Here is a 113,896-nt window from a genome sequence, read left to right on the forward strand (position 1 = left end):
CCAGAAGGATTTCCAAAAGAATTACTTGATGAGTTAGAAGAAAAAACAGGACGCAAAATTATCGGTAATAAACCTGCTTCTGGAACTGCGATTCTTGATGAACTTGGTCAAGAGCAAATGGAAACGGGCTCTTTAATTGTGTACACTTCTGCTGATAGTGTATTACAAATCGCAGCTCATGAAGAAGTTGTACCACTTGAGGAACTATACAGCATTTGTAAAATTGCACGTGAGTTAACATTGGATGAAAAGTATATGGTGGGTCGCGTTATTGCTCGTCCATTCGTTGGAGAACCAGGAAACTTCACACGTACACCAAACCGTCATGACTATGCATTAAAACCATTTGGCCGCACAGTCATGAACGAATTAAAAGATAGCAATTATGACGTAATTGCCATTGGTAAAATTTCTGATATTTACGATGGAGAAGGCGTAACTGAATCTCTTCGTACAAAATCTAATATGGATGGAATGGATAAGCTTGTAGATACATTGAATATGGACTTTACAGGTCTTAGCTTCCTGAATTTAGTTGATTTTGATGCGATGTTCGGTCATCGTCGTGATCCTCAAGGATACGGAGAAGCATTGCAAGAATATGATGCACGTCTTCCAGAAGTATTTGAAAAACTAAAAGAAGATGATTTATTAATCATTACAGCAGATCATGGTAATGACCCAATTCACCATGGTACTGACCATACACGTGAATATGTACCATTGTTAGTATATAGCCCAAGCATGAAAGAAGGCGGAAAAGAATTAGTACTTCGCCAAACATTTGCTGATATTGGTGCAACTGTAGCAGAAAACTTCGGCGTAGAAATGCCAGAATACGGAACAAGTTTCTTAAACGACTTAAAAAAATAAGGGGGACAATATAATGAATCGTGAACTTATTACAAAATCAGCTTCATACTTAAAAGAGAAATTCCAAGAAACACCACAGGTAGGGCTTATCCTTGGTTCTGGACTAGGTGTATTAGCAGATGAAATCGAAAACGCAGTAACAGTACCATACAGCGAAATTCCTGAATTTCCAGTATCAACTGTAGAAGGTCATGCAGGTCAGCTTGTATTTGGTACACTTCAAGGTGTTACTGTAGTTGCGATGCAAGGGCGTTTCCATTTCTACGAAGGATATGACATGCAAAAAGTAACATTCCCAGTTCGTGTTATGAAGGAACTAGGTGTAGAAACAGTTGTTGTAACAAACGCAGCCGGTGGTGTAAATACATCATTTGAACCGGGCGATCTTATGTTAATTTCAGACCATATTAACTTCATGGGTACGAACCCATTAATCGGACCAAATGATGCTGAAATGGGCGTACGTTTCCCTGATATGTCTACATCGTATACGGAAGAGCTTCGCGAAATGGCGAAACAAGTTGCAGCAGACTTAAATATTAAAGTGCAAGAAGGTGTATACGTTGGAATGACAGGTCCTGTATACGAAACACCTGCTGAGATTCGTATGCTTCGTACACTTGGCGGAGATGCAGTTGGAATGTCAACTGTACCAGAAGTTATCGTTGCACGTCATGCTGGTATGAAGGTACTTGGTATTTCTTGTATTTCAAATATGGCAGCTGGTATTTTAGATCAACCGCTTCATCATGATGAGGTAATTGAAACGACAGAACGTGTGAAATCTAATTTCTTAGCATTAGTAAAAGCAATTGTAAAACAAATGAAGGGGTGATTTTACAATGAGAATGGTGGACCTAATTGCAAAAAAACGTGATGGACATGCATTAACGACAGAAGAAGTGAAATTTATTGTAGAAGGCTATACAAATGGTGACATTCCAGATTATCAAATGAGCTCATTCGCAATGGCAATTTTCTTCCAAGATATGAATGATCAAGAGCGTGCTGATTTAACGATGGCAATGGTAAATAGCGGCGATACAATTGACTTATCAGCGATTGAAGGAGTAAAAGTAGATAAGCATTCAACGGGTGGTGTTGGTGATACAACTACACTTGTATTAGGTCCATTAGTGGCTGCTTTAGATGTACCAGTTGCTAAAATGTCTGGTCGAGGATTAGGGCATACAGGCGGTACAATCGATAAATTAGAAGCAGTACCAGGATTCCATGTGGAAATTGAAAATGATGAATTTATTCGTCTTGTAAATGAAAATAAAATTGCAGTTATCGGACAAAGTGGAAACTTAACACCTGCTGATAAAAAGTTATATGCACTTCGTGATGTAACAGCGACAGTAAACTCGATCCCTCTTATTGCGAGCTCTATTATGAGTAAAAAAATTGCTGCTGGTGCAGATGCAATTGTACTTGATGTAAAAACAGGTGCAGGTGCATTTATGAAAACGGATGAAGATGCAAAACGTTTAGCAGAAGCAATGGTACGTATTGGTAATAATGTTGGTCGTAAAACGATGGCAGTTATTTCTGATATGAGCCAACCGCTTGGCGAGGCAATTGGTAATGCATTAGAAGTACAAGAGGCAATTGATACATTACAAGGTAAAGGACCAAAAGACTTAGAAGAGTTATGTTTAACACTTGGAAGTCAAATGGTATACCTTGCTGGAAAAGCTTCTTCTTTAGAAGATGCGCGTGAAAAACTAATTGAAGTAATGAACAATGGAAAAGCGTTAGAAGCGTTTAAAACGTTCCTAGCAGCGCAAGGCGGGGATGCTTCTGTTGTTGATGATCCTTCTAAACTGCCACAAGCACAATTTAAAATTGAAGTAGAGGCAAAAGAAGATGGATACGTATCTGAAATTGTTGCAGATGAAATTGGAACAGCAGCAATGCTTTTAGGGGCAGGCCGTGCAACGAAAGAATCTGAGATTGATTTAGCTGTTGGACTTATGCTTCGTAAAAAAGTGGGCGATAGCGTGAAAAAAGGTGACTCACTTGTTACGATTTACGCGAACCGCGAAAATGTAGAAGATGTAAAAGCGAAAATTTATGAGAACATGAAAATTGCGAAAGACCATGTTGATGCACCGAAACTCGTGCATGGCATTGTAACGAAATAAGCTAAAAAGCTAAGGAGCCTTCTCCTTGGCTTTTTTTACTGTTTTTTGTTTATAATAATAATGGGTGAAATTATGATTAAAATTTGTGCAGTAACGAAAGAAGATGAAGTATTATACGATGTTTCGTTAGAAGAAACAGGACGAGAAGATATCGCATGGTATTGGCTTGATTTATATAAGCCAACAAAAGAAGAATATACATACATTTTACAAAAACATTTTAAGTTCCATCCCCTTGCGATTGAAGATTGTGTAGAATATGTACAGAGACCAAAAGTGGATTTCTATGATGGATATAACTTTTTAGTTCTCCATGCATTTGGAGAAGATGGATTAGAGCCACATGAGATCGATTTATTTGTTAGTGATCGTTATATTGTCTCTTTCCATTTTTCACATAATAATGCGATTGAAAGAGTGTGGACAACGCTTGGCGAGAGGAAACGTATCAAGAAGAGTTCTCTCCATGTAGCACATACAATCATTGACCAAATTGTGGATGACTACTTTGCACCTGTTTATTATATTGAAGATCATTTAAATGCGATTGATGATAATTTAACAGGGGATACAGCAGGGAGTGTACTAGAAGAAGTATTCGATATTCGTACGGACTTATCTAAGCTTAGACGTACAATTATACCGATGCGTGACCTCTTGTATCGTATTTTAAATTCAACTCGGTTTTACGGTGTAAGTGATCATGAAATTTACTTTAAGGATATATATGATCATTTACTAAAGCTTTCTGAAATGATTGAAGCAAGCCGAGAATTAACAGCTGATATTAGAGATAGCTATTTTTCATTGAATTCGCATCATATGAACAATATTATGAAAACATTAACGGTTTTCTCGACCATCTTCATGCCATTAACATTTATTGCAGGGGTGTATGGGATGAACTTCGCGCATATGCCAGAGTTAGCAGGGAAATATAGCTATTTTATTTGTTTAGTTATTATGGCGTTAATTGGTGGAGGAATGATGGCCTGGTTCTATAAAAAAGGATGGTTTAAGTAAAAAAACGCCGAGGGGATTCCCCGGCGTTTTTTCTAGCCAATAGCGTGTAACACAAACATGGCTAAGAATAGGCATGTAATGATATACATAGACGGTGCGACTTCTTTATGCTTTCCAAGAGCAATCTTCAAAATAGGATAAGCAATAAATCCGAACGCAATACCATCAGCGATACTATATGTGAGCGGAATCATAACGATAATTAAGAACGCTGGAAATCCTTCTGAAAAGTCGTTTAGAGGGATTGCCTGAATGTTTGTAATCATTAGACCGCCAATAATAATTAAGATTGGTGCAATGGCACTATCAGGAATTAATTTTACAAACGGAAGAGCAAACAGTGATGCGAAGAATAATATCCCTGTAACGATAGACGTCAGACCTGTTTTACCGCCTGCTGTAATACCTGCGGCACTTTCTACTGTTGAAACGGTAGGACTTGTGCCAAATAGACCACATGTCATTGCTGAAATTGCATTTGCTTGATAAGCACGTGGAAATTTACGGTCATCTTCTAATAATCCGTGTAAAAGTCCCATGTTCTCAAAAATAAGCACCATGCTTAAGGAAAATGTTGCAATCCAAAACGGTAAGGAAGAAAGTTTCCCAAATGACATAGCACCAAACACATCCCCGTAGTTAGCGAATGAAAATGAGCTATTCCCTATTTGGCTTGTATCAACAAGACCAAATAGCCATGCAATACCGGTTCCAATTGCAATCGTCCATAAAAAGTTCCCACGTACGTTACGAATAAATAACACAAGTGCCACAATAAGAGTAAGCAGTGTTGCCAAAACAACAGGACTACTTAATTTTCCTAATGCAACAGCAGTGTTCGGATGCGAAACGACAAGACCGCCTTTTTGCAAACCAATGAAAGCTAAGAATAAACCGATGCCGACAGTAATCGCTTCTTTTAATGACTTTGGAATTGATAATGAAAGCGTACGAGCAATCGGTGTAAACGCGGCGATTGCAAAAATAATACCGGCGATAAAGACAGCTGCTAATGCTTCTTGCCAACTTAATCCAAGCGTATGCACAGCTGTATACGTGAAGAATGCATTTACACCCATACCTGGTACAAGAATAGCAGGTGCATTTGCCCAAAATGCCATCATTAGACATCCGACAAATGAACTAAAAACAGTTGCCAAAATTCCTGCTTCAAGTGGAATGCCGGCATCTGATAAAATGGACGCATTGACAATCATAATATAAACAATTGTGAAAAATGATGTCGCTCCAGCTAATATTTCTTGCTTTGGTGATGTATGGTGTAGGTCTAATTTAAATGTTCTTTCAAGTATTCCTTTCATGTTAAACCTTCTTTTTCATATCCCTCTCCCACCCGTGATCTCTCTTTTGTAAAGAGCTCACCGTCCTTTATTATATCAGAACATAATCTTTTTACAATAAATAAAATGAGAACGTTTACTTAAAAGGTAACTGGTGCTATAAATATGTGAAAATGGCACGAACATTAGAGATGATTTCTAGTTCACCAGATTGAATTGGAGGAGCAGCTTGTGTGTGTAAAGTAGCTTGAGACATAAATTCACGCGGTGTTTGTGCTGATTCTTCAACGAGTGAAAGTGGGATGGGATTAATATTTAAATTATACGAACTCGCAATTGTACGAGCTTTTTCTTGAGCGCGCTGGACTGCTTGTAATAGTGCTTGTTGATAGTAAGCGTTTGGATGGGAAATGCGGAAGCGTAATCCTCTTGCTACATTTGCTCCATTTGTAACGGCTATATCATATACTTCCCCAGCTTTTTGTACATTTAAAACGGTAATTTCATACAAATGCTCGACTCGGTACCCTTGTAATAATGCTTTTTCGTTTACGTATTCATATTGAGGAGTAATTGTATAGGAAATGGTTTCTATATCCTTATCAGCGATACCAATTTGTTTAAGTGCAGCAAGTAATTGTTTAGATTGGATTGCATTTTCCTCCTGCGCTTGTTTCACATCTTTATTATCTGTTCTAATACCAATTGTTAGTACAACGACATTTGGTTTCGCTTTTATAACTCCTTCTCCTTGTACAGTAATAGTTGCTTGTTTTCCATTGCGGATATCGGGTGAATAGGGATTCATGCCAACTTGCATTTTTGCTCACCATCCTTTCTATATGTATATGAACAAAAGAGAGAGAAAATTTTATGTAAAAAGTTACATAATTAAGAATCAAAAGGAAAGAAAGCATATACAACGTAGGTATTTATAGATTATAATATGTGTAAATATGATAAAAAAGGGTCGAGGCTAGTGAACGAAAAAAGAGAAGCACTGATTTTAGATTTATCTGCATCATTTCGAAAGATGATACGTTTATTACAGAATGATATTAATACACGTTTTTCAGAGCATATGCCATATAATGAATTTTCTGTATTGCGTGCATTATTTTTGAAAAGCCCACAAATGGCTTCGCAAATAGCTAGTGAAGTGAACGTAACATCCAGTCATATTACAGCAGTAACAGATCGTTTAGTTAGAAAAGGTTTTGTAACAAGAAAACGTTCTGATTCAGACCGTCGTATTGTGTATTTGGAGATTACAGAACATGGAAAAGAAGTTACACAAGAACTTGAAGCTGTACGTAAAGAATACTATAAAGAAAAATTTAAAGGGTGGAGCGATCAAGAGATTGAGATGGTATTAGAACTATTTGGTCGCGTACTATAATTACAATAAATGAGGGTAGGGGGGCAAAGTGCTTTCCTATCCTTTTTCTTTTGAATAAAAATATTTTGAAACTCCAATACTTTAAGTAAAAAGTATCGGAGGGAAAATAATGAAATACATCGTTTCATTCGTAATTATTATTGGAAGTTTTATATGCTCTAGCACATTAATTTATGCAAAAACACCAATCCAAGTTGTTCAAAAAGAACTACACTATATTGCGAGTGATCAGCCCGTTTTATATTCAAAATTATGGGTGCGTTCTATGCAGAATGCTATTCTTTTTCACCATAGTAATAATATTCGTGAGCAAGATACACTGCGCAATGTCACAAATTCTTCTCTCGTAAAAGTAAAACAACTTTCACTTGAAAAGGCTTCGCATTACATCCCGAGGTTATCTCAATACGTCTCTAAATTTGAAAATAAAAATGTTCAAGTGTATTACATTGCTGTTCGTTATGAAGTGAAAAAAGAAAATCCATATCAATTAAATGGAATGAATTATTTTCTTCAAGTGTTTGTGCAGGAACAAGGAGATTGGAAAGTTGCTGAAAGTATTATAGCTCCGACAGATCAAATGATAGAGAATGGCGATGGATTTGGAATGAAAGAAGAGAAGGAGTATGGGAAAAGAAGAGAGAATGTGAAATAACCTCCTCGGGTGAGGAGGTTATTTCACATTCCAAGAAAACTTCCACTTTAATAAGCGCGATAAAAGAAAATAGCTAAAAATACTTGCTCCGAAAAACCCCATATAATAGCTAAACAGAGAACCAGATCCTCCCAATAGTACTCCCCAAAACATTCCAATAAAGATAACGGAACATATCATAAACAATTTTTTGAGTTTTGGATACAATAGAAATCTCCCATTTTGTTCATTTGGAGATCTAGCGTATAAGTACATACTTACAGGTAATAAAATAAGTATGTTTGTAATTGGACCAATGAGTGTCTTGGCTGAAGGAATGTGAGTAAAGTTAGGTTCATTATGGCGTACTCCATCACGATCGGTATAAGCACGCTGTGGATCATAATCAAAATTAATATGAAACCCTTGTGCAGGTCCAAGAATACTTGCCATTCCTAGTATGTTTGTATAGGAATCCGGAATTTCATTTTTTGTAGTAGGATCTTCACCTGTGTGCAGGGTAATACATCCGACAATAAGAGACGGAAGTATAAAGGGTAAACCTAGTACAGAAATAGTAAGAAACCCTTGTGAAATAACATTACCAGCGATTGTACCAATACATAAAGAGAGCGTATACACAGCAATTAGTATAAGAAGCATGTATAGAAAATAAGTATGGAAAGGTGAAAATAACTGATATTTATTGTGAAAAGTTGTCTTTTTCATAATGGCAAAAAGGCCCCAGTTCATTATGACAACCGCTATAATATTACATACACCAAAAAGCCATTTCGTTAAAAAGAGGTGTGTTCGCTTAAAGGGCATAGACCATAGAAAATCACTCGATTGATTTTGGCGTTCCCATCCGATGAGGGCGCAAGCTAAAGCGATAATTACACTCCCTTGAATAATAAGGGGATCGATTAGTGAAAGATTATAATGATAATGAAATATATATTTCCATTTATTATTCTCATGAAAATAGTTTAGTTGTTCTGCTGCTGCTAAATAATATTTATATGATAGTACGAAGAAACTTACTAGCCAAAATAACCAAATTATATATTTGCTTTGTTGATATGTCCGTAGCCATAGTGCTTTTTGAAACATAGGATCTCTCCTTTAAAAGACTTTATAGTTTGTAAGTCGTGATAATATAAAATAGGTGATAGTTCCAACTAAAAAGAAACCAACATAGTAACTAAATAACAAATCAAAATGGTTTAGCATTTGTCCCCCAATTAATGCAAAATACAACGTCGCACTCCATATCCAGAGTGAACGATATTTTTGAAAAAGAAAGATTTTCTTATTATTTTCGTTCGGTGATCTTGTATAAAGAAATACACCAAGAAATAAGCAACAAATTGTGTAGAAGAGTGGAACAAGGATTGCTTTAGCGGAATAGTAACTATGATAAGCAGGCCCTTGTGGAATTTTTTCGTTATCATCAGTTGGCTGGGATTTAGGATGATAACTGTAATTAATAGAAAAATGCATGATAGGAACTGAAATGTCTGTTTTTTTACCAATTGTGTAAAGTGATTCGTATTTCATATGATTCTTTTTATCTATCGCATCTACATGAGTTGTGAAGAAGAAAATTAAAAGTGAAAAGAATCCCATACCGATTACGCAAAAAGTAATGCTAAAGAAGCTTTGTGAAATGATACTTCCGGTAAATGTCCCAATACATAAAGAAGCGGTATAGATTGCCACATAAGAAACAATGGCATAAAGAAAGTATCGATGGAATGGACCAAATGATTGATATTCAAAATGAATGGTTGATTTATAAATGAAATACATAAGAACCCAATTTATGAGAAAGGATCCTACAATAAAAAATGTACCGAAAAGCCACTTTGATAGAAAAATATCACGTCGTTTAAATGGCATTACCATAAGTATATTTCCAGACTGGCTACTCCGTTCCCATCCAATTAAGAGACATGCTAGAGTAATGATAACAATTGCTAACCAAAAGCTATCAGAAGAATAAAAAGAATAGTGATAATAAAATTTTCCGTCTTCCAGAAGTTCTGGATGGGAAAAGAGTTGTTGTTGTTCTTGGGCAGCTTGATGGTACTCATAGGGAAGAAAGTAAAGAGTGCTTATAAAGAATATGAACACTACATATTTTCCAAGCTTCCAATTCCGCATCCATAATGCTTTATGAAACATAAACATCCCCCTCAAGTGTCGTAACAAATACATCTTCAAGAGACATTGTTAATTCCTCAATGAGCAGTGGCTGTTCTTTATGGAATTTTTCGAGTGTAGCAGCTACGTTTCCTTCGATTAAAATCGTATATACTTTTCCAGTTTGGTTTAATATTTTAATATTGCTTAAGTTTTCTAGTTTTTGAGGTAGAGAACGTTCATAAGCAACTTGGATTTTTGCATAGCATGACTTTGTGTCATCTAGTGCTGTGACAGAAGCGATTGTATGACTTTTTAAAATGATGATTGTATCAGCTATTTTTTCAACTTCGTCTAAATGATGGGTAGAGATGAAAATTGTAATTTCTTTTTCTGCCACTTCTTCAACGAGAAATTGTAAGATTTGTCTTTTTACAATAGGATCTAGTCCGTTTGTTGGTTCATCTAAAATGATGTATTCTACTTTAGCTGAAAAAGCTAAAATGATAGAGAGCAATGCTTTCATCCCTTTTGAATAACTACGAATTCGTTTGTTTGGTAAATTGAATCGTTCTAACAGTTGATAGAAATAATCTGCATCAAATGCTGTATAGACTGCTTTATAAAATTTGATGATTTCTTTCACCGTATACCCGTTCAAGATGTTCGTAGAGTCCGGTACATAAGCTACCTTCTGCTTAATTTCTGGATGTTTATGAACATCCACATCATCATATGTAACAGTTCCGTCATCCGGATCTAAAATTCCAACAAGTGTTCGAAGTAAAGTGGTTTTCCCCGCACCGTTTCTTCCGAGTAATCCAACAATACTGCCCTTTTGTAATGTGAAAGAAATATTGTCTAAAATGACTTGGTTATCAATTGTTTTTTTCAGATTTGTCACTTGTAGCATCTGTATTTTCTCCTAGCTCTTTATAGTATGAATCTATCCAATCGTGAATTTTTTCTTTTGTAATCCCAAGATAAGAAGCTTCTAGTAATAGTTGGTGAAATTGTTTTTCGACCATAGCAATTTTCCTTTCGTCCCATGTCGGTGTAATCGATTGAGAGACAAATGTACCTTTTCCTCGCAGTGTTTCGATAATACCTTGTCGTTCTAATTCTTGGTACGCTTTGCTTACTGTATTCGGATTAATGACAAGAAGTGAAGCAAGTTCACGTACAGATGGTAGTTTATCGTTTGGTGCTAACATGCTTTTTAGTACGAGTTCTTTTATATTTTGAACAATTTGTTCCCATATCGGAGTGTTGCTTCTTGGATCGAGTTGAATGTGCAAGAGCAGTGTCTCCTTCCTGATGAAATTTAAGTGTACTACTAGATGTAATACACTTAATACAATATATATGATAGATTTGTTTGTCAACACAAAATTTTAGAAAAATATGGTATAAAAACATATTATTTGGAAAAAATAGGTTTGATATAGAATGGAGGGTTAGTCATGAAGCGAGTTTTTGGAATACTTGTTTGTTTCATGTTGCTATTTTCTGGTGTTTCAGTTGGCTTTGCACAATCTGAGAAAGCGCAGTCTGAGAAAACAGAAGTAGAAAAGACACCGAAGTTAGCGGAGGAAGCATCGTCAGCAATTGTTATTGAGCAAGATACAGGTAAAGTCTTATTTGAGAAAAGTCCAAATGAAAAACTGCCGCCTGCTAGTATGACAAAGATTATGACAATGTTGCTTATCATGGAACAAGTTGAAAAGGGAAAACTAAAACTAGAGGATAAAGTCAGAGCAAGTGAACATGCAGCTTCAATGGGTGGTTCACAAATCTTTCTTGAGCCGGGTGAAGAGATGACAGTGAATGAAATGCTAAAAGGGATTGCAATTGCATCGGGAAATGATGCATCTGTTGCGGTTGCTGAGCATATCGCTGGTTCAGAAGAAGGCTTTGTAAACATGATGAATAAAAAAGCAAAGGATTTAGGATTGAAAAATACACATTTCCAAAATCCAACGGGTCTTCCAGCGAAAGACCATTATTCAACAGCATATGATATGTCAATTATGGCGAAAGAGTTGATGAAATATCCACTCATTCGAAAATATACAGGAAAGTATGAAGATTACTTACGTGAAAATACAGAGAAAAAGTTTTGGCTTGTGAATACGAATAAATTAGTTCGTTTTTACCCGGGGGTAGACGGGGTGAAAACAGGTTTTACAACAGAAGCAAAATATTGTTTAACAGCATCAGCTGAAAAAAATGGCATGCGTGTCATTTCTGTTGTCATGGGAGCGCCAACATCAAAAGAACGTAACAACCAGGTAACAAAGCTCCTTGATTATGCATTTGGACAATATACAACGAAAAAATTGTATAAACGCGGTGAAAAAATTCAAACCGTAAAAGTAGGAAAAGGGAAGAAAGAAAAGGTAGATTTAGTTTCATCGGATAACGTATCTCTTCTGATGAAAAAAGGCGAGAATATGGACAAGGTAAAACAGGAAGTTATCGCTGAAAAGAAAGTAAAAGCACCAATTAAAAAAGGTGATGCACTCGGTACACTTGTTATTAAAAAAGATAAGGATGTTTTATTAAAGCAAACGATTGTGGCAAAAGAAGATGTTGCTGCAGCGAGCTGGTGGGAACTATTTAAAAGAAGTTTAGGGATGTTTTCAACATCGAAATAGAAGCAAAGAGATTACAATTTTCTTACCCACATACATGAAAAAGGTAGAATAATTGCTGAAAGGTTCACATTATGGCGAAATAGTACTTCTTTTGTCAGTAGGAAGGATTCTTATTTTATGTTCACGAAAATCTTATGTAAATGAGTCAAGCTTAAGCATAAGGAGGAAATCGTGTGAGTCTTTCCATGCATTTAGAAGTAAAGCGTGATGTCTTATGTGTTCGGCTAGCGGGTGAACTAGATCATCATACTGCTGAAGAGTTGCGAGCGAAAGTAACGGATATGATTGAAACGCATCGCGTTCATCATATTGTACTAAGTTTAGAGAAATTAACATTTATGGACAGTTCTGGTCTTGGTGTTATATTAGGCAGATACAAGCATGTTAAAGGTTTAGGAGGGGAGATGGTCGTTTGTGCAATCTCACCTCCTGTAAAGCGTTTATTTGAAATGTCAGGTCTGTTTAAAATCATTCGCTTAGAAGAAAGTGAAGCGCATGCGCTCGCGACATTGGGGGTGGCATAAATGAGAAATGAAATGAACCTTCAATTTTCAGCGTTAAGTCAAAATGAATCGTTTGCTCGCGTCACAGTTGCTGCTTTTATTGCACAGTTGGATCCAACAATGGAAGAATTGACAGAGATTAAAACAGTTGTGTCTGAAGCGGTCACAAATGCAATTATTCACGGATATGAAGGGAATGCAGAAGGTGTTGTTTACATTTCAGTGATTTTGGAAGAAGCAATGGTGAAACTCACGATTCGAGATGAAGGGGTTGGCATTTTTAACTTAGATGAGGCAAGGCAACCTCTTTTTACAACTAAACCTGAATTAGAGCGTTCCGGAATGGGATTTACTATCATGGAAAATTTTATGGATGAGGTAGAAGTTATTTCAAATGAATCTTTCGGGACAACAATCCATTTGACAAAATACTTATCAAATAGTAACGCTCTATGCAATTAAGGAGAATTGTCTATGGACATAGAGGTCAGAAATGAGAAGAAGAAACCTCAGTTAAAGGACCACGAGTTAAAAGTGTTAATTCAAAAAAGTCAAGATGGAGACCAACAAGCAAGAGATACGATAGTCCAAAGTAATATGCGTCTTGTATGGTCAGTTGTGCAACGTTTCCTCAATCGAGGATATGAACCAGATGATTTATTTCAAATTGGCTGTATTGGACTCTTGAAATCGGTAGACAAATTTGATTTGTCTTTCGACGTGAAATTCTCAACCTATGCAGTTCCAATGATTATTGGAGAAATACAGCGTTTTTTGCGTGATGATGGATCGGTGAAAGTAAGTCGCTCTTTAAAAGAGACTGGAAATAAGATTCGAAAGATGAAAGATGAGCTTTCTAAAGAATATGGAAGAGCTCCAACGATTAATGAGGTAGCAGAAGCGCTTGAGTTGACACCAGAAGAAGTTGTTCTTGCGCAAGAAGCGAGTCGTACTCCATCATCCATACATGAAACAGTTTATGAAAATGATGGAGATCCTATTACGATACTAGATCAAATTGCAGATCAAACAGAAACGAAATGGTTTGATAAAATCGCTTTAAAAGAGGCAATTAGAGAACTTGATGAGCGTGAACGCTTAATTGTATATTTGCGCTATTATAAAGATCAAACTCAATCAGAAGTAGCAGAGCGAATTGGAATTTCACAAGTCCAAGTATCAAGGCTTGAAAAGAAAATATTAAAACAGATGAAAGATCGAATAGATGAATAGCCATCTATTCGATTTTTTTGCTTTGAACTAGAAAGCAGTGATAGTTCAAATAAAATTGAGAAGAAGAAAAAATTGCATCTTATGTTACTGTTGTTATCCTTTCCAAAATCAAAAAATTTCAATCACCCAGAATTATTATCGGAATTTATTGATAATTTAGTGGAATTAAAATATATTACACCGCTTATGTTAGGGTATATGCTTATTGATGGTACGATTCAAAACATTCAAAAAACTATGGTAATTATCTGACACAATTTGTCGTGACGTATGGTTGGGTTCTGGTAGCAGCGTTTCTTGTCGTTGCATTGATTATTAGTTTGAAAAAATGGAATACACAAATACATTCAGATTCTGCCCAGCTTGAAAAAGAATGGAAAGATCGAGGTGTTTCATGATGAGTGAATCAGCAATTATGATGATGATCATTGGAATTGTAGTTATTTGGGGAGGATTAGCTTTAAGCATTATGAATTTATTTGGAAAAAAAAGGCATAAAGAAAAAACATCTGTGCCAAAATGGTGCAGATGTTTTTTCTTTATTAGTTAATGAACCTCACCTGAAGGTTCAAAATATGAAGAGAGTGATTCTAAAGAAATACATTCGCTTTATTAACCGAGTGATTGTTGATTAAAAATCCAACGTGCAAAGTTCCATTTTATAAAAAAAGTTGTATTAGAAAATTTTCCAGAAACCATACTACAACTACGAGGAATAGTAAAGAGGTGAATGGAGTGGAGCGAACAATCTATCTCAAAATGCGAAATCGTCTGCAAGTATCCCCTTCATATGAGGTGAAGATTGAAGATATTGCACAAGTAGTTGGGGATTCTGGCTTAGTAGAAAAAATAAAAAAGCAACTTGTCTATAAAATTACAAAACGTGATAAAACACATGTTGTAATTGATGCGATGAAAATCATTCAAGTGATTCAACAAACTACGCAGCATATACAAATTAATTTATTTGGTCCTGGGCAAACACTTGTTGAAATCGTCTATGAAAAAAAGAAAGTACACCCCATTTTCTTTGGATTGGTTTGGATGTTACTTTTTGTCGGTGCGGCTCTTGCGATTATTTATTTTCATGAAGATGTAAGTATGCAGCAAGTACACTGGCGCTTATATTACATGATTACGGGAGAAATCAACTATAAACCACTCCTGTTTCAAATTCCGTATTCTTTAGGACTGGGATTAGGGATGGTCTTATTTTTTAATCATGTGTTTCAAAAACGAATTAATGAAGAGCCAAGTCCGTTAGAAGTGGAAATGTTCCAGTATCAACAGTCACTCGATCAATATGTCATGATCAATGAAAATAAAGAGAGTGCAAAACAAATCGCAGATGATTGAGTATGGAGTAGTGATAGTAATTGGGCTTGCTGGTGGGATTGCAGTTGGAGGGGGATATGTGGCATTTTTAGCTGTGCTTGGTGTAATCCCACGTTTAGCCCAGTTAACAAGGAGTGGCCATCGGGTTCAATTTTTTGAGTGGGCCGTAATTGGTGGTTCTTTGGCCGGAGCATGGTGCAGTTTAAGAGATATAACCTTTCAAACATCTCAGTATTGGCTCGTTTTACTTGGCTTATTTTGTGGAACATTTATTGGTATGCTTGCTGCGGCTTTGACAGAGGTATTGAATGTTTTACCTATATTAGCAAAACGGGTAGGCGTAGATGGGAAAATTGTCATTCTACTCGTTGCGCTTGTACTTGGAAAGGTAATGGGCTCTTTATTTCATTGGATTTATTTTGCAAGATAGGAGGTATCAAGATGGCCCAAAATAAATTAAAAGATGATTACATAAATAAAGTGAAAAATTATCATCCAAAGCCAAATTATGTGATGAATTGTGTAAAAGCTTTTGTTGTAGGTGGACTGATTTGTACAGTAGGTGAATGCTTGATGAAATTTTATATGTATTATTTTCACTTTAATGAGCAAAATGCGGGAAATCCTACGATAGCAACACTTGTATTATTATCAGCCATATTAACTGGATTTGGTGTATATGATAAAATCGGTCAATTCGGAGGGGCTGGTTCAGCAGTTCCTGTTACTGGATTTGCAAATTCAATGGCAAGTGCGGCAATGGAGCACCGTAGCGAGGGGATTGTACTCGGAGTTGCTACAAATATGTTTAAGCTTGCTGGAAGTGTAATTGTATTTGGAGTTGTTGGAGCATACATTGTTGGTCTAATTCGATATACGTTTAAACTTTGGTTGTCTTAAAGGAGACTAGATATGAGATTGACAGGGAAGCAAACATGGGTATTTCAAAATAATATATTTGTGAATGCAACAGGTACTGCTGTCGGTCCAAAAGAAGCGGAAGGTCCTCTTGGAAAGTGTTTTGATATTTCATATGATGATTTGCATTGTGAGGAAGAAAATTGGGAGCTTGCTGAAAGAAGATTGATGAATGATTCAATTCAGCAGGTCATACAAAAGGGGGATATAAAGCCTTCGCAAATTGATTTTTTTTTAGCGGGAGATTTATTAAACCAAACCGTTACAGCAAATTATGTGGCGAGGGAGCTTGGGATTCCTTTTTTAGGAATGTTCAGCGCTTGTGCAACATCAATGGAGACACTAGCGATTGGATCGGCCTTTATTGATGGGGGCTTTGCTAATCGTGTGATAGCTACGGTTAGTAGTCATAATGCAACTGCAGAACGGCAGTTTCGTTATCCGACAGAATACGGGGGGCAAAGACCTGGTTCAGCAACTTCAACTGTTACAGGGGCAGGGACGGCTTTAATTAGTAAAGAACAGAGCAATATTAAAATAACAGCTGCAACCATTGGAAAAGTGCAAGATTTAGGAATTACAGATCCTTTTGATATGGGATCAGCAATGGCACCTGCTGCTGCCCATACGATTCAACAGCACTTTGAAGATTTAGGGAGAAGTGCAGCTGATTATGATCTTATCGTTACAGGGGATTTATCAGGTGTTGGGGCACCAATTACGAAGCAACTTTTACTTGAGGAAGGGTATGACTTAGGGAATGTATATAATGACTGCGGATTAATGATTTATAACAAGGATCAAGAAGAGGTTTTTGCAGGTGGAAGCGGTTGTGCCTGTTCGGCAGTTGTAACATACGGTCATTTACTACAAGAAATGAAAAAAGGAAACTTACAGCGTATTTTTGTAGTTGCAACAGGAGCATTGTTAAGCCCGATTATGATACAACAAAAAGAAACGATTCCGACAATTGCACACGGCGTTGTATTTGAAAGGATAAAAGGGGTGTGAATTGTGGATTTTGTATACGCGTTCATCGTTGGGGGAGCTATCTGTGTAGTAGGACAGCTTTTATTGGATTTTGCTAAATTAACTCCTGCACATTTGATGGCAACTTTTGTAGTAATTGGAGCGGTTTTAGATAGCTTTGGACTATATGATAAGCTCATAAAATTTGCAGGTGCTGGAGCAACTGTTCCGATAACGAGCTTTGGACATTCCCTTTTGCATGGAGCACTAGAGGCGGCTGAAAAACATGGTTACTTAGGAATTGGAATTGGTATGTTTAGTTTGACTTCTTCAGGTATTTCAGCATCGATATTATTTGCATTTTTTGTAGCACTTATATGTAAACCGAAAGGATAAATCAAATGAGACGAAGGGTTATTTTGGTGACAGATGGAGATGAATATGCAAAGCGGACAATTGAGCTGTTAACAAAGGAGTTTGGCGGAAGGTGTATTTCAGCATCGCAAAGTAATCCGACGAAATTGACAGGGAAAAAGATTGTGGAGCTAATTATGCAAACGCCATATGACCCTGTATTTGTCATGTTTGATGATAGTGGATTTATAGGAGAAGGTTCAGGTGAAAAAGCGTTAAAATATGTGGCAATGCATAAACAAATTGATGTTCTTGGCATTTTAGCTGTTGCATCTAATACACATCATTGGGAGTGGGCGCGTGTAGATGTCAGCGTAGATCGGGAAGGCAGATTAACAGAATACGGTGTTGATAAATTTGGACTTCCTGATGGTGAAATTGGCAGAATTAATGGAGATACGATTTATTGTTTAGATGCATTAAATGTCCCTGTAATTGTTGGAATTGGTGATATAGGAAAAATGTGTGGAAATGATGAGTGGGAGCGAGGAGCACCAATTACAAAAAAAGCAATTCAATTAATTTTAGAAAGGAGCGGATTTTATGACGAAACAGAAGAAAGTTAGTATCCCAATCTCTTCTTTTTTGAGTGACAATGAAAATTATTTAAAACAAACAGTCGGACTAGGTGTTACATTTGATGTTGGGATTCGTAAATTTCAAATTCTTGATAAAGAAATCGGTGTATTATTTGTAAATGGATTGTGTGATACAAATTACCTCATTCACATTTTGGAAGAAGCAGTAGATACAAATGAAATAAGAGATGTTGAAGAAGATACAGTTAAGCTTTTAGAAAATCGCCTTATCCATCAACAAGTAAGTAAAGTGAAAACGATGGATGAGGTAATGCTACAAGTATTATCGGGACTTGTTATTATTTTTGTAGAAGGGGAAACAGAGGCCTTTGCAATCGATGTTCGTAGTTATCCAGGACGAACACCAACAGAACCAGATACAGAAAAAGTAGTGCGCGGGGCAAGAGATGGTTTTGTAGAAAATATCATTGTAAATACAGGGCTAATAAGAAGGCGTATTCGCGATCCGCGCCTTCGAAACGAAATTATCCGGGTTGGGGATCGGTCACAAACGGATATTTGTATTACCTATGTTCAGGACGTTGCGAATCCAGATTTGGTAAAAATCATTAAGCAAGAACTAGAAAGTATTGAAGTAGATGGAATTACAATGGCTGACAAAACGATTGAAGAATTTTTAGTGAAGCAGGGTTATAACCCTTTCCCGCTTATTCGTTATACAGAAAGACCAGATGTAGCGGCAAATCATTTATTAGAAGGGCATGTATTAGTTATTGTTGATACATCTCCAAGTGTAATGATTACACCAACAACGTATTTTCATCATGTGCAGCACGCAGAAGAGTTTAGACAAAACCCGGCAGTTGGTACATTTTTACGGTGGGTTCGTTTTGTAGGCATTATATTTTCTGTGTTTTTATTGCCGTTTTGGCTCGTTTTTGTGTTCGATCCAACATTGTTACCAGAGAAACTTGCTTTCATTGGGCCAAATAAAATGACGCATCTTCCTATTTTATTACAAATAATTCTGGCCGATGTTGGACTTGAATTTTTGCGAATGGCATCGATTCATACACCGACTCCTTTATCATCAGCTGCCGGTTTAATTTCAGCAATTTTAATTGGACAAATTGCAATTGACGTTGGCTTATTTGTTCCAGAAGTTATTTTATATACAGCAGTCTCAATGATTGGAATATATGCAACGCCAAGTTATGAATTAGGGCTTGGAAACAAACTCGGAAAGTTATTTGTTATTATTTTGACTGGTTTGTTTCATGAGATAGGATTTGTAATTGGAATGACAATGTTAATTTTGTTTTTAGCATCTATTAAAAGTTTACAAACACCATACTTATGGCCGTTTTTACCATTTGACTGGGGCGCGTTAACGAAAATTTTATTACGTCCAACTATGTCTAGTCTAAAAGTACGTCCAAGTATTGTACACCCGCAAAATATACGTAGACAAAAATAAGCAGGAATCTTTTCCTGCTTATTTTTTATTAGAAATTTATCGTATTTTAACAAAATCACAACATTTTTTTCGTACACTTAGAGTAGAAATTGTGTATGAAAGGGGAAGAGGGCATGATTAAATTATTTGTAAGTGATTTAGATGATACACTTTTTTATAATGTAAGCAATATTCATAAGGAAGATGAAAAAGCACTTTGTTGGTTAGCAGAAAAAGGGACAAATATTTGCTTTGCTTCTGGTCGTTTTACGCATCGAATTCATGATGCAGTTAGGCAATTCTCATTTCCATATTACACGACAGGATTAAATGGTGCTACGATGCTATTACCAAACGGACAAATATTCCATGAATCGAAATTCAATGATGGAGTTGCCCAGGAAATATATCGATATATACATGAAAAAAGGCTAGCTGATATTGTGTGTGCAAAAGAGCAGAGATATACGAAAAAGAAAAATGAACATCATTATGTTTTTGAAGAATATATGGGTGTGCATATTGCTGAAATAGAAACATTAGAGGAGGAATTTGGTAAAACAATTCATCCTGCAAAGTTGTTTGTGTATGGAGAAGCAGAAAAGATTGTGACATTGGATCAAGAGCTAAGAGACACTTTTCATGAGCACGCTGAAATTTTTATTTCTGGAAAAGGATATGTAGATATTATGCCAATGGGGGTTAGTAAAGGAAGTGCTTTAAAACGTTTGATGGAGCATTTGAAAATTGAAGCGCATGAAGTAGCATGTATTGGTGATTCTTTTAATGACATTTCTATGTTTGAAGTAACACCGCATTCTTTTACTCTTCATCATGCACATCCATATGTGAAGGAAAAGGCATGTCATGTTGTTCGTTCTGTAGAGGAAGCGATTATGAAATTACCGTTGCTTATATAATAGATAAATCCATTTTGATTTTTCACATATAAGCTGCTATGAAAAACAAAAGGTGACCTGCACTCGTTTTCTTTCTTTGTTTTCACTTGGTATGGGGCAGGAAGAGGATCTGACCGCTGCTATGCATGGTCGGATGCTCTCTTCCACCTGAAAAGAAAGATTTTATGTCGGTTTTTTAGTTTGGATTTATATAATAAAAAGCTCGTCAATGACGAGCTTTTTATTACTTAAATAATGATTTAATAAAATCAATGATACTAGAGAAGAAATCTTTTACTTTATCTAGGAAGCCTTGTCCTTCTTCAGATCCTAAAAATGCTGAAACATGTTCTTTTGCTTTATTTAATTGGCTACCAACTTGGTTCCAGTCAATATTTAAATTTTTCATTTTATCAAATAATGAAACTAAGCTATCTAATTGCTCATCTGTTAGTGTAATACCAAGTTGATCAGCAATTTTTTTAATTAGCGCACGTAAATCTTCTGTTGTTTTTGGCTGTTCCTTAGCAATTTCTTCTTTTACTTTCGCAACAAGTTGAACAGCTTTTTCGTCACCAATTTTGTCACCAAGTTTCGCTGTTTGTACCATTTCTTCATTGGCTACTTTTTTTACTTCTTCAGGAATTTCTTTTTTCGATGTTGTTTCGTAAGCCTTCATTAATCCTGTTAAAGCAGCTGTTCCTGATACTTTAAATGGTGCCGTGATTTGGATCTCTGCATCTTTAACACCTGCTGTGATGAGTGCGTTTGTATACATTGCATCTGTTACCCAATTAATGTTTTTCGCTCGCACAATAAGACCTGATCCTGGTTTTGTATACGTAATTATAGAAGAGGAAATAGCTCTCGTACCAATTTGTGCTTTTGGAACAATACCCTCTAAAAATTTATGTTCTTCCGCATTAGATACAGTAATAATTTGCGCATCTTTTGGCGCTTTCATTTCTTTTAAAAGATCTTGTTTTTGTTGTTCAGATAAATTTTCTCCTAATGTAACGATTGATTCTCCCTCAATCACGTCTGCAAATGAAGCTGTTGGGATCATAAACACTGTAACAGCTAGTAGCAGAGCTAATAGTTTCGTTTTCACGAAAAATCGCTCCCTTTCTCTTTCTGGAATTTGCGGGTAACACAGTAATTATAGTATATTTTTAAAATTTGTCATCCGTCTTCTTGCTGATTTTAAAAAAGAAGTATACAGATTGTCGGATTCTTTTTGTTTCTGAGCATGAATATGGTAATATAGTGCTGAGATAGTTGAAAGGAGACATATACGTATGAAAACTTTAGGATACATATTAATGGAGAATGGTGAAAAAATTGAATTAGAATTTTTCCCAGAAGAAGCACCGAAAACAGTTGAAAATTTCAAAAAATTAGCAGATCAAGGATTCTATAATGGTGTTACATTCCACCGCGTTATTCCTGGTTTCGTAAGCCAAGGTGGAGACCCAACAGGAACAGGTGCAGGCGGTCCTGGTTACTCTATCCCATGTGAAACTGAAGGGAATCCGCATAGACATGTAGTTGGATCACTTTCTATGGCACATGCTGGCCGTAATACAGGTGGTAGCCAATTCTTCATCGTTCATGAGCCACAACCACATTTAGATGGTGTACATACTGTATTTGGTAAAGCGACAAGCGGTATTGAAACAGTATTAAACATGCGTCAAGGCGATGTAATGAAAGAAGTTAAAGTTTGGGAAGAATAAATTGAAGAGAGCAAAGTGCTCTCTTTTTATTTTTTTACTGTTAAATAATCATCATTCAAAAGCTTTATATGATAATAAGAGAAGATTGAAAACATGTAAGTATAAAATTTTGCTTTGTCCCATGTTTGTAGTGACAATCGGAGAAAAAATTTAAATTAAGAAAAGTTTTAATCTATAAACAGGAATTTGTGGGTAATATGCAGTAAATGATAAGAGAGTAAATGATAAAGTTATTATAGCTAACTAAATTGTTAGCGATAGAACTATTTTTGTAAAAATACATAGGATACAGTAAAGTTTTATTTCGTTATTCGTGGTTTATAAGTTTTGTAGTTCAATGCGTTATGCGAGAAGCTAAAAAGTTAGATGGAGTTTATTCATTAGCTTAATAAGAGTAAATTCTCAATGAGAGAATTTCTTTTATTAATGAAAATAAAGGACTACTATACATTTGACTTTCCTACATTCTCTTTGTATGATTATCAAGTTGTTTTGGCAGCCCTTCTCACTATAGTGAAAATATTGTAAAATGGAGATGATATAGCAATAGTGGTAGAGGGGATACATGGTTTGTAACTTTTGTAAGAAGGGATAAGGTTTATGTTAATTCGTTTTAAAAAAAGTTATGAAAAGATTGCAATGGGGCTTCTTTCGTTTATGCCGACTGAAAAAGATGTGAAAATTTTACAATTGACAATGAAAGAATATGATAAAAATGATAGTTGGCAACTATATTTGTGGAAACAAAATGATGATTTTGTTGGGATAGTTGGAGTTATCAACGAAGAAAATGTATTACAGATTCAACATCTTAGTGTGAATCCATCTCATCGTCACATGGGGATTGGTACAAAGATGATACAAGAATTAAAAAATAAGTTTCAAGGTATTACAATTTGTGGAAACGAACAAACTGCTAGTTTTTGTGAAAAGTGTAAGGGAATTGAACAAAATATACATTCATGAAAGCAGAGATGGAATTTGTGTCATCTCTGCTTTCTTTTTTTTAGTTGCTCGTTTCGTTCGGCAATTACATCATTTCTGTCACGCAATTTGTGTTTATGGATAATGTATTCAGTAGGTAGTGAATGAGCATCTTTCCAAGGAATCATTTTTTCTGTACATAATTGCAAGCATGTGTTTTCTAAAGAGGAATCTGAAAAAGGAAAAAATATAGGTGCAAAAGGTTCTTTTGATTGAATGGACTGTAATTGTTTTTGTAATATAGTTAAAAGTTTTGGGTGATCAAGACCTAATCTGTGTACTTGTATACCTTCCTTTTTTAAAATAGCAATGGCGCTTTTCATCATTCGCATTGAACCATTCCAATTTGAGCGTCTGTGATGGTATAAAGCAACTGCTATTTGAATAAAACCAACCCAGTAGTTTTCTCGCTCTCCTCGTGGTTTCAATTTCCAATATTCTTCTAGTACTTCGTGACATTCAAAGTAATCATAATCTCCATGAAAATGAATTAAAAATTGTATGTATGCTGTAGGATACATCCTTTTCGCTCCTGTCTAAACGGTCTTACGTACAGTTTATCATAAAGTGAAACTACGATGTGATCAATGGAGTTTTCTTTATCTACACTGATTATCAGCCCGCCCCCCACCTCACTTCTTTACTTTTGCTGAATTTTAAGGTGAGATCTTACTGCACACGAATAGCGGGATAAATAATAAACGACTAGAGAATCTCTAGCCGTTTATTATATTCTGCATTAGCAGAAGCAAGCCGCGCCTACAATGATTAATAAGATAAAGAGCACAACAAGTAAAGCGAAACCGCCGTTAAAACCACAATCAACATGGCCCATAGTTTTTTTACCTCCTACATTGAACTTACTACACTTTTATCATATGAAGAGGTGGGCATTGTTGCATGGGCAGGTGTCTATTTTTAACTAAATTTCTGAAAAAGGTTGGATAGAACATAAGTATGCTCTATACTTATGTTGTTATAGAAAAAATGTGGTGGGATGCTTTGTGCAATATAATTTTAAAGTAGAGGCTTTTGAAGGGCCTTTAGATCTATTGTTACATTTAATTCATCGCTATGAAATTGATATATATAATATTCCTGTAGCGGAAATTACAGAGCAGTATTTATCTTATATTCATACGATGAAAGACTTGCAACTGGATGTTGCAAGTGAGTATTTGGTGATGGCCGCAACGCTATTGCAAATTAAAAGTAAAATGCTGTTACCGAAACAAGAGGAAGATGTACCTGATAATGGTGAAGACTTTATAGATGATCCCCGTCAAGAGTTGATGGAGCGGTTAATTGAATATAAAAAATATAAGCAAGTTGCTGCTGAATTAAAAGAGAGAGAACAAGAAAGAGCACAACTTTATACACGTCCGCCAATCGATTTTACATCATTTCAGCAAGAAGAGGAGACAAGTTTACCTCTCGATATAACACTGTATGATATGTTAGCAGCATTTCAAAAACTTATGCGTCGTAAAAAACCAAAACGTCCAGTAACAACGCGAATTGCTCGTCAAGAAATACCGATTGAACAACGTATGAGTGATATTTTACAGCAATTAGAAACAGCGGAAGGACGCCAAAGTTTTTCTGATTTATTCGTTGATGAAGAGCGCGAAGTAATGGTTGTAACATTTTTAGCCATACTCGAACTTATGAAAAACCAACAAATTATTATTGAGCAAGAACACAATTTTGATGAAATCTTTTTGACCCGCTCTAAAGTTTAGTAAAACTCCCATTTCAAAATTGTGAGGAAAACTAGCAGTAAGTATTTGATTAGTCAAAACGAATGATCAGTGGAAATAATCCCCGCTGATCATGGTTTCACATAATTTTGTTTGGAACGATAAAAGGAATGTTGGACCGGTCGCAATATACTGTGATTCGGTTTTTATTGTGGATATTTTTGTATGGAAAGATATGAGAAAGGAGATTGTATGTTGGATAGAAAAGAACAGATGGCAATTGTTGAGGGGCTTTTATTTGTTGCGGGTGATGAAGGAGTCTATCCGGAACAAATTGCAAAAGTACTTGAAATTGAAGTGAAAGATGTAATTCAGATTATCGAGGAAATGCAAAGGGAATGTGAAGGTGTACAGCGAGGGTTGCAAATTGTACAATTTGCAAAAGTGTATCGCTTTGCCACAAAAAAAGAACATGCGCCTTATTATCAAAAATTAATGGATACACCAACAGCAGCGTCTCTTTCCCAGGCTGCTCTTGAAACATTGGCGATTGTTGCTTATCGCCAGCCAATTACAAGAACGGAAATGGAAGAAATTCGTGGTGTGAAAACAGATCGAGCACTGCAAACATTGGTATCGCACTTACTTATAAAAGAAACGGGCCGGGCAGAAGGACCAGGGCGTCCTATTTTATATGGTACTACGAAAGAGTTCTTAGATACGTTTGGACTTCAAACATTAGACGATTTACCAACCCTTTCTGAAGAAAATGAACAAATGAATGAAGCTGACTTATTCTTTGGCTCCTTGCAGGAATTGTCAAAATCGTAGCTTAGCGTATTGCTAAGCTTTTTTTGTATATGAAATACGACTCGTGCCATACTAAATGAAAAAAGGAGACGAATTATGAAAGTTGTACGGATTATTCTATTGTTAGTTTCTGTTTTAATATGTTTTTCATTAAACAGCACATCTGTCAAAAGATATATGACGTCTGTTCATACTGTGTCCTCTTTTTCCATGCAACGTCCACATTTAGGAAGAATGAAAGTTAGTTTTTTTAAGGTGGGACAAGGTGATGCCACACTTATTATTTTACCTAATGGTCAAACAATGTTAATCGATGGAGGGCCTTATGAGGCTGGAGAGGTAATTATTCAGAAATTAATTGAAAAAGGGATTAACCATTTAGATGTTGTGGTAGGGACTCATCCAGATATGGATCATATAGGAGGGCTTATACCGATTATAGAACAAATGCCAGTTTCACTTGTATTAGATAGCGGCAAAACCTATAGTTCTTTTACATATCATACGTATAGGAACGATATTAAAAAGAGGGGAATTCCGTTTGTTCGTGTAAAACAAGGACAGCATATACCGTTGGATCCCCAAGTTTCAATTCAAATATTAAATAATGGGAAGTCAAAGGATGAAAATAATGAATCATCAATTGTTTTAAAAGTTCGATATGGTAAAGCTGATTTTTTGCTAATGGGAGATGCGGATATACAAACTGAAAAGAAAATAATAAAGCAATATGATGTACATGCTGATGTTTTAAAGGTAGGTCACCACGGTTCATATACGTCAACTAGTGAACAATTTTTAGAGGAGGCAAACCCTCAATTTGCTATTCTTTCTTATGATAAAAAAAATCCATATGGGCATCCACATCAAAGTGTAGTAAACAGGTTAAAGAGATATGGTGTCATGACATATACAACGGATAAACGAACGGTAGAAATTGAAACGGATGGAGGCCATATTGCAATATGGTCAAATACGCCGCTTCCATTGTTAAAGTAAAGAAGTAGTTAAAACTGTATAATGGAATGCTAAGTAGGAAAATGGAAACAAGGAATTAGTATTCGTTTTCATAAAAGATGCATTGTCTCCTTTTGGAAAAAAAGAATAATATATATTATAATTAAAGAAGATAAATTTCCTTTTTTACTAAGAGAAGAGGAAATTTCATTTTAATGTATAGACAACTACTCGTGTATATATTAAGATGAGGTTAGGCAAATAGGTAATAATAACAAGTAGGTATTCCATGGGAAAGGATCGATGAAAATGAAAACGCAAGTTGTCATCAATGCCAAAATTTATACAGGTCACGAAGTAATGGGAAGTGGATTTATTCGTTACGCAGAAAAAATTGAAGAAATTGGTTTGATGGCTCAATATGTATCACAAGAAAATGAAACGGTTTTTGACGCAGAAGGAAAAATTGTGATTCCAGGTATGATCGATGTTCATATTCATGGCGGATACGATATTGATGCGATGGATGCGAATAGCGATGGGTTAGTAACTCTTGGTAAAGAAATGTTAAAAGAAGGGGTTACAACTTATTTCCCAACAACAATGACGCAAGCTCCAGAAGCAATTGAAGCGGCTTTAAGTGCTGCAAAAGAAGCGAAAGAAAAAGGAGCGCATTTTGAATATATTCATTTAGAAGGACCATATGTTTCAAAAAAACGTGCAGGAGCGCAACCTTTTGAACATATCGTTCCGGCGAATATTGAACAATTTAAACAATGGCAAGAAGCAAGTGGCAATCTAATTAAATTAGTAACGTATGCACCAGAAGAAGAAGGCGCAGTAGAATTTGAAAAGTATCTTGCTGAAACGAGTGTTGTTGGTACAATGGGCCATACAGATGCAGTTGATGCACAATTGAAAAATAGAAACATTACACATGCTACACACTTATACAATCAAATGCGCGGTTTACATCACCGTGAACCAGGTGTTGTCGGTCACGTGTTATTGAACCCAAATGTAATGGTTGAAGTGATTGCAGATGGTATTCACATTCACCCAGATATGGTGAAATTAGCATATAAATTAAAAGGGCCTAAAAAAGTAAGTGTCATTACTGATGCGATGCGTGCAAAAGGTTTAGAAGATGGATTGTATGAGCTTGGTGGACAGCCTGTACATGTGAAAGATGGCAGCGCTCGTTTAGAAGACGGAACGTTAGCGGGTAGTATATTGAAAATGGACCAAGCATTCCGAAATGTAATTGAATTTACAGGATGCTCGATTGAGGACGCTGTACTTATGACATCAGTTAACCAAGCAGAAGAGTTTGGATTAACGAATAAAGGGGCATTAACAGTAGGAAAAGATGCGGACTTTGTTGTCATGACGGAAGATTTACATGTATATGATACGGTTCGATTAGGAATTCATATGAAGGAAGGGAAGTAAATAGATGAATATTCTTGTTGTAAAAACGCCAGAAGAATTAGCAGAAGCAGGTTATAAATTAATTGAAGAAGTTGTAAAATCAAAGGAAAATCCAACGCTAGGAATGGCTACAGGAAGCTCTCCACTTGGTATTTATGCAGAAATGCGAAAAAATAAACTTGATACAAGCCGTGTAACCACTGTAAACTTAGATGAGTACGTAAATTTATCACACGAAGATAAAAACAGCTATCATTATTTTATGCAAGAACAGTTGTTTAATCATCTTCCCTTTAAAGAAACTTATGTACCAAACGGGATGGCAAGTGATTTAGAAGAAGAGTGCAAGCGTTATGAAGGCATTCTAGCAGCTAACCCAGTTGATCTACAGATTCTTGGAATCGGTGAAAACGGTCACATCGGATTTAACGAACCAGGAACATCTGTTGATTCTCCAACTAACATTGTTGAATTAACAGAGTCTACACGCCAAGCAAACCTTCGTTTCTTCGAAAAAGAAGAAGATGTACCAACTCATGCAATTACAATGGGGATTGGAAGCATCATAAAAGCGAAACAAATTTTACTTGTTGCTATGGGACCGAAAAAAGCAGAAGCAATCAGAGAATTATTGCAAGGTGAGTATAGCAAAGCGTGTCCTGCTACAGTGCTGCAACGTCATCCGAATGTAACCGTAATCGCAGATCCAGAAGCTCTATCTTTATGCAGTGAGGCGATTGCTGATGAACATCGACAAGTATTCACCATTTCCGATCTATTATCAGATTCAAGAGTGGGTGAAACAGCTAATTGAGGACGGTGAATGGACGCCGGGAGATAAAATTCCATCTGAGAATGAACTTTGTGATAAGTTCGAAGTAAGTCGCATGACGATCAGACAGGCAATTAATAATTTAGTGGAACAAGGGTATTTATATCGAAAGCGTGGAATTGGAACGTTTGTTCAGCTTCCAAAAGTGGAGCAAAAACTGCAAGGGATGACGGGATTTACAGAGGATATGCTTTCCCGTGGTATGAAACCAAGCAGTCAGTTATTAAGCTTCCGCCTAGTTTCAGCTACTGCTAAAATAGCAGACCGGCTTAGAATTCAAGAGGGGGAATCGGTGTATGAAGTGAGGCGTATTCGCTTAGCCGATGACGAACCGATTGCTTTTGAGACGACATATTTGTCGCCAACTCTTGTAAAAGATATTAACGAAGAAATTTTGCAACAATCTTTATACGAACATTTAGAGAAAAAGTTAGGCTTTAAACTTGTTCGTGCTACCCAAGCAATTGAAGCTTCAATTGCAACGGATGATGAAGCGGAACATCTGCATATACCTAAAAAAGCACCTGTGCTTGTCATGAGACAATGGTCATATGCAGAAGGTGAATTACCGTTAGAATATGTGAAATGTATTTATCGTGGTGATCGTTATAAGTTCATTACGAGTATTTCACGAAACAAGTAGTGTATTTTATTTTGTGAAATACATTAAACTTTCAATTCATTGGGTATGTAGAGAAAAAAATACGACTCATCCTTACAGGGAATGAGTCGTATTTTTGTTTTGTTTTGAGTTGTAAGTTACCACGTGTTCTACAGCGTTTTTTACAGAGTCTACGACATAATGTGCATGTTCTTTCACTGCATCGTCAGCTTGTGACATGGCAAAGCTATGAGGTGTTAAATTGAACATAGGAATATCATTGTAAGAATCACCGATACAAGCAATTTCTTCAGGTTCTATGTGGAATTCTTGTAATAAAATAGAGATTGCTGATCCTTTGCTAATATTTGGTGGCATGACATCTAAGCATTGTTCAGCGGAGATAAAGGTACTGACTTTGCCGCTAAATTTCTCATTGATTGTTTTCTGAAGTACTTGTAAATTTTCTTTTGTGCCGCCAACAGAAATTTTATTAGGGAAAATTGTATCATCAATTTTTTGTAATAAGTTTGGTTCTTCAACAGAAGTCATTGTAACTTGTTTCTCAAGTTCATGAATAAATGGTGTTTTTTCCTCAATGTAATAATTATATTCATCACTTACATAACGAAAATACGGTTCTTCTTTCGTCATCGCTAACAAATCTGGCAAAATGCTCGAATCAAATGTTGCAGACAATAATTGTTTATTCTCATGGGTATATACGAATACACCATTTACGCTAATGCGATGGAAGTTGGTACCAACCTCTTTCATTAAACCAGCGATTTCATTATCAAGCCTACCGGAGGCGAAACAAAGAATCACATTTTGCTGTGCAAGATTGCGAAGAGCTGTAACATCTTGTTCATCAATTATGCCGCCATGTTGCATCATTGTGCCGTCAATATCGCTTACAAACATTTTAATCATGTTGCATTCTCCTTTCTATGTACATTTGCTCTTACATTATACGCATCTCGTGCAATCATGTCTAAAAAATGAATTTTTCTAAAATGGTAGATGTTTTGCATTGACGAAAAAGAAGGATGTTCTGTAACATAAAAGTAGGCTATTTAAGTACGAGGGTGGTGTTATATGAATAGTTATCTAGAAATTAAAAAAGTTTTAAATAATAATGTCATCATTGCGAGTCATCAGGAACACGAGGAAGTAGTAGTGATTGGCAAGGGAATTGGATTTGGAAAGAAAACGAAAGATGTATTAAAGGCGGAGCAAATTGAAAAAATGTTTGTTTTAAAAAATGAACGTGACCGTGAACAATATAAGCTTTTAGTGCCACATGTGAGCGAAAAGTTAATTGAACTGATGAACGATATTATGATGTATATTCAAGAAAAGGCGCAGTCACCATTAAACGAGCATATTCATATTGCCTTAACAGATCATATTTCTTTTGCAATTAAAAGACTGAAACAGGGCTTTACAATAGATAATCCTTTTTTAGTTGAAACAAAAATGCTGTATCCAGAAGAGTACAAAATTGCTGAAGGAGTTGTACAACTTATAAATTCCCGTTTGCAAATTACATTGCCAGAAGGGGAAGTTGGCTTTATTGCACTTCATATTTATAGTTCACTCACAAATTCTGATGTATCTGCTGTTAATCAAAACTCCCGTCTTATTGCAAAGCTTGTTTCATTAATTGAAACAAATCTACATCTTACATTAGATCCAGAAAGTATTCATTATTTACGTCTTATTCGTCATTTGCAATATGCAATTGAACGAGTGAAAAAGGGAGAGAAGGTAGAAGAAGCACAAGGGTTTGCTGAGTTATTAAAAGCAGAGTATCCAGTTTGTTATAATCTAGCTTGGAAGCTTGTGAAGGTGATGCAGAAAGAATTACAGCTCCCTGTATATGAAGCGGAGAGTATTTATTTAACGATGCATTTGCAAAGATTAGTAAAAGTAGAACACGTATAAAAGACATATATTTTTGTCTAAAATGAAAACGTTAAAAAAAATGATTGAATCGCTTACAATTGTTTTGTATAATAAGTCATGCAAAGTTATACAAAATTCGACAAACAAGTTAAGGCAAACAACGAAAACGTTTGCTTTAAAGTAGTGAACTTATACGTAAACCTATTTTTGACACGTGTTACTGATTCGATCAGGCATGAGTGGAGAAAAGTCAGGAATGTAAGCTAGAGAAAGGGACATACTACCCTTTGTATAGCTATCGTTCTATCTTTTTTTCCTCATGCCTTTTTGGCGTTTGTCGAAAAGCACAATATATATAAGAGAGGAAGGGTTTCCATGTTTAAGAATATCTTTGGTGTTCTTCAAAAAGTCGGAAAAGCGCTTATGCTTCCAGTAGCAATTTTACCGGCTGCAGGTATTTTACTTGGATTTGGTAATGCATTTCAAAATCCACAGTTAACAAATCTAGTTCCTGCCTTAAAGGCAGATTGGTTTGTTCTAGTTGCAAAAATTATGGAACAATCTGGTGATATTATTTTCGCAAACCTTGCATTATTATTCGCAGTAGGGGTTGCCATCGGATTAGCAGGTGGAGACGGAGTAGCTGGGTTAGCAGCCTTCGTTGGATACTTAATTATGAACAAAACGATGAGCGTATTCTTAGGAGTAGAAAAATTTGTTACAATTGTAAGTGACAAAGTTCCAGTTAAAACTGGTTTTACAGATCAAGCATATGCAAATGTATTAGGTATTCCGACACTTCAAACGGGAGTGTTTGGGGGTATTCTTGTAGGGATATTAGCAGCATATTGCTATAATAAATATTTCAATATTGAATTACCATCATACTTAGGATTCTTTGCAGGTAAGCGTTTCGTACCGATCGCAACAGCAACATTCTCTTTACTTTTAGGGATTGTAATGTGCTTTATTTGGCCGACAATTCAAGGTGGTTTGAATGCATTCTCACATCAAATGATCGATGCGAATAAAACGTTAGCGGCATTTGTGTTTGGTTTAATTGAGCGTTCTTTAATTCCATTTGGATTACATCATATTTTCTATGCACCATTCTGGTTTGAGTTTGGTCAATATACAAGTGCAGCGGGTGACATTATCCACGGTGACCAAAAGATCTTTATGGCACAATTAAAAGATGGTGTTGAGTTAACAGCTGGTACGTTTACAACAGGTAAATATCCGTTCATGATGTTCGGTCTTCCAGCAGCAGCTTTAGCAATGTATCATGAAGCACGTCCAGAAAATAAAAAATTAGCAGCTGGTATTTTAGGATCTGCTGCGTTAACATCTTTCCTAACAGGTATTACAGAACCACTTGAATTTTCATTCTTATTCGTAGCACCAGTATTGTTCGGAATACATGCTGTATTTGCTGGTTTATCGTTTATGACAATGCATATTTTAGGTGTTAAAATTGGTATGACATTCTCTGGTGGTTTAATTGACTTTATGCTATTTGGTGTCTTACCAGGCCGTACAGCATGGTGGTGGGTAATTGTTGTTGGTCTTGCACTTGCAGTAATTTACTACTTCGGATTCCGATTTGCAATCCGCAAATGGGATCTAAAAACACCTGGTCGTGAAGTAACAACAGATACTGATGGCGCAGGGAAAACAGAAGCAGGTGAACTTCCACGTGAAGTATTAGTGGCGCTTGGTGGTAAAGAGAATATTGCTTCTTTAGATGCTTGTATTACACGTTTACGTGTTCAAGTTAACGAACAAAAAAATGTAAACAAAGATCGTTTGAAAGAACTTGGGGCAGCGGGAGTGCTTGAAGTAGGAAATAACATTCAAGCTATTTTTGGACCGAAATCTGACACATTAAAATCACAAATTCATGATATTATGTCAGGTCGTACACCTCATGTTGAAAAAGAAAAACCTGTAAAAGTAGAAGAAACTGTACAAAAAGCGGATACAAATGAAACAATTGTATCTCCGATTGAAGGTAAAATTCTACCGATTACAGAAGTTCCTGATCAAGTATTTTCAGGGAAAATGATGGGGGATGGATTCGCAATTGAGCCAGCAGAAGGAACAGTCGTTTCTCCAGTTGACGGTGAGATTGTCAATGTCTTTCCAACAAAACATGCAATTGGTATTCAATCTGAAGGTGGAAAAGAAATTTTAATTCACTTCGGTATTGATACTGTAAAATTAAATGGTGAAGGTTTTGAAGCACTTGTCACGCAAGGTGATAAAGTGAAACAAGGACAACCATTATTGAAAGTAGATATCGCATTTGTAAAAGAAAATGCACCATCTATTATTACACCAATTATTTTTACGAATTTAGGGCAAGGACAACAAGTTGAATTGAAAAAAGAAGGCAATGTCAAGAAAGGCGAAGCCGATATTATTGACATTCAGTAAGAAATTGACGCAAAATGTTTATAATTATAGTGGGCGATGTGGTTGACCGAACATCGCCTGTTATATACAATAGATGATGTGGTACTCACGTCTATACAACTGAAAAAATACTGCATTTAAAGGAGATAGATTATTATGGAAAAAATCTTTAAAGTAACTAGCGACTCAGGAATTCATGCTCGTCCAGCAACTCTACTTGTAAACACTGCAAGCAAATTCGGTGCTGATATTAACTTAGAGTATAACGGTAAAAACGTTAACTTAAAATCAATCATGGGTGTTATGTCTTTAGGTATTCAACAAGGCGCAGAAATTAAAATCACTGCAAATGGTGATGATGCAGCTCAAGCACTAGCAGCTATCGAAGAAACTATGAAAAACGAAGGGTTAGGAGAATAATGACTCTTAACATTCAAGGGATCGCTGCATCAAGTGGGATTGCTATTGCGAAGGCTTTCAGACTTGAAAATCCTGAATTTAACATTGAAAAGAAAACGATTACGAACGAAGCTGCAGAAATTGCACGCTTAGACGCTGCGCTTGAGAAAGCTAAATCTGAACTAGAAGCAATTAAAGACCATGCTTTTGCTGAGCTTGGTGCTGATAAAGCTGCTATCTTTGAAGCACATTTACTAGTATTGAATGATCCAGAACTAGTAAATCCAGTAAAAGATAAAGTAAATAATGAAAAAGTAAATGCTGAATTTGCAATGGACGAAGTTGCAACAATGTTCATTACTATGTTTGAAAACATGGATAATGAATATATGAAAGAGCGTGCAGCGGATATTCGCGACGTAACAAAACGCGTTCTTGCACATTTACTAGGAATTAACTTCTCAAATCCAAGTACGATTTCTGAAGAAGTAATTATTATTGCTGAAGATTTAACACCATCTGATACAGCACAATTAAACCGTAACTATGCAAAAGGTTTCACGACTGATATTGGTGGACGTACATCTCACTCTGCGATTATGGCTCGTTCTATGGAAATTCCAGCTGTTGTTGGTACGAAAGTTGTTATGGAGAAAATCCAAAACGGCGATATCGTAATTATCGACGGTCTAGATGGAGAAGTAATTGTAAACCCATCTGAAGAAACGCTTCGTACTTTCGAAGAAAAGAAAGCAAAATTCGAAGAACAAAAAGTTGAATGGGCGAAATTAAAAGATCAAGCAACTGTAACAAGTGATGGACAACATGTTGAGCTTGTTGCAAACATCGGAACACCAAATGATGTACAAGGTATCATCGACAATGGTGGAGAAGGTGTTGGTTTATACCGTACAGAATTCTTATACATGGGTCGTGACAATCTTCCAACAGAAGAAGAGCAGTTCGAAGCATATAAAGCAGTTCTTGAAGGTGTAAAAGCAGATCAACCAGTTGTTGTTCGTACACTTGACATCGGTGGAGATAAAGAGCTTCCATACTTACATTTACCAAAAGAAATGAATCCATTCTTAGGTTACCGTGCAATTCGCTTATGCCTTGAAGAACAAGATGTGTTCCGTACACAACTTCGTGCATTACTTCGTGCAAGCGTATATGGTAATTTGAAAATTATGTTCCCAATGATTGCAACTCTTGATGAATTCCGTCAAGCAAAAGCAATTTTATTAGAAGAGAAAGAAAGACTTGTTCAAGCTGGTGTAACTGTTTCTGACGCTATTGAAGTAGGTATGATGGTAGAAATCCCTGCTTCTGCAGTATTAGCAGATCAGTTTGCAAAGGAAGTTGATTTCTTCTCTATCGGAACAAACGACTTAATCCAGTACACAATGGCTGCAGACCGTATGAATGAACGTGTATCCTACTTATACCAACCGTATAACCCATCTATTTTACGTCTTGTAAAAATGGTTATCGATGCTGCTCATAAAGAAGGAAAATGGGCTGGTATGTGTGGTGAGATGGCAGGAGATTCACTTGCAATCCCATTACTACTTGGATTAGGATTAGATGAATTCAGCATGAGTGCAACATCTATCCTTCCTGCAAGAACACAACTAAGCAAGTTGTCAAAAGCAGAGATGGAAGAGTTAGCGCAAAAAGCATTAACGATGTCAACTGCTGAAGAAGTTGTTGAATTAGTTAAAAGCATCTAATAACAAAAGAAAACCTGAGCCGATTTGAAATCGGTCTCAGGTTTTTTTCTATACTAAATTTAGATTTGATTTTGTGATTTTGAGGATACGAACTAGAATTAGATAGCGATTGATATGATATCATTTGGGCAAACACGTAAAATACCTGTAAATCTGGTTGCGTTTTGGTTATTTTTATTGTTATTATCTTTATCATCTCCCGTAGCTAAAGCGGAGAAAAGAGCAACGCCGTTACAAAATCCTTCAAAAATAACATTTCTGAAAGTAACGTCGCCTCTAATAGTTAAAAGAGAAATTTCTGTTCCGATTGCAACGTGTCTAAGGACATTACATACTGCGTGTTTTTCTCTTTCTCTTTCTTTTTCTCTTTCTCTTTCTCTTTCTCTTTCTCTGTCACGATCACAGTCACGATTACGATGACAGTCACGATGACAATCTCTAAAGTCGTCACGACATCCAAAAGATCCAAACATAATTCTCATCACCCCCTTCACACTTATAATGTATGTAAGTTGTATATGTAGTGACTGGACAGAACGTGGAATTTTTACTGGGATATTTTCTTATTTTAAATGACTAGATGGGTATTTGTTACTTAATGGTATTTGGATAAGGATAAATGACAGGGGGAGGGAGGTCGAAACTTTTATTATTGTTTTTTTCTTTATTCAAGGATCTGAAATTCACGGGTAGTTTTTCCTTATTTATCCCGCTATTTGAGGACAGTAAGACCCCCCACTGGTTATGATCATATTTGAATCAATAAAAATCTTTAGGTGAGTCTTACTATCCACGCATAACTGGATATATAGAAAAGGATACCTTTATTTATAACGAGGTATCCTTTACACTTTTTTACTTTTATATAAAACGATTGCATATACGGGAAGAGCCAACAGTAATGGTACGATAGACTGTGAGATATGTAATCCTTCTTCTAGCTGGAGTGCTTTTTCTTTTGGGAATTGTAGCACTGTAATATTTGTGGCATCTCCAATAAAGTATAGAAGCAGTACAGTTACGGCATAGCTTAAAAATGCAATAAAGCTTCCATATGAATTCAATGAAAATCCCTCTCTTGTTATCTATTTGTTACTATTGTATCATAATTGTAATAAAAATACACCCTTTATATTTCATTGTATAACAAAATTCGACAAAATACTGTGATTTTAAAGGGGATAGAGAAATACTACTGTTCATATATGTTGGAATATTACAAAGAAATAACATAAAAAAACGAAGGGAGATACCCTTCGTTTTTTTATGTTATTGTGGGGCTGTTTACTTTGCCCATTCCGTTATTTGTTCGACATTCATACGTGGTGCTGGATGTCCTTTTAATGTAGATTCACCAATTGTAATTAGCATGATAGGTACATAACGAGAAGAAACATTAAATTCTTCCATTAGTGCTTGTGGGTTAAATCCACCGATTGCACAAGTGTCCCAGCCAGTTGCCTTAGCTGCAAGCATAAGTTGCATTGTGGCTAAGGATGCATTAGAGAAGGCTGCATCTCGTGGATATTGTTCACGTTTATATGCAGATTCAATATTTTGTGCTAAACGCTCTTTAGCTTCTTCTCTCATAAACCCTTGCTCTACGATAGGTCCATATACAGAATCGATGTTTTTATTTGCTTCTAGATCACCTAAAATAGCGACTACTGCAGAAGCATCAAGAATTTGTTGTTGATTATAAGCGATTGGATGTAAACGGCTTTGTACATCTTTACCTTGGAAAACAAGAAACTTCCAATGTTGTAAGTTCCAAGCTGATGGTGCTTGACCAGCTGCTTTCAAAATTTCTTGTAATTCCTCTTTTGAAATTTCTTTTTCAGAATTGAATGCACGATTAGATGTTCGTTCATATAGAACAGTAAAGAAATTTTGCTGTGTCATAATATGCCTCCTAAGTTTTATGTGGATTTATAAAAAATACCATATGTAACAATTTTGTACTTACATTTTGTAAGTTATCACTGTAAAAGAATATAATATCTTTATTTTAATTGTCAAGTTGTTGAGAATAGAAGAAAAAGGGGACATTCGTACAATCGCTGTCATGCATGTAGTCATACAATAAAAAGATGATTCACAGATCAAGAAGAAATATGTAAAGTGAAGCTCCTGTCAGTGGGAGAGTTCTTTGTTCCTGCTGATGCTCAGCCCTCACCAATCGAGTTCTTTTGATAACGGCCCTCTTATAGAAAAGGAAAGTGAAGAATTCAGTAGAACAGGATATATGAAGTGAGTGAAGACCAGTGGTGAACATACTACATTTTTTATTAGAGAATACGGTTTTTCAAAATGTATTACAGGATCTCCATGTAAATGTACTTTATATAGAAGAAGGATGTAATCACCAGTATACGATTGATAATATACATCCAAAATGTATGTTTATAGCAAATAGTTTTGAAGAAGGGGAAATGTTATTTGAAAAAGTGCGACCACAAATTGTGATCATTTATGTGTCGAATGGTGCACAAGTAGAGTGTATAAAACACATATATAATTCGATGAGTTCTTTTATTGTTATCTGGGATCAGCCGGTGACTTCAAAATTTGTAGAGTTGCTTACAATAGGAGTACGAAATATTGTTATAGCTCCTGTTACACCACAGGTTGTGCTGGAAGAGGTAAACAAAAGTCTCTATCAATTATCACTATTGCAACAAGTGACTATTCAGCAAGAGCTTCTTCAAATGATGTTTGATTTTCAAAATGATTTATTATTCATTGTAGAAGATGATGAGATCGTCGACTGTAATACGAACTTTTTGAGTTTTTTTGGATATGAAAATTTATTTTCATATCATGAGAATCATATGGTATTTGCGGAACATTTCATTCAAGAACATGGATATTACGCAACAAATCACGATATAACTTGGCTTGATGATTCTTTAGCGCAAGCAAGAAAAATAAAAATGTATAGTCATGAAGGCGAAGCGTTTGTTTTTTTATTACGTGCTGCACCTGTACCAGAAGATTTGTCTAGGTTTATTGTTAAGTGTACAGATATTACTGAATTAGATGAATTATATCAAGAGCAAGAACAACTTGCTGCAATTGATTCTTTAACAGAAATATACAACCGTTTGAAGTTTCAACAATTATTGGAAGAAAAATGGAAAAGTGAGAAACGAGTAAATCAAACAATGGCGCTTATTCTTTTTGATATAGACGATTTTAAAAAAGTGAACGACATATATGGACATGATTTTGGTGATTTAGCATTAATTCAGTTAGCCGAACTTATGAAATCTAAAATAGCACCCCAACATATTTTCGCGCGGTGGGGTGGAGAGAAATTTATTATATTAGTAATAAATACAACGGAAAAAGAGGCTTTCCAAGTTGCTGAATCGCTACGTTTTTTTATTGAAACAAAGCAATTCTCTAGCATTTCAAAATTAACCGCAAGTTTTGGAGTTGCCTTATATGAGCAAGGAATGACAAAAGAAGAATTGATGCAGCGAGCAGATATTGCTTTATATGAAGCGAAAAAAAATGGAAAAAACCAAGTACGTTTATATAGAAAAGAAAAAATGTGATTTTTTCGCAACAAAGTGTTGCGATTTTTTTCTGTTACCCGATAATAGAAAGAGGGGGCCATTTATAAGGAAGTAACTGCGGAGGTTTTTGAATGATAAAAAAATTGATTATTATGGTCTTGATTTGCTTTATAGCATGTGGAAGTGTGTATTACTTTTTTTATATACCCAAGAAGCAAGAAGCATTAACTTCGAAGGCAACTTCTTCTGTCGAGTCTGAGTTACAGGATAATTTAGAAGAAAAAAAGGAACCGCCAATTGATTATGCTAGTGTGGCACAAAAGTTAGATCAATATTTAAAAGATAAAGATTTTAATGGAACGGTTCTTGTCACAGATAAAGATCGTGTTGTGCTGAATAAAGGGTATGGATATGCAGATGTTCAAAGTAAAATTGAAAATACACCACAAACAAAATATCGCATCGGTTCCATTACTAAGACTGTTGTGGCAACATCGATTTTACAGTTGCAAGAGCATGGAAAGTTAAATATTCAGGACAATGTGAATAAATATATACCTTTATTTCCAGCAGATAAAAATATCACATTATACCATCTTCTAACACATACTTCTGGTTTACCAGAGAAGGGAAAGGGAAAAGTGAATGCTGCATCACGTTTGAATTTGGTTACTTGGATTGGAAAGCAACAAGTAGCTTTTCCGCCAGGAACTGGTTGGAAATACAGTGACTATAATTATATGGTGCTTGCTTATATTATAGAAAATATATCTAAAAAGTCTTTGGGAGAATATGTAAAGGAAAATATATTTGCACGAGCGGACATGCATGAATCAGGTATGGGAAATATGGTGCCAGGAGAGCAACATTTCACGCAAGGGTATCAAAAGAAAGACAATGTACTTGTACCAGCGCCCAAATTAGCAATGAACTGGCTATATGGCTGTGGTGAGATGTATACTACAGTTGGGGATATGAAGAAGTTAGATGAAGCAATTATAAACGGAAAACTTCTTTCAGAGAAAAGTATACAAGTGATGTTTACACCATCATCAGAAAAGAAATATGCATTTAGTTTCTATATATATCCCGATTATTTTCATAACCATGGTGTAGTTGCTGGGTGGAATACATTTAATAACTTTAATAAAGATAAGGGAACATTTGTTATTTTATTCTCAAATGTGAAAAATGGCATAAATGATGATTTTAATAAGGAATTCCGGAAGATGGTAAGCAATTTATTAGAACAAAGGGGATGAGTAGATGAAACAAGTAATTTCATCAATTGGTTTTATCGGTACAGGTGTTATGGGGAAAAGTATGGTACATCATTTATTACAAGGTGGTTATACAGTATATGTGTATAACCGTACGAAAGAAAAAGCAACTTCCTTATTAAAAGAAGGGGCACATTGGTGTGATTCACCAAAAGAATTGGTGGAGAATGTAGATGTTGTTATGACGATGGTAGGATATCCGCATGATGTAGAAGAAATCTATTTTGGAACAGAGGGAATTCTGGAACATGCAAATGAAGGGACAATTGCAATTGATTTTACAACCTCTACACCGACGTTAGCAAAACGTATATATGAAGCTGGAAAGAAAAAGAGTGTACATACGCTAGATGCTCCGGTATCAGGAGGGGATATTGGAGCAAAAGAAGGCAGACTTGCTATTATGATTGGTGGAGAGCAAGAAGTATATGAAGTATGTCTCCCTTTGTTTGAAAAACTAGGAGAGAACGTTCAGTTACAAGGGCCAGCGGGAAGTGGACAGCATACAAAGATGTGTAATCAAATTGCAATTGCATCGAATATGATAGGTGTTTGTGAAGCGGTAGCGTATGCAAAGAAGGCAGGTTTAGATCCAGAGAAAGTACTACAAAGTATTTCAACTGGAGCAGCCGGTAGTTGGTCATTAAGTAATTTAGCTCCACGTATGTTAAAAGAGGACTTTGCACCAGGATTTTATGTGAAACATTTTATGAAGGATATAAAAATTGCGTTAGATGAAGCTGAAAAGTTAAAGTTACCTGTACCTGGGTTAGCTCTAGCAAAAGAGCTATATGATGAATTAATAGAAGAGGGAGAAGAGGATAGTGGCACACAGGTGTTGTATAAGAAATATATAAGGGGGTAATGTGATGAATTTAGAAAAGTTTGACGGGATGATCGATGTTGTACAGCGTGCGACTTGTATGCCAATCAATGATAAGCAACAAGCAGCATTTAAACAAAAGTATGATTTTGAGCCAACATTTGAATATGGACGTGATGAAAGCGGCCATTACGTGATTCGAACATCAAAGAAGATGTTAGAAGAAATGGAATTTTATTTAGCTTTAAAGTATGATCGGGAAGGTATTGACCTTTATATGCATGCTGAAATTGATGGAGTATGTTATGTATCTGTTAGCTACGGAGAAGATGCTCTTCACTTACAAGAACTATTTCAGTTTTTGGAAGATAATAAATAAAAAGTCCTCGTTTGAGGACTTTTTATTTTGTTTAATATATTTTTTTAGGAAAATTGGAAGCTAATTTTGACAAAGGTAGGTTGTATTAAGGTAGATGTATTGTGAGGATATAAAAATGTGAGATACAATGTAATGGGATTATAAGCTAGAAGCACGACGAGAGCGTTCGATTGGGAATGGAATGATTTTGGCCATATGATTGCGACTAAATTGCTTTGTACGAGCGTGACGTAATATATATAATGCAAAGAGAATAGCGACAGGTATAGCACCGTACAAACCAAAAAGTAAAGCGCTTACAGAAGATGCAACAAAACCTAACATACCGATTTCTAATTCCTCCATAATTGCCCCGAGAATAGCAGGAATAGCTCCACAAGTAACTCCAAGTATAAGTGCTATAATTAAATTCATGTTCTTCCTCCTCTTTTTGCGGTTTTCTGTTCAATTCATTTTCTATTATTTGTATTATATCATAATTTAAACAGAATTTTCAGAAAAAATTCAAAAAATGTTCAAAATTTATTGAGAAACATACTTGATAAAATGAAAAATATCATGAGGAACCATTCGCCCTTGATGATGAATCCTCATCCATCAGGAGATATTGCAAGGGGAGAGAAAATAAAAAAGCAGGCTTATTTCATATTCGTGAAATAAGCCTGTTCCATAGGAGGATGTATATATGTAGAGTGAATAAAAGGAAGGAAAAGGGGATCCAATCCCTTTTATTCAACTAACTACCTTAATAAATAGGAACCCAGCCTTCTGTTGTAACGAAAATACGAATAGCTACAACTTGGCGATCATCTTGTAATGTGAAATAATGTCTTGCATTTTCAGGTACAGAAATTAGATCACCAGGCTCAAGTTCAACATCGAAGAAGCGACCATCCTTGTCTTGGATAGCAAAGATACCATGCCCACTGACGATAAAGCGAACTTCATCGTCAGTATGATAATGCTCTTGTTTAAAGTTAATTAATAACTCATCGAGGTTAGGTGTTGCATTTGAAAGGGAAATAACATCATGTACTTTATAACCTCGACGTTCTGAAACATCAGTGATTTCATTGGAAAATACTGTTAAAATTTCTTTTTTGTTTTCATCAGTTAAGAAGTAGTTTTCTTTTAAATGAGTAGGAAGTTTTGAAATATCCCATTTCTCATATAAAACGCCTTCTCCATGTAAAAATTGCTTTACTTCCTGTTCATTTTCAATACGGGTATTTATTTCATGAATACGAATTTGCGCCATGTGAAACGCCTCCTTGAATTGATAATAGTTTTATATGAAATTGGAATAAAAACTCATATGCTTCTAATCTTTTCTTTGCATCAAAGCTATCTTTTCCCCAAACGGTAATGCCATGGTTGCGAATCAATATAGCTCCAGCATCATCATGAATATGTTTTCGGAAATCTTCTCCTAACGTTGGAATATGAGCGTGATTTTCAATAATTGGAATTTTGATAGTGGCTCCTTCTTCCCATATATTAAGAGCTTTAATAATTTCTTGATTAGAAAATGAGATTTCTTTGTCGTATACGTTTGTAATTACATTGTTATCAATTGTATGGACATGTAAGACACATTCAGCTTCTGTATGATTGTAAATATGAGTGTGTAGCAATGTTTCTGCTGAAGGGCGTAAATCGGTTTCTAAAACAGCCTTTCCAGTTTGATCAACTAATAGAAAATCATCAGGTGTTGTTTTCGTTTTATCTCTTCCGCTTGCTGTAATAAGAAAGGTCATTGGAGTGTTACTCACTTTTATTGAAATGTTTCCACTTGTAGCAGGAAACCAGTTGCGATCCGTTAATTCTTTCTTTAATTTACTCAATTTTTCCCATTGACGAAAAAGTTGTCTCATTTTATCACCTCCAACAATTGCTGAACTTCTGTCTGTATGTCATAAAACGTTTCAAATGCTGTATAGGAAATTTGATGTTCTTGGCATTTTGTAATGAGAAAATCACGAGCGAATACTTTATCAGCAAGTTTTGCTGCTTGTAAATCTGTAATTGAATCTCCAATTACAATGTTAAAATCACCGTTTAAACTTAATTGCTGAATCAGTGTTGATTTGCAAAGACCGCATTTGTTTTTACAATGTTCATCGCAAGGATGAGGCCAGTTTACTTTAATTGTTTCCCCTGAAAAATCAGTCGTATTGCAATAAATATGATCTGGGCTGATTAGTCCTTTGAGAAGAGGATAGACGAAAAAATCCATTCCTCCTGATATAATATGAAGTGAAATCTGATTTATTTGGACAAACTGTGCAAACTCTTGGAATCCAGCCCGAATCACCGCTGTTTCTTTTATAAAAGTAGTGATGTCATCTTGTAAACTTGTAGGTAAAAGAGAAAACAATTCCCCTACACCTTCTTGAATAGAAAGTTCTTGTGATAGAATTTTTTGTTTAATCGTTTTGGCTTCTGGTGGAGCAAATTTTTCCATAATCGCAACGATATTATCATTGTTCGTAATCGTACCATCGAAGTCACAAAAAATTTGAAGACTCATAGTTTCACCCCACGTGATGGATTCCCCCATAATTGCAGTGCAGCATGTAAATCAGTGTTATCTACTTCATGCAATGGTGTTCTTTGCAAAGTGGCATCAATTGCTGCTCGAAATGCTCTTCCACCGCCTTGCGCTCCAGCTGGGTGACCATGAATACCACCACCTGCGTTAATGACAACATCCTTGCCAAAATCACGAAGGATAAACGGAACAAAACCAGGGTGAATACCAGCTGATGGAACAGGAAAGCTTCGTTTTAAAGAGTGATCTTTTTCAGTTAGTTTACTTGTAATAAGAAGAGCTTCTTTTTTTTCTAGTGCAACACTGCCGTATGGTGATGGAAATAAAGAGAAATCTGCACCAGCATAACGAAGTAGCTTTCCAAGTAGCAATGGATAAGAAAGTCCATATAATTCCGATGAAGCGTATGCGCCGCTTACAGCAGGATGTGCCATAATTGGAATCGATATATCATCATCTTCCGCAAGTGATTGCAATACATCTAATCCATACGAGAATACATTGAACAGAAGAATATCTGCACCAGCTGTGGCGGCACGTTTTGCATTTTCTTTAAGATCATATGTACGCCCTGTTAAATTCACTGCATATAAAGTCTTATGACCATATGTTTCGTATACAGACTGTAACACTTCTTTTCCAGAATGAATTCGTTTTGTGAGCGGTGTTAATGGATTTTCAAACAAAATCTCATCATCTTTTACAATATCTACACCACCAATTGCTTGATCACGGAGCTGTGTTTTTAAATATCCTATATTGCGTCCAAGCATTCCTTTGAAAATGCTCATCAGAAGTGGACGGTCGTGAATTTGTAAGAGATTTCTAATGCCCTCAATGCCAAATTTAGGGCCAGGGAAATGTTCTTTTAAGTCATCTGAAAATGTTAAATCAATCAGTTTAACTTCGCCATCTAGTGATAATTTTCCAAATGTTGTTGTCAAAATGGCTGGTAAATCAGGGCTGAAATTTAGTGATGGATAATGAATTTTAATGAGTCCACGTGTCGCTTTTTTTCCGAGATACGTATTTACATGCTCTTGTTCTTCTAATTGTTCTACATGAATGACATTGCCCTTATGTTGTTTTAATTGTTCTTGTAATAAGTGTGGTAAATGAGTCCATGAACCAATTGTTAAACCGAGAGCGATTTGTTCTGCTTTTTGGTTTAAATTATGAGAATCATCATGGATTAAATAGGTTGCTGTTATTCCGCTCATTTTTATAACCTCCTAGTTAAATAAAAAAACCTCTCAGCTAAGGAGAGGTTTTTTTACAACCAGCTCCTTATCTGTCAGCGTAATGCTGCGAGAATTAGCACCGTGCCTACAATTGTAGATCGGTTGCCGGGTTTCATCGGGCTCGTCCCTCCACCTGCTCTTGATAAGAAGTATTTAGAAATGTTTGAATTTTTACGATATCTGAATTTTGACAGAGTTTTTTTAGGATGTCAATGGTTTTTTGAAAATTTTTAATTTCTGGATTCGTTGAACAGCTTCTTGTAGTCGCTCTTCTGTATGTAATAATCCAATACGAACGTAGCCTTCGCCATGTTCGCCGAACCCGACTCCAGGTGCAACTGCTACATGTGCTTGTTCTAGTAATATATCGGCAAACTGTTCAGATGAAAAACCATCGGGAACGGGAAGCCAAGCGAAAAAAGAGCCTTTTGGTGCGACTACATTCCAGCCGATTGATTGACAAGCTGAAATAAGGGCATTTCTTCTAGATTCATAACGATCAACTAGTTCAGTTACACAAGATTGTGAACTTAATAGTGCCTCACGAGCAGCCTCTTGTACAGCGCCAAAAATGCTGACATACATATGATCTTGCAATAAATTGATTGTTTCAATTACACTTTCGTTACCGATAGCAAAGGCGATGCGCCAACCAGCCATATTAAATGTTTTTGATAATGTATAAATTTCAATGCCAACATCTTTCGCGCCATGTGCTTGTAAGAAGCTAGTTGGCTTGTTACCATCAAAACCAATTGCTCCATAAGCAAAGTCGTGAACCACTAAAATATTATTTTCATTTGCAAATGTAATTGTTTCCTCAAAGAACTCTTTTGATGCGACAGCACCAGTTGGATTGTTAGGATAATTTAAAAACATCAATTTCGCTTGTTTGGCAATAGTATCATCGATTTTAGTGTAATCTGGTAAGAAATCATTTTCTGGTAATAACGGCATCGTTTCAAATTTTGCTTTTGCTAAAGCGACACCTGATAAATAGTCAGGATATCCTGGATCGGGTACAAGAATTGGATCACCAGGATTTGTAAAACAAATCGGTAATTCAACAATCCCTGCTTTTCCGCCAAATAAAACAGCAACTTCTGTTTTAGGGTTTACTTTGACTCCATATTCACGTTCATAGAACGTTGCAACGGCTGTTTTTAAGTTTTCATGTCCGCGAAATGGCGGATATTTATGATGAATTGCTTTTTCTGCTGCACGTTGTAAAGCTGTTACGATATGCGGCGGTGTTGGTTGATCTGGATTGCCTTGCCCTAGATTGATAACATCGTGACCTGCTTCAACCACTTGGTTAACTTTTGCAACAAGTGAAGCGAAAAACTGTGTTGGTAAGGATGTTAAAATCTCGGAAGGTTGAAAATATTTCATACTTTCCACCTCTTTTGAAAGTTGTTACAATTCTAGTGACAAATGATATAACCTTTCCAAGTTTTTGTAAAGAAAAAATAATTGAAAATGGGGCGGATAAAATGAAAGTCGCATGTATTCAAATGGATATTGCTTTTGGTGATGTGAGCACAAATATTGAAAATGCAAAGAAAAAAATAGAAGAAGCGATGCAAAGAAAACCAGACGTTATTGTATTACCAGAACTTTGGACGACTGGTTATGATTTAAAACGACTTCCTGAAATTGCAGATGAAGGAGGAATACAAACGAAAGAACTTCTATCAGAATGGGCGAAGCAATTTGCGGTGAATATTGTTGGGGGTTCTGTTGCAAAGCAAACAAAACAAGGTGTTACGAATACGATGTATGTTGTGAATCGCGAAGGTGAAGTGCAAAATGAATATAGTAAAGTACATTTGTTCCAGTTAATGGACGAACATAAGTATTTAATAGCTGGTGATGGAACTGGTGAGTTCACGTTAGATGATGTGCAGTGCGGGGGGACAATTTGTTACGATATTCGTTTTCCGGAATGGATGCGTGTTCATACTGTAAGAGGGGCAAATGTATTATTCGTTGTAGCAGAATGGCCGCTTGTTCGCTTAGCTCATTGGCGTTTACTTCTTCAAGCGAGAGCGGTAGAAAATCAATGTTATGTGGTTGCATGTAATAGAGCAGGAGAGGACCCGAATAATGTGTTTGCTGGACATTCTCTTATTGTTGATCCATGGGGAGAAATTGTAGTAGAAGCAGGAGAAGAAGAATCTATTTTACATGGGAAGCTAAATTTAGAAAAAGTTAAGGAGGTGCGTAAGGGAATTCCTGTCTTTACTGATCGACGTCCAGAATTATATAAATAAAAAATATTGACAAATGATTTTTATTCTTGTTATAGTCTGTAGCAGAAAGTTAAAAATTCAAATAAATCATGCAACTCTTATCAAGAGCAGGTGGAGGGATTTGGCCCGATGAAACCCAGCAACCGACCGTAATACCATTGTGAGATGGGGCGTTTATGCGCCAAAAAGGCACGGTGCTAATTCCAGCAGAAAGGATAGCTTTCTGACAGATAAGAGGGGAGAAGCTGAACTTCAAACCTCTTTCTTCATGGAAAGAGGTTTTTCTTATGATGAAAAACCTCTGAATTAAAAAAGGGGGATAAGAAAATGGGATATCGTTCATTAACAGAAGAAACAGCAGTTCAATATGTAAAAGAGCATGGATACTTTGAGAAAAAAGCAAAGGTAACTTGTCATGAAATAGGAGATGGAAATTTAAATTATGTATTTAGGCTCCATGATGGAGAACGAGGTATTATCGTAAAACAGGCTCTTCCCTATGCAAAAGTCGTTGGAGAAAGCTGGCCACTTTCGTTAAGAAGAGCCACAATTGAAAGTCAAGCATTACAAGTTTTTGCAAAATATGTACCAGAATATGTTCCGAAAGTATATGGTCATGATGAAGAGTTAGCTGTGACAGTAATGGAAGATTTGTCAACTCTTACAATTACTCGTAAAGGATTGAGTGAAGGGGAAGACTATCCGCCTATGGGTAGGGGCGGTCAGTTCCTTTTTTAGCCCCATACCATATGAAAATAGAAGGAGAAAATGAGTGGAGAACTTCTTTTGTTTTCATAACTGCGACTTATATGTCGGAAAATTAAAAGGGGTATATATAATATACAGTGGCTTGTTTTTTATTGCCCAATTTCCTTTCTTTTGCTTATTTATTTAAAAGAAAGGAGGGGAAATAGATGGGGGAATGGATATCTATGATCGGTAATGTTGGATTTCCAATTGTTGTGACATTATATTTACTGCATCGTATTGAAAGTAAATTAGATGGTGTAATTGTTGCAATTGAGAAATTACCACAACAGATGACAAGGTATGAAGCTCCGCACGAAACAAAATGACAAAAGGCTTTGCTCTCAATGAGCAAAGCCTTTTGTAACAAAGATTATTGCGTCGTATAACCCCCATCAATAACAACTGCTTGGCCGGTTATTCCTTTTGCTTTTTCACTTGCTAAAAATAAAGCATAATCGGCAATTTCCTGAACAGCTAGCAATCGTTTTTGAGGTACGAGGGGATAGATGACATCCTCTAATACTCTTTCTAGTGGAACGTTTCGTGTTGTCGCTAAATCTTGGAGTTGATTCCTGACAAGAGGCGTATCAACATAGCCTGGGCAAAGAGCATTTACAGTAATGCCGTGTACAGCTCCTTCTAAGGCAGCAACTTTTGTTAAACCAATCACACCGTGTTTGGCACTATTATAGGCAGCCTTTCCAGCAAATCCGACAAGACCGTTAATAGATGCAATATTAATAATTCGTCCATACTTTTGTTTTTTCATAATTGGAAACGCATGTTTTATTGCAATGAACGGCGCAATTTGCATGATTTGAATAAGAAGTTCAAACTTATCGGTTGGAAATTCTTCAATTGGTGAGACGTGTTGCATACCAGCATTATTTATTAACACATCAATTGAGCCGAAATTAGTAATAGTTTCAGAAATAGCTTCGGATATTTCTTGCTCAGATGTAACATCACATCTTAGACCGATTGCCTCATATCCTTCCTTGCGCAACTGTTCAGCAGCTTCCTTTGCACGATCTTCAAGGCGATCACTAATGACCACTTGTGCTCCTTCTTTTGCAAATACATTTCCCATTTCATAACCAATACCACTTGCAGCACCTGTTAAAAAGACAACACGATTTGTAACCACAATGAAAAACACCCCTTTATATAGAATTTATCCTATTGCTCTATTTAGAGGAGGTGTAACGAAAATCCTGCAAAGATTTTGGGGAAAATGTGGTTATCTATTTTGCATAACAGGATAGAGGAAGGATTTGGATCATGTCGACAAGTCAAATGCTGAAAGGGAGGGGGAGGCGCAAGTGATGATATCAACAGAAGCGCAGAATTTTTTGTTAAATATGAGAATCTTTTTGGCGGCAAAGGGTGTCAAAAAAAGTGATATCGAGAGTTTTTTTAGAAGATGCAGAACTACACTTAATTGAAGGTGAGAATGATGGGAAAAGTGTAGAGGATATTTTCGGAAGCTCACCGAAAGTATATGTAAATGAGCTTGTTCGGATAGGGGTTATAAAATTAGCTATTTTATTTGTTCTTGTAATGATTCATACAAAATTAGAGACAAGAAAAGTGAATATATAGGATCGCCCTTTCTTTGTGGCTGGTATTGGGCATATAGACTGGAATATTTTATTTTAAACAGTAACGAATGGGTTACTGTTTTTCTTTGTGTAATAAAGAACTTTGTAAAGATAATGCTCGCTGTTCTTTTGTTAATAAAGAATCAATGTGTACTTGATCAGGACGAGGTACGATTGGATACATGAGGTTTGTGGAAGAAGGGTGATGTTCAGAGCCGGTTTGCGAGTGAGGGTCAGCATGTGTAAGTTTCCCTTCTATACGTCGTGTGAATAAAATATGACCAATTTCATGAGCAAGCGTATATATATTTTTCATAGGAGAAGCGGCGTTAGTAAGGATGATATAACCTGTGAGGATTTGGTTTATAACAAATGAATAGGCACATGCAATTACGGACTGCTCTTTAAAATAATCGCTTCCAATATAACAAATATAAATATCACAATTTGGAACTTGTGATGAGCAAGTGTTAAAAAAAGAAGAAACTTTTGGTTGGATTTGGATAGAATCAATATAACTAATTTCACCATCGTGAAATCTAAATGATTCATTTAGTATAATAACGTCTTTAATTTGAAATGAAATTGGCTGCCATATTGATTCGGCGACTGCTAAGTCTTTTGCAATACGGTCGTCTGTAATATCGGAGCCTGGAGTAATGCAAATACATATATTTACGTATGGATCCATTAGAAACACCTCAAATGGAAAACAGTCTATTGCTATACTGTATGTGACGGGAAAGTACTATGTATGGATATAAACCCTATAAAGGGATGTATTTTAATAAATTGAAAAAAATCCAATATGTATATAAATTGAGAGAAGGTACATTGGTGTAATTTGTTTATTGATAACTGTTTTTTTGACTGACAAGCAAAATATAGATTAATGCCGAGCGGAATATAAGAATGAGTAAAAGAAGTCGGAAAATATTCATAGTTTAATTACATTATATGTTATTTATTCTGCTATAGTAAAAGAAAAGGGGGAGAATGTATGTATACATTAAAAATTGTATCAGACCGAGAAGCTGTTTACCAGTTTGCAAGTTATGTAAAGGTGGTTCAAGGGGTGAAGGATGTATATGTGGAAGTTGGAGAGTCTTTATATGAACATCCACTTATGAAATTTTATGTACAGGTAACGATTGAAGAGACATATGAACAGCAAAAAACATTACAAGAAATCGCTCGGTTAGTAGAATTAGGGCGCTTTACATACGTTCATTATCGAAATGAAGAGATTGAAAAAGCATTTGAAGCAGTTAAATATGAAAGTTTTCGAAAATAAATGTAATGAAAAGGGAGCGAATGCTTCCTTTTTTGTTAGTAGGAATATTTTTTTACATCACACAAAAAAACAAGGAATTTTGCTATGATAAGGAAGGAGAGGAAAGGAGAGTTTATATAATGGGGTATATTGAAGAATTACGAAAATCAGTCGGTACAAGGCCGCTCATTCTTGTAGGAGCAGCTGTGATTATTTTAAACGAAAAACAAGAGGTATTGCTTCAATATCGTTCGGATACATATGATTGGGGTGTACCAGGTGGCGCGATGGAACTAGGAGAAACAACGGAAGAAACGGCTCGACGAGAGCTATTTGAAGAAACTGGGTTAGAAGCGAAGATGTTGCAGTTTCTTGGTGTTCTTTCTGGGAAAGATGTATATTATCGTTATCCAAATGGGGATGAAATTTATAATGTGATTCATCTGTATCAGGCGCATCATGTGAGTGGAGAAATAGAGCTTGATGAAGAAGGATTGGATCTCAAGTATTTTCCTGCTGAAAAGTTGCCAAATTTAAATAAAACAACAGAGAAAATTTTACAAAAATTTTTATATGCGTTAACAGAATAGAAGGGAATATTCCTTCTATTTTTATTATATTAAATATTTTGATTTTTTAGTATGTTCGTAGTATGATAAATATAGATATACATCTTATGCTATTCCATCCAAAAACTTACTAGGGTACATAAGAGAGGGGCAAGTGCAAGATGCATAATGTTGTCATTACAGCTGCAGTTCGTTCGCCAATTGGAACTTTTGGAGGAGCGCTAAAAAATGTAACGCCAGTAGAATTAGCTGTTCCTGTACTTCAGGAAGCTGTAAAAAGAGGCGGAGTGGAACCACATGAAGTTGATGAAGTGATTTTAGGTCATTGTATTCAAAGAACCGATGAGGCAAATACAGCGCGAACAGCTGCATTAGCAGCAGGATTTCCAGATACGGTTACAGGTTATACGATCCAGCGTCAATGTTCTTCAGGTATGCAAGCGATTATGTCAGCGGCAATGCAAATACAATTAGGCGTAAGTGAAGTTGTTGTTGCAGGTGGAGTAGAAGTGATGAGCTCAAGCCCTTATGTATTGAAACAGCACCGCTGGGGACAACGTCTTCAGCACGGAGAAATTCGTGATACGGTGTGGGAAGTTTTAGAAGATCCGTTGCATCATATTATGATGGGCGAAACAGCGGAAAATTTAGTTGAACAATATGAAATTACAAGGGAGGAACAAGATGAAGTTGCGCTGCGTAGCCATCAATTAGCGCTTCAGGCAATTGAATCAGGCTATTTTGATGAGCAAATTGTTCCTATTACAATAAAAGAGCGTAGAAAAGAAGTAGTATTTTCAAAAGATGAACATCCACGTGCAGATATTACAGCAGAAAAATTGGCGGGGCTAAAGCCAGCATTTCGTAAAGGTGGATCAGTAACTGCAGGGAATTCCTCGGGTATTAATGATGGAAGTGCAGTTTTAGTATTAATGAGTGAAGAAAAGGCTAAGGAGAAAGGCTTACAACCATTAGCTAGAATTGTTGGTTATTCTGTAGCTGGGGTAGATCCGAAGATTATGGGGATTGGTCCAGCACCAGCAATTCGTAAAGGTTTAGAGAAAGTAAATTGGTCATTAGAAGATGCTGATTTATTGGAAATCAATGAAGCCTTTGCTGCACAATACTTAGCGGTTGAGAAGGAACTTGGCTTAAATCGTGAGAAAGTAAATGTCAACGGAAGTGGTGTTGGACTTGGACATCCAATTGGTTGCACAGGTGCACGTATTACGGTAAGTTTAATTCACGAATTAAAAAGACGAGGTTTAGAAAAAGGAATTGCATCTCTTTGTGTCGGTGGTGGCATTGGGGTAGCGTTATTTATAGAAGCACTATAAAAAAGAAGGAGCAGCGAGCTGCTTCTTCTTTTTTTTGTATCGACGAGTAATATTACCTTTTGCTTTATGATTGGAACAAATGATGAAACAAGCGATCTCGATTCTCAAAAAAGAGTTTCATCGTTTGATAATGCTCAGTTTCCTCTAGGATTGCTTCTGTGATTCCTTCTTGTGAGAAAGAATATATATTGGACTCTGGATAAGCCATCAAAATAGGAGAGTGAGTTGCGATAATGAATTGTGATCCTTTCTCTGCTAATTCATGCATACGAATGAGCAGAGAAAGCTGCCTCATTGGAGATAAAGCTGCTTCAGGCTCGTCTAAAATATATAAGCTTTGTCCTGCAAAACGGTTCATAAATAAAGAAAAAAATGATTCACCATGTGATTGATTGTGTAAGGAAATACCACCATATGAATCAATAACCTTACCTCCCAAAAATTGTTCAGAATCAATTTCATCGATAGAAAAAAGCCTATATACGTGGTTATAAAAAGTTCTAATAGAATAAGGAGGAAGACAAATATTAGGGACAAAATGATATCACTTCTATTTCCTAAGTATTACATTTGGATTGTGTCATGTAAGTTGTAGATATTCCAATGTCAAAATAAGTATTGCATATCAAGAATCGATATCGTTATGATAGAGGGTGTCTTACATAGAAATATTTTTTTAGTTTCAGAAGGGAGTAACATATGCTGTTTACATTTGCGCATCCTGCTGCTGTCATTCCTTTTTGCAAGAAACAACGATATGTTTCAGTAACAGCGCTAGTATTAGGAAGTATGGTACCCGATTTTGAATATTTTTTGCATTTTCGACCATACGGTGTCACTGGACATACATTTAGGGTTCTTTTATTTGAACTTGCCGCTCGTTTTTAGTCTGGCGTATATGTATCACTATATTTTAAAACGACCATTTATAAAGCATTTACCCCGACCGTTTTCAGTCTACTATCGTTATGTAGCATCTATTCCATGGAGGCTTACTCCAGGGAAAGAAATTTTTGTTTTTCTCTATTCTGCATGATTCGGTATGCTTACACATGTCGTTTGGGATGCGTTTACCCATAAGACGGGTTATTTTTTTATGAATTTACCATCTCTACAACAACGTATATATTCCATGCCGATATATAAATTCATGCAGCACGGGAGTACATGTCTTGTTTTTTTGCTGCTTATATATGTTGTTCTATGGAAACATCGAGATTTTCAAACAAAAGTAAATATAGTTTCAGCAAGAGAGAAAAGGAAATGTTGGGGATGGCCGATGATTAAGGCGTTAGTAGTGTTTACTATGCACGCGTTGCTAGACCCCTATTTTCAAATTTTACAAATAGGGAGTATAATAGTTTCTGGATTTACAAGTGTTTTTTGTGGTCTATTCATTGTTTCCGCAATATACGAAACAAGAGAAGAATCGAGTTAGTATGAATGAGAGTGTTAGGAGTAAGATGATGAAAGTATGGAAAAGTGTTTGTATTTTATGTAGTTCTATCGTTTTGCTAAGCGGTTGTTTTCAAAAGGAAGAAAAAAAAGAAGTAAAGAAAGAATCTATTCCAGAAACAACTGAATACGGTGGCAAGGAATTAAAGAAAGTTGGACAAGTTGTAAAAGAAAAAGGATGGGGAACATTTAAATTAGAAAAGTTAAAACATGTTAATCAAACGTTTGAAGTAGCTCCAATGAAAATTCATGTACAAGATGTAAAGGTTATTGCATTATCACAAATGAGTCAAGATGCAAAAGATACATTGAAAGTATATACAGCATTAAGTCCAGAAGAAGTGCAGCGTAGACTTGGAGACAAAGTCAATCGAGAAGATGCTGAGTTGTACGCTTCGTTAAGTGGAAAAGACATTGGAGATAAAGTGCGTTATGTTGAAATTACATATAAGGTAGAAAATAGTGGAGATAAAGACATGCAGTTTTTCTCTATGAATGATATTACTATTAATGAAACGCAGCAATTTAATGTCCCAAAACAAAACTTTTTATATGAGGAGGATACGCTTGTAGGTACAAAAAGTGTTACAAGAGAAGAGTATAAACCAGGCGAGACGAGGGAAGGGATAATTGGATTAATACTCGAGGATGAGAAAAAAGAGATTAATCAAATCTCATTTACAACAGATGTTCTTGCAACGGGTGATACACATGAAACGGTTACAGAACCGCAAACATTTAACATCTCACTGTCTAAGTGAGATGTTTTTTGTATAGAAAAAGAACAGGAAATTTGTCAAATCAAAGCGAATGTATTATAAAGTGCAAAGGGGGAAGAAAAATGGAAAAAAGATGTTACGAATGCGGTAGTAAGGAGATAGAAAAAGGAACGATAGCACCAGACCAAAAAGGTTATCTTACTTTATTTGCACAGGCAGTCGCAGAGGTAGAAATTTGTAAAAAATGCGGTACTGTTATCGCGATAACAGGGGAACATCCAAGTTATAAAAATCAGCAAATGGACTGAAAAAATATACTATTTTTGGTTCTTGAAATAAACAGCCGTTATTAGGCGTTTGCTGACTGTTTGTTTTGCTCATTTAAATAGGTTTCTACGGTTTGTAATTGTTCAGAAATTCGAAATGCTTCTTTTTGTTCCTGAAATTGTTTCTCATTATAAGGACCAAAACGACGATTGTTGTTCATATCAATAATCCAGTAATGTTCGCTCCGTTTATTTGTAATACTAGATTCTGGGTTATTGGGATCGGATTTTTCTTCAATTTGTTTTGCAATAATATATATATCGTCCCAGGCAATTTCTACAATTTTAGCTGGGACATATTGTGTAGCATATACAGCGTCTTGTTTTGGAAAAAGTTCAAATGCATTTCCGGAAGTATTTATTAGTTCATATTCTTCATTGATGGTGTAAGCTGAATGGCTAGAGTTTGCTGTGCAACCAGTCAAAAGTATAATGGCAATTACGGTCATCAATCGCTTCAATATGAGACCCTCCTTATAAAATGCTTGTGGTAAACATATTGTACAAGAAAAGGAAAAGAAACGCCAATATATGAGTTGTTTACAATGGTTTTTAGAAATGGTACGATGAGACAGGTAAAGAAGGATACAAAGGAGTCGACATAAAATGAAGTTAAAGATGCATCGTCCAGCGGTAGTAATGAATCGCATAGGTGCTTCCATTATCGATATGTTTTTAATCTCGGTTATGTACGGTGCTGTTGTGGCAGTTGTAACGGGGAATTATGGAGCCATTTTCAATCGTTTTAATATAAGCTTAGGTGATTATCGATATGATCTTGCGCTTGTTTTTATATTAATGGCTATCTATTTTATTTTTGTTCCATTTATATGGAATGGCTGTACAATTGGTAAAAAAATAACCCGAACAAGACTTGTATCATTAACAAGTGAAAAGTTAACAATTCAAAGGCTAACAGTACGGTTCTTTGTATTGTTATTACCAAACATATTGTTGCTTGGAATTCCATCTATCTGTAACGTATATATGATGTTGTTCCGTCACGATAATTGTGGGTTCCATGACTTAATTATGAAAACGAAAGTGATGAGTCTCGTTTAAAGAATACTAGGATAGAATGATAAAGAGTTATATTTAGGACGTATTAAAAAAATATATGTACCCTTAAATTTTTACAAAGTTCGATAAATTTAATTGGTATAATGGAGTTCATATAGGGCGGACATCTCCTATAGAGTACCCTCCATATTGATGTAGGATGTGTTAGAAAGTAAGCAAAAGCAAACTTTTAACATATCCTATTTTTTTGTTAATTAGATTGAAAATTAACAAAATGATATAATGAATGAAATAAGTGTGTTATATAACAAGGGGGAAGAAATGACAGAAAGTAGCTTAATTTTTGGGAGGATACTTATTTTTATCGGTCTAGCTTTTGATCAATACAATAATAAGAAAAAAGGGAAAACAAATAAGTGAACGTTTACAAATGGGAGTGTTGGCTTTTCCTGCTTGCAGAGCTACGGGCGAAAGGAGTATACTGAATGACGGTAAGACTTACAAAAGGGGTAATGACGATGAAGCTTGCAGGAAAAGTTGCCGTTGTAACTGGCGGTGGCATCGGTATTGGACGTAGTACAGCTCTTTTGTTGGCAGAACAAGGTGCAAAAGTAATTGTGACGGATATTGATCAGGAAAATGGACAAGCCACGGCGGAGGAAATTATAGGTTTAGGTGGTGAAGCACTTTTTGTTACCCATGATATGGCGAAACAAGGAGATTGGCAACGTGTCATTGAAGTTGCTATTGACGCTTATAATCGTATTGATGTGCTCTTTAATAATGCGGGGTTATATAAAATAGATTCTATTTTCTCGCGCCAACAAGAGAACGATTCCAATGCGCTTTGTATTAATGACGTTTGGATAGAAATAAAACAATTGACGTCATCTTTTATGAAACACCAAGAAGAAGTAATGTTAACGGATTTACCTATTTTCGGTATTATTAGTGCAAAAGAACAGTCATTTCATACAGTAGGAACCCTAGTATAATAGTAGGAAACCGCCCAAAATACATATGTGGACGGTTTTTTGTATCTGTATAACGTAAAGAAAAGCGATACTTTAGCGAATACGTATTTCTGTTTTACTATCAAAGAAATGTGCTTTATTCATATCAAATGCAAGTTTAATTTGGTCACCATGTGCAAAAGTATGTCTTGCATCAACGCGCGCTGCAAAATCTTGATTTCCAAGTTTCGTATATAAAATAGATTCTGCGCCTAATAGTTCTGCAACTTCAATTTGAGTTGTAAATGTTGTCCCTTGTGAAGCCTCTAAAAATAAAAGTTCATCATGAATATCTTCTGGACGAATCCCTAGTACCACTTCTTGATTCACATAACCTTGTTCACGTAACAATTTCATTTTGCCTTCAGATACTTTGATTTTTACCTTATCATCTATAACAAAGTCTTGTTCTGTTAATTTACCACGGAAGAAATTCATTGCAGGTGAGCCAATAAATCCACCAACGAAAATATTTTCTGGTGTTTCATATACTTCTTTTGGTGAGCCAATTTGTTGTATTTTTCCGTCTTTCATAACGACAAGGCGTGATGCCATTGTCATTGCTTCTGTTTGATCATGTGTTACATAAATTGTTGTTGTCCCAAGTCTTTGATGTAGTTTAGAAATTTCTGAGCGCATCGCTACACGTAATTTTGCATCTAGATTTGATAGCGGCTCGTCCATTAAGAAAACTTTTGCATCACGGACAATCGCACGACCTAACGCAACACGTTGTCGTTGTCCGCCAGATAAAGCTTTTGGTTTTCGATTTAAATATTCCTCAAGCCCTAAAATCCGAGCTGCATCCGTCACACGACGATCGATTTCGTCTTTTGGTATTTTACGAAGTTTTAAGCCGAATGCCATATTATCATAAACACTCATATGTGGATAGAGCGCATAGTTTTGGAAGACCATTGCGATATCTCGATCTTTTGGAGGAACATCATTCATTACCTTACCATCAATTGAAAATTCCCCTTTTGAAATATCCTCAAGTCCAGCTACCATTCGTAATGTTGTTGATTTTCCACATCCTGATGGACCAACGAATACGATAAATTCTTTATCTTGAATGTGTAAATTAAAGTCTGTTACTGCTGTTACGTTATTATCATAAATTTTATAAATATTTTCTAACTTTAGTTCTGCCATGATTTTTCCCCCTAGAGAAATTGTGCAAACGTTTTCTTTGTGTTCATTATAAACGAATGTATTTGAAAAATAAATAAAAATGATGCAAAAAAATAAAACGTTTTCATAAATGGAGGGGGAATATTTAATAAATAAAGCCTCTTCTCTGTGAAAATGGGCTAAATTAAAACAGAAAAATGTAAGCGCTGTTTTCATTTGTTTTAAAATCTGTTATCATTCATTAATGAAAACGTTTGCGCCTGGATTTTTCGATTTAAAAATGAAATGAGGTAGCATGATGGAAAAACAATGGTGGAAAGAAAGTGTTGTATATCAAATTTATCCACGTAGCTTTATGGATAGTAATGGTGATGGAATTGGTGACCTTCGCGGAATCATTTCAAAGCTTGATTATTTACAAAACTTAGGTATAGATGTAATTTGGTTATCACCAGTCTATGAATCTCCCAATGATGATAATGGCTATGATATTAGTGATTATCGTAATATTATGGATGAGTTTGGAACAATGAACGATTGGGACGAATTATTAAGTGAAATGCATCAACGTGATATGAAATTAATGATGGATTTAGTTGTTAACCACACTTCTGATGAACATAATTGGTTCATCGAATCTCGTAAGTCAAAAGATAACCCGTATCGAGATTACTATATTTGGCGTCCTGGGAAAGATGGAAAAGAGCCAAATAACTGGGAAGCGGCTTTTAGTGGATCTGCTTGGCAGTATGATGAAGCGACAGATGAATATTATTTACATTTATTCTCTAAAAAGCAACCAGATTTAAATTGGGATAATAAAATAGTGCGAAAAGATGTTTATGAGATGATGGAGTTTTGGCTTGAAAAAGGAATCGATGGTTTTCGTATGGATGTGATTAATTTTATTTCTAAAACAGAGGGATTACCAACTGTGAAAACGGAGAAAGAAGGTTATGTATCAGGCCATCAATACTTTATGAATGGACCAAATATTCATGCATACTTACATGAAATGAATCAGAAAGTATTGTCGAAATACGATATTATGACTGTTGGTGAAATGCCGGGTGTAACAACAGAGGAGGCTAAACTGTATACAGCTGAAGAGCGTCAAGAATTACAAATGGTATTTCAGTTTGAACATATGGATTTAGATTCTGGAAAAGGAGGAAAATGGGACGTAAAGCCATGCTCACTCTTAACGTTAAAGCGTAATTTAACAAAATGGCAGAAAGCGTTGGAACAAACAGGATGGAATAGTTTGTATTGGAACAATCATGACCAGCCCCGTGTTGTCTCACGTTTTGGTAACGATAAAACATACCGCATAGAATCAGCGAAAATGTTAGCGACGGTACTTCATATGATGAAAGGTACTCCTTATATTTACCAAGGAGAAGAAATTGGGATGACAAATGTTCACTTTGATTCGATTGATGAGTACCGAGATATTGAAACGCTGAATATGTACCGTGAAAAAGTAATAGAGCGTGGTGAAGATGAAGAAAAAGTAATGCAATCGATTTATATAAAAGGACGAGATAATGCTAGAACGCCAATGCAATGGGATGATGGAAAGCACGCTGGATTTACAGCTGGAGAACCATGGATTGCATTAAATTCTAATTATAAAGAAATTAATGTGACACAAGCGTTGCAGGATAAAAATTCTATTTTTTATTACTATAAAAAATTAATTGAACTTCGTAAAAAACATGAAATCATTGTGTATGGAACATATGATTTAATTTTTGAAGACCATCCATCTGTTTTTGCTTATATGCGGACATGGAAAGATGAGAAAGTACTTGTCATTGCGAACTTTACTGAGAATGAGTGTGTATTTGAAATGCCAGAAGAGGTAAATTATAATAGTTCAGAATTATTGATACACAATTATGATGTACAAAATGAAACAATTAAGAGTATCGATTTACAGCCATATGAAGCGAGGGTATACAAGTTAAAATAATGAAAAGCCTTGAGTCAGAAATGACACAAGGCTTTTATATTTTACCATTTCAAAATTGAAAATCCATATGGTGGAAGTGCAACCTGTAATGAGTCTGCTTCTGCTGAAAATTCTTCGTTTGTATATAAATTTATAATTTTTTTACCGGCGATATCAAAAGGTATAGGAGCTGAAATCTCTTGGTTTGTTGGATTTAAAACAAAAAATATCGTTTCTTCTCCGTATATTTTCGTATAAGAAATGTAACCTTGTTCATCGTTTGCTTCAATACATTGGAATAATCCATGTCCACCAAATGCTTTATATTGTCTTCGTAATGAAATTAATGTTTGTATATGCTTAAATAATACTGTATCTTGCTTATCTTCATCCCAGACCATACATTTCCGGCACCCAGGATCCATTCCACCATCCATACCGATTTCATCACCGTAATAAACGCATGGTGAACCGATGAAAGAAAGATGGAATACATAAAGTAGTTTTACTTTATTTTTATTTCCTTTACAGGTTGTTAAAACTCTCGGTGTATCATGACTGTCTAATAGATGAAAAGCAGCTTCGTTTACGTTCATGGAATAAGAGTGAAGAGAAGCTGTAATTTGTTCCATAAATTCACTTGCCCCAATTGTTTCGTTTGCAAAGTAAGAAAGCAGGGCATTTGTAACAGGATAGCTCATGACGGCATCGAATTGATCACCTTGTAACCATGGCTGAGCATCATGCCAAATCTCTCCTAAAATATAGACTTCAGGGTTAATTGCTTTTATTTCACTACGGAATTCTCTCCAAAAGCTATGATCAACTTCGTTTGCTACATCGAGGCGCCAGCCATCAATGTGAAACTCTCGCACCCAATAACGCCCTACTTTGAGTAAGTATTCTTTTACATCTGGATGGGCTGTATTTAATTTAGGCATATATGGTGTAAAGGCGAAGGTATCGTAGTTCGGAAGTGGCTCTGTTACAATTGGAAATTCGTGAATATGAAACCAGTTGGTATAGCGAGATTGCTTTCCTTTTTTGAGAACATCTTGAAATTTATCAAAGAAATATCCGCTATGATTAAAAACGGCATCTAGCATTACTTTTATACCTCGCTTGTGGCAGGCGTTAACAAGTTTTTTAAAAGTTTCCTTCGTCCCAAATTGCGGATCAATTTCCATGTAATCAATTGTGTCATATTTGTGATTAGAGTGTGCTGTAAAGATGGGAGTGAAGTAAATTCCGGAAATACCAAGCTTTACAAGATAATCAAGGTGCTGGATAACTCCAGCGAAATCTCCGCCAAAAAAGTTAGTAGTTGTTGGATCAATGCTCCCCCAAGGAAGAGTATCTGCTGGATTACATGAAGGATCTCCATTAGCAAAACGTTCTGGGAAAATTTGGTACCACACTGTATCTTTTATCCATGAAGGAGTTCTAGAAACATCCTGTTCATGAATAAATGGAAAGCAAAAAAAGTTGCCAACATCATCATTAGGTGTTTCAGGGAAAAAGCCGCGTTCTGTATAGACGATCGTTTCCGTATTATTTTTTAGTTCAAATCCATATCGTAAGCGCTTAAAGTTCGGTTCGATTGAAACGAACCAATAATCAAATAAATCTGTTGAGCCGCTTTTTTTCATCGGTATGTTTGCTGTGATCCATTTCCCATCTTGCCATTCATAAGGATCGCCATGAATGAGTGAGGCGATATCTACATCATTTTTTTTTGTACGCAATCGAATATGGAGCGTTTTTTCATCGTAAGCGTATGCGTAATTATCTTTCGGTCTATGGTATATTGCTTCTTTAAACATATAGAAAATCCCCCTTTGATATCTCTATAAATAATAATATATTGCAAACGATTGCTTTTTATATAACTTCAATATTGCTTATAAGGGTAGTATTCATTTTACATAAAGTCAATGGATATAAAGAAAGACTTCATAAATTTTTTGAAAAATACATAAAGAAAATATTTGCAAAATATATAAAAGAATGTATAATGATAGACAAATAGCGCAAACGTTTTCATAGATTGGAAGATTGTTTGCGCTTCTATAAAACTTGTAAGTGCAAACGTTTTCATTTTAGTCGATTATTACATATATAACTTAGGGAGGTTTTGAGGGTGAAGAAAGCATTATCATTATTAACAGTTTCAGCTTTGACAATTGGTATGTTATCGGCATGTGGTCCGAAAGATTCAGGGAAAAAGGAAGCGAGTAAAGAGAAGAAAGATTATGACCTTCTTGTTTGGGAAGATCTTAAAAAAGGTCCTGCATTAGAACCAGCGGTAAAGAGCTTTGAAAAGAAATATAACGTGAAAGTAAAAGTGGCTGAAATTCAAATGACGGATCAAACAAAAAAACTACGTCTCGATGGTCCAGCAGGTACAGGTCCTGACGTTGTAACATTACCGCATGATCATATTGGAAATGTTGTTACTGAAGGTTTAATTGATGAAGTAAAAGTTGATGATGCTGTGAAGAGCAAATTTACGGACTTATCTATAGAAGCTCAAACATATAAAGGGAAATTATATGGTTTGCCAAAGGCGATCGAAACACCTGTATTTATTTATAATAAAAAGCTTATGCCAAAGGCACCAGAAACAATGGATGAATTATATAATTTCTCGAAAGATTTCACAAAAGATGGTAAGTACGGATTTTTAGCACTAGGAGATAATTTATATTTTGCAAATGCATTTATGGCTGGTATGGGAGGATATATATTTGGTGAGAAAGATGGAAAACCGAATACAGCCGATATCGGATTAAATAGTAGTGGCGCGGTACAAGGGATGGAATATATTCAAAAATGGTACAAGGAGAACTTGTTCCCAAAAGGTATTATTGGTGAATCTGGTGGGGCAGCTGCAGATGGATTGTTTAATGAAGGAAAAGCTGCATCCATTATGAATGGTCCATGGGCATTTCAAGCTATGGAGAAAAACGGAATTGATTATGGTGTAGCACCGATGCCAAAATTACCAAATGGTCAACCGATGAAAACTTTTGTTGGTGTAAAAGGTTGGCATGTAACAAGCTTTTCAAAAAATAAAGATTTAGCAACGAAATTTGTTGATTGGGTAACAAATGAAGAAAATGCAAAAATTCGTTATGAAAAATCAAAAGAAATTCCGCCTGTAAAATCATTAATGGAAGATCCAATGATTAAAGACAGTGAAGCTGCAAAAGCAATAACGAAACAGGCTGAGACAGGTATTCCAATGCCGAATATTCCAGAAATGCAAGAAGTATGGGAGCCTGCAAGATTTGCATTAGAGTTACTTGCAGCTGGAAAACAAGAACCAAAACCAGCACTTGATGAAGCTGTGAAACAAATTAAAGGAAATATTGAAGCAAACCATAGTAAGCAAAAATAAGACGGAATTCGTATCTCTTATAAAGAAGGGATACGAATTCTCCTCCTTCCAAGGGGAAGAAAAAAGGGGGAAGAAATATGCAAGCATCCATTGAACCAATGCAAGAGGTAAATGGTTCAAAACACCGCAAAACAGCCGCGATGTTGTCAATCATTCCAGGTATAGGTCAAATATACAATAAACAATATGTAAAAGCTCTTATCTTTCTTGTATTAACAGGTTCATTTATCGTAGCATTTGCGGATTTGTTAAATATGGGATTGTGGGGAATTGTTACGCTTGGTACAGAGGTTCCTCGGGATCATTCTATCTTTCTATTAGTAAAAGGTATTTTAGCACTAATTGTTATTGCATTTGGACTAGGAATATATGCTTTTAATTTATATGATGCTTATCAAAATGGGAAAAAACGTGATATAGGAATACCGTTAAATTCTGTGAAAGAACAATACCGTAATTTATTAGATCAAGGTTTTCCATATTTGATGGTTTCTCCAGGATTTCTGTTATTAATTTTTGTAGTTGTGTTTCCAATTATTTTCGTATTCTTAATTGGATTTACAAACTATGATTTATATCATTCACCACCTGCGAAACTAGTAGAGTGGGTTAGTTTTAAAAACTTTGTTGATATTTTCACTTTACCAATGTGGAGAGATACATTTTTAAGCGTATTCTCTTGGACTGTGATTTGGACATTTGTTGCAACGACATTGCAAGTAGCACTTGGTATTTTCTTAGCAATATTAGTGAATCAGCCTGGTATTAAAGGGAAAGCAGTGATTCGTACAATCTTTATTTTACCGTGGGCAGTTCCAGCATTCGTATCCATTCTTGTCTTTGCTGGTATGTTCAATGAATCATTTGGAGCAATTAATAATCAAGTGTTAGCATTATTTGGGATTGAAAAAATTGCTTGGATGACAGATCCGTTTTGGGCAAAAATCGCTTTGATTTTTATTCAAACATGGCTTGGTTTCCCATTTATTTTTGCAATGGCAACAGGAATACTGCAATCGATTCCAGGAGAATTGTATGAAGCAGCTACAGTAGATGGGGCAACTGCATGGCAACAATTTCAAAAAATTACATTGCCGCTTGTTTTGTATGCAACAGCGCCAGTCTTAATTACACAATATACGTTTAACTTTAATAATTTCAGTATTATTTATCTATTTAATGGCGGGGGGCCTGCTGTTTCAGGACAAAATGCAGGTGGAACAGATATTTTAATTTCCTGGATCTATAAATTAACAATGACATCAGCGCAATACGGAAAAGCAGCGGCACTTACGATGATTTTATCGTTAATTGTTATTTCAGTGGCGTTATGGCAATTTAAAAGAACAAAATCATTCCAAGAAGAGGATATGATGTAAATGAATATAAAACGACAGAAGATGTTACGTCTTTCATTAAGTTATTTCGTCATTTTCATAATGTGTGTCATTATTTTCTATCCATTATTATGGATTGTTGGCTCATCGTTTAATCCAGGAGATAGTTTATCAGGATCAAGTATTATTCCGAAAAATGCAACGCTAGATCATTATCGAGACCTACTTAATCTTGATAAGAGTAATTATTTACTTTGGTATAAAAATACACTGAAAGTCAGTGTATTAACGATGATTTTCTCGGTACTATCCATTAGTTTCACTGCTTATGCTTTTTCAAGGTATCGTTTTGTCGGAAGAAAGAATGGATTATTAACGTTTCTAATTCTACAAATGATACCGAACTTCTCAGCGTTAATCGCACTCTATGTATTAGCGCAGTTGACTGGATTAATTGATACACATCTTGCATTAATTTTAATTTATGTCGGTGGAGCAATTCCGATGAATACGTGGCTTATGAAAGGATATTTTGATACGATTCCAAAAGAATTAGATGAGTCGGCTCGTATGGACGGAGCAGGGCACTTCCGTATTTTCTGGCAAATTATTATGCCGCTCGCAAAACCAATTGTGGCAGTTGTAGCTTTATTTACGTTTATCGGTCCGTTTACAGATTTTATTTTAGCAAGCATCATTTTACGCACACCAGAGAATTATACGTTAGCGGTTGGGTTATATGAAATGGTAGCGAAAAAATTTGGTAATGAATTTACAACATTTGCAGCGGGTTCGGTATTAATTGCTATACCGATTTCAATTTTGTTCTTATCATTGCAAAAATATTTTATTTCTGGTTTAACAGCTGGAGGTACGAAAGGATGAAAATGGGACATTATGTCCCATTTCTCTTTTTAGGGAGAATTTCGATTCATATGACATTGTAAGGGGAAAGATGTGAAAAAAATAGTATATTATAGTATAGGAAAATAAGCTTGTATCCCTTACAATACATGAAGAGGGAGAATATTAGTTTACATTAATATAATTTTTTGAGGAATGAAATAAAGTAATGGCGGCTTTCGTTTTCTCCTACTACCTGTAGAACTGCAGGATAAAAATAGATATGAATGAAGAATTAGAAGAGAGGAGGAGATTTTATGACAGTTACAATTAAAGATGTAGCGAAAAAGGCAAATGTTGCACCTTCCACTGTGTCTCGTGTAATTGCTGATAATCCAAGTATAAGTGAAAAAACAAAGCGCCGTGTCCGTAAAGTAATGAGCGAACTAGGGTATCATCCAAATTTAAATGCGAGAAGCCTTGCGAATCAAACAACAAAAACAATCGGTCTTGTTATGCCGAGTTCTGCAAGTAAAGCATTTCAAAATCCATTTTTCCCAGAAGTAATTCGAGGGATTAGCTCGTTTGCACATGTCGAAGGTTATGCGTTGTATATGTCAACTGGTGAAACAGAAGAGGAGATTTTTAATGGCGTTGTGAAGATGGTACAGGGTCGTCAAATCGGCGGAATTATTCTTCTTTATTCACGTGAGAACGATCGTATTATTCAATATTTACATGAACAAAATTTCCCATTTGTTTTAATTGGAAAACCATACGAAAGAAAAGATGAAATTACATATGTAGATAATGATAACTATACAGCTGCAAGAGAAGTAGCGGAATACTTAATTTCACTTGGACATAAACAGATAGCGTTTATTGGCGGTGGTTCTGATTTACTTGTTACGAAAGATCGTTTAGCTGGAATGAGCGATGCTTTAAAACTAGCTGACATTATGTTGCCAGATGAATATATTTTACATTTTGATTTTTCAAGAGAGGGTGGTCAGCAGGCTGTAGAAGAGTTAATGGGACTTGAAAAGCCGCCGACGGCAATTATGGCAACAGATGATTTAATCGGTCTTGGGGTGTTAAGTGCGCTTGCCAAAAAAGGGCTTGCCGTACCAAAAGATGTTTCAATCGTGAGCTTTAATAATGCTTTATTATCTGAAATTGCGAGCCCACCGCTTACAACTGTTGATGTAAATATTTATCAATTAGGGTATGAGGCTGCAAAAGCGTTAGTTGATAAGGTGGAGCATTCCGAATCCACTTCAAAATGCATTATTATTCCGCATAAATTACTGAAGCGCCAAACTTGTGATCATGATGCGTAAAAAGCTAAGAGTGTTATCTCTTAGCTTTTTGTTTTAAAAATTCTTCTAAACGATCGCAGCCTTCTTTTAGTGTTTCCATACTATAAGCGTATGAAAGACGAATATACCCTTCACCATACTCTGAAAATGCTGTTCCCGGAACAACAGCGAGTCTAGCTTCTTTAACAAGATCAATGGCAAAATCAAATGATGAGGATGTAAGATTTCCAACGTATGGGAATAAATAAAAGGCACCAGTTGGCTTCTCAACAGTTAAGCCCATTTGAATCAGTCTGTTGTATACGTAATCACGGCGTTTTTTATATTGATGACGCATCATTCGCGGTGCATCTTTTGCTGCTGTTAACGCTTCGATTGCAGCGTATTGTGCGATTGAAGTTGCACATGTAACGTTGTATTGATGAACTTTCAAAATATGCCCTGCTAAATAGCTTGGAGCAAATAAAAGACCGATGCGCCAGCCTGTCATTGAATGTGATTTTGATAGTCCATTAATGACGATTGTTTTATCACGCATTTCTGGAAAATGAGCGATGGATGTATGACTATCTTCATATACAAGCTCGCTATAAATTTCATCAGAAAGAACGAAAATGTTTTTATCTTTTAAAACAGATACAATATCTGTTAGTTCTTCTTTTGACAGTGTAACACCAGTCGGATTAGAAGGATAAGGTAAAACGATGCATCTTGTTTGATCTGTAATTGCATTTTGAATCGCTTCTGCTGTTAATCGAAATCCAGTTTCACGAACATCTACAAACACAGGGATTGCCCCGCACAGTCTAATAATGGGTTCATAGCCTGGATAAATAGGAGCTGGTAAAATAACTTCTGTTCCAGGTTCTAAAATAGTACGAAATGTAACATCGATCGCTTCACTAGCACCGATTGTAACGATGGTTTCGTTTTCAGGTGAATAGTGTAAATCGTAATTTTCCTTTAGAAAATGACAAGCTGCATTGCGTAATTCTAATAGGCCGGCGTTGTGTGTATAGCTCGTATAGTTTTCTGTAATCGCTCGTTTAGCAGCTTCTTTGACTAAAGAAGGAGTTGGAAAATCAGGTTGTCCAATTGTTAAAGAAATGAGATTATCATAGTTTTGAATCATATTAGAGAATTGACGAATACCAGAAATTTGGATATCCTTCACTCTAGGATTAATGAATTGTTCCATTTTGTCTCCCTTTCTTCCGCTTACAAAATTTCTTTTATTTTATCATAAATTTTATATTTTCGCTTTGGAGCGCAAAAAAAAAAGCCGCTTAAAGCGACTTTTTAATACCCATATTCCCAATCTATTTCATCTTCATTCCAAAGAACTGAAGACACTTTTCCAAGGTGTACCACAGATTCATTCACAGCGCATGTGCAATTTTCTTCCCCAGCTTTGTCTTGCAATTCTTCGTATACTGATTTATCCACATTTTCGAGAACGACCAAATTCTCCTCTTTTAAAACAAGCGTAGTTCCTGTCATAGTTATCATCCTCCTACTAAAATAATAATCACTTCTTTGTACACGTAGATAGTATGGATTATATGCTGTATGTTATTATAGTTGTCTGTTTATTGGACTATGTTTTATTTTATTTGTTAACCCGTATTCATTGTATACTGCATCATGGTAGTTTGGTACAGGGTTTACAATCATTTCGGAAAGTTGTAACATTTCTTAACGTTTATTCACAAATAATTTACAAATATGTTAAGAAAAATCTAAATTTTAAAACAAAAGCAACTGTAAAATGATATAATCATATCAAAATACATATAGGGGATGAGAGGCTATGGAGCTAATTCGTGACTTAATGATCCAAGTCGCGATCATTATTTTGCCACTGTTTTTATATGAAGCGATTCGTCTAAACCGTTATCAAGATATGCTTCCAAAGCCCAATCGCTATTTTATTATGTTCTTATCTAGTATTACGCTTGTTCTCTCTATGACGTATCCGATTTGTTTTGTCGATGTTTGTAGTTACAATTTCCATGCGATTCCGATTATGAGTGCTTTTTTGTATGGTGGGATTGTAGGGATTATCCCAGCTTGTATTTTTATTGTATACGAATGGTTTTTGAATGGTTTACAGTGGTTTCGGGTAATAGAAGTTTTATGTCTTGCAATCATTCCTTTCCTGCTATCAAAAAAGTGGCCTGTTTTTCCGAGAGAAAAAAAACTTATTGTGGCCCTTATTATTTCATCTTTGTATGTTCTTGTCGGTTTAGTGTGTAGTATGTTTGGGATTTTACTGAGAGTAGGCTTTACGCCACCTATGTCGCATTTATATAGTGGATACATATTTGCTTCCTTTATTATGGTTATGACAATGGTATTTCAAGTGTATTTAACAGAGTATTTAAATGAAAATGCATTGTTACGTACAGAAATGCAAAAATCTGAAAAGTTAAACATTGTAAGCGAGCTAGCGGCAAGTGTAGCACATGAGGTGCGAAATCCCCTCACAGTTGTTCGGGGGTTTATTCAGCTATTAGAAAGTACAGAAGATATGAAGAATAAGGACTATATGCGTCTTGTACTAGCTGAGCTTGATCGAGCCGAACAAATTATTTCGGATTACTTAAATTTAGCTAGGCCGCAAATTGAAAAAAAGGAACATATATGTTTATCAGCGCAGCTCATAGAAATGACTACTTTAATGTCTTCATTTGCAGCTATGCAAGGCGTTTATTTACAAGTTGAAATTTCTGAGAACCTTTATACAATTGGTGATAAGACAAAGTTAAAGCAAGCAATTATGAACATCGTTAAAAATGGAATTGAAGCGATTCAAGAAAACAAAGGGTATTTAAAAGTAACCGCCATTCAAAAAGATGATGTGATTATAGTGCGAGTAAAAGATAGTGGCGTTGGAATGACGAAAGAACAGCTAGCAAGGCTTGGACAACCGTATTATTCATTAAAAGAAAAAGGAACGGGCCTAGGGCTTATGGTTACCTTTAGTATTTTACAAGCACATAATGGTATGCTGGAATATAAAAGCGAGAGTGGAAAAGGAACGGAAGCAATTATTACATTACCAGCAGTTAGAAATAAGGAATAAAAGTTACCGATATAAGGTAACTTTTATATTTATCTATATAAATTCAAGTTGAAAAAACGACATAAACTCCTTCATTTTAGTTGGGAGAGAGGATCCAGCCATGCATAGAAGCAGTCAGAGCCTTTTCCTGCCCCATGCCAAATAAAAATAGAAAGAGAAAACAACTAACGGTTACTTTTTCTGCTTCGCGTGAGCGACTTATATGTCGAAAAACTAAAATAGATTTATATACGTGAAAATGAAAGGCTTATAAAGCTTCTACCTTGGATGATGAAAAGCTAACGATGAAGGTTTTCTTTTATTCATTTGTTTTTTCTGGTTTGACTCGAATAAATAAATTTTTAAATGATTGAAATAAGCTTTGCTCCTTTGAGGCGGCGATTAGTCGTTTTGTTTCTTGAATTTCACGAATGACTTGCATAAGCTGTGCATCTCGATTGTTGTCTTTATTGTAAACGTGATTGACAAGCTTGTTCATTTTTTCTTCTTGCTTTGATTCACGCTTATACATATGATTCATCAATAAGTCCATTTTTTCTTTTTGTAGGGCATCTGTTTGAGCTGCGTGATCAATAAGCTCTTGCAGCATTTCTTCTTGTGTACCTTCTTTTACATAAACTTGTTGCATTAATTCATCTAGTTTTTCATCTTTTAAGCGGTTTTGTGTAATTAAGGTAGAGTTTTGATGAATAATTGCTTCGTTTAATTGGGCGAGCATCTCAAGTTTTAACATGAATTCTTCAAAGTTTCGGTCTTCTTCTTTCGCATGTACTTCTTGATTTTGTTTTAACATCGGTACAGGTGGACTGTCTTTTTCTTTTAAAATGATAGGAATTGTTTCTGTAATATCTTCTTGCAGTGTGGCTGCTCGTTCGTGAATTGATTTTAAAAGCTTCATATCATCCATTTTATATATACGAGCATCAGCGGTTTTTGCAATCATATAACCATGTTGTTCTAAAAGTTGACTATATTTTCGAACTATGTGTTTCGGGATTCCTGTTTTATTTGTAACATCCTTCGTTTTATATGTCGCCTCCATAACATTTCCTCCCCAAAAAGTATCGTATATACAAATTCCATCTTTTATTTAGACTTCCTTTGAAAAAGAATGTCGGAAGTCTAGAAGTTTTCTACATGATTAGCAAAAAGTTGCATAAAAATGAATGTTTTTGGCGTAAAGGGGAGGAAGGGATAAAATAATGTCTGAAAACATATATGGAGGAAGTTTGTTATAATAGCCTAGGAAAAGAAATTGGGTCGAAAAACGGAGGTACATATATGAAACAATTAAAAGGCATTATCATTTCAATTATTGCTATTCTTTCTATTTTAGTTGCTGTCTATGAAGCGTTTATACCAGCAGAACCAAAGAGTAAGAAAGAAGTTACATATGATCAAGTTCTAGAATTTCCAAAAGAACGTTATCCAGAGACGGGGAAACATATTGCAGATGCGATTAAAGAAGGGCATTCTAAAGTATGTACGATTGATAGAAGTGGTGCAGCTGATAGAAGAAAGTTGTCTCTAGCTCCATATCCAGCAAAAAAAGGGTACGATCGTGATGAATGGCCAATGGCAATGTGCAAAGAAGGTGGAAAAGATGCGCATATTGAATATATTAACCCTGCTGATAATAGAGGCGCAGGTTCATGGGTGGGAAATAAGCTAGATAAGTACCCAGATGGGACACGTGTGAAGTTTGAGGTTAAGTAGTAGAAGGGAATGGTGCTTGTGGAATTAACAATTTCCTACTCACAATTAATCGTGATGAATTATGATGGGGAACAGCCTTATGTAGACTGGACGAATGAAGATTTTGAGAGAGGATACGCTGAAGCAGAAGGAGTAATTATTTTTGAGGCACTTTCTGATTATACGTGTGAAATCAAAGCAACAGTTGGGAAGCGTATTGAGAAAGAAGAGACAATGAGAACGATATCAGTCCCTTTTAGGGTGGGGGACGAAGGAGTTTTTGTAAGGAGTATTTTTTCTGACAAATTTCCTATTTCAATTCCAAAAGGTGATTATCTGTTGGTACTACAAGCAATACCGCTTGAGGAACCAACAGATGATGAATTGTACAAGATACAATATGAATTGTTTTTTGAAGAGAAAGAGTAAAAAAAGCTACGGTATCGTGGCTTTTTCTTTTAAACTTCGTTACAATGAAGAACGGAAGAAGGTGTAAATATACGCCAAGTTTGCGGCGTAATCTTATCGTTTATTGGATCGGCTGCTTTTCAAAATCGTGCGGATTAAGTTTGGTTATTCTATTTATGTCTCTTTATATAGAAGAACTAGGAATTGATGATGTGAATAAATTAGCGTAATTGTCAGGAAGTTCATTTTATTTTTATTTGTACCACCTTGTTATTGGCGATGAACGCTAGTTGAAATATAGAATAAGGGTATCCTTTTAAAGGACACCCTTATTTCCTTATGCGTTTGTTTTTAGAAGAGAGCGGGCCTCTTTAGCAGCTTGAACCATATGCTCTAAAGCAGGTATAACTTCTTCTGTTCTTCTTGTTTTTAAACCACAGTCTGGGTTAATCCAGAAGTATTTTGGATCACATACTTTTAAGGATTGTTCTACAATTGTATACATTTCATTTTTACTTGGAACACGAGGGCTATGAATATCATAAACTCCTAAACCGATCCCTTTTTCATATGTTGTATGTTCTAATGTATGAATAAATTCGCCATGACTTCTTGATGTTTCGATAGAAATAACATCGGCATCTAATGCACGAATTGCATCTACGATATCTTCGAAGTTACTGTAACACATATGTGTGTGAATTTGTGTTTCATTCGCTACAGAAGAAGTTGCTAGAAGGAATGATTGAACAGCCCATGTAATATATGCGTTCCAATCTTTTTCTTTTAGCGGCATTCCTTCGCGAAGTGCTGGTTCATCGACTTGAATAACACGGATACCGGAAGATTCAAGCAATTTAATTTCATGACGAAGTGCTAATGCGATTTGGTAAGAAACTTCTTTTCGTGAAATATCATTCCGAACGAATGACCAGTTTAGAATGGTCACAGGACCTGTTAACATGCCTTTTACAACTTTATCTGTAAGGCCCTGGGCATATGCGGTTTCTTTAATTGTCATCCCATTAATAAAGGCAACATCACCATAGATTACAGGTGGTTTTACACAGCGAGAACCGTATGATTGAACCCAACCATTCTTAGTGAAAGAGAAACCAGCAAGTCTTTCGCCAAAGTATTCTACCATATCAGTTCGCTCAAATTCACCATGAACGAGCACATCAAGGCCGATTTCTTCTTGATATCGAATCCATTTTTCAGTTTCTTTTTCAATAAATTGTTCATATTGTTCATTTGTAATGTCACCGCTTCGCCATTGTTTACGCGTTTGACGAACTTCAGTAGTTTGCGGGAAGCTACCGATTGTTGTTGTTGGAAGTAGCGGTAACTGTAATGCTTCTTGTTGCAAAGCATAACGTTGTTCAAATGGAAGAGGACGAGAGAAATCCTCTTCTTTAAGGGTTGCTCTTGCTGTTTGTACATCTTCACGATTACGTGCAGCTGAAGATCGAATTGCTTCATGAGCGCTACGGTAAGTAGCTAATTCCGTACTAACACTTTCTGCACCCTCAGAAAGCGCGCGTTTAATAAGTGTAAGTTCTTCTAGTTTTTGATTTGCAAATGCAAGGGCATCAAATAGTTCTGTTGATAAGTGTGTTTCTTCCGTTTTATCAATTGGAGTATGTAATAAGCTACATGAAGGCTGAACGATCCATTCTTTCGGTGTAATGTGATCTTGTAATGTTTTAAATAAAGAAAGGACTTCGTCAAGATCAGCTCTCCAAATGTTACGGCCATCTATACAACCGACTGCTAAAATTTTATCGGATGGGAATCCATACTCTAAAACTGTGTTTACATTACCTTCTTTACCGTGAACAAAGTCCAATCCAATGCCGGATACAGGAAATGTAATAATTTCTTCATAGTTCTCTTCTACACTATCAAAATAAGTTTGTAAGACAAGAGTTGCATTTGGAACGCTTTTACGAATTGTCGCGTAAAGTTCTTTCGCCTCTGCTATTTCTTCTTTTGTTAAAGATGCAAAAATTGGTTCATCAATTTGGATGAGTTTTGCACCAGCTTCGTGTAATTCAGTTAATAGCTGTACATAAGGAGCAACTAGTTGATTTAAAATAGTAGCAAATTGCTCTTGTTTATATCCTTTTGCTAATTTTAAGAATGTATAAGGTCCTAATATAACTGGTTTTCCATCAACGCCTAATTCTTGTTTTGCTTCTTCGTATAAGCGAAGTGGTCGATTGTCTTTTAAAGAAATCTCCAATCCTTCTTCATATTCTGGAACAATATAATGATAGTTTGTGTTAAACCATTTTGTCATTTCGGAAGCAACGTGATCTTTAGAGCCACGTGCCATTGCAAAATATACATCAAGATAAGAAGTGAACTCTGAAAAACGAGATGGAATAAAGCCAAGCATGTAGGCTGTGTCCAGCACATGATCATAATATGTAAAGTCGCCAATTGGAACTAAATTGATTCCTTTTTCTTGCTGAGCTTTCACATGTTGAAGACGAATTTCTTTCATTGTTGTTGAAAATTGCTGCTCATCAATCTTATTTGACCAAAAAGCTTCCAACGTTTTTTTCCATTCTCGGTGTAATCCAATTCGTGGATACCCTAAATTACTTGTTTGAATTGCCATTTAAAATTCCTCCCTAATTGAAAGTAAGCATTTCCGTTTACTCGGAAATACATGTAACGAAAAGTATAAAGGTACAGAAAATAGCCCTCTCTTCTCGTTCATAACACCTAATCATCATCCGTGAGTCTATCAGTGTTGTTAAAATAGGCAGGTCTCTTGGCTTATGCTTCATATGACTTCTTTCACCTTCCCGTTTTCACAGTGGTATAGAAAAGAAGTCTCTGCACTTACAGTGGCGGGACCGCGTTGGAATTTCACCAAACTTCCCTTTTCAACACGAACTCAGAAATGTCGTGTACCTATTTTCCTTTTGAAAGGAATTTAACAAGCGAATATGATATTGAAACAAATTCTAACATAATTTTTTGAATTTTGTCTACTGTTTTAAAATAAGAATATTCATAAAATCATGACTTTCATCATTATGAAAATTATGATTTTATAAATGGGATGGAATCAAAGGTTCTATGTTTGTTTTCAACATGAATGATGAGGATTTATGTCTAAATAAGAGAGAAGAAATAATAAAGAGCATAAGGCGGTGGATGGTAGGGAGAATGATCAGTGAGGAAAATCCCCACTGATCAAGTGTCAATTTACATTCATTCCTATTTCTGAAAGGCGACCAGCACTTGCATCTTTATGGAGTTCATTTAACCAACGTAATTCAACAGTAATATGTTCAATAACACTGTTGAAAATATAAAGCTGTGCACGCGGAACATTTTCCTTGCTATGTTCGTATATGGATTGCATCGTATGTAAATATTGAATCGTGTCATCTCTCTTTTTTTCTAAAATAGGAATGATTGTTTTTTCATCACCAAAATGAGAGAAGGATAGTGCTGAATAGATTGGTTTATATATTTGGTTTTTTGCCTCGAATTGCTTTAAAAGCAGTGTATGGAAAAGTTCTCTTCCAGTTTCAGTTATATGGAAAATTGTCTTATCTGGTCGATTTGTATCTCGTACAACATTTGTAACCGCAATTGCCCCGTGTTTCTCCAATTGTTCAAAGGCGTAATAGAGGGATCCTTTTGCGTATTTAATATAACAATTCATTTGTCGTTCTTTCATTATGTGCTGCACTTCATATGGATGTTTATCTCCTTCGAGTAGCAAGCCGAGAATGACTAATTTCATGCTCACGCTGTCTCAACTCCTGTAATATAAACTTTATACATATTATAAACGGTATATCTCTTTATCGAAAGAGATATACCGTTTCATTTTGGCGTGTATTAACTTACTTGTTTCTGTTTTTTCTTTGTTCCCGTTAAGAGACGTTCTTTACCCATCAGTATAATACAGATAATACTTAGAACAGCTGGGATAAGCGCCCAGAAAAATGTATCGGCAATAGATGTCCCAAGTGCTTGTTTAATTCCATCCAATATTTGAGGTGGAATTTTTTCAGTAGCATGTGGTGACAATAAAAAGCTTGTGTCTCCACCTTTTGGTACCATTTTTGCTAATTCTGGAGGGAAAACAGCTTTTAATTTATCAGTGAAAATCTGATTTTGAATTGTACCGAAAATTGTCACACCAAGAGTCATTCCAAGAGAACGGAAGAAAGAGTTTGTTGATGTAGCAGAGCCGCGATCTCTCATTTCTAAATTGTGAATAGAAGACATACTTAAAACAGAGAATGAGAAGCCAACTCCAAGCCCAGTTAGAATCATAAAGATTGTTACGAGTGTCCGTGATGTTTCTAGTGTTAATGTGCCAAGTGAATAAATCCCAAGTACAAAGAAAATTCCAGATACGATCATAATGTTACGGTAACTTGTTCGAGACGCCAATTGTCCACCTACTTGACTTCCGACTACAGAACCGACCATCATTGGTGTTAAAATTAATCCTGCATTAGATGCTGAACCGCCAAGAACGCCTTGGACAAAGATTGGAATGTAAACTGTACAAATAATAAAAGTTGCTCCATAGAAAAAGGCAACACCTTGGCTCGCTGCAAATAAACGCTTTTTAAATAAATGGAAAGAAATAATTGGCTCTGTTGCTCGTCTTTCTACGAAGAAGAAGATAATAAGCATAATAGCAAAAGTAGCAAATAAGCCAAGAATCATATTAGAATTCCAAGCATATTCCTTACCACCAAGTTCTAGAGCAAACATTAAGCAAACAATGCTTATTACAAGTGTAATGGCACCAGTCCAATCGATTTTTTGTTTTCTATATTGTAGAGATTCTTTGTAGTACTTCGAGATGAAGAAGAAGGAAATAAGCCCTAATGGAATATTGATATAAAAGACCCAGTGCCAACTTATATAATCAGTAATATAAGCACCTAATAAAGGACCGAATACGCTTGATGTTCCAAAAACTGCTCCAAATAGTCCAGTCATTTTCCCTCGTTTTTCCGGCGGGAATATATCATACATGATTGTGAATGCAATTGGCATTAAAGCGCCGCCACCAATTCCTTGAATCGCTCTATAGATACTTAACTGTTCAATACTTGCTGCTGTACCGCAAAGAATAGAACCAAGCAAAAAGAGAAGCAACCCACCGATATAAAAACGTTTACGTCCATACATATCAGATAACTTCCCGAAAATCGGCATCCCTGCCATTGTTGCTACCATATAAGCTGATGTGACCCAAACAAATTTATCAAATCCTCCTAGGTCTCCAACAATTGTCGCCATGGCAGTGGCAACGATTGTATTATCCATTGCTGCCATTAAAATACCAAGTAACAATCCAGCAACAACAAACTTTGTTTTACTTACTTTGTTTTGAGATGCTTGTTCTTGCAAACATATTCCTCCTTTTATATAAGATCAACTGTTCTGTAGGAAAATCTTATTGGTAGTTCGTACTTTAGCATGTCTTTATGTATGACTATGATTTCACTATTTCTTTTATAAGAGAAGATAGTGCCATAAAGAAAAGCATAAATCATATTATAGTCAAATTTGACTAAAAGGCAAATTTTTTACTTTCTAGTTTTTAATATTGAAGAAACAAAAGGAAGTTATTGAATGATAGAGTGATAGCTATTTAAAATGGTTTTTTAATCACGTTGTCGAATAAGATAAAGAAGAAAGATAAAAATGTTGAAGACGTATATTTTTATTGGAATAAATAAGGGAATGCTTTAAGGTGAACGAATTGGAGAAGGGTGGTTTATTATTTAGTGAAGCAGAATAAATTTGTACAGATAATACCATCTGGAATGAGGTGAATTGTGATTGTGAAAATGTGGGAAATAAGTCTAGATAAAGAATTGTTTCCGTGGTCTTTACAACCTGTTATGTGGATGGAAGGTGGTTCTAAAGAAGTTACGAGCAAACAGTCTAATCCAAATGTAGCAGTAATATTACAAATTCGCAGTAAAAAAGAAAAGTGTTTTTCACAAGAAGTTGTTTATGATGTACATGAAATTCTTTTTATTCAATTAGAAGTTGAAAACATAGGAAGCGAAGAAATTTCTCGCGTAATCGTTAGTCATATGATTCGTGATCATTTTGCATATATCCCTAATACATTACAAACGAGTAAAGGGACGGGAGAGTTTTTATTCCAACTTGTAAGGTGGAGGATTGATGAATTACTACCAGGTGAAAAAGCTCAATTAATCTGTCAGGTCAAAGCATCACGTATACAAATCCCGTCTCATATTTCGTTACGTGCTACATACACATTTCAGCAGAAGGGCCGATTATATGGACCACTTCAAACAAAAGAAGCAATATTGATACAACAATAAAAAGGAATCCCGGGACGTGGGTTCCTTTTTTAATGCAAATTATGCTTCTTTAGTAATTCTTTTTGTTCTAGGCCTTTTTTTCCTACATAGTTATTTTTATATCCGAAGTATAAAATAAATAAGAAAGAAGCAACATTTATGATAGCATCAATTTGGTCATTTGTAATAAAAGAAAGCCCGAATGATTCAAATAATAGCTTTAATGATAAGAGAAATCCGGCTAAAAAACGAATGACGTCTGGAATATTTTCTCTTTGTAACATCTTTTTCTCCTTTCGGTAATGGATATATATTATATAAATACAAATTGAAAGACCGACATAAAACCCTTTTTAGGTGGGAGAGAGCATCTGGTCATGCAGACCCTTTTCCTGCCCATACCAAGTTAAAACAAAGAGAGAAAACAAGTAGCGGTCACTTTTCGTTCTCCATAGCATCGATTTATATGTTGGAAAATCAAAATAGATATATACTATATATATGAAATAGAAAAGAAAATGAATACAAGTTTAAGAGAGAAAATGTACGGAAAATACGTACATTTTTGTTTTGTAAAAAAATATTATTGATATAGAAGCATACAGTATGATTAGTAATGCAAGATGTATAGATGCTCAATCCTTTTTGCTTTACTTATAATTTATATTATATAAAAGGTATTCAATTATTATTTTAGACGGTAACTTATCCGGGAGAGCGAAAATCATTAGAAGAGCTATGAAATAAAGTGAGAACTCAATCGTATAACATAGAGATTTAATAAATAGAGAATTATAAAAGTTTTTTCGTAACAATTCCATCTCTTTTGTTACAAAAAAATGATATATTGTAACAAAAGTCTTTAAAAATAGATTTAAACATCATATAATTGTAATGGATGTGTCAATACATTTTGCACAATGTTTTTTTATTTAAAAGTGTAGGGGAAACAATCTCTACACTTTTCCTTTTGAGGGAACAAAAAGAATATTTGTAAATTGTTGCAAGTGAACCTTTACACTGTGTAAAATGAACAAGAAAAGATTGATAGAAAGAGAGAAAGGGAATGGTAGAATGATAGACGTGAGGAGCCGACGATCGCCTTTGATCAGGTGGCTAGTTATAATTGCTATTGCAACTAGTGCTATCGCGGCGGGGTTTTTCATATTTCAATCCTTTACATCACCTGCAAGAGCTGTAGCCACTCAGGTAAACCCAATCCAGCTTGCTAGTGAACAGGTAAAAGTTGAGTTGGATAAAAAAGCACCGGTGAAATTTAATGGGGAAGTACGCAAAGTTGCATACTTAACTTTTGATGATGGGCCGAGTGAATTTCAAAAAGAAATTTTAGATATCTTAAAGAAAAATGAAATAAAAGGAACATTTTTCATGATTGGTGGAAACATCCCTTCTCATACAGAGAGTGTGAAACGTTTAGTAAAGGAAGGACATTATCCAGGTGTTCATAGCATGACACATGATTATGCCAAACTGTATAAACAAGGACAGTTTGTAGAAGAGATGAAACAAGCGCAGAAAATTGTGAAAGATGTTACAGGGATGGAACCTAAGCTTGTTCGTTGCCCGTACGGAAGTATGCCAGGGCTTAATCAAGCATTGCGGGACCAAATGGCAACAGTAAATATGAAAGAATGGGACTGGACTATTGATTCTTTAGATTGGAAATTACCAGGGAATCCAAATGGTGTAGTACAAAATGTCATTTCAGGGGCTAAACAAGAACGTGAAGTCATTTTAATGCATGAAAAAAAACAAACTGTACAAGCATTGCAAACAATTATTGATGATCTTCGTAAAAAAGGGTATGAGTTTGAAGTGTATGAAGAAGCTGCTCATTTTCCATTGAATTTTTGGCATGATGATCGTATATAAGTAGGAGGAAAAGAAGTTGAAGTATAATAAAATAGCAATTGTAGCGGCTTTATCTATGACATTATTAGCTGGTTGTTTCGGACCAAAACCAGAAGAGGAATTATATGTAGCATTTGAAAATGCTGCGAAGCAAGAAAAGCCAATGTTTGAAGACGCGAAAAAATTAGAGGCATTAGAAAAAGAAGGCCAAACATTATACGGTCAAATCGTGCAAGAAGGAAAAGATAATAATCAAGCTGTGAAAGAAAAATTAGATCAAGCAATGAAAAATACAGCAGAACGTAGAAAAGTAATTGATAAAGAAAAAGAAGCATTAAACAAAGCACAAGAAGAAGTGAAGTCGGTTGATAAATATGTGAAAAAAATCGAGAATGGTAAGCTAAAAGAACAAGCAGACAAAGTAAAGAATACTTACGAAAAACGATATGAGTCTTTTAAGAAGATGTATGACAACTATAGTAAATCATTAAAGTTAGAAAAAGAATTATTCACAATGCTTCAAGATAAAGGAGCAAAATTAAAAGATATTAGTGAGAAAGTAAAAACGGTGAACCAATCTTATAAAGATATTGATGCTGAAAAAGATAAGTTCAACGAATATACAAAATCATATAATACAGAAAAAGTAGCATTTTATAAACAAGCGAACATTAAAATAAAAGAAGAGAAGAAATAAAGCAGGTTGGCCATTATGGCCAAGCCTGCTTTATTTCTTTGTATACGTACGCCGATACCAAGGAATTGGTTCGCTTAATTTTTTTTCCTGTTTTAGCGCTTCCGGCCCAATATAATCTTGAAGCGCTTTTTTTGCTACTGCTAAAGAAAGAGTTGTTTTGGGGTTTCTATAGGAAGATTCAAGGCTACCGAGATGTGGGAGAGTACTGAAATCATCTTTTGTAGGAGGGATATGGAAAAAATAGTCACCTAACCGAACGAGAACATCTGATTGTTGCTGACTAAAACGTGGATTCCTAGAGAAATGTAATCCTTCTTTTATTGCTTTCTTTTCACTAATTAAACGTTCTAAAGCAATCTTTTTCAACCAATATAAATATTTAGGATTTGTAGCAGCTTTGGCATGCCGGTTCACAATGAAAATAGATTGAGCCAATTGATCAATAGAATATTGTTTGTGTGATTGAGACTGTGGTTGTGAAGGTTTCATAGTGGGACCCCTTTCTAGTTTTTCAATATTATAGCATAAATAAAAGTAGTTTTTATTATATACAAAAAATGATTGTATACATTTTCAATATTAAAGCAATATTGTTACAAAAAACAACTATTTTGTATAATAGTGATAGGAATGATTTCTAGAAATTTGATAATGAAAGAGTGAGAAGTGTGAAAGATATATTGAAACAGCAATATGCCATTATTGATATTGGTTCAAATACAATGCGATTGGTGATTTATGAAAAACAAAATGGAGGCTTTTATAAGGAAGTTGAAAATACAAAGGTTGTTGCACGATTAAGAAATTATCTAATAGATGGTGTGTTAATACAAGAAGGGATGGATATACTGCTGCAAACATTACTTCAATTTCAAGAAAGTACAAGGTATCACGGATTACATAATGTGCTTTGTGTTGCGACAGCAACAATTAGACAAGCAAAGAATCAAGAAGAAATAAAAAAACTTGTAGAAGGAAAAACTGATTTTGTGCTTAGGGTGTTATCTGAATATGAAGAAGCACGCTATGGTTACTTAGCTGTGATGAATTCAACTTCTTTTACAGAAGGAGTTACTGTCGACATAGGTGGGGGAAGTACAGAGGTTACATATTTTCGGGACCGAGAAATTGTAGAATATTATAGCTTTCCTTTTGGAGCGCTTTCTTTAAAACAACAATTTATTCATCGTGAGACACCAACCACAGAAGAATTAGAAGAATTAAGAAGATATCTATGGTATCAATTTCAAACGTTACCTTGGTTAAAGGAAAAAAGACTACCTCTTATTGCTATAGGTGGGAGTGCTCGAAATATGGTGAAAATTCATCAAAATGCAATTTCTTATCCGATAGCAGGTTTGCATTTATATAAAATGAAGGAAGCAGATATAAGGGATGTGAGAGAGGAACTAGAAAGTCTTTCTTTTACAGAATTACAGAAGTTAGATGGGTTAGCAAAAGATCGAGCTGATACAATTATTCCAGCGATAGAAGTATTTTATATGCTAACAAATATTATACAAGCCCCGTCATTTGTATTAAGCAGAAAAGGGTTACGAGAAGGTGTTTTCTATGAGGAACTTACAAAAAAATTAGGTATTTCTTATTATCCAAATGTAGTAGAGGAAAGTTTACACTTATTGTCCTATGAATATGAAATGGATATGAAATTTGTCGTTCAACTTATTAAGCAAGGAACGTTAATTTGTACACAACTTGAAGAGTCTGAAATTATTTATTTTTCAGAAAAAGATTGGGGTATATTTTATCAAGCTGCCAAAGTATTTAATATCGGGAAATACATAGATACAGAAGCAAGCCGTCTGCATACATTCTATTTATTGGCGAATAAAACAATCGACGGCATGATGCATAAAGAACGTATTAGACTTGCACTCATCGCATCTTATAAATCGAAAATGCTATTTAAACAGTACTTAGCACCATTTGAAGGTTGGTTTGATAAGAGTGAACAGAAAAAAATTCGATTGTTAGGGGCAGTTTTACAATTTTCAGCTGCTTTAAATGTGAGACAAAGGGCGCTTATTGAAAAGATTAACGTGGAAAAAAATAAAGAGAAGCTTGTATTCCGCATTGTTTGTAAACAATCAGCTTTAGCAGAAAAGGTACAAGCAGAAAAGCAGAAAAAGCAGTTAGAAAAAGCATTGAAGATGAATATTGATTTAATATTTGAAGAGGAATATTAAGTTGTACGGATGTCTTTACAAAAGTTTTACACTTTAATAAATTGGAATTTGATACAATAAATGTAACTAAATTATATTGAAAAAGTTTCAAGGGAAGTGTGAGGGGAAATGGAATTGGAATTGATGAAGGAAAGCCCTGTAAATTTGAATGATACTGCTTACTATAATAACCGTGAATTAAGCTGGCTTGCTTTTAATGAACGTGTGTTACAAGAGGCACAAGATGAAAGTAATCCACTTTTAGAAAGATTAAAGTTTATTAGTATTTTTAGTTCAAATTTGGATGAATTTTTTATGGTACGTGTTGCTGGATTAAAAGATCAAGTAAAAGCGGGCTTCAATCAACCAGAAAATAAGGCTGGATTAACACCAAAACAGCAGCTAAATAAAATTGCTACGAAAGCTCATGAATTGATGACAGTTCAGTATAATACATTTAAAAATACTGTGCTGCCAGCGCTTGAAATGGAAGGTATTGAGCCGTTAATATTTCAAGATTTAACGAAAGAGCAACGTGAGTTTATTGAAGAATATTTTGACGAACAAATTTTCCCAGTCTTAACGCCTGTAGCGATAGATGCATATCGTCCGTTTCCGATGCTTTTAAATAAAAGTTTAAACTTAGCTACTATTCTCTATGATGAGAAACAGGTAGAGGAAGAGAACAGAACAAAGCTTGGTATTGTCCAAGTGCCTTCATTACTCGAGCGTTTTATTTTTTTGCCAAGTGAAGATCAAAAGCATAAATTTATTTTATTAGAAGACGTAATTAGTAGTTTTACTCATAAATTATTTACAGGATATAAAGTATCCTCGGTCACTCGTTTTCGTATTACGCGTAATGCGGATTTGACAATACATGAAGAGGGTGCACGTGATTTATTGAAAGTAATTGAAAAAGAGTTAAAAAAACGTAAGTGGGGGGCGGCTGTTCGTTTAGAAATTGGAAAAGAGCATGTAGATGAAAGAGTTTTAGCTTTATTATATGAAGTGTTAGAGGTAAAGGATGAAGATGTATATATGATGGAGGGACCATTAGACTTAACATGTTTATTTTCCTTATATAAAAAATTAGCACCTTTATATGAACATCTTGTTTATCCAGCTCTTATTCCGCAACCGCCTGAAGATTTAGACGATGAAGAAGATGTATTTGAGAAAGCAATTGAGCACGATATTTTATTGCATCATCCATTTGAATCTTTTCAGCCAGTTGTTGATTTTGTGCGTGATGCGGCAGATGACCCGAATGTGCTGGCTATAAAACAAACGTTATATCGTGTAAGTGGAGATTCTCCGATTATTCAGGCATTAAAGACCGCAGCGGAGAAGGGGAAACAAGTAACAGTGCTTGTTGAATTAAAGGCTCGTTTTGATGAAGAAAATAATGTCCATTGGGCAAAGGAACTTGAACAAGCGGGTTGCCACGTTATTTATGGTGTAAGTCATTTGAAAACACATAGTAAAATTACACTTGTTGTACGGAGAAAACACGGAAAAATTGAAAGATTTGTACATTTAGGGACAGGAAACTATAATGATGCGACTGCAAAGCTATATACAGATTTTGGCTATATTACATCCCGAAAAGATTTTGGAGTAGATGCAACAAATTTCTTTAATTATTTGAGCGGTTATACAACGAAACCTCATTTTCATCATTTGTCAGTGGCTCCTTTTGATATACGTCAGCAATTTATGGAGCTAATAGATGAAGAGATTCGCTATCATAAGCAATATAGTAATGGACACATTATTGCTAAGATGAATTCATTAACAGATAAACCGTTGATTCAAAAGTTGTATGAGGCATCGCAGGCTGGAGTGAAGGTGGAACTTATCGTGAGAGGAACATGTTGCTTACGCCCTGGTATTCAAAATGTAAGTGAAAATATTAGGGTGATTAGTCTTGTTGGGCGCTACTTAGAACACAGCCGTATTTATTATTTCCATCATAATGGAGATGAAAAAATTTATTTATCTTCCGCTGATTGGATGACAAGGAATATGGAAAAGCGAGTAGAAATATCTTTTCCAATTCTAGGTCTTGAAATGAAAGCAAGAATAAACGCAATATTACAGCTTATTTTAGCAGATAATGTAAAAACGCGTGAACAAAACAAAAATGGTGAATACTATTATGTAATCAATAATAGTTCGCAAGAGATTGATAGCCAAGTGAAATTATTTAAGATGGCTTATCAAAATACTGATGTAGAGTAATGTTTTGTATATATGAAATAGTTAATAATAACTTATGAGTAAGTACCTAGTACTAAGATTATAAGGATATTATATATGAATACAAATTGAAAAAAACGACATAACTCCTTTTTTTAGGTGGGAGAGAGCATCCAGCTATGCATAGGAGCGGTCAATCCCACTTCCTGCCCCGTGCAACGGTAAAACAAAGAGAGAAAACGAATGCAGATCACTTTTTGTTCTGTATAGCAGTGGATTACATATTGAAAAATCAAAATAGATTCATATAGAAAAAATGATTGATGATAAAAAAGATGATCAAATAAAATTTCAATTAATAGAAATGAATGAAAAAAGCCTCTTATATAAATAAGGAGCTTTTTTCATAGTTTTTGTTTATATCAATAATAATACGGCTGGCATGGCCCTCCGTAACAAGGAAACGGTGTTGGCGGATATGGAGGATAGTAAGATGGTCTAGGACCGAATGCTAATGCTCCGCCAAGTAAACCGCCAGCAAGTCCTGCTAAGAATGGAACACCGAAGAAGGGTAAGAAGCGTGAGTCACTTACTGGGCCAATGGGTCCTGAACGAACTAGATAGGGCTGAGGATATGGGTACATGTACAAACCTCCTTTATTGGACTCATTGTTATCATATGGTGAAAAAGTATGGATGAGCGAGTACAAGAAAGGATATATGAGAAAATAGGCAATTATAGGTTACAGGTGCTGAAGGGTGAATACTGTAATTTCAGGCCTGGACAAAAAACGAAATGGAACACGTGTCCTTCCAAGACCGCGATTTACATAAAGGAGTAATTCTTGAATATGATAAAATCCCTCAATGTAATGTTTTGCTAGTGCTGGGGTAATGATCGCTCCTAAAAAGGGAAGTTGTACTTGTCCACCATGACTATGTCCAGAAAGTTGGAGGTTTACTGGGAAGTTTGCAATTTTAGGTGCTATATCAGGTTCATGTACGAGCACAATTGTATATAGCTCTTTTTGCACATGGTGTAATGTTTCCTCGATTTCTGGTTTGCCAAGAAGCATGTCATCGATTCCGAAAATAGAAATTTCACTATTATCGAATAAACGAATACGTTTTTCGGTATTTTGTAATACTTCAAAACCTGCATCACTCATAATTTGACTATAGTATTCGGTTCCATACCCACCATGATCATGGTTTCCATAGATTGCAAATTTACCAAAGGGTGCACGAATATTTCGCAAAATTGAAGAAACAAAAGGAGTTTCGCTATATGTTTGGTAGTCATCGATTAAATCACCAGTAAAAAGGACAATATCAGGCGCAGCACTATTTATTTTTGAAACGATTGTTGAAAGGTGTTGGAGAGAAAAATAGTACCCTAAATGTAAATCACTAAATTGGACGATTTTCATACCGTGAAAGTTTTTGGGAATAAGTGGAGAACGAAGGGTGTGATGTGTGAAAGAAAGAAAGTTCGGCTCTATATATTTTGCATAGTAATAGCCGAGACCAGCTGTAATACAAGTATAGAGACAAGTGCGTATTCCTGTTTTTATAAAGTTTCTTCTCGTTATTTGTTTCATAGGAATATGAGCGAACCTATAGTATACAAAAGGAAGTTTATAAGATATACAGGCATTATAGGTCACTTGGCTCTCCTTTCCGTTTATTTCTTGTTCTAGAATTATATTTTGAGATATCGAAAAGTAGTATATATAAATACAAATTGAAAAACCGACAAAAAACCTAATCTTTAGGTGGGAGAGAGCATCCGGCCATGCATAGAAGCAGTCAGATTTTTTTCCTGCCCCATGCTAAGTGAAAACAAAGAGAGAAAACAAGTGCGGATCACTTTTTGTTCTGCATAGCAGTGGATTATATGTCGAAAAATAAAAATGGATTTATAGAGATTATAAGAAATATGGCAATGAAAGTGATTTACTTATCTAAAGATATCAGAAAAATTTAAAAATATAAAGATTTCTATGAAATAAAGTGGTAAAATGAATATGTATTCATTTTTGGGGAGGGGAAACTTTGAAAGAAAAAGTAGCGATTATAACAGGTGGTTCAAGCGGAATGGGAAAAGGGATGGCAGCTCGTTTTGCAAAGGAAGGAGCACGCGTTGTTATTACAGGGCGTACACAAGAAAAGCTGGAAGAAGCGAAAAAAGAGATTGAGCAATTTTCAGGACAAGTATTGACAGTACAAATGGATGTTCGAAGTATAGAAGATATAAAAAATATGATTGAATATGTTGATGAAAAATTTGGACGCATTGATATTTTAGTAAATAATGCAGCAGGTAATTTTATTTGTCCTGCAGAAGATTTATCGATTAATGGTTGGAATGCGGTTATTAATATTGTGCTTAACGGAACTTTTTATTGTAGTCAAGCAGTAGGGAAGTATTGGATTGAGAAGGGCATAAAAGGAAATATCATTAATATGGTAGCAACGTATGCATGGGATGCAGGACCGGGTGTCATTCATTCTGCTGCGGCGAAAGCAGGTGTGTTGGCAATGACAAAAACGCTCGCTGTTGAGTGGGGGCGTAAATATGGTATTCGCGTCAATGCAATTGCTCCTGGACCAATTGAACGAACAGGTGGTGCGGATAAATTATGGATTTCAGAAGAGGCAGCCAATCGTACACTGCAAAGCGTCCCGCTTGGTCGGCTTGGTACGCCAGAAGAAATTGCGGGTTTAGCTTTTTATTTATGCTCTGATGAGGCAGCATACATAAATGGAACGTGTATGACAATGGATGGTGGACAGCATTTGCATCAGTATCCATTTTAAAGGGATTATATAAAGTGAAACGTGGTACTGCCCATGAATGCGAGGTAAAATGTGACGGATTTGTGACATATGAAAGAAAAGTGTTTACAATAGGTTTTTTATAAGGTATATTTAAGACCTCTTTTTTCTTCATAGTAGAATTGCTAATTCCCCTTAGCATTTTACCCCTCTAATCCCTTCAGGAAAACTGAAGGGATTTTTTATTATTTTTCTATACATACGGTGTTATAATTTTTGAAAAGTAAAGGGAGGGAAACATTTTGGTAGATGCATTAGATGTGATGAGTAATTTAGATAAAGTCCTTCCTTATTATCAAGCTATTTTTAGTGCTGATGAGCATACAGTAATTGGATATGAGGTAGTAGGACGTATCCAAACGGAAGAAGGGATACAAAGTCTTTCTTCTTTTTTTCATGATGATTCCATTCCAGGTGAATTTCAACTAGAGGTGGATAATGTCATAGTAGAAAAAGCATTAGAACGTTACTTGGAAACAGATCAAAAATTTTTATTGTTTATACATCGGGGTGCGAACATATTAATGAATGATGAAGATGAAAGTTTACTTCATTTGCTATTAATGTATGAAAAAAAAGGATTGAATTTAGGGAATATCGTTTTAGAAATAACAGAGCATGATTGTAAGGAAGATATAGAACAATTTAATCACTTACTTATGTATTACCGTACATATGGCATTCAAATTTCAATTAATAAAGTAGGGACAGGTACGAGTAATCTAGAACGAATTAGTGTGCTGGCACCTGATATTTTAAAGGTGGACTTAACGAATTTAAGACAAACTGCACTTTTACAATCTTATCAAGATATTTTATATTCTTTGTCTTTATTAGCGAGAAGAATTGGTGCGACATTATTATATGAAGAAATTGATGCTTTTTACCAACTGCAATACGCTTGGAAAAATGGTGGAAGATATTATCAAGGGAATTATTTAAAAAAATGTTTACCTGATTTTATTGAAGCGGATATTTTAAAAGAACGTCTGGGTAATGAATGTCATCAATTTATTCAACATGAAAAGAAAAAACTACAAAAAATTTATCAATTAACGGAAACATTGCGTGATCAAGTTGGGAATGTTTTATCTAAGCAGAAAAAGAATGAAGACGTTAATAATTGGTTATTGCATTTTAGTCAACATGTATCGCATTATAGTTTTCGAATCTTTATTTGTAATGAAGACGGCTTTCAGCAATCAGGAAACATTATGAAAAAAGATGGTGAATGGATTGTTATGCCAGAGTATTATATGAAAAATTGGAGCTGGCGTCCGTATTTTTTAGAAAATATAATGAAAATGAGATTTGAAAATAAAGCAAGACTCTCTGATTTATATGCAGATATAGAAACAGGAGAGATGGTACGAACGTTTTCCTTTCCAATTGATGATGAACATTTTTTATTTATTGATTTGTCCTATGAATTTTTATACGAAGAAGATGTTTTATTTTAATGCACGAAGCAATTCGTGCATTTTTTTGTTTGTTTTTAGCATAAATTGGTAATAGTGAAAAAGATGGCAAAAATGCTGTCTATCATTGTAAAGATTTTACGAACGAAACCATCCCTTTCTTTACATAATCATTGTTACAATGAATACTACAAAGACAAGCTCTGTTAAAGGAAGGTGAAAAAATGAGGAAATATGGAATTTGGTTTGTTCTATTTTTATGTGTTGCCTTTCTAGTTGGGTATAGTGTTACAACGGTTCTTGGTAAAGAAGAAATAAAAGTGGATCGAAAAGAAGTGTTTACAACCATTCAAAAGGGATATGAGGTACAATTTTCAATTCGTGGGAAGCATTTATCAATGGGGAAGATGTATGATGTACTATCACCTTATTTTACAAATAACTTTCTTCAAGTCTTTACAGATGAAAATAGTAACGGTGACAAACAAAGCGGTGAACATTTACTTCCTACAAAAGAAGCTCCTTTTTCTTTTACTTCTCAAACAAAGTTAGCATTTGACGAAGAACATGGGCTTTTATACGTATATGAATGGGTGAAAAATGAACAATATCAAATTATTACGTTGCAAAAGGAAGAAGGAAAATGGAAATTAGCTGGTTATCATGAGAGTCAGGAGCTTTTAATAGAAATGAAAAAATTACAAGAGTTGAAAGAAAAGGAATAGGTGAATCATTGCCTATTCCTTTTCTAGATTTAGTAACTGTTGTAATTTTTCAATTTGAAAACCAGAGACAACTTCCCCATCAATGACAACGGTTGGAGTTGAGTATGAGTTATAGTCATATAAAAGACGGTTGCGAGCAGCGCTATCCTTTTTGACATCAAATTCCTTGTATGTTATATTGTTGTGTTTTAAGAATTCTTTTACAATGGTACATGGTGGGCAATCTGGTTGTGTATAAACCTCTATTTTTTTCATTATAAATCCTCCTCTTTTTCTGCTTTTTATTATATTCCGCAGCTACAAAAACCGCAATAAAGGAAGAAAAAAGATTTCCTTTTTGCTTTTTACTTCTTTTTTCGACAAATTTTAGTTGAGTTTCTCGTCAAGAAGCTTTATCCTAGAGTGTGGAACATTTTTTCTGTTATGACGGATAGAATGAGTATAGCTGTAAAACCTATTGATAGGAAGATTAGAGAAAGGGGAGATTTCATGTCTCTACTCCAAGGAATTTTAACTCGACTTGTTAGTCTACAAGAACAAGCTGAAAGCGGTGAAGTAGCACAACGCTATTTTGAAGTGAACGGTGAACGCAAATGTAGCGTGAAATTTTTCGATAAAAGTGAAATGTATGAGTTAGAAGTGTATCAGCAAGGCGAAAAGCCACAAGTGTATCAATTCGATAATATTGATATGGTTGCAATTGAGATCTACGATATTATTTCTTGATACATACAAAAAAGGTACCGCGAGAAGCGGTACCTTTTTTGGTGATTTTAATAATAACTTCATTCTTCATTAATGGGTAGTAAGAGGATAAGGAATTAAAGAAGATATGTGGAGATAACGATCTGTAAAAGCTTAATGGAAGTTTCACTTTATATGTATAAGATTTTTTGGTTCTTCCTACACTGGTATTAAAAGTTTGAAGGGAATGTGGAGTGTGGAACGATTACCAATTGTTGTTTGTCCAAAATGTCATATGTCATTTGAAATTGATCGTGTGCTAACAGCTCAGTCTAATCAGAATGTAATTTATACTTGTCCAGCATGTAAGTATTCCATCCGAAATATAGAAACAAGTAAAGGATAATAAAGTCATATTTTCCTCTTTTGTCCCATACAATGAGAATGCAAAAAGTCTGTCTAATCGAAGGGACGTGACTATGTGGACGGTGAGCATCCATTTTATAATGTATCAGAGAGGAATATGAATTTTGAAACGGTGTTCTCACGCATCTGTAATTTTATTAAAAGAGATCCACGCAATTTATATCGACTGTCTATTGGAACTGATTCACAAGCACATCAAAAATATACTCGTTTTATTACGGCAGTGCACATTCATCGTGTTGGGAAAGGAGCATGGGGATGTTTAAAACATAAAGCAGTACATAAAAGACCACCTACCTTACGTGAGAAAATATATTTAGAAACACAGTTTAGTCAAGAAGTCGCCTGTTTGTTTACACCGGAACATATAAGGCGGGTATGGGAGATTTTACATCCATACGCTCATGAAGGAGCTGGATTTGTAATGGAAATTCACTTGGATATAGGAAATGATGGATTAACAAAAGAATTTATTTCGGATATGACAATGAAGGTGAAGGCGATGGGGCTGACTGCAAAAATTAAACCTGATGCTTATGCAGCTTTTAGTTATGCAAATCGATATACAAAGTAAAAAACTGAATTTTTATCTATTAAACTAAGCAGATATTTTATATAATAAATAATAAGAAAAAAGCATAAGGAGAGGAGTATATGCAGACGAAAGTTACTTTAACAAACGAAGAAAAAAGCTTGCTGTTAGATATTTTATTTCGTCAAAACTACGCTACTGAAATTCTAGCTGTTGAGCTTACAGATATTGAAATTGGTTTAAAAAAAGCGGATATTTCCCAATATAGAAGAATTACAAGGTTGTTTAATCGATTAAAAAATGAAGGATACTAAGAGCTACCATAAAGGTAGTCTTTTTTTTGTGTTCTATGGTAAAATGAACTGTGTATCATTATTTTTTGTTGTAATAAATAAGGACAAAATAATAATATGAAAACGCTATCATAAGATATGAGTAGAAATGGGAAATAAAGTGAAACTTTTAGCCGTGGATATGATTAACTTCGAACAGTAAGGTTCTTATGAATAGTCTATTGGAGATCATGTTAGCAGGAAAAAGGGAGAAAAAGTGGGGGATATAAAATGATTAGTATTCCGAAAGATGAGTTTCAACAAGTTCTTGTAAAGGATTTAATGATTTCATCAGAAAAAGTTGCACATGTTCAAATTGGAAATAGCTTAGAACATGCTTTACTTGTTCTTGTAAAGTCTGGATATTCTGCAATTCCTGTTTTAGATCCCATGTATAAATTGCATGGATTAATAAGTACTGCGATGATTTTGGATGGTATTTTAGGGTTAGAACGCATTGAATTTGAAAAGCTTGAGGATATGAAAGTGGAGAATGTAATGAAAAAGGACATTCCGAATCTTGGACTTGAAGATTCATTTGCTAAAGCGTTAGAAATGACAATTGATCATCCATTTATTTGTGCTGTAAACAATGACGGGTACTTTGAAGGAATTTTAACAAGGCGTGCTATTTTAAAATTGTTGAACAAAAAAGTAAGACAGTATAATCGATAAAGAAGGGTAAGCGACTTCGAATAAAAAAGAAGTCGCTTTTTTATCATGCGTCTCTTTTCCATTGTGTATAGGGAACAGCGTCAACAAGTATAAAAGGTTAAGTGAAATGCCAATTTATCCAAGCTTCTTAAAAATAAAAATTAAATATCGCATGTTAGAGAATAGTGCAACATATATATTGAGGTTAGATGGTTACATGTAAGATAAGGAAAGAGGGAGAAAGTTGCAAATTGATGATTTTCAAATGATGGTTGTTTTAGCACAGGAATCCAATATGAGAAAAGCTGCGGAGCGCTTATTCGTTTCACAACCTGCACTCAGTCAACGATTACAATCAATGGAAAAACAGTGGGGAATGAAATTTTTTATCCGTTCTCAAAAAGGCCTGACAATTACACCAGAAGGGGAAAAAGTGGCCAATTATGCGAAAGATATGTTGCAAAGGGAAGAGGCAATTAAAAGTGAATTAGCAATCTATCGTACGGAAACATATGGGACATTAAAGATAGCTGTGGCATCTGTGATTGGACAATATTGGTTACCACCTGTTTTAAAGCGGTTTGTACAAAAATATCCATTTGTTAAAATTTCCCTTTTCACAGGATGGAGTAGTGAAGTACAGAAGCAATTTTATGAAGGGGATGTTCATGTAGCTATACTACGAGGGAAACAAGAATATAAAGGGTATAAACAGCAATTATTTGAGGATGAGCTGTATTTAGTTGACACAGAAATTAAAGATATTTCTATGTTGAAAGATACAAACAGACCGTTTATACAATTTAAAAGCGATTCCACATACTATGGACAAATACAAAATTGGTGGTATAGTTTATTTTCTAATCCTCCTAAACGAACGATTGTAGTTGATCAAATTGAAACATGTAAGCAGCTCGTTTTAAATGGAATTGGTTATGCACTGTTGCCTTCTACTGTGTTAAAAGAAGTAAGAGAAAAGACATATAAAACGCCTGTTAAATTGACTCGAGAAACGTGGTTATTGACAAGCGATTCTGCAAGGCAACTTAAGCAAGTGCAAGCATTTTTAGATATTATAGAAGAAATTCAAATGGGAAAATAAGATTATTGTCTTGCTAGTAGCTCTTTCGTTTGGTAGAGTAACATTATAAATGGATTTAGGAGGCAACAAGCATGAAAATGATGGATGCAAACGAAATTATTTCGTTTATTCAAAAAAGCGAGAAGAAAACTCCTGTAAAGGTATACATAAAAGGGGATTTAAAAGAAGTAACATTCCCTGAAACAGTACAAGCATTTGTAAATAAAAAAGCTGGTGTTTTATTTGGAGAGTGGTCTGAGATTAAGACAATTCTTGAAGACAATAAAAAGCACGTTGTAGATTACGTTGTTGAAAACGACCGTCGTAATTCTGCTATTCCAATGCTTGATTTAAAAGGTATTAAAGCTCGTATTGAACCAGGTGCAATTATTCGTGACCATGTTGAGATCGGTGATAATGCAGTTATTATGATGAATGCAACGATTAATATCGGTGCAGTAATCGGTGAAGGTTCAATGATTGATATGAATGCAGTGCTTGGCGGACGTGCTACAGTAGGTAAAAACTGTCACGTTGGTGCTGGGGCAGTACTTGCAGGTGTAATTGAACCACCTTCTGCAAAACCAGTTATCGTTGAAGATGACGTTGTAATTGGTGCAAATGTAGTTGTCCTAGAAGGTGTTACAGTTGGTAAAGGCGCGGTTGTTGCAGCAGGTGCAGTTGTAACGGAAGATGTACCCCCATATACAGTGGTTGCAGGAACACCAGCTCGTGTTATTAAAGAAATTGATGAGAAGACAAAAGCAAAAACAGAAATTAAACAAGAACTTCGTCAATTAAACCCAGAAAAATAAAGAACAAAAGCGTAAGGGCAAATAAGCTCTTACGCTTTTTATAAAGTGAAACTTTTACGGGCAGTTGATCACCCACCTAACTTCTTTGCTTTTGCTGAATTTTGAGTTGGAGGTCTTACTGCCCGCGAATAGCGAGATAAATGGTGGTGGAGACATGACAGTCAGTAAATTTGTACAAATTCGTAGGGATTTACATAAGATTCCGGAGTTAGGATTTAAGGAATGGAAAACACAACAATATATTTTAGATTATATTTATACTCTTCCTAAGGAATATATTGAAGTTAAAACATGGAAAACGGGCGTAATCGTTAAAGTGAATGGCAGAAATCCAAAGAAAACGATTGGTTATCGTGCAGATATTGATGGTTTACCGATTTCAGAGGAAACTGGGTATGAATTCGCTTCTATTCATGAAGGAATGATGCATGCATGTGGTCATGATGTGCATGCTACAATCGGATTAGGACTCTTAACAGCGGTTGTAAATGACAGGATAGATGATAACCTTGTAGTTATTTTTCAACCAGCGGAGGAAGGACCAGGTGGCGCTTTACCTATGTTAGGAAGCGAAGAACTACAAGCGTGGAAGCCTGATATCATTCTGGGTCTTCATATCGCACCAGAGTATCCAGTGGGGACAATCGCAACAAAAGAAGGATTACTATTTGCAAATACATCGGAACTATATATTGATTTAAAAGGAAAAGGTGGACATGCAGCATATCCACATACTGCGAATGATATGATCGTTGCGGCAAGTCATCTTGTTACACAGCTTCAATCGGTTGTTAGTCGTAATGTGAATCCACTTGATAGTGCGGTTATTACAATTGGTAAAATTACAGGTGGTACAGTCCAAAACATTATTGCAGAAAAGTCTCGCCTAGAAGGGACAATTCGAACACTATCAGTTGAATCGATGAGACGAGTGAAGAGCAGAATAGAAGCGATTGTCACAGGTATCGAAGCAGCATTTCAATGTGAAGCTGTTATTGATTATGGAGCAATGTATCATCAAGTATATAATCGTGAAGAGTTAACGCAAGAGTTTATGATGTTTGCATCTGAGCAAACGAATATGAATGTTGTTACATGTACAGAGGCGATGACAGGAGAAGATTTCGGGTATATGCTTCGTGATATCCCGGGATTTATGTTTTGGCTTGGGGTAGACTCAGAATATGGTTTACATCATGCAAAGCTACAACCGAAAGAAGAGGTAATCGAACAAACCATTTCGTTTTTAAATCAATATGTAAAATGGAAAGGGAACAGGGGTTAAAGCCTGTTCTTTTTATGTGGAAAATTATAATTTATGATGCATTTTTTTTGTAATTCTAACACAATACTTTATAATGGTAGGTGGAGGAACAAGTTGTTAGTAAGTTATTTTATAATAATTATCAAATAAAATTGACTAAAAACTAATTCCTCTTATATAATACAAGAGTAGACAATATATGATAAAAAATTTACGGAGGTTGATACATATGGCAGAACGTATGGTAGCAAAACAAGCGCCACGATTTGAAATGGACGCTGTTATGCCAAACAAAGAATTTGGTAAAGTAAGTCTTGAAGAGGTTATGAAACAGGACAAATGGACGGTACTTTTCTTCTATCCAATGGACTTCACTTTCGTATGTCCAACAGAAATTATCGCACTTTCTGATCGTTATGATGAGTTCGAAGATTTAGATGCAGAAGTAATTGGTGTATCTACTGATACAATTCACACTCACTTAGCTTGGATTAACACTGACCGTACGAAAAACGGTTTAGGTGAATTAAAATACCCTCTAGCTGCTGATACAAACCATGTAGTATCTCGTGACTACGGTGTATTACTTGAAGAAGAAGGTATCGCACTTCGTGGTTTATTCATCATTAGCCCAGAAGGCGAATTAATGTACCAAGTTGTACATCACAACAACATTGGCCGTGAAGTTGACGAAGTAATTCGTGTTCTTCAAGCTCTTCAAACTGGTGGACTTTGCCCAGCAAACTGGAAACCAGGTCAAGCAACTTTAAACGTTTAATTTTATTGTGAAATATAGGAGGGTCTAACAATATTTTGTTAGGCCTTTCTCTACATTCGTAAGGGGGGAAAATCATGAAATTACGTCAACCAATGCCTTCTTTAGACGGCGCAACAACAGTGTTAAATGGAGAAGTAGTACGTGAATCACTAATTGGCGAAAAGCCAACACTTATTCATTTCTGGTCAGTTAGTTGTCACTTATGTAAAGAAGCAATGCCAGATATTAATAAATTCCGTGATGAATATAAAGAGCAGTTAAATGTTGTTGCAGTTCATATGCCACGTTCAGAAGAAGATTTAAATCTTGAGCAAGTGGAAGCAGTTGCAAAAGAGCACGGAATATCCCAACCAATTTTGGTGGATAACCAACACAAGATTGCCGATGCATTTGAAAATCAATATGTACCAGCTTATTATGTATTTGATAAAAATGGTGTGCTTCGTCATTTCCAAGCAGGTGGAAGTGGAATGAAAATGCTAACAAAACGAGTAAATCGTGTGTTAGATGAAGCGGAAAAAGAAGCTGAATAAGATGGGAAGCTTTCTCTTTACATGCTAGATGGCTTGGAAGGAGAAGTTTCTTTTGATATGTGCAAAGCCTCCTTTTCATTAGGAGGTTTTTGTTTTATTACGCTATTCATGGGTGGTAAGAACTCCACCTCAACATGCAGCGAAAGTAATGAAGTTAGGTGGGGGGAAGCAACCTCCATTGATTAAAATTTCACTTTATAAATAGTAGGATAAATGAGAAATGGGACTTGTACATACTAATTTAGAAATAAAAATCTTACTGAAGGAAATGGAACTGTATGTTTTAGTTTACTTTTTATGCGATAAATGTGTAAAATCAATGTGATATATAGAAAAAAGGGTGGGGAATCAGGTGCAGATTGGCAGTGCAATCTTGTGTTTCTTTTTATACGCATATGTTATTATTGCAGCAGTTTATTTCGGGATAAGTTTTTACGCATATCGCTTAACGAATAAACGCGGATATGAAGAAACATATAAATGGGTGAAAGGTTATTTATCACCAGTATTAGAGATTATGAATGGATTCGTTCTTTTTTTATTTATTGGTCTAATTGCCTTTTCGACAAGTCTAGTTGGAAATAAGACAACATTATTTGTAATTGGTGTCACTATTTTTATGCTTTTAGGAATTCGAATAGGAAATGCTGTGTTTTGGAATGAAAGGAAAATTGACGGATGGACAGGTATGCTGATTCCAAGTATGTTAGCAGCTATTGTTACGAATATAGAACATGAATATAATCAGTTACATTTTTGGTTAATCATCGTATTAACAATTCTTTCTGTCCTGTATATAAGTACAGCATTTTTAACGTATTGCGCAAATGAAAAAGGTGATTTTAATGGGATTCGATTTTTTCGGAGTCGAGCGTTATTTTGGAGTGTTCCCACGATGTTAGTCATTGGAATCATTGCACTTGTTGTAAATGGATATAACTTTGCAGGATGGCAAGTGTTTTTAGAGACCTGGTGGATATTTATTATTTCATTTTGTGCATTTTTAGGAGCAACTCATTATTTATTTCATCAACAGCATTATAAATGGGCGCTCTTATTTGCTTTTACACAGCTCTTATTTGCCTTTTTTGGTCAAGAAACATTATTATTTGTGTTTCAAACGTTTAGTTCGTTTGGAAATATATTTGTTTTTGGTATGCTCATTTGTATTATTGCATTTTATTTGCAGCAGTATTTCTATATACAAAAGCAAAAATAAGTATACGTTGATTGCTAGTCTTTGTGGCGAATATAAAGTATGCTACAATAAAAGTAGACAGGACTTGATGTTATTGGAGGAATTCATGTGAGTGAGAAAGAGAAAGAATTTGCTGTCATCGGACTTGGACGTTTTGGAGGCAGTATTTGTCGTGAATTAGCTCAATTAGGTATGGAAGTAATGGCAATTGATTCTGATGAAGACAAGATAAATGAATTTGCAAATATTGCTTCGCATGCAGTGATTGCAGATTCAACAGATGAAATGGTCTTAAAGAGCCTTGGAATTCGCAATTTCGATCATGTAGTTGTTGCGATTGGTGACAATTTAAATGCGAGTATTTTAACGACTCTTATTTTAAAAGAATTAGGCGTGAAAAATATTACTGTTAAGGCTCAAAATGATTATCATGAAAAAGTGTTAACTAAAATAGGAGCAGATCATATTGTCCATCCTGAACGCGATATGGGAAAACGAATTGCGAATAATATTGCTTCAAGTAACGTATTAGATTACTTAGAGCTTTCAGATGAGCATAGTATTGTAGAAATTATCGCAAATAAAAAAATTGATGGCCACTCTTTAATTGAACTAGATATTCGTGCGAAGTTTGGATTAAACATTGTGGCAATTAAGCGAGGGAAGGAAGTTATTGTTTCTCCTCGAGCTACAGAAAATATTCAATCAGGAGATATTTTAATTGTAATTGGTCATGATGATGAAGTGAATCGTTTTAAGCACTTCTTACGATAGGATATAATGTGAAATAAAAAAGGACAATGCTCGCAAGCATTGTCCTTTTTTTATATTTCCATAATGATTGGTAAAATCATTGGACGGCGTTTGGTTTTTTCATACAAGAATGGTGCTAATGTATCTGTAATCTCATTTTTAATTTCAGACCATTGTGTTGTCTTTCGCTCCATTACTTTTTCTAAATGAGTAGTAATTAAAGTTTGTGCATCGTTGATTAAATCGCTACTCTCACGCATATAAACGAATCCACGAGAGATAATATCAGGTCCTGCTGCAACTTTAAATTCTTTCATATCAATGCTGACAACTACGATAACAAGTCCTTCTTCAGAAAGAATACGACGGTCGCGTAGTACAATGTTACCAATATCACCAATGCCGTTTCCATCAATATAAACAGAGCCGGATGGGATTTTTCCAGCAACGTTTGCTTCATCTGAACGTAAGGCAAGAACATCACCATTGTCCATAATGAAGCAATTTTCTTCTGGAATACCACAATCGTTTGCCAATTTCATATGCATACGTTGCATGCGAAATTCACCATGAATTGGCATAAAGTATTTAGGTTTAATGAGACGTAGCATTAACTTCTGTTCTTCTTGTCCACCATGTCCACTTGTGTGAATGTTTGAAAGTTTACCATGAATAACATCAGCACCAGCACGGTATAACATATTAATTGTACGGCTTACGCTAACTGTATTCCCTGGAATTGGTGAAGAAGAGAAAACAACTGTATCACCAGGGATAATTTGAATTTGACGATGTGTACCGTTAGCAATACGAGAGAGTGCTGCCATTGGTTCCCCTTGACTACCTGTGCATAAAATAACAACTTTATTAGCTGGTAGGCGATTTAGTTGAGACGCTTCTATAAATGTATCTTTTGGACAGCGAATATAACCAAGATTATGACCAATCTCAATTGCTGCTTCCATGCTTCGGCCAAATACAGCTACTTTACGATTGTTTTCAACAGCAGCTTCTACAACTTGTTGTAAACGATGAATATTGGACGCGAAGGTTGCAAAGATAATACGTCCTTCCACTTTGCGGAAAATATCTTGAATGCTATCACCGACGCGGCGTTCAGACATTGTAAAGTTAGGTACTTCACTATTGGTACTATCAGATAAGAGACAAAGGACACCATCTTTACCGATTTCTGCCATTTTTGTCAAATCTGCTGGTTCCCCTACTGGTGTGAAATCAAATTTAAAGTCTCCCGTATGAACAATTTGCCCTTGCGGTGTTTTCACAACAACTCCATATGAATCTGGAATACTGTGCGTCGTACGGAAGAAGGAAACAGATGTCTTTTTGAATTTAATAACATCGTCTTCTTGAATTTCGTAAAGTTTTGCTTTACGAAGTAATCCGTGCTCTTCTAACTTGTTTTTAATTAAGGCGATTGCCAATTTCCCACCATAAATTGGGATGTTCACTTGGCGTAATAAATAAGGGATTCCACCGATATGATCTTCGTGACCATGTGTGATAAATAACCCTTTAATTTTATCTTCGTTTCGTACAAAATAAGTGTAATCAGGAATCACGTAATCGATTCCGAGAAGTTCGTCTTCTGGAAATTTAATTCCAGCATCAATTATAATAATTTCATCTTGAAATTGGACAGCATATGTATTTTTGCCGATTTCACCGAGTCCACCAAGAGCAAAAACGGCCGCCTGATCATTTTTTAGGAATTTCATAAATTATACGATCTCCGTTAATGTTAAATCAGCATTTTGCTTTTCGTATTCAAGATGAGCGCCAGTAACAGATTGGACAAACTCAATATTATATGCGAACTTTTGTAATTTTGTACGAACGTCTCTTTGAGATTCTGCTTCTAAATATAAAACTTTTGTATTTTCACGTACTGGAACCTCAGTCATTTTTTCTTGATAGAATACTTTAAAAATCATTGGGAAAACCTCTCCTTGTCTATGTTTTGCATTATCTGTTACCTATTATAAAGCAAATAGTCATGATTTTCATGTTTTTTCGAATGAGAATGAAGAAAAAGCCCGAAATGGGCACGATTTAAGCCATGGTCTTTTTACGGACTAAATCGTTTAAATATCGTTTTAACTTTTTCTTCAGCTTCTTCAGCATGATTACTCCTTCCTTTCCTTATTTCAAACATGCATACTTATTTTTTGTTTATCAGTAGTAACTCTTCATCTCTACATACTAGGAAATCATAGAAGAGAAATGAGGGAAGTGCTGTCCGGATAATTCAAGGGTTTTATTGGCTCGTGCAGATGTAATCTTATGTTACGTTTTTGGCTCTCACAGGCAGTATGCCCCTCAGTTATGAATATAGTATGAGATAGATTAGAAAAGAAAATTCATTCAAACAAACATCAATGTTCTTTTGATAGTATATGCATATTGTGCGAATAAGGTTAGGAAGTGAACGCTTTCTTCACAGATGTTTAATATGTTATACTTTTTTTTAGGATTTGAAAAGAAATAGTCAAGGTAGGAACATAGAAGGGCTAGAAAGGGTTTTGAAAATGAATGATAAAATCGTCTTTTTTGATATTGATGGAACATTACTAGATCATGATAAAAAAATTCTACAATCTACAAGAGAAGCCGTGCGTATGTTGCAAGAAAAAGGAGTACATGTGGCAATTGCGACAGGGCGTGCGCCTTTCATGTTTGAAGATATTCGTAATGAGCTTAATATTCATAATTATGTGAGTTTTAATGGCCAATATGTTGTATTTGAAGATGAGGTTATATTTAAAAATCCGCTACATCCTAATACGTTACATACATTTACAAGATTTGCAAAGCAAGAGGGATACCCGCTTGTTTATTTAGATCATAAGGATATGAAGGCAACAGTAGAATATCATGATTATGTAAAAGAAAGTTTCGGAAGTTTGCAGTTTGAACATCCAGTATATGAACCAGGTTTTTATGAAAATCGTGATATTTATCAAACGCTTCTTTTTTGCCAAGCAGGTGAAGAAGAAAAGTTTCTTCATGATTATCCAGATTTTCACTTTATTCGTTGGCATGCGTATTCGATGGACATTATCCCAAATGGTGGTTCAAAAGCAAAGGGAATTGAAAAGTTTATTGAGAAATTAGGATTTAAACGTGAACAGGTCTATGCTTTTGGAGACGGGTTAAATGATTTAGAGATGATTGAAGCGGTAGGAACAGGTATTGTGATGGGGAATGGTCATGAGGATTTGAAAAAACTTGCTAATTATGTGACGAAAGATGTTAGTGAAGATGGGATTCTTCACGGCTTACAGTGGGCTCATTTATTGTAACAAAAGAGTATGGGAACCATTTCATTATAAAAAAAGCAGGAGCTAAAGCTTCTGCTTTTTTGTTATTTTATCTTTCGAATGGTTTTGCATCATCAGGGGATGCAAAAGGGTTTTCTTGATTAATGTGGTCATAGAACATTACGCCGTTTAAATGATCAATTTCATGTTGAAATACAATCGCTGGTAACCCTTTTAAACGTAATTTTACTTCTTCACCATCGATAGTAGTCGCTTTAACTGTGATTCGTGTGTAACGCGGAACGTAGCCGGGAACTTCACGATCTACAGATAGGCACCCTTCGCCGCCCGATAAGTATGTACGTTCAACGGAGTGACTAATAATTTTTGGATTGAATAAAGCATAGCTGTATAATGTCTCATTTGTATCAGTAACATGAACAGCAATCATTCTTTTTGAAATGCCAATTTGTGGTGCAGCAATCCCGATTCCTGGACGTAAATTATATTTTTCAACCATTTCAGGGTGTTGACTGTTTATTACAAGTTCGATCATTTCTTTAAGAGTACGTATATCTTCTTCACTTGCTGGCAGAGGTACTTCTTCTGCTACTGCTCGTAGAATGGGATTTCCTTCACGAATTACATCATTCATTGTAAGCATTCACAATCTCTCCTTTCTCCTTTAGTCTACCAAAGGAGCTGAAAAAAGTCATGATAAAGTACATAGCCTCTATATATAATTGGGGCGAATTAAGAGTATGCTGGGTGCGGCACTTTCTTCATCAGAGTTCGTTTAGTAAAAAGAAAAGACGGCATAGCCGCCTGTTTCTTTCTATAGTTGTTTTGTTTTACATTAACGAATGCAAGCAGCACCAACGATAATTAAAAGGATAAACAATACAACGATTAAGGCAAAGCCGCGTCCGGATCCTCCTCCGCAAGAACCTCCATAGCCATAGGAAGGATATGAACAAGTTGGATAGCAATATGTGTATCCGTACATGAGATGACCTCCTTCATCATTTCCCGCTAACACTGCGGTTATTATAATGTATGGGAGAGTGATTAGGAGTGTATAGACATTCGCCTAGAAAAGGAAGAAGTGATTGCATATTTTTGTTGTAAAGAGAGAAAAACTAAGAAGAATTAATCGTTTACATATTATTCTACGATGAAAAGATGGTTAAAAAGGGAATAATATAACAGTAGGTTATTGCTTACTAATACAGATGTGAAAATGAAAACACCTATGTACAGTAGAAACCTCAATGTTATTCATAAAAAAAACGTAACCAAAGTAATTGACATCGTGATTAGAATAGTTGTAAACTAAAAAACGTGATCAAGATTGTATTAATATGTTTCTGAAAAAACATTAGTACAGATTGTTAGGTACACAAAATTATTCTCAACCGGCGAGGTTTCCTGTCGGTTTACATGGTTGCGTTTTCTTTCTAGCTAATTGCTAGTGAAAGCGTTTCAGAATATGGTTCAAGAGAGGAAGAGGTGAACGGAATGGGTACTAAAACAAAAAAGACCCTATTTAATGTTGATGAGCAAATGAAAGCTATCGCAGCTCAATTTGAAACATTACAAATTTTAAATGAAAAAGGCGAAGTTGTGAATGAAGCAGCAATGCCTGAATTAACTGATGATCAATTAAAAGAATTAATGCGCCGTATGGTGTATACTCGCGTACTAGATCAACGTTCTATTTCTTTAAACCGTCAAGGACGTTTAGGTTTCTACGCACCAACAGCTGGACAAGAAGCTTCTCAATTAGCAAGTCATTTCGCACTTGAAGCAGAAGACTTCATCTTACCAGGATATCGTGACGTTCCACAATTAGTATGGCATGGTTTACCATTATACCAAGCATTCTTATTCTCTCGTGGACACTTCATGGGTAACCAAATGCCTGAAAATGTAAATGCACTTGCTCCACAAATCATCATCGGTGCGCAAATCATCCAAACTGCTGGTGTTGCGTTAGGTATGAAATTACGTGGTAAAAAATCTGTTGCAATTACTTACACAGGTGACGGCGGCGCTTCTCAAGGTGACTTCTACGAAGGTATGAACTTTGCAGGTGCATTCAAAGCTCCAGCAATCTTCGTTGTTCAAAACAACCGTTATGCAATTTCTACTCCAGTAGAAAAACAATCTGCAGCAAAAACTGTAGCGCAAAAAGCAGTAGCAGCAGGTATTTACGGAATTCAAGTAGACGGTATGGACCCATTAGCTGTATACGCAGCAACTGCTTTTGCTCGTGAGCGCGCAGTAAATGGCGAAGGTCCTACTTTAATCGAGACTTTAACATTCCGTTATGGTCCACATACAATGGCTGGTGATGACCCAACTCGTTACCGTACAAAAGATATCGAAAACGAATGGGAACAAAAAGACCCAATCGTACGCTTCCGTGCATTCTTAGAAAACAAAGGCCTATGGTCTCAAGAAGTAGAAGAGAAAGTAATTGAAGAAGCTAAAGAAGATATCAAACAAGCAATTGCTAAGGCTGACCAAGCTCCAAAACAAAAAGTTACTGATTTAATGGAAATCATGTACGAAAAAATGCCTTACAACTTAGCTGAACAGTATGAAATTTACAAAGAAAAGGAGTCGAAGTAAGCCATGGCTCAAATGACAATGATTCAAGCAATCACTGATGCTTTACGCGTTGAAATGAAAAATGACCCTAACGTACTTGTGTTTGGTGAAGACGTTGGTGTAAACGGCGGTGTATTCCGTGCTACTGAAGGTTTACAAGCTGAATTCGGTGAAGACCGTGTAATGGATACTCCACTTGCAGAGTCTGGTATTGGTGGACTTGCAGTTGGACTTGCACTTGAAGGATTCCGTCCAGTTCCAGAAATCCAATTCTTCGGTTTCGTTTATGAAGTAATGGATTCAATTTCTGGTCAATTAGCTCGTATGCGTTACCGTTCTGGTGGACGTTGGACTGCTCCAGTAACAGTTCGTTCTCCATTCGGTGGTGGTGTTCATACTCCTGAACTACATGCTGATAGCTTAGAAGGATTAGTGGCTCAACAACCTGGTCTAAAAGTTGTTATTCCATCTACTCCATACGATGCAAAAGGTCTTTTAATCTCTGCGATTCGTGACAACGATCCAGTTATCTACTTAGAGCATATGAAATTGTACCGTTCATTCCGTCAAGATGTACCAGAAGGCGAATACACAATTGATTTAGGTAAAGCTGATATCAAACGTGAAGGTACAGATGTATCTGTTATCGCTTACGGTGCTATGGTTCACGCTGCATTAAAAGCTGCTGAAGAACTTGAAAAAGAAGGTATCTCTTTAGAGGTTGTTGACTTACGTACAGTTCAACCATTAGATATCGAAACAATCATTGCTTCTGTTGAAAAAACAGGTCGCGTAGTTGTTGTTCAAGAAGCTCAAAAACAAGCTGGTATTGCAGCAAACGTTGTAGCGGAAATTAACGACCGTGCAATCTTAAACTTAGAAGCTCCAGTTGTACGTGTTGCAGCTGCTGATACAGTATTCCCATTCTCTCAAGCTGAGAGCGTATGGTTACCAAACCATAAAGATATTGTTGAAGCTGTTAACAAAGTAATGAACTTCTAATTGTAGTTTTTCATGTGCAAAAGAGATCAGCACATGCTGATTTCTTTTGTGCTTATTCCATAATAATGATATGAATCAGGGGGCTGAATTCCGTGGCATTTGAATTTAAACTACCAGATATCGGTGAAGGTATCCACGAAGGTGAAATCGTAAAATGGTTTATTAAACCAGGCGATGAAGTAAACGAAGACGACGTACTTCTTGAAGTACAAAATGATAAAGCAGTTGTAGAGATCCCTTCTCCAGTTAAAGGTAAAGTACTTGAAGTACTTGTAGAAGAAGGTACAGTTGCAGTAGTAGGAGATACTTTAATTAAGTTTGATGCTCCTGGATACGAAAACCTTAAATTTAAAGGTGACGACCATGACGATGCTCCAAAAGCAGAGGAAGCAAAAGCAGAAGCTCCAGCAGCAGCTACTCCAGCTCCAGCAGCAGCTGAAGAAGTAGTAAACGAGCGCGTAATTGCTATGCCATCTGTACGTAAGTACGCTCGTGAAAAAGGTGTAGACATTCATAAAGTAGCTGGCTCTGGTAAAAATGGCCGCGTTGTAAAAGCTGACATCGATGCATTTGCAAATGGTGGACAAGCAGTAGTAGCAACTGAAGCTCCAGCAGTAGAAGCTCCAGCAGCAGCGAAAGAAGAAGCACCAAAAGCACAACCAATTCCAGCTGGTGAATACCCAGAAACTCGTGAGAAAATGAGCGGTATCCGTAAAGCAATTGCAAAAGCAATGGTTAACTCTAAACACACAGCTCCTCACGTAACATTAATGGATGAAATAGATGTAACAGAACTTGTTGCTCATCGTAAAAAGTTCAAAGCAGTTGCAGCTGACAAAGGTATTAAATTAACTTACCTTCCATACGTTGTAAAAGCTTTAACATCTGCATTACGTGAATTCCCAATGTTGAATACGGCTTTAGACGATGCTTCTCAAGAAATCGTTCATAAACATTACTTCAACATCGGTATCGCAGCTGATACAGACAAAGGTCTATTGGTACCAGTTGTTAAAGATACAGATCGTAAATCTATCTTCACAATCTCTAACGAGATCAATGAGCTTGCTGGTAAAGCACGTGACGGTCGTTTAGCTCCAGCAGAAATGAAAGGTGCTTCTTGCACAATCACAAACATTGGTTCTGCAGGTGGACAATGGTTCACTCCAGTTATTAATCACCCAGAAGTAGCAATCCTTGGTATTGGCCGTATCGCTGAGAAACCAGTTGTGAAAAACGGTGAAATCGTTGCAGCTCCAGTATTAGCATTATCTTTAAGCTTTGACCATCGTTTAATTGACGGCGCAACTGCTCAAAAAGCATTAAACCAAATTAAACGTTTATTGAACGACCCACAATTATTAGTAATGGAGGCGTAATAACAATGGTAGTAGGAGATTTCCCAATTGAATTAGATACAGTCGTTGTTGGTGCAGGTCCTGGTGGATATGTTGCAGCAATTCGTGCAGCACAATTAGGTCAAAAGGTAGCAATTATTGAAAAAGCTAACCTTGGTGGCGTATGCTTAAACGTTGGATGTATTCCTTCTAAAGCATTAATCAATGCAGGTCATCGTTATGAGAATGCAAAACATTCTGATGACATGGGTATCACTGCTGAGAACGTAACAGTTGATTTCACAAAAGTTCAAGAATGGAAAAACGGCGTAGTTAAGAAATTAACTGGCGGTGTTGAAGGCCTTCTTAAAGGTAACAAAGTTGAAATCATTCGCGGTGAAGCTTACTTCGTAGATGCTAACACATTACGTGTAATGACTGAAGATGCAGCTCAAACTTATACGTTTAAAAATGCTGTTCTTGCAACTGGTTCTACACCAATCGAAATTCCTGGATTCAAATATTCTAAACGCGTTATCAACTCTACAGGTGCTTTAAGCTTACCTGAAATTCCTAAAAAACTTGTTGTAATCGGCGGCGGTTATATCGGTATGGAATTAGGAACTGCATATGCTAACTTCGGTACTGAAGTTACTGTAGTAGAAGCTGGCGATGAAATTTTAGCTGGTTTCGAAAAAGCAATGAGCACAGTTGTTAAACGTGCTCTTCAGAAAAAAGGTAACGTAAACATCCATACAAAAGCTATGGCTAAAGGCGTTGAAGAAACTGAAAACGGCGTAAAAGTTAGCTTCGAAGTAAAAGGCGAAGTACAAACTGTAGAAGCTGATTATGTATTAGTAACTGTAGGTCGTCGTCCAAATACTCAAGAAATTGGTCTTGAGCAAGTTGGAATTAAAATGACTGACCGCGGTATCATCGAAATCGATGAGCAATGCCGTACAAACGTACCAAACATCTATGCAATCGGTGATATCGTTCCTGGACCACCATTAGCTCACAAAGCTTCTTACGAAGGTAAAGTAGCTGTGGAAGCAATTAGTGGACATGCATCAGCTATCGATTACATCGGAATTCCTGCAGTATGCTTCACTGATCCAGAATTAGCATCTGTTGGTTACACTAAAAAACAAGCTCAAGAAGCTGGAATGGAAGTAGCGGTTTCTAAATTCCCATTCGCTGCAAACGGTCGTGCGTTATCATTAAACAGCACAGACGGTTTCGTACAACTTGTAACACGTAAAGAAGATGGCCTTCTTGTAGGTGCACAAGTTGCAGGTGCAGGCGCTTCTGATATTATCTCTGAGATTGGTTTAGCTATCGAAGCTGGAATGACAGCTGAAGATATCGCTCAAACAATCCATGCTCACCCAACATTAGGTGAAATCACAATGGAAGCAGCGGAAGTTGCTCTTGGAATGCCAATTCACATTGTAAAATAATATGAAATAGATAAAAAACCACTTTCTAGATATTAGAAGGTGGTTTTTTATGTTAGGTAAGCCTTTTTAATCTTCATGCTAGAAGGAAATAAAGTTATTAGGATGAGATAGAGGATTGAATTGGGGGAAAGAATAATGTTATTAATAGAAGTTACATTTTATCTTCCCATTCGTAGATAGTAGTGTAGTAACGCACATCTAATGAAAGCAAAGAAGCTGTCAAGATAAGTGATCTATAAAATCCAAGTTCTCGAGGACTGAATGAAATTTCAGTGTACTATGGAGAAAATAAAAACAACAAATAAGAGGTGATTCTTCGTCATCTCTTATTTGTTGTTTTTTATTGTTCATTTTTAAATTGGTACATTTCTGGGCTTATACTAGAGTCATTATACAGGAATAGTATGACATCAGGATTTAATTCTTTTAGATCTTTTATTATATTTTTACTAGCTGCAAATCGTGGATCGATAAATGTTATTTGTTCAAAATGCTGAGCAAATAAGGGATATGTTGCATCAGCATAAGAATCTTTGATAACTACAGCATGTAATTTGTTTTTTGCTTTCGAATTTAAGATATTAATTTGTGCATAGTCATTTTGATAGACCATTGCATAAGTTGGTGCGGGTTGTTTTTTATCTATTGCAAAGAACTCTTTCATTGGCATTTTAGTCGATTGCTCAGATACAGGTCCGATATATACTGTATAATCATCCCATGCATTTGGATTTTGCTTTAATTGTACATAAGGGATTTGTTCAGGAGTTTTTATTAAATTATACAGTTGTTTATTCCAACTTCCAATAAAATCTCCATTAGGTTTTTCAGTAATGAATTTATAATTATCTCGATTTACTTTATCATCTTTATATATCTTTGAGTGATCAGATATATAATTCATTGCATATTCATATCCATAAAACGCACCTTTCATATTCCAATGATGGTCTGTTTTAAAGTATAAACTTTCTAACTGTTCACGGCTAAACTCTTTTTGGAAGAATGGCAGAACATCGATAACAGGAAAGTTTATATTATTTAATGCTTGTACAAGGTAATCGCGATGTTTTTGGTCATATCCACGATCTACGTATGGTGGATATCTATATGAAAATGTCGTTAGTTTACTTGGTGCTAACATAAAATAAAACTCAGTTTTTGGAAACTGATTTCTTAAATTATCTAATTCATTCACAGATTGCTTCATTTGTTCACGTTCATCAGTTTTTGTTGGTTCAGATAGAATAAAACCATCGTTTGCAACATATTTTTGATTTATAAATATTCGGTTGAAGTGCATTTGTAAATTTGTATATATTTCAATAAAGAAATCTCGACCTGCAATATGATCTGTAAAGTGTAACTCGGTATCTTTGAAGTATTTTCCTGATTTTAAACCATCTTTAGTTAAGACAGGATCAATAGCTAGATCCCTATTTTCAAAATTAGAAAAGGTTTTTTTATCCAAGTAAATAATTTTTCCAGTCCATATACACATTCCGAAAATAACAATTAAAAATCCTGTAATTAATATACGGTTGTTTAAATTTTTCATAGCTACCCCTCCTTTAAAAGCGGAAGTAAATAAATGGATTATACGTTGCATTTGTTAAATACATCATAACGATTATTAGCACACTTAAATAATAAAGTGGAGATAAAATTACTATCCTTTTTGTTGAAAGCATAGTTTTCAACAAAGAAAAAATTGGAGCTGAAGTAACAATTGCCAGGAGAAAAATTCCCCAATAGTTCATGACATAGAAGTAACTCTTAATGTCAGTTAATGGTCCATTTATTCCAAACATTGTTTGGAGAAATTCAAAACAGTAAGCAAAATTATCAGCTCGGAAGAAAACCCATCCAATGATTACTAAAAACATAACGTATATATGTTGGACCGGGCGCCACATATTTTGCAACACTTTCTCAAAACCGGCTTTTTCTAAAGCAATGAGACATCCGTAATAAATTCCCCAAATCATAAAGGTCCAACTAGCTCCATGCCAAAAACCTGTTAGTGCCCATACGATAAAAAGATTACGATAGACTTTCCAGCTGGATACTCGGTTTCCTCCAAGTGGAATATAGACATAATCGCGGAACCACGAACCAAGTGAAATGTGCCAACGACGCCAGAATTCAGAAATAGATTTTGAAATATATGGATAATTGAAATTCTCTAGAAAATCAAATCCAAACATTTTTCCTAATCCAATTGCCATATCACTATACCCAGAAAAATCAAAATAAATTTGTAGTGTATAAGCGATAGCACCAATCCAAGCGGTAGAAACACTCATGGTTGCTGGATCCATGGCGAAAATTTCATCGGCAATAGCGCCTAATTGATTAGCGATTAACACTTTTTTCCCTAACCCGATGATAAAACGTCGAACTCCTTCAGAGAATTTATCGGCATCAACTGTTCGGGTATGTAGTTGATGAGAAATTGTATTATAACGAACGATTGGTCCAGCAACTAATTGAGGGAAAACAGTAAAGTACAATGCGAGATCAAAAATATTACGCTGCGCATCTACTTTCTTCTTATATATATCAATGATATAACTCATAGCGTGGAAAGTAAAAAAGGAAATACCAATCGGCAATGGAATCTTTTCTAATACAATGTTTGTATGAAACATTGTATTTATATTATCGATTAAGAAATTAGCATATTTAAAATAACCTAAAATAGCTGTGTTTATAATAATAGCTAAAGTTAAGAGCGTTTTTCTACTAAGTATAGTTGCTCTTTCTTTGGCAAGCCAAATACCAAACCAATAGTTTATAAAAATAGAAAAGAGCATGAGAAATACATATATTGGTTCTCCCCACGCATAAAATAATAAGCTAAATAATAGAAGAACAATATTTTGCAATTCTTTGCGAACAGTGTGATATACAAATAACACTGCAGGTAAAAACAAACATAAGAATAAGAGGTTACTAAATACCATTTATGTTAAGTCCTTTCTGTAAGTTTATAGGCAGTCAGTAAAATATTATATCACAATTAAAGAAATATAAAGAGTTTAATCTTACTATATTATCTGTTTAATGGGAGTTCTTTGCTCTCATATGTAAAATCTTTTTTAAAAGAAGAAGCATCCTAGCTGTCCTTTAGATTTAGGGCAGCTAGGATGCTTCTTACGTATATTATGTAATGATTTTTTGAAATGCCCATATATATTGTAATAAACTAGGACATATGAAAGGGGGCAACGACTTGAAAATATCACTTGTTTCGATCTTTCATTTTATTATATGGAGCGGGTTTTCATTAGTGTTATTATTATCAAATCGTGATAAAGCACATTACAAAGTATTACTTTTTTTTATATTTTTTTATTTAGCTTATGTTATTGCACATTTTATGTTGCACTCCAGAAAAGAGGCAGTTTGTTGCACCATTGGAAATAGTATGTTCTTTTTTTTCATTAAATATCTCTTTTTCACAGGTTAGCGTTTATAAAAATACATTGTTCTTCCATTAAATAACCTTAATTCACCTTCTAATTTCTTGGCTAAAAAACGGCAGAATTCATTCGCTTTTCCTTTATCTCCAAATGTGGCAGTAGAAGGTAAGGAGATTTGAACGAAAGCTTGCTCGTTTTCTATTCCAACCCCCACATAAA

121 protein-coding genes, 5 pseudogenes and 3 riboswitches (2 of these 129 running past the window's edge) are annotated in these 113,896 nt (G+C 35.5%); of the genes and pseudogenes, 83 read left to right on the top strand and 43 right to left on the bottom strand.

Features of this window, described 5'->3' with window-relative positions; translation table 11 throughout:
* The 4 genes in view from deoB to corA are tightly spaced (at most 60 nt apart) and all read left to right on the top strand, a layout consistent with a single transcriptional unit that may run on beyond the window.
* Positions 1 to 873: the 3' portion of a phosphopentomutase gene (deoB, locus tag MHH45_RS23345; protein WP_016116174.1), read on the top strand. The gene continues 312 nt to the left of window position 1, outside the view; the window shows 873 of its 1,185 coding nt (coding positions 313-1,185); its start codon lies off the left edge, out of view; its stop codon occupies positions 871 to 873.
* 13 nt (positions 874 to 886) lie between these two features.
* Complete coding sequence (locus MHH45_RS23350) at positions 887 to 1,708, top strand: purine-nucleoside phosphorylase (RefSeq protein WP_003208346.1); 822 nt, start codon at positions 887 to 889, stop codon at positions 1,706 to 1,708.
* Between the two features lie 7 nt (positions 1,709 to 1,715).
* Positions 1,716 to 3,020, top strand: coding sequence for a pyrimidine-nucleoside phosphorylase (locus MHH45_RS23355; RefSeq protein ID WP_016116173.1), 1,305 nt, complete (start codon positions 1,716 to 1,718; stop codon positions 3,018 to 3,020).
* 60 nt (positions 3,021 to 3,080) lie between these two features.
* Positions 3,081 to 4,043, top strand: coding sequence for a magnesium/cobalt transporter CorA (corA, locus tag MHH45_RS23360; protein WP_016116172.1), 963 nt, complete (start codon positions 3,081 to 3,083; stop codon positions 4,041 to 4,043).
* Between the two features lie 32 nt (positions 4,044 to 4,075).
* Here corA and MHH45_RS23365 read toward each other — a convergent pair whose 3' ends face one another.
* Together MHH45_RS23365 and MHH45_RS23370 are read right to left on the bottom strand one after the other, a co-directional pair.
* A complete protein-coding gene (locus MHH45_RS23365) occupies positions 4,076 to 5,365 on the bottom strand; it encodes an NCS2 family permease (RefSeq protein WP_016116171.1) in 1,290 nt (429 codons plus the stop codon).
* A gap of 136 nt (positions 5,366 to 5,501) precedes the next feature.
* Entirely contained in the window at positions 5,502 to 6,164 is a 663-nt protein-coding gene (locus tag MHH45_RS23370) for an SIMPL domain-containing protein (RefSeq protein WP_016116170.1), read from the bottom strand.
* Between the two features lie 159 nt (positions 6,165 to 6,323).
* On the opposite strand from MHH45_RS23370, the gene MHH45_RS23375 reads away from it, so the two are divergent.
* Positions 6,324 to 6,743: a MarR family winged helix-turn-helix transcriptional regulator gene (locus tag MHH45_RS23375; RefSeq protein WP_016116169.1), complete on the top strand. Its 420-nt coding sequence runs from the start codon at positions 6,324 to 6,326 to the stop codon at positions 6,741 to 6,743.
* A 109-nt stretch (positions 6,744 to 6,852) separates the two neighbouring features.
* Positions 6,853 to 7,398, top strand: coding sequence for a hypothetical protein (locus MHH45_RS23380; RefSeq protein WP_016116168.1), 546 nt, complete (start codon positions 6,853 to 6,855; stop codon positions 7,396 to 7,398).
* 18 nt (positions 7,399 to 7,416) lie between these two features.
* Here the strand turns inward: MHH45_RS23380 and MHH45_RS23385 are convergent, their stop codons facing one another.
* From MHH45_RS23385 to MHH45_RS23400, 4 genes are read right to left on the bottom strand one after another with little or no spacing between them, the layout of a single operon-like run.
* Positions 7,417 to 8,490, bottom strand: coding sequence for an ABC-2 transporter permease (locus MHH45_RS23385; protein ID WP_016116167.1), 1,074 nt, complete (start codon positions 8,488 to 8,490; stop codon positions 7,417 to 7,419).
* Positions 8,491 to 8,502: 12 nt separating this feature from the next.
* Entirely contained in the window at positions 8,503 to 9,564 is a 1,062-nt protein-coding gene (locus MHH45_RS23390) for an ABC transporter permease (protein WP_016116166.1), read from the bottom strand.
* Complete coding sequence (locus tag MHH45_RS23395) at positions 9,554 to 10,435, bottom strand: ABC transporter ATP-binding protein (protein WP_016116165.1); 882 nt, start codon at positions 10,433 to 10,435, stop codon at positions 9,554 to 9,556. The genes MHH45_RS23390 and MHH45_RS23395 overlap by 11 nt, the downstream gene beginning before the upstream one ends.
* The gene (locus tag MHH45_RS23400; RefSeq protein WP_016116164.1) at positions 10,401 to 10,820 is read right to left on the bottom strand and encodes a GntR family transcriptional regulator; all 420 of its coding nucleotides are present in this window, start codon (positions 10,818 to 10,820) and stop codon (positions 10,401 to 10,403) included. The genes MHH45_RS23395 and MHH45_RS23400 overlap by 35 nt, the downstream gene beginning before the upstream one ends.
* A 165-nt stretch (positions 10,821 to 10,985) precedes the next feature.
* On the opposite strand from MHH45_RS23400, the gene dacF reads away from it, so the two are divergent.
* The 14 genes and pseudogenes from dacF to MHH45_RS23470 all read left to right on the top strand — a co-directional run bounded on the left by dacF (position 10,986) and on the right by MHH45_RS23470 (position 20,466).
* The gene (gene dacF, locus MHH45_RS23405; protein ID WP_016116163.1) at positions 10,986 to 12,179 is read left to right on the top strand and encodes a serine-type D-Ala-D-Ala carboxypeptidase DacF; all 1,194 of its coding nucleotides are present in this window, start codon (positions 10,986 to 10,988) and stop codon (positions 12,177 to 12,179) included.
* Positions 12,180 to 12,352: 173 nt separating this feature from the next.
* Positions 12,353 to 12,703 carry an anti-sigma F factor antagonist gene (gene spoIIAA / locus MHH45_RS23410; RefSeq protein WP_016116162.1) on the top strand — a complete coding sequence of 117 codons (351 nt, stop codon included), beginning with the start codon at positions 12,353 to 12,355 and terminating at the stop codon, positions 12,701 to 12,703.
* Complete coding sequence (gene spoIIAB, locus MHH45_RS23415; protein WP_003200026.1) at positions 12,704 to 13,144, top strand: anti-sigma F factor; 441 nt, start codon at positions 12,704 to 12,706, stop codon at positions 13,142 to 13,144.
* A 12-nt stretch (positions 13,145 to 13,156) separates the two neighbouring features.
* The gene (gene sigF / locus MHH45_RS23420; RefSeq protein WP_016116161.1) at positions 13,157 to 13,915 is read left to right on the top strand and encodes an RNA polymerase sporulation sigma factor SigF; all 759 of its coding nucleotides are present in this window, start codon (positions 13,157 to 13,159) and stop codon (positions 13,913 to 13,915) included.
* A 159-nt stretch (positions 13,916 to 14,074) separates the two neighbouring features.
* Positions 14,075 to 14,313 (top strand): annotated as a pseudogene (locus tag MHH45_RS23425) (sodium-dependent transporter); the annotation flags it as partial.
* The gene (locus MHH45_RS23430) at positions 14,313 to 14,465 is read left to right on the top strand and encodes a methionine/alanine import family NSS transporter small subunit (RefSeq protein ID WP_088093648.1); all 153 of its coding nucleotides are present in this window, start codon (positions 14,313 to 14,315) and stop codon (positions 14,463 to 14,465) included. The pseudogene MHH45_RS23425 and the gene MHH45_RS23430, both read left to right, overlap by 1 nt.
* 185 nt (positions 14,466 to 14,650) lie before the next feature.
* The gene (locus MHH45_RS23435; RefSeq protein ID WP_016116158.1) at positions 14,651 to 15,271 is read left to right on the top strand and encodes a stage V sporulation protein AA; all 621 of its coding nucleotides are present in this window, start codon (positions 14,651 to 14,653) and stop codon (positions 15,269 to 15,271) included.
* Entirely contained in the window at positions 15,264 to 15,680 is a 417-nt protein-coding gene (locus MHH45_RS23440; protein WP_003200010.1) for a stage V sporulation protein AB, read from the top strand. Before MHH45_RS23435 ends, MHH45_RS23440 begins: the two co-directional genes overlap by 8 nt.
* Before the next feature lie 11 nt (positions 15,681 to 15,691).
* A complete protein-coding gene (gene spoVAC, locus MHH45_RS23445; RefSeq protein ID WP_016116157.1) occupies positions 15,692 to 16,150 on the top strand; it encodes a stage V sporulation protein AC in 459 nt (152 codons plus the stop codon).
* Between the two features lie 12 nt (positions 16,151 to 16,162).
* Positions 16,163 to 17,179 (top strand): stage V sporulation protein AD, encoded by a 1,017-nt coding sequence (spoVAD, locus tag MHH45_RS23450; RefSeq protein WP_006095867.1) that lies wholly within the window; start codon positions 16,163 to 16,165, stop codon positions 17,177 to 17,179.
* A 3-nt stretch (positions 17,180 to 17,182) separates the two neighbouring features.
* On the top strand, positions 17,183 to 17,533 hold the full coding sequence (gene spoVAE, locus MHH45_RS23455) for a stage V sporulation protein AE (RefSeq protein WP_006095866.1): 351 nt from the start codon (positions 17,183 to 17,185) through the stop codon (positions 17,531 to 17,533).
* A gap of 5 nt (positions 17,534 to 17,538) precedes the next feature.
* Entirely contained in the window at positions 17,539 to 18,117 is a 579-nt protein-coding gene (locus tag MHH45_RS23460; RefSeq protein ID WP_016116156.1) for a stage V sporulation protein AE, read from the top strand.
* Entirely contained in the window at positions 18,095 to 19,567 is a 1,473-nt protein-coding gene (locus MHH45_RS23465) for a spore germination protein (RefSeq protein ID WP_016116155.1), read from the top strand. Before MHH45_RS23460 ends, MHH45_RS23465 begins: the two co-directional genes overlap by 23 nt.
* Positions 19,568 to 19,662: 95 nt before the next feature.
* Entirely contained in the window at positions 19,663 to 20,466 is an 804-nt protein-coding gene (locus tag MHH45_RS23470; protein ID WP_016116154.1) for a Cof-type HAD-IIB family hydrolase, read from the top strand.
* Between the two features lie 223 nt (positions 20,467 to 20,689).
* On the opposite strand, the gene MHH45_RS23475 is transcribed toward MHH45_RS23470, so the two are convergent.
* A complete protein-coding gene (locus MHH45_RS23475) occupies positions 20,690 to 21,556 on the bottom strand; it encodes a DUF1002 domain-containing protein (RefSeq protein ID WP_006095863.1) in 867 nt (288 codons plus the stop codon).
* A gap of 187 nt (positions 21,557 to 21,743) precedes the next feature.
* Between MHH45_RS23475 and MHH45_RS23480 the strand changes: the two genes are divergently transcribed.
* Positions 21,744 to 22,181, top strand: coding sequence for a peptidylprolyl isomerase (locus MHH45_RS23480; protein WP_003208377.1), 438 nt, complete (start codon positions 21,744 to 21,746; stop codon positions 22,179 to 22,181).
* 600 nt (positions 22,182 to 22,781) lie between these two features.
* Positions 22,782 to 23,147, top strand: a complete 366-nt coding sequence (locus tag MHH45_RS23485; protein WP_016116153.1) for a GNAT family N-acetyltransferase — start codon at positions 22,782 to 22,784, stop codon at positions 23,145 to 23,147.
* Positions 23,148 to 23,167: 20 nt separating this feature from the next.
* Here the strand turns inward: MHH45_RS23485 and MHH45_RS23490 are convergent, their stop codons facing one another.
* Both MHH45_RS23490 and MHH45_RS23495 read right to left on the bottom strand, forming a co-directional pair.
* Positions 23,168 to 23,686, bottom strand: coding sequence for a DUF309 domain-containing protein (locus tag MHH45_RS23490; RefSeq protein ID WP_016116152.1), 519 nt, complete (start codon positions 23,684 to 23,686; stop codon positions 23,168 to 23,170).
* A 218-nt stretch (positions 23,687 to 23,904) separates the two neighbouring features.
* Positions 23,905 to 24,000, bottom strand: a complete 96-nt coding sequence (locus MHH45_RS23495; protein ID WP_000510192.1) for a YjcZ family sporulation protein — start codon at positions 23,998 to 24,000, stop codon at positions 23,905 to 23,907.
* Between the two features lie 169 nt (positions 24,001 to 24,169).
* Here MHH45_RS23495 and MHH45_RS23500 point away from each other — a divergent pair, with 169 nt between their 5' ends.
* From MHH45_RS23500 to phnF, 6 genes are all read left to right on the top strand, one after another.
* Positions 24,170 to 24,907, top strand: a complete 738-nt coding sequence (locus tag MHH45_RS23500; protein WP_016116151.1) for a segregation/condensation protein A — start codon at positions 24,170 to 24,172, stop codon at positions 24,905 to 24,907.
* 213 nt (positions 24,908 to 25,120) lie between these two features.
* Complete coding sequence (gene scpB / locus MHH45_RS23505) at positions 25,121 to 25,696, top strand: SMC-Scp complex subunit ScpB (protein ID WP_018766084.1); 576 nt, start codon at positions 25,121 to 25,123, stop codon at positions 25,694 to 25,696.
* 75 nt (positions 25,697 to 25,771) lie between these two features.
* Positions 25,772 to 26,674, top strand: a complete 903-nt coding sequence (locus MHH45_RS23510; RefSeq protein ID WP_016116149.1) for a ComEC/Rec2 family competence protein — start codon at positions 25,772 to 25,774, stop codon at positions 26,672 to 26,674.
* Between the two features lie 267 nt (positions 26,675 to 26,941).
* Positions 26,942 to 28,084 carry an N-acetylglucosamine-6-phosphate deacetylase gene (gene nagA / locus MHH45_RS23515; protein ID WP_088093676.1) on the top strand — a complete coding sequence of 381 codons (1,143 nt, stop codon included), beginning with the start codon at positions 26,942 to 26,944 and terminating at the stop codon, positions 28,082 to 28,084.
* Positions 28,085 to 28,088: 4 nt separating this feature from the next.
* Positions 28,089 to 28,877 (top strand): glucosamine-6-phosphate deaminase, encoded by a 789-nt coding sequence (gene nagB / locus MHH45_RS23520; RefSeq protein WP_016116147.1) that lies wholly within the window; start codon positions 28,089 to 28,091, stop codon positions 28,875 to 28,877.
* On the top strand, positions 28,807 to 29,538 hold the full coding sequence (gene phnF / locus MHH45_RS23525; RefSeq protein ID WP_077293862.1) for a phosphonate metabolism transcriptional regulator PhnF: 732 nt from the start codon (positions 28,807 to 28,809) through the stop codon (positions 29,536 to 29,538). The genes nagB and phnF overlap by 71 nt, the downstream gene beginning before the upstream one ends.
* A 72-nt stretch (positions 29,539 to 29,610) precedes the next feature.
* Here phnF and MHH45_RS23530 read toward each other — a convergent pair whose 3' ends face one another.
* Positions 29,611 to 30,429 carry a Cof-type HAD-IIB family hydrolase gene (locus tag MHH45_RS23530; protein WP_016133235.1) on the bottom strand — a complete coding sequence of 273 codons (819 nt, stop codon included), beginning with the start codon at positions 30,427 to 30,429 and terminating at the stop codon, positions 29,611 to 29,613.
* Between the two features lie 165 nt (positions 30,430 to 30,594).
* Here MHH45_RS23530 and glcT point away from each other — a divergent pair, with 165 nt between their 5' ends.
* The 4 genes from glcT to ptsP all read left to right on the top strand — a co-directional run bounded on the left by glcT (position 30,595) and on the right by ptsP (position 35,951).
* Positions 30,595 to 31,443 carry a glucose PTS transporter transcription antiterminator GlcT gene (glcT, locus tag MHH45_RS23535; protein ID WP_016116144.1) on the top strand — a complete coding sequence of 283 codons (849 nt, stop codon included), beginning with the start codon at positions 30,595 to 30,597 and terminating at the stop codon, positions 31,441 to 31,443.
* A gap of 336 nt (positions 31,444 to 31,779) precedes the next feature.
* Positions 31,780 to 33,840, top strand: a complete 2,061-nt coding sequence (gene ptsG, locus MHH45_RS23540) for a glucose-specific PTS transporter subunit IIBC (RefSeq protein WP_016116143.1) — start codon at positions 31,780 to 31,782, stop codon at positions 33,838 to 33,840.
* A gap of 135 nt (positions 33,841 to 33,975) precedes the next feature.
* Entirely contained in the window at positions 33,976 to 34,239 is a 264-nt protein-coding gene (ptsH, locus tag MHH45_RS23545; protein WP_000411078.1) for a phosphocarrier protein HPr, read from the top strand.
* Positions 34,239 to 35,951 (top strand): phosphoenolpyruvate--protein phosphotransferase, encoded by a 1,713-nt coding sequence (gene ptsP, locus MHH45_RS23550; protein ID WP_016116142.1) that lies wholly within the window; start codon positions 34,239 to 34,241, stop codon positions 35,949 to 35,951. Before ptsH ends, ptsP begins: the two co-directional genes overlap by 1 nt.
* A gap of 98 nt (positions 35,952 to 36,049) precedes the next feature.
* Here the strand turns inward: ptsP and MHH45_RS23555 are convergent, their stop codons facing one another.
* The 3 genes from MHH45_RS23555 to MHH45_RS23565 form a co-directional block, all read right to left on the bottom strand.
* Entirely contained in the window at positions 36,050 to 36,424 is a 375-nt protein-coding gene (locus MHH45_RS23555) for a DUF3915 family protein (RefSeq protein WP_016116141.1), read from the bottom strand.
* Positions 36,425 to 36,796: 372 nt separating this feature from the next.
* Positions 36,797 to 37,015 carry a hypothetical protein gene (locus MHH45_RS23560; protein WP_016116140.1) on the bottom strand — a complete coding sequence of 73 codons (219 nt, stop codon included), beginning with the start codon at positions 37,013 to 37,015 and terminating at the stop codon, positions 36,797 to 36,799.
* A gap of 220 nt (positions 37,016 to 37,235) precedes the next feature.
* Positions 37,236 to 37,853: a nitroreductase family protein gene (locus tag MHH45_RS23565; RefSeq protein ID WP_088093647.1), complete on the bottom strand. Its 618-nt coding sequence runs from the start codon at positions 37,851 to 37,853 to the stop codon at positions 37,236 to 37,238.
* 365 nt (positions 37,854 to 38,218) lie between these two features.
* Here MHH45_RS23565 and MHH45_RS23570 point away from each other — a divergent pair, with 365 nt between their 5' ends.
* The 4 genes from MHH45_RS23570 (at position 38,219) to MHH45_RS23585 (ending at position 41,954) form a co-directional block, all read left to right on the top strand.
* Positions 38,219 to 39,511 carry a GGDEF domain-containing protein gene (locus MHH45_RS23570; protein ID WP_033671492.1) on the top strand — a complete coding sequence of 431 codons (1,293 nt, stop codon included), beginning with the start codon at positions 38,219 to 38,221 and terminating at the stop codon, positions 39,509 to 39,511.
* 92 nt (positions 39,512 to 39,603) lie between these two features.
* Positions 39,604 to 40,734, top strand: coding sequence for a serine hydrolase domain-containing protein (locus tag MHH45_RS23575; RefSeq protein WP_016116137.1), 1,131 nt, complete (start codon positions 39,604 to 39,606; stop codon positions 40,732 to 40,734).
* Positions 40,735 to 40,738: 4 nt separating this feature from the next.
* The gene (locus MHH45_RS23580) at positions 40,739 to 41,617 is read left to right on the top strand and encodes an NAD(P)-dependent oxidoreductase (protein WP_003199866.1); all 879 of its coding nucleotides are present in this window, start codon (positions 40,739 to 40,741) and stop codon (positions 41,615 to 41,617) included.
* Between the two features lie 4 nt (positions 41,618 to 41,621).
* Positions 41,622 to 41,954, top strand: coding sequence for a DUF3909 family protein (locus tag MHH45_RS23585; protein ID WP_016116135.1), 333 nt, complete (start codon positions 41,622 to 41,624; stop codon positions 41,952 to 41,954).
* 138 nt (positions 41,955 to 42,092) lie between these two features.
* Here MHH45_RS23585 and MHH45_RS23590 read toward each other — a convergent pair whose 3' ends face one another.
* From MHH45_RS23590 to MHH45_RS23615, 6 genes are all read right to left on the bottom strand, one after another.
* Positions 42,093 to 42,368, bottom strand: a complete 276-nt coding sequence (locus MHH45_RS23590) for a hypothetical protein (protein ID WP_016116134.1) — start codon at positions 42,366 to 42,368, stop codon at positions 42,093 to 42,095.
* A gap of 331 nt (positions 42,369 to 42,699) precedes the next feature.
* The gene (locus MHH45_RS23595; protein ID WP_016116133.1) at positions 42,700 to 43,212 is read right to left on the bottom strand and encodes a cupin domain-containing protein; all 513 of its coding nucleotides are present in this window, start codon (positions 43,210 to 43,212) and stop codon (positions 42,700 to 42,702) included.
* Entirely contained in the window at positions 43,190 to 43,828 is a 639-nt protein-coding gene (locus MHH45_RS23600) for a methylthioribulose 1-phosphate dehydratase (protein ID WP_016116132.1), read from the bottom strand. Before MHH45_RS23600 ends, MHH45_RS23595 begins: the two co-directional genes overlap by 23 nt.
* Positions 43,825 to 44,484, bottom strand: coding sequence for a 2-hydroxy-3-keto-5-methylthiopentenyl-1-phosphate phosphatase (locus MHH45_RS23605; protein ID WP_016116131.1), 660 nt, complete (start codon positions 44,482 to 44,484; stop codon positions 43,825 to 43,827). The genes MHH45_RS23600 and MHH45_RS23605 overlap by 4 nt, the downstream gene beginning before the upstream one ends.
* Positions 44,481 to 45,725 carry a 2,3-diketo-5-methylthiopentyl-1-phosphate enolase gene (mtnW, locus tag MHH45_RS23610; RefSeq protein ID WP_016116130.1) on the bottom strand — a complete coding sequence of 415 codons (1,245 nt, stop codon included), beginning with the start codon at positions 45,723 to 45,725 and terminating at the stop codon, positions 44,481 to 44,483. Before mtnW ends, MHH45_RS23605 begins: the two co-directional genes overlap by 4 nt.
* Positions 45,726 to 45,789: 64 nt before the next feature.
* Positions 45,790 to 45,895, bottom strand: a riboswitch (SAM riboswitch).
* A 52-nt stretch (positions 45,896 to 45,947) separates the two neighbouring features.
* Positions 45,948 to 47,138, bottom strand: a complete 1,191-nt coding sequence (locus MHH45_RS23615; RefSeq protein ID WP_016116129.1) for a pyridoxal phosphate-dependent aminotransferase — start codon at positions 47,136 to 47,138, stop codon at positions 45,948 to 45,950.
* Between the two features lie 14 nt (positions 47,139 to 47,152).
* On the opposite strand from MHH45_RS23615, the gene MHH45_RS23620 reads away from it, so the two are divergent.
* The 3 genes and pseudogenes from MHH45_RS23620 to MHH45_RS23630 all read left to right on the top strand — a co-directional run bounded on the left by MHH45_RS23620 (position 47,153) and on the right by MHH45_RS23630 (position 49,074).
* A complete protein-coding gene (locus MHH45_RS23620; protein ID WP_033671490.1) occupies positions 47,153 to 48,019 on the top strand; it encodes a carbon-nitrogen family hydrolase in 867 nt (288 codons plus the stop codon).
* Positions 48,020 to 48,093: 74 nt separating this feature from the next.
* Positions 48,094 to 48,235: riboswitch (SAM riboswitch) on the top strand.
* A gap of 90 nt (positions 48,236 to 48,325) precedes the next feature.
* Positions 48,326 to 48,730 (top strand): annotated as a pseudogene (gene mtnK / locus MHH45_RS23625) (S-methyl-5-thioribose kinase); the annotation flags it as partial.
* Between the two features lie 182 nt (positions 48,731 to 48,912).
* Positions 48,913 to 49,074, top strand: a complete 162-nt coding sequence (locus MHH45_RS23630) for a YvrJ family protein (protein ID WP_016116126.1) — start codon at positions 48,913 to 48,915, stop codon at positions 49,072 to 49,074.
* Between the two features lie 44 nt (positions 49,075 to 49,118).
* On the opposite strand, the gene MHH45_RS23635 is transcribed toward MHH45_RS23630, so the two are convergent.
* Positions 49,119 to 49,895, bottom strand: coding sequence for a 3-hydroxybutyrate dehydrogenase (locus MHH45_RS23635; RefSeq protein WP_016116125.1), 777 nt, complete (start codon positions 49,893 to 49,895; stop codon positions 49,119 to 49,121).
* Positions 49,896 to 50,073: 178 nt separating this feature from the next.
* On the opposite strand from MHH45_RS23635, the pseudogene MHH45_RS23640 reads away from it, so the two are divergent.
* Positions 50,074 to 50,272: pseudogene (locus MHH45_RS23640) on the top strand (hypothetical protein); the annotation flags it as partial.
* Positions 50,273 to 50,422: 150 nt separating this feature from the next.
* Here the strand turns inward: MHH45_RS23640 and MHH45_RS23645 are convergent.
* Positions 50,423 to 51,040 (bottom strand): ImmA/IrrE family metallo-endopeptidase, encoded by a 618-nt coding sequence (locus MHH45_RS23645; protein ID WP_016116123.1) that lies wholly within the window; start codon positions 51,038 to 51,040, stop codon positions 50,423 to 50,425.
* Positions 51,041 to 51,349: 309 nt separating this feature from the next.
* Between MHH45_RS23645 and MHH45_RS23650 the strand changes: the two genes are divergently transcribed.
* The 3 genes from MHH45_RS23650 to MHH45_RS23660 all read left to right on the top strand — a co-directional run bounded on the left by MHH45_RS23650 (position 51,350) and on the right by MHH45_RS23660 (position 53,528).
* Complete coding sequence (locus MHH45_RS23650) at positions 51,350 to 51,643, top strand: DUF3928 family protein (RefSeq protein ID WP_003199881.1); 294 nt, start codon at positions 51,350 to 51,352, stop codon at positions 51,641 to 51,643.
* Between the two features lie 119 nt (positions 51,644 to 51,762).
* A complete protein-coding gene (locus MHH45_RS23655) occupies positions 51,763 to 52,212 on the top strand; it encodes an NUDIX hydrolase (protein WP_016116122.1) in 450 nt (149 codons plus the stop codon).
* 140 nt (positions 52,213 to 52,352) lie between these two features.
* Positions 52,353 to 53,528, top strand: a complete 1,176-nt coding sequence (locus tag MHH45_RS23660) for an acetyl-CoA C-acetyltransferase (RefSeq protein WP_016133233.1) — start codon at positions 52,353 to 52,355, stop codon at positions 53,526 to 53,528.
* A gap of 64 nt (positions 53,529 to 53,592) precedes the next feature.
* On the opposite strand, the pseudogene MHH45_RS23665 reads toward MHH45_RS23660, so the two are convergent.
* Positions 53,593 to 53,994: pseudogene (locus MHH45_RS23665) on the bottom strand (AAA family ATPase); the annotation flags it as partial.
* 233 nt (positions 53,995 to 54,227) lie between these two features.
* On the opposite strand from MHH45_RS23665, the pseudogene MHH45_RS23670 reads away from it, so the two are divergent.
* The 3 genes and pseudogenes from MHH45_RS23670 to MHH45_RS23680 all read left to right on the top strand — a co-directional run bounded on the left by MHH45_RS23670 (position 54,228) and on the right by MHH45_RS23680 (position 56,010).
* Positions 54,228 to 54,966, top strand: a pseudogene (locus tag MHH45_RS23670) (DUF4184 family protein).
* Positions 54,967 to 54,991: 25 nt separating this feature from the next.
* Positions 54,992 to 55,744: a hypothetical protein gene (locus MHH45_RS23675; RefSeq protein ID WP_033671444.1), complete on the top strand. Its 753-nt coding sequence runs from the start codon at positions 54,992 to 54,994 to the stop codon at positions 55,742 to 55,744.
* A gap of 80 nt (positions 55,745 to 55,824) precedes the next feature.
* Positions 55,825 to 56,010 (top strand): hypothetical protein, encoded by a 186-nt coding sequence (locus tag MHH45_RS23680; RefSeq protein WP_016116117.1) that lies wholly within the window; start codon positions 55,825 to 55,827, stop codon positions 56,008 to 56,010.
* Positions 56,011 to 56,051: 41 nt separating this feature from the next.
* On the opposite strand, the gene MHH45_RS23685 is transcribed toward MHH45_RS23680, so the two are convergent.
* Positions 56,052 to 56,477, bottom strand: coding sequence for a DUF3997 domain-containing protein (locus MHH45_RS23685; RefSeq protein WP_371388635.1), 426 nt, complete (start codon positions 56,475 to 56,477; stop codon positions 56,052 to 56,054).
* Between the two features lie 157 nt (positions 56,478 to 56,634).
* On the opposite strand from MHH45_RS23685, the gene MHH45_RS23690 reads away from it, so the two are divergent.
* From MHH45_RS23690 to MHH45_RS23700, 3 genes are all read left to right on the top strand, one after another.
* Positions 56,635 to 57,090 (top strand): RDD family protein, encoded by a 456-nt coding sequence (locus MHH45_RS23690; RefSeq protein ID WP_016116115.1) that lies wholly within the window; start codon positions 56,635 to 56,637, stop codon positions 57,088 to 57,090.
* A gap of 279 nt (positions 57,091 to 57,369) precedes the next feature.
* A complete protein-coding gene (locus tag MHH45_RS23695) occupies positions 57,370 to 57,468 on the top strand; it encodes a hypothetical protein (RefSeq protein ID WP_016133232.1) in 99 nt (32 codons plus the stop codon).
* Positions 57,469 to 57,533: 65 nt separating this feature from the next.
* A complete protein-coding gene (locus MHH45_RS23700; protein WP_016133231.1) occupies positions 57,534 to 58,043 on the top strand; it encodes an SDR family NAD(P)-dependent oxidoreductase in 510 nt (169 codons plus the stop codon).
* A gap of 72 nt (positions 58,044 to 58,115) precedes the next feature.
* Here the strand turns inward: MHH45_RS23700 and MHH45_RS23705 are convergent, their stop codons facing one another.
* Complete coding sequence (locus MHH45_RS23705) at positions 58,116 to 59,216, bottom strand: ABC transporter ATP-binding protein (protein WP_016116112.1); 1,101 nt, start codon at positions 59,214 to 59,216, stop codon at positions 58,116 to 58,118.
* A gap of 277 nt (positions 59,217 to 59,493) precedes the next feature.
* Between MHH45_RS23705 and MHH45_RS23710 the strand changes: the two genes are divergently transcribed.
* On the top strand, positions 59,494 to 61,170 hold the full coding sequence (locus tag MHH45_RS23710; RefSeq protein WP_088093645.1) for a glycoside hydrolase family 13 protein: 1,677 nt from the start codon (positions 59,494 to 59,496) through the stop codon (positions 61,168 to 61,170).
* A 41-nt stretch (positions 61,171 to 61,211) separates the two neighbouring features.
* Here MHH45_RS23710 and MHH45_RS23715 read toward each other — a convergent pair whose 3' ends face one another.
* Positions 61,212 to 62,972 carry an alpha-glycosidase gene (locus MHH45_RS23715; protein ID WP_016133230.1) on the bottom strand — a complete coding sequence of 587 codons (1,761 nt, stop codon included), beginning with the start codon at positions 62,970 to 62,972 and terminating at the stop codon, positions 61,212 to 61,214.
* A 317-nt stretch (positions 62,973 to 63,289) separates the two neighbouring features.
* Here MHH45_RS23715 and MHH45_RS23720 point away from each other — a divergent pair, with 317 nt between their 5' ends.
* The 4 genes from MHH45_RS23720 (at position 63,290) to malR (ending at position 68,069) form a co-directional block, all read left to right on the top strand.
* Positions 63,290 to 64,549 carry a sugar ABC transporter substrate-binding protein gene (locus tag MHH45_RS23720; protein ID WP_003199894.1) on the top strand — a complete coding sequence of 420 codons (1,260 nt, stop codon included), beginning with the start codon at positions 63,290 to 63,292 and terminating at the stop codon, positions 64,547 to 64,549.
* A gap of 77 nt (positions 64,550 to 64,626) precedes the next feature.
* The gene (locus tag MHH45_RS23725) at positions 64,627 to 65,928 is read left to right on the top strand and encodes a sugar ABC transporter permease (protein ID WP_016116109.1); all 1,302 of its coding nucleotides are present in this window, start codon (positions 64,627 to 64,629) and stop codon (positions 65,926 to 65,928) included.
* A complete protein-coding gene (gene malD, locus MHH45_RS23730; protein ID WP_016116108.1) occupies positions 65,929 to 66,771 on the top strand; it encodes a maltosaccharide ABC transporter permease MalD in 843 nt (280 codons plus the stop codon).
* 275 nt (positions 66,772 to 67,046) lie between these two features.
* Complete coding sequence (gene malR, locus MHH45_RS23735; protein ID WP_016116107.1) at positions 67,047 to 68,069, top strand: maltose operon transcriptional repressor MalR; 1,023 nt, start codon at positions 67,047 to 67,049, stop codon at positions 68,067 to 68,069.
* Positions 68,070 to 68,082: 13 nt separating this feature from the next.
* Here the strand turns inward: malR and MHH45_RS23740 are convergent, their stop codons facing one another.
* Entirely contained in the window at positions 68,083 to 69,246 is a 1,164-nt protein-coding gene (locus tag MHH45_RS23740; RefSeq protein ID WP_003199898.1) for an aminotransferase A, read from the bottom strand.
* Between the two features lie 101 nt (positions 69,247 to 69,347).
* Positions 69,348 to 69,548 carry a hypothetical protein gene (locus tag MHH45_RS23745; RefSeq protein WP_003199899.1) on the bottom strand — a complete coding sequence of 67 codons (201 nt, stop codon included), beginning with the start codon at positions 69,546 to 69,548 and terminating at the stop codon, positions 69,348 to 69,350.
* A gap of 310 nt (positions 69,549 to 69,858) precedes the next feature.
* Here MHH45_RS23745 and MHH45_RS23750 point away from each other — a divergent pair, with 310 nt between their 5' ends.
* Positions 69,859 to 71,133, top strand: coding sequence for a sensor histidine kinase (locus tag MHH45_RS23750; RefSeq protein ID WP_016116106.1), 1,275 nt, complete (start codon positions 69,859 to 69,861; stop codon positions 71,131 to 71,133).
* Positions 71,134 to 71,431: 298 nt separating this feature from the next.
* On the opposite strand, the gene MHH45_RS23755 is transcribed toward MHH45_RS23750, so the two are convergent.
* On the bottom strand, positions 71,432 to 72,175 hold the full coding sequence (locus MHH45_RS23755) for a DUF3967 domain-containing protein (RefSeq protein WP_003199901.1): 744 nt from the start codon (positions 72,173 to 72,175) through the stop codon (positions 71,432 to 71,434).
* 239 nt (positions 72,176 to 72,414) lie between these two features.
* Here MHH45_RS23755 and nucA point away from each other — a divergent pair, with 239 nt between their 5' ends.
* A complete protein-coding gene (gene nucA, locus MHH45_RS23760; protein ID WP_016116105.1) occupies positions 72,415 to 72,849 on the top strand; it encodes a DNA-entry nuclease in 435 nt (144 codons plus the stop codon).
* Between the two features lie 18 nt (positions 72,850 to 72,867).
* Entirely contained in the window at positions 72,868 to 73,257 is a 390-nt protein-coding gene (comJ, locus tag MHH45_RS23765) for a competence protein ComJ (protein ID WP_033671489.1), read from the top strand.
* Positions 73,258 to 73,573: 316 nt separating this feature from the next.
* On the opposite strand, the gene metE is transcribed toward comJ, so the two are convergent.
* From metE to MHH45_RS23780, 3 genes are all read right to left on the bottom strand, one after another.
* Complete coding sequence (metE, locus tag MHH45_RS23770) at positions 73,574 to 75,862, bottom strand: 5-methyltetrahydropteroyltriglutamate--homocysteine S-methyltransferase (RefSeq protein ID WP_016116103.1); 2,289 nt, start codon at positions 75,860 to 75,862, stop codon at positions 73,574 to 73,576.
* 129 nt (positions 75,863 to 75,991) lie between these two features.
* Positions 75,992 to 76,180, bottom strand: a riboswitch (cobalamin riboswitch).
* A 273-nt stretch (positions 76,181 to 76,453) separates the two neighbouring features.
* On the bottom strand, positions 76,454 to 77,011 hold the full coding sequence (locus tag MHH45_RS23775; protein WP_016116102.1) for a PadR family transcriptional regulator: 558 nt from the start codon (positions 77,009 to 77,011) through the stop codon (positions 76,454 to 76,456).
* A gap of 92 nt (positions 77,012 to 77,103) precedes the next feature.
* Positions 77,104 to 78,639 carry an MDR family MFS transporter gene (locus MHH45_RS23780; protein ID WP_016116101.1) on the bottom strand — a complete coding sequence of 512 codons (1,536 nt, stop codon included), beginning with the start codon at positions 78,637 to 78,639 and terminating at the stop codon, positions 77,104 to 77,106.
* A gap of 437 nt (positions 78,640 to 79,076) precedes the next feature.
* Between MHH45_RS23780 and MHH45_RS23785 the strand changes: the two genes are divergently transcribed.
* The gene (locus tag MHH45_RS23785) at positions 79,077 to 79,592 is read left to right on the top strand and encodes a hypothetical protein (RefSeq protein WP_033671488.1); all 516 of its coding nucleotides are present in this window, start codon (positions 79,077 to 79,079) and stop codon (positions 79,590 to 79,592) included.
* A gap of 29 nt (positions 79,593 to 79,621) precedes the next feature.
* On the opposite strand, the gene MHH45_RS23790 is transcribed toward MHH45_RS23785, so the two are convergent.
* Positions 79,622 to 79,855: a phage holin gene (locus MHH45_RS23790; RefSeq protein WP_016116099.1), complete on the bottom strand. Its 234-nt coding sequence runs from the start codon at positions 79,853 to 79,855 to the stop codon at positions 79,622 to 79,624.
* A gap of 790 nt (positions 79,856 to 80,645) precedes the next feature.
* Between MHH45_RS23790 and MHH45_RS23795 the strand changes: the two genes are divergently transcribed.
* Complete coding sequence (locus MHH45_RS23795) at positions 80,646 to 81,464, top strand: peptidoglycan-N-acetylglucosamine deacetylase (protein WP_016116098.1); 819 nt, start codon at positions 80,646 to 80,648, stop codon at positions 81,462 to 81,464.
* Positions 81,465 to 81,519: 55 nt separating this feature from the next.
* Complete coding sequence (locus tag MHH45_RS23800) at positions 81,520 to 82,140, top strand: YkyA family protein (RefSeq protein WP_044880878.1); 621 nt, start codon at positions 81,520 to 81,522, stop codon at positions 82,138 to 82,140.
* 30 nt (positions 82,141 to 82,170) lie between these two features.
* On the opposite strand, the gene MHH45_RS23805 is transcribed toward MHH45_RS23800, so the two are convergent.
* On the bottom strand, positions 82,171 to 82,629 hold the full coding sequence (locus MHH45_RS23805; protein WP_016116096.1) for a YkyB family protein: 459 nt from the start codon (positions 82,627 to 82,629) through the stop codon (positions 82,171 to 82,173).
* Between the two features lie 179 nt (positions 82,630 to 82,808).
* Between MHH45_RS23805 and MHH45_RS23810 the strand changes: the two genes are divergently transcribed.
* Both MHH45_RS23810 and MHH45_RS23815 read left to right on the top strand, forming a co-directional pair.
* On the top strand, positions 82,809 to 84,347 hold the full coding sequence (locus MHH45_RS23810) for a Ppx/GppA family phosphatase (protein WP_016116095.1): 1,539 nt from the start codon (positions 82,809 to 82,811) through the stop codon (positions 84,345 to 84,347).
* 114 nt (positions 84,348 to 84,461) lie between these two features.
* A complete protein-coding gene (locus MHH45_RS23815; RefSeq protein ID WP_016116094.1) occupies positions 84,462 to 86,570 on the top strand; it encodes an RNA degradosome polyphosphate kinase in 2,109 nt (702 codons plus the stop codon).
* Between the two features lie 380 nt (positions 86,571 to 86,950).
* Here the strand turns inward: MHH45_RS23815 and MHH45_RS23820 are convergent, their stop codons facing one another.
* Together MHH45_RS23820 and MHH45_RS23825 are read right to left on the bottom strand one after the other, a co-directional pair.
* Positions 86,951 to 87,172 carry a hypothetical protein gene (locus MHH45_RS23820; RefSeq protein WP_003208297.1) on the bottom strand — a complete coding sequence of 74 codons (222 nt, stop codon included), beginning with the start codon at positions 87,170 to 87,172 and terminating at the stop codon, positions 86,951 to 86,953.
* Between the two features lie 99 nt (positions 87,173 to 87,271).
* On the bottom strand, positions 87,272 to 88,129 hold the full coding sequence (locus MHH45_RS23825) for a metallophosphoesterase (protein ID WP_033671486.1): 858 nt from the start codon (positions 88,127 to 88,129) through the stop codon (positions 87,272 to 87,274).
* A 454-nt stretch (positions 88,130 to 88,583) separates the two neighbouring features.
* Between MHH45_RS23825 and fadH the strand changes: the two genes are divergently transcribed.
* The 3 genes from fadH (at position 88,584) to MHH45_RS23840 (ending at position 91,509) form a co-directional block, all read left to right on the top strand.
* A complete protein-coding gene (gene fadH / locus MHH45_RS23830) occupies positions 88,584 to 89,348 on the top strand; it encodes a 2,4-dienoyl-CoA reductase (RefSeq protein WP_016116092.1) in 765 nt (254 codons plus the stop codon).
* 260 nt (positions 89,349 to 89,608) lie between these two features.
* Positions 89,609 to 90,826 (top strand): EAL domain-containing protein, encoded by a 1,218-nt coding sequence (locus MHH45_RS23835; protein ID WP_016116091.1) that lies wholly within the window; start codon positions 89,609 to 89,611, stop codon positions 90,824 to 90,826.
* Between the two features lie 182 nt (positions 90,827 to 91,008).
* The gene (locus MHH45_RS23840) at positions 91,009 to 91,509 is read left to right on the top strand and encodes a DUF3993 domain-containing protein (RefSeq protein WP_016116090.1); all 501 of its coding nucleotides are present in this window, start codon (positions 91,009 to 91,011) and stop codon (positions 91,507 to 91,509) included.
* Positions 91,510 to 91,521: 12 nt separating this feature from the next.
* Here the strand turns inward: MHH45_RS23840 and MHH45_RS23845 are convergent, their stop codons facing one another.
* Positions 91,522 to 91,764 carry a glutaredoxin family protein gene (locus MHH45_RS23845; protein ID WP_016116089.1) on the bottom strand — a complete coding sequence of 81 codons (243 nt, stop codon included), beginning with the start codon at positions 91,762 to 91,764 and terminating at the stop codon, positions 91,522 to 91,524.
* 234 nt (positions 91,765 to 91,998) lie between these two features.
* Here MHH45_RS23845 and MHH45_RS23850 point away from each other — a divergent pair, with 234 nt between their 5' ends.
* From MHH45_RS23850 to MHH45_RS23905, 12 genes are all read left to right on the top strand, one after another.
* Positions 91,999 to 92,235 (top strand): YkuJ family protein, encoded by a 237-nt coding sequence (locus MHH45_RS23850; protein WP_000055151.1) that lies wholly within the window; start codon positions 91,999 to 92,001, stop codon positions 92,233 to 92,235.
* Positions 92,236 to 92,449: 214 nt separating this feature from the next.
* Positions 92,450 to 92,599, top strand: coding sequence for a hypothetical protein (locus MHH45_RS23855; protein ID WP_077293847.1), 150 nt, complete (start codon positions 92,450 to 92,452; stop codon positions 92,597 to 92,599).
* 75 nt (positions 92,600 to 92,674) lie between these two features.
* Entirely contained in the window at positions 92,675 to 93,193 is a 519-nt protein-coding gene (locus tag MHH45_RS23860; protein ID WP_016116088.1) for a ribonuclease H-like YkuK family protein, read from the top strand.
* Between the two features lie 80 nt (positions 93,194 to 93,273).
* On the top strand, positions 93,274 to 93,465 hold the full coding sequence (gene abbA, locus MHH45_RS23865; RefSeq protein ID WP_016116087.1) for an antirepressor AbbA: 192 nt from the start codon (positions 93,274 to 93,276) through the stop codon (positions 93,463 to 93,465).
* Positions 93,466 to 93,714: 249 nt separating this feature from the next.
* Positions 93,715 to 94,158 carry a cyclic-di-AMP-binding protein CbpB gene (gene cbpB / locus MHH45_RS23870; protein ID WP_003199926.1) on the top strand — a complete coding sequence of 148 codons (444 nt, stop codon included), beginning with the start codon at positions 93,715 to 93,717 and terminating at the stop codon, positions 94,156 to 94,158.
* 244 nt (positions 94,159 to 94,402) lie between these two features.
* Positions 94,403 to 95,239, top strand: a complete 837-nt coding sequence (locus MHH45_RS23875) for a LysR family transcriptional regulator (RefSeq protein WP_229161854.1) — start codon at positions 94,403 to 94,405, stop codon at positions 95,237 to 95,239.
* 71 nt (positions 95,240 to 95,310) lie between these two features.
* On the top strand, positions 95,311 to 96,033 hold the full coding sequence (gene dapD, locus MHH45_RS23880) for a 2,3,4,5-tetrahydropyridine-2,6-dicarboxylate N-acetyltransferase (RefSeq protein WP_016131899.1): 723 nt from the start codon (positions 95,311 to 95,313) through the stop codon (positions 96,031 to 96,033).
* A 154-nt stretch (positions 96,034 to 96,187) separates the two neighbouring features.
* Positions 96,188 to 97,318 carry an N-acetyldiaminopimelate deacetylase gene (locus MHH45_RS23885; protein WP_016116084.1) on the top strand — a complete coding sequence of 377 codons (1,131 nt, stop codon included), beginning with the start codon at positions 96,188 to 96,190 and terminating at the stop codon, positions 97,316 to 97,318.
* Between the two features lie 208 nt (positions 97,319 to 97,526).
* Complete coding sequence (locus tag MHH45_RS23890; protein ID WP_003199933.1) at positions 97,527 to 98,075, top strand: peroxiredoxin; 549 nt, start codon at positions 97,527 to 97,529, stop codon at positions 98,073 to 98,075.
* A gap of 74 nt (positions 98,076 to 98,149) precedes the next feature.
* Complete coding sequence (locus MHH45_RS23895; RefSeq protein WP_016116083.1) at positions 98,150 to 98,608, top strand: TlpA disulfide reductase family protein; 459 nt, start codon at positions 98,150 to 98,152, stop codon at positions 98,606 to 98,608.
* Positions 98,609 to 98,960: 352 nt separating this feature from the next.
* Positions 98,961 to 99,827, top strand: coding sequence for a cytochrome d ubiquinol oxidase subunit II (locus MHH45_RS23900; RefSeq protein WP_016116081.1), 867 nt, complete (start codon positions 98,961 to 98,963; stop codon positions 99,825 to 99,827).
* Between the two features lie 87 nt (positions 99,828 to 99,914).
* On the top strand, positions 99,915 to 100,580 hold the full coding sequence (locus MHH45_RS23905; RefSeq protein WP_003199938.1) for a potassium channel family protein: 666 nt from the start codon (positions 99,915 to 99,917) through the stop codon (positions 100,578 to 100,580).
* Positions 100,581 to 100,630: 50 nt separating this feature from the next.
* Here the strand turns inward: MHH45_RS23905 and rnjA are convergent, their stop codons facing one another.
* Together rnjA and MHH45_RS23915 are read right to left on the bottom strand one after the other, a co-directional pair.
* Entirely contained in the window at positions 100,631 to 102,298 is a 1,668-nt protein-coding gene (gene rnjA / locus MHH45_RS23910; RefSeq protein ID WP_003199940.1) for a ribonuclease J1, read from the bottom strand.
* A gap of 3 nt (positions 102,299 to 102,301) precedes the next feature.
* The gene (locus MHH45_RS23915) at positions 102,302 to 102,514 is read right to left on the bottom strand and encodes a DNA-dependent RNA polymerase subunit epsilon (protein WP_016116080.1); all 213 of its coding nucleotides are present in this window, start codon (positions 102,512 to 102,514) and stop codon (positions 102,302 to 102,304) included.
* A 594-nt stretch (positions 102,515 to 103,108) separates the two neighbouring features.
* Here MHH45_RS23915 and MHH45_RS23920 point away from each other — a divergent pair.
* Positions 103,109 to 103,882, top strand: a complete 774-nt coding sequence (locus MHH45_RS23920; RefSeq protein ID WP_016116079.1) for a Cof-type HAD-IIB family hydrolase — start codon at positions 103,109 to 103,111, stop codon at positions 103,880 to 103,882.
* Positions 103,883 to 103,949: 67 nt separating this feature from the next.
* Here MHH45_RS23920 and def read toward each other — a convergent pair whose 3' ends face one another.
* A complete protein-coding gene (def, locus tag MHH45_RS23925; protein ID WP_003199945.1) occupies positions 103,950 to 104,504 on the bottom strand; it encodes a peptide deformylase in 555 nt (184 codons plus the stop codon).
* A gap of 192 nt (positions 104,505 to 104,696) precedes the next feature.
* On the bottom strand, positions 104,697 to 104,846 hold the full coding sequence (locus MHH45_RS23930) for a YjcZ family sporulation protein (protein ID WP_018764787.1): 150 nt from the start codon (positions 104,844 to 104,846) through the stop codon (positions 104,697 to 104,699).
* A gap of 512 nt (positions 104,847 to 105,358) precedes the next feature.
* Here MHH45_RS23930 and pdhA point away from each other — a divergent pair.
* The 4 genes from pdhA to lpdA all read left to right on the top strand — a co-directional run bounded on the left by pdhA (position 105,359) and on the right by lpdA (position 110,252).
* A complete protein-coding gene (gene pdhA / locus MHH45_RS23935; RefSeq protein WP_000536894.1) occupies positions 105,359 to 106,474 on the top strand; it encodes a pyruvate dehydrogenase E1 component subunit alpha in 1,116 nt (371 codons plus the stop codon).
* A gap of 3 nt (positions 106,475 to 106,477) precedes the next feature.
* A complete protein-coding gene (pdhB, locus tag MHH45_RS23940; protein WP_000068166.1) occupies positions 106,478 to 107,455 on the top strand; it encodes a pyruvate dehydrogenase complex E1 component subunit beta in 978 nt (325 codons plus the stop codon).
* A gap of 92 nt (positions 107,456 to 107,547) precedes the next feature.
* On the top strand, positions 107,548 to 108,834 hold the full coding sequence (locus tag MHH45_RS23945) for a dihydrolipoamide acetyltransferase family protein (RefSeq protein ID WP_016131898.1): 1,287 nt from the start codon (positions 107,548 to 107,550) through the stop codon (positions 108,832 to 108,834).
* Between the two features lie 5 nt (positions 108,835 to 108,839).
* The gene (gene lpdA / locus MHH45_RS23950) at positions 108,840 to 110,252 is read left to right on the top strand and encodes a dihydrolipoyl dehydrogenase (protein WP_016116077.1); all 1,413 of its coding nucleotides are present in this window, start codon (positions 108,840 to 108,842) and stop codon (positions 110,250 to 110,252) included.
* Positions 110,253 to 110,592: 340 nt separating this feature from the next.
* Here lpdA and MHH45_RS23955 read toward each other — a convergent pair whose 3' ends face one another.
* A complete protein-coding gene (locus tag MHH45_RS23955) occupies positions 110,593 to 111,810 on the bottom strand; it encodes a DHHW family protein (protein WP_088093644.1) in 1,218 nt (405 codons plus the stop codon).
* A 13-nt stretch (positions 111,811 to 111,823) separates the two neighbouring features.
* Positions 111,824 to 113,218: an MBOAT family O-acyltransferase gene (locus tag MHH45_RS23960; protein WP_016116075.1), complete on the bottom strand. Its 1,395-nt coding sequence runs from the start codon at positions 113,216 to 113,218 to the stop codon at positions 111,824 to 111,826.
* Positions 113,219 to 113,487: 269 nt separating this feature from the next.
* Between MHH45_RS23960 and MHH45_RS23965 the strand changes: the two genes are divergently transcribed.
* Complete coding sequence (locus tag MHH45_RS23965; RefSeq protein WP_033671441.1) at positions 113,488 to 113,724, top strand: hypothetical protein; 237 nt, start codon at positions 113,488 to 113,490, stop codon at positions 113,722 to 113,724.
* On the opposite strand, the gene MHH45_RS23970 is transcribed toward MHH45_RS23965, so the two are convergent.
* A protein-coding gene (locus MHH45_RS23970) for a DUF1885 family protein (protein ID WP_016116074.1) crosses the window boundary here: on the bottom strand, positions 113,721 to 113,896 show its final stretch. Its footprint extends 217 nt past the window's final position; the window shows 176 of its 393 coding nt (coding positions 218-393); its start codon lies beyond the right edge, outside the window — the gene reads right to left on this strand; the stop codon is at positions 113,721 to 113,723. The genes MHH45_RS23965 and MHH45_RS23970 overlap by 4 nt on opposite strands.

The sequence above is a fragment of the Bacillus sp. FSL K6-0042 genome, from assembly GCF_038006685.1.
Taxonomy (GTDB): Bacteria; Bacillota; Bacilli; order Bacillales; family Bacillaceae_G; genus Bacillus_A; species Bacillus_A pseudomycoides.

Excerpts from the sequence above, each read along its gene's own strand:
- MHH45_RS23350 (WP_003208346.1), top strand. The coding sequence starts at position 887 with ATGAATCGTGAACTTATTACAAAATCAGCTTCATACTTAAAAGAGAAA.
- MHH45_RS23355 (WP_016116173.1), top strand. The coding sequence starts at position 1,716 with ATGAGAATGGTGGACCTAATTGCAAAAAAACGTGATGGACATGCATTA.
- corA (WP_016116172.1), top strand. The coding sequence starts at position 3,081 with ATGGGTGAAATTATGATTAAAATTTGTGCAGTAACGAAAGAAGATGAA.
- MHH45_RS23365 (WP_016116171.1), bottom strand. The coding sequence starts at position 5,365 with ATGAAAGGAATACTTGAAAGAACATTTAAATTAGACCTACACCATACA.
- MHH45_RS23370 (WP_016116170.1), bottom strand. The coding sequence starts at position 6,164 with ATGCAAGTTGGCATGAATCCCTATTCACCCGATATCCGCAATGGAAAA.
- MHH45_RS23380 (WP_016116168.1), top strand. The coding sequence starts at position 6,853 with ATGAAATACATCGTTTCATTCGTAATTATTATTGGAAGTTTTATATGC.
- MHH45_RS23385 (WP_016116167.1), bottom strand. The coding sequence starts at position 8,490 with ATGTTTCAAAAAGCACTATGGCTACGGACATATCAACAAAGCAAATAT.
- MHH45_RS23390 (WP_016116166.1), bottom strand. The coding sequence starts at position 9,564 with ATGTTTCATAAAGCATTATGGATGCGGAATTGGAAGCTTGGAAAATAT.
- MHH45_RS23395 (WP_016116165.1), bottom strand. The coding sequence starts at position 10,435 with ATGCTACAAGTGACAAATCTGAAAAAAACAATTGATAACCAAGTCATT.
- dacF (WP_016116163.1), top strand. The coding sequence starts at position 10,986 with ATGAAGCGAGTTTTTGGAATACTTGTTTGTTTCATGTTGCTATTTTCT.
- spoIIAB (WP_003200026.1), top strand. The coding sequence starts at position 12,704 with ATGAGAAATGAAATGAACCTTCAATTTTCAGCGTTAAGTCAAAATGAA.
- sigF (WP_016116161.1), top strand. The coding sequence starts at position 13,157 with ATGGACATAGAGGTCAGAAATGAGAAGAAGAAACCTCAGTTAAAGGAC.
- MHH45_RS23430 (WP_088093648.1), top strand. The coding sequence starts at position 14,313 with ATGAGTGAATCAGCAATTATGATGATGATCATTGGAATTGTAGTTATT.
- MHH45_RS23440 (WP_003200010.1), top strand. The coding sequence starts at position 15,264 with ATGATTGAGTATGGAGTAGTGATAGTAATTGGGCTTGCTGGTGGGATT.
- spoVAC (WP_016116157.1), top strand. The coding sequence starts at position 15,692 with ATGGCCCAAAATAAATTAAAAGATGATTACATAAATAAAGTGAAAAAT.
- spoVAD (WP_006095867.1), top strand. The coding sequence starts at position 16,163 with ATGAGATTGACAGGGAAGCAAACATGGGTATTTCAAAATAATATATTT.
- MHH45_RS23460 (WP_016116156.1), top strand. The coding sequence starts at position 17,539 with ATGAGACGAAGGGTTATTTTGGTGACAGATGGAGATGAATATGCAAAG.
- MHH45_RS23465 (WP_016116155.1), top strand. The coding sequence starts at position 18,095 with ATGACGAAACAGAAGAAAGTTAGTATCCCAATCTCTTCTTTTTTGAGT.
- MHH45_RS23470 (WP_016116154.1), top strand. The coding sequence starts at position 19,663 with ATGAAAGGGGAAGAGGGCATGATTAAATTATTTGTAAGTGATTTAGAT.
- MHH45_RS23480 (WP_003208377.1), top strand. The coding sequence starts at position 21,744 with ATGAAAACTTTAGGATACATATTAATGGAGAATGGTGAAAAAATTGAA.
- MHH45_RS23485 (WP_016116153.1), top strand. The coding sequence starts at position 22,782 with ATGTTAATTCGTTTTAAAAAAAGTTATGAAAAGATTGCAATGGGGCTT.
- MHH45_RS23490 (WP_016116152.1), bottom strand. The coding sequence starts at position 23,686 with ATGTATCCTACAGCATACATACAATTTTTAATTCATTTTCATGGAGAT.
- MHH45_RS23495 (WP_000510192.1), bottom strand. The coding sequence starts at position 24,000 with ATGGGCCATGTTGATTGTGGTTTTAACGGCGGTTTCGCTTTACTTGTT.
- MHH45_RS23510 (WP_016116149.1), top strand. The coding sequence starts at position 25,772 with ATGAAAGTTGTACGGATTATTCTATTGTTAGTTTCTGTTTTAATATGT.
- nagA (WP_088093676.1), top strand. The coding sequence starts at position 26,942 with ATGAAAACGCAAGTTGTCATCAATGCCAAAATTTATACAGGTCACGAA.
- nagB (WP_016116147.1), top strand. The coding sequence starts at position 28,089 with ATGAATATTCTTGTTGTAAAAACGCCAGAAGAATTAGCAGAAGCAGGT.
- phnF (WP_077293862.1), top strand. The coding sequence starts at position 28,807 with ATGAACATCGACAAGTATTCACCATTTCCGATCTATTATCAGATTCAA.
- MHH45_RS23530 (WP_016133235.1), bottom strand. The coding sequence starts at position 30,429 with ATGATTAAAATGTTTGTAAGCGATATTGACGGCACAATGATGCAACAT.
- glcT (WP_016116144.1), top strand. The coding sequence starts at position 30,595 with ATGAATAGTTATCTAGAAATTAAAAAAGTTTTAAATAATAATGTCATC.
- ptsG (WP_016116143.1), top strand. The coding sequence starts at position 31,780 with ATGTTTAAGAATATCTTTGGTGTTCTTCAAAAAGTCGGAAAAGCGCTT.
- ptsH (WP_000411078.1), top strand. The coding sequence starts at position 33,976 with ATGGAAAAAATCTTTAAAGTAACTAGCGACTCAGGAATTCATGCTCGT.
- ptsP (WP_016116142.1), top strand. The coding sequence starts at position 34,239 with ATGACTCTTAACATTCAAGGGATCGCTGCATCAAGTGGGATTGCTATT.
- MHH45_RS23555 (WP_016116141.1), bottom strand. The coding sequence starts at position 36,424 with ATGTTTGGATCTTTTGGATGTCGTGACGACTTTAGAGATTGTCATCGT.
- MHH45_RS23565 (WP_088093647.1), bottom strand. The coding sequence starts at position 37,853 with ATGACACAGCAAAATTTCTTTACTGTTCTATATGAACGAACATCTAAT.
- MHH45_RS23575 (WP_016116137.1), top strand. The coding sequence starts at position 39,604 with ATGATAAAAAAATTGATTATTATGGTCTTGATTTGCTTTATAGCATGT.
- MHH45_RS23580 (WP_003199866.1), top strand. The coding sequence starts at position 40,739 with ATGAAACAAGTAATTTCATCAATTGGTTTTATCGGTACAGGTGTTATG.
- MHH45_RS23585 (WP_016116135.1), top strand. The coding sequence starts at position 41,622 with ATGAATTTAGAAAAGTTTGACGGGATGATCGATGTTGTACAGCGTGCG.
- MHH45_RS23590 (WP_016116134.1), bottom strand. The coding sequence starts at position 42,368 with ATGAATTTAATTATAGCACTTATACTTGGAGTTACTTGTGGAGCTATT.
- MHH45_RS23595 (WP_016116133.1), bottom strand. The coding sequence starts at position 43,212 with ATGGCGCAAATTCGTATTCATGAAATAAATACCCGTATTGAAAATGAA.
- MHH45_RS23600 (WP_016116132.1), bottom strand. The coding sequence starts at position 43,828 with ATGAGACAACTTTTTCGTCAATGGGAAAAATTGAGTAAATTAAAGAAA.
- MHH45_RS23605 (WP_016116131.1), bottom strand. The coding sequence starts at position 44,484 with ATGAGTCTTCAAATTTTTTGTGACTTCGATGGTACGATTACGAACAAT.
- mtnW (WP_016116130.1), bottom strand. The coding sequence starts at position 45,725 with ATGAGCGGAATAACAGCAACCTATTTAATCCATGATGATTCTCATAAT.
- MHH45_RS23615 (WP_016116129.1), bottom strand. The coding sequence starts at position 47,138 with ATGAAATATTTTCAACCTTCCGAGATTTTAACATCCTTACCAACACAG.
- MHH45_RS23630 (WP_016116126.1), top strand. The coding sequence starts at position 48,913 with ATGGGGGAATGGATATCTATGATCGGTAATGTTGGATTTCCAATTGTT.
- MHH45_RS23645 (WP_016116123.1), bottom strand. The coding sequence starts at position 51,040 with ATGGATCCATACGTAAATATATGTATTTGCATTACTCCAGGCTCCGAT.
- MHH45_RS23650 (WP_003199881.1), top strand. The coding sequence starts at position 51,350 with ATGTATACATTAAAAATTGTATCAGACCGAGAAGCTGTTTACCAGTTT.
- MHH45_RS23655 (WP_016116122.1), top strand. The coding sequence starts at position 51,763 with ATGGGGTATATTGAAGAATTACGAAAATCAGTCGGTACAAGGCCGCTC.
- MHH45_RS23660 (WP_016133233.1), top strand. The coding sequence starts at position 52,353 with ATGCATAATGTTGTCATTACAGCTGCAGTTCGTTCGCCAATTGGAACT.
- MHH45_RS23675 (WP_033671444.1), top strand. The coding sequence starts at position 54,992 with ATGATGAAAGTATGGAAAAGTGTTTGTATTTTATGTAGTTCTATCGTT.
- MHH45_RS23680 (WP_016116117.1), top strand. The coding sequence starts at position 55,825 with ATGGAAAAAAGATGTTACGAATGCGGTAGTAAGGAGATAGAAAAAGGA.
- MHH45_RS23685 (WP_371388635.1), bottom strand. The coding sequence starts at position 56,477 with ATGACCGTAATTGCCATTATACTTTTGACTGGTTGCACAGCAAACTCT.
- MHH45_RS23690 (WP_016116115.1), top strand. The coding sequence starts at position 56,635 with ATGAAGTTAAAGATGCATCGTCCAGCGGTAGTAATGAATCGCATAGGT.
- MHH45_RS23695 (WP_016133232.1), top strand. The coding sequence starts at position 57,370 with ATGACAGAAAGTAGCTTAATTTTTGGGAGGATACTTATTTTTATCGGT.
- MHH45_RS23700 (WP_016133231.1), top strand. The coding sequence starts at position 57,534 with ATGACGGTAAGACTTACAAAAGGGGTAATGACGATGAAGCTTGCAGGA.
- MHH45_RS23705 (WP_016116112.1), bottom strand. The coding sequence starts at position 59,216 with ATGGCAGAACTAAAGTTAGAAAATATTTATAAAATTTATGATAATAAC.
- MHH45_RS23710 (WP_088093645.1), top strand. The coding sequence starts at position 59,494 with ATGGAAAAACAATGGTGGAAAGAAAGTGTTGTATATCAAATTTATCCA.
- MHH45_RS23715 (WP_016133230.1), bottom strand. The coding sequence starts at position 62,972 with ATGTTTAAAGAAGCAATATACCATAGACCGAAAGATAATTACGCATAC.
- MHH45_RS23725 (WP_016116109.1), top strand. The coding sequence starts at position 64,627 with ATGCAAGCATCCATTGAACCAATGCAAGAGGTAAATGGTTCAAAACAC.
- malD (WP_016116108.1), top strand. The coding sequence starts at position 65,929 with ATGAATATAAAACGACAGAAGATGTTACGTCTTTCATTAAGTTATTTC.
- malR (WP_016116107.1), top strand. The coding sequence starts at position 67,047 with ATGACAGTTACAATTAAAGATGTAGCGAAAAAGGCAAATGTTGCACCT.
- MHH45_RS23740 (WP_003199898.1), bottom strand. The coding sequence starts at position 69,246 with ATGGAACAATTCATTAATCCTAGAGTGAAGGATATCCAAATTTCTGGT.
- MHH45_RS23745 (WP_003199899.1), bottom strand. The coding sequence starts at position 69,548 with ATGACAGGAACTACGCTTGTTTTAAAAGAGGAGAATTTGGTCGTTCTC.
- MHH45_RS23750 (WP_016116106.1), top strand. The coding sequence starts at position 69,859 with ATGGAGCTAATTCGTGACTTAATGATCCAAGTCGCGATCATTATTTTG.
- MHH45_RS23755 (WP_003199901.1), bottom strand. The coding sequence starts at position 72,175 with ATGGAGGCGACATATAAAACGAAGGATGTTACAAATAAAACAGGAATC.
- nucA (WP_016116105.1), top strand. The coding sequence starts at position 72,415 with ATGAAACAATTAAAAGGCATTATCATTTCAATTATTGCTATTCTTTCT.
- metE (WP_016116103.1), bottom strand. The coding sequence starts at position 75,862 with ATGGCAATTCAAACAAGTAATTTAGGGTATCCACGAATTGGATTACAC.
- MHH45_RS23790 (WP_016116099.1), bottom strand. The coding sequence starts at position 79,855 with ATGTTACAAAGAGAAAATATTCCAGACGTCATTCGTTTTTTAGCCGGA.
- MHH45_RS23795 (WP_016116098.1), top strand. The coding sequence starts at position 80,646 with ATGATAGACGTGAGGAGCCGACGATCGCCTTTGATCAGGTGGCTAGTT.
- MHH45_RS23800 (WP_044880878.1), top strand. The coding sequence starts at position 81,520 with ATGACATTATTAGCTGGTTGTTTCGGACCAAAACCAGAAGAGGAATTA.
- MHH45_RS23805 (WP_016116096.1), bottom strand. The coding sequence starts at position 82,629 with ATGAAACCTTCACAACCACAGTCTCAATCACACAAACAATATTCTATT.
- MHH45_RS23820 (WP_003208297.1), bottom strand. The coding sequence starts at position 87,172 with ATGTACCCATATCCTCAGCCCTATCTAGTTCGTTCAGGACCCATTGGC.
- MHH45_RS23825 (WP_033671486.1), bottom strand. The coding sequence starts at position 88,129 with ATGAAACAAATAACGAGAAGAAACTTTATAAAAACAGGAATACGCACT.
- MHH45_RS23840 (WP_016116090.1), top strand. The coding sequence starts at position 91,009 with ATGAGGAAATATGGAATTTGGTTTGTTCTATTTTTATGTGTTGCCTTT.
- MHH45_RS23845 (WP_016116089.1), bottom strand. The coding sequence starts at position 91,764 with ATGAAAAAAATAGAGGTTTATACACAACCAGATTGCCCACCATGTACC.
- MHH45_RS23850 (WP_000055151.1), top strand. The coding sequence starts at position 91,999 with ATGTCTCTACTCCAAGGAATTTTAACTCGACTTGTTAGTCTACAAGAA.
- abbA (WP_016116087.1), top strand. The coding sequence starts at position 93,274 with ATGCAGACGAAAGTTACTTTAACAAACGAAGAAAAAAGCTTGCTGTTA.
- cbpB (WP_003199926.1), top strand. The coding sequence starts at position 93,715 with ATGATTAGTATTCCGAAAGATGAGTTTCAACAAGTTCTTGTAAAGGAT.
- MHH45_RS23875 (WP_229161854.1), top strand. The coding sequence starts at position 94,403 with ATGATGGTTGTTTTAGCACAGGAATCCAATATGAGAAAAGCTGCGGAG.
- dapD (WP_016131899.1), top strand. The coding sequence starts at position 95,311 with ATGAAAATGATGGATGCAAACGAAATTATTTCGTTTATTCAAAAAAGC.
- MHH45_RS23885 (WP_016116084.1), top strand. The coding sequence starts at position 96,188 with ATGACAGTCAGTAAATTTGTACAAATTCGTAGGGATTTACATAAGATT.
- MHH45_RS23890 (WP_003199933.1), top strand. The coding sequence starts at position 97,527 with ATGGCAGAACGTATGGTAGCAAAACAAGCGCCACGATTTGAAATGGAC.
- MHH45_RS23895 (WP_016116083.1), top strand. The coding sequence starts at position 98,150 with ATGAAATTACGTCAACCAATGCCTTCTTTAGACGGCGCAACAACAGTG.
- rnjA (WP_003199940.1), bottom strand. The coding sequence starts at position 102,298 with ATGAAATTCCTAAAAAATGATCAGGCGGCCGTTTTTGCTCTTGGTGGA.
- MHH45_RS23915 (WP_016116080.1), bottom strand. The coding sequence starts at position 102,514 with ATGATTTTTAAAGTATTCTATCAAGAAAAAATGACTGAGGTTCCAGTA.
- MHH45_RS23920 (WP_016116079.1), top strand. The coding sequence starts at position 103,109 with ATGAATGATAAAATCGTCTTTTTTGATATTGATGGAACATTACTAGAT.
- def (WP_003199945.1), bottom strand. The coding sequence starts at position 104,504 with ATGCTTACAATGAATGATGTAATTCGTGAAGGAAATCCCATTCTACGA.
- MHH45_RS23930 (WP_018764787.1), bottom strand. The coding sequence starts at position 104,846 with ATGTACGGATACACATATTGCTATCCAACTTGTTCATATCCTTCCTAT.
- pdhA (WP_000536894.1), top strand. The coding sequence starts at position 105,359 with ATGGGTACTAAAACAAAAAAGACCCTATTTAATGTTGATGAGCAAATG.
- pdhB (WP_000068166.1), top strand. The coding sequence starts at position 106,478 with ATGGCTCAAATGACAATGATTCAAGCAATCACTGATGCTTTACGCGTT.
- lpdA (WP_016116077.1), top strand. The coding sequence starts at position 108,840 with ATGGTAGTAGGAGATTTCCCAATTGAATTAGATACAGTCGTTGTTGGT.
- MHH45_RS23955 (WP_088093644.1), bottom strand. The coding sequence starts at position 111,810 with ATGAAAAATTTAAACAACCGTATATTAATTACAGGATTTTTAATTGTT.
- MHH45_RS23960 (WP_016116075.1), bottom strand. The coding sequence starts at position 113,218 with ATGGTATTTAGTAACCTCTTATTCTTATGTTTGTTTTTACCTGCAGTG.